A 106,035-nucleotide genomic window follows, 5' to 3' on the forward strand; every position below is an offset into this window, starting at 1 on the left:
GGGCCCGAACCCCAGAAAGTGGACACGGGGTTGATTACGATACGTTCAACAGACTACCAGAAACTCCAGCTTCGAACACCTCCGGAGCCTGATGTCCACACCAAGAATGTCGACGTACAGAATTGTACCGAACACACCACCGGAACACTTCACGCCTGCAGGACAACTGATTCACAAATGATTTCCTATCCTTCAAAACCTCACGCTTCATCGACGCGTTGAATGACTCAGCCAGAGAATTATCGGCACTGGCGCCCACCGCTCCCATCGACTGACGCACCTCGAAATCAGAACACAACCGCCTGAACATCGACGAGCTGTACACGCTGCCGTGATCAGAATGAAAAACAGCACCATCGAGTGAACCTCGCTGATTCTTCGCCATCACCAACGCGTCACAGACAAGATCGGCACGCATATGATCCGCGATAGAAAAGCCCACCAGGCGACGAGAATAACAGTCGATCACCGTCGCCAGGTACATAGTCGACCCTCCGGACACCGGAAGATAGGTAATATCACCGACATAGACACGGTTCGCCCGGTCTGCAGCGAAGTTCCGACGCACGAGATCCGGAAACCTCGGTGCGCTCGGCGCCGGGACCGTGGTGCGGACCCGGCGCTTCTTCGTGAACCCGGAAATCCCCTGGCAGCGCATGATCCTGGCGACACGTTTATGGTTAACCACCTGCACAGATGCTGCCCCATCCGCTCGTTGTGACACTGTCACCGACGCGCGTGATGCAGGTGAACAGGCACGGTTGTTCAGTGGTGTACCACGACGGCCGGGAGCATTGAGTTCAGCGGTAATACGTTTGGCGCCATAACACCCATCGTGTTCGGAGAATATAGCTCGAATCCGCGCACCGAGTGCCGCATCAGCGACGAGTCGTTCCCGGCGTCGTGACGCGGAAGATTTCCACTTGTAGTATGAGGAACGATTGAGCATCAATACCTCACATAGCCGCTTGACCGAGTACTCGGTGCGGAAGTCATCAACGAACCGGAAGCGGCTTACCAGGTCGTCTCTTCGGCAAAATACTTTGCTGCCTTGCGAAGAATATCCCGTTCTTCCCTGAGTCGGTGGTTCTCGCGTTCGAGCTCGCGAATCTTCTCGTCTTTGCCGATCCCTGTGGCCGCCCGGTCGGAGCCCTCGGGCGAGACTGATTTCGTTGATCGTGGGCGGGTTCCGTAGCGGGTAAGCCAGTGCTGCAAGCTTCCCCTGCTGACGCCTAGTTCAGCGGCGATACGGTTGATGGACGCCCCGTCGGTGTTTTCGTAGAGCGTGACGGCGTCACGTTTGAATTGCTCACTGTAGGTGATGCGTGGCATGGGGGTAGACTACCTTTCCTTCCCAGCGGACAGCTGGTGTCTGGGTGTCCACCACCCGGGGGTCGGGCCCATGATTTAAGGGAGGATCTAGTGCACAGCTGGTGAACGCTGGTGCTTGCTGCTTTTTTTGGGCCGCGTGCCGTGAGGTGTATACGGGCGGCGACAAGAAGATAAAAACAGCCGGCCAGCCCTTGTGCATGTACACATGGGGCTGGCCGGCTGGGGTGAGGCCGCCTGGAAGCAGTGTTTTCTAGGAGGACAGTTCGATGGCCGAGGAGCCGAGGTCCGCAGCGGAACCGACGGCTGCGGATCCGACGCCGATGGAGTCGAAGACGGTGCTTACGATGCTGGTTCCCAGCCCGATCCAGTCACCTGAGATGGCGGTGGTGACGATGCCGGTGATGGATTCGGCCAGTGCAGCTAGAGAGTCGATCATGTTCGTGTATCCTCCTATGCTTTGCCCCATGGTGGTCGAGGCGGGTGGGTGGTGACGCAAGTGATGATAGCGTCACTTGCTGGACAGCGCTGGCTAGAACATGGTGTTGTCGTTGGCGGAGTCTTCGGGGACGTCTTGGAGCACGTCCCAGTGTTCGACGATAATGCCATCGTCGACGCGGAAGATGTCGACGACGGCTTGACCGGTATCGTCATCATCGTTGGTGGAGTGGACATGGAGGAAGACCAGGTCGTCGTTGACTGCTGAGCGCTTGATCTCGCCACGGTAGTCCGGATTGTCCTGGAAGTAGCCTGCGAAGTAGTCCACGAACGGTGCTTTTCCGTCAGGTACTTGCGGGTTGTGCTGGATGTAGTCGTCAGAGATGACATCAGCAGCGGAGATGTCGTGGTCGTTGAAGAAATCATTGTAGAAATCTGTCACCAACTCGAGGTTCTCGTTGCTCGATGAAGAAGTGCTGGATGTCGGGGAGTCAGAGGTGGACTGCGATGTTGTGTCACCCGCGGGGGCGGTTGTGTCGACGTCGGAGTTTCCGCAGGCTGTGAGAGTGAGGGCGGTGACGGCGAGGGTGGTCGTGGCAAGCAGGCGATACTTCTTCATTGGTCAACCTCTCTGTAGCTGCTTGGTAATCCGAGGTGGTGCCGGGGTCCTAGTTATTCTACCGGGTCTTCCAGGCCGCCCAGAGTAGTGGAAGCTGTAGGAGGAGCCGGCCGTAGGAGATGATCGGTATCTAGGCGGTTTTATGCTGCCAGTCGTAGGTCATCTTGATGTTGCCGGGGAACACGGCGGTGAACAGGATGGCGGCGGCGGTTGCCCCGCCTGAGTTGGATGGGTGTCTCAAAGCGCTACGGGAGAGCGACACATTGGTCGTGTGGAAGCTGGATCGTCTCGGGCGGGATTTACGCCACCTGGTCACGATCGTCGATGACCTGACCAAGCGGGGCGTGGGGCTCAAAGTACTCACCGGGCAGGGCGCGGCGGTAGATACTACGACCGCGCAAGGCAAGTTGGTGTTCGGGATCTTTGCTGCCCTGGCGGAGTTTCAGCGCGAGCTGATCTCTGAGCGCACCATCGCTGGCTTGCAGGCTGCCCGGGCTCGCGGTCGTCACGGTGGATGACCGTTTAAGATGACGCCGGCGAAGCTGCGGTTAGCGATGGCATCGATGGGTCAACCGGGCACGAAAGTCAGTGACCTGTGTGAGGAGCTGGGGATCACTCGACAGACTCTGTACCGCCATGTGTCACCGACAGGACAGCTACGTGACGACGGTCAGAAACTATTGGCCCGAAAGAACCTACCCCAGGAACGGTTGCGGGGATAGCACAGGAGCATGTCGTGCTGGCGCTATGTGACCTTTACCGTCGTCTCGATCGGACGACGCGACGCTCTCACCCCGTTGAGGATCACGACGATCTCCGCGACCTCGTGAACAAGAACCACCCCGGCCAGGCCGAGCACGCCGAACAACGCCAACGGGAACAGGACAACGATGATGGCTAGGGCCAGAACGATATTGGCGGTCATGATCCGTCGACCCCGCCGGGCATGCGCCAGCGCTCCCGGAATCAGGCGCAGATCGTGACCGGTGAAGGCGATGTCGGCGGATTCGATCGCCGCCGCCGACCCCTTGGCACCCATAGCGATCCCGACAGTCGCGGTCGCCAGCGCCGGAGCGTCGTTGATCCCGTCGCCGACCATCACCGTCGGACCCTGCACGGTGAGACTCTCCACTGCGTTAGCTTTGTCCCTTGGCAGTTGTTCCGCACGCACATCAGTAATCCCGGCCTGATCAGCTAGTGCACGAGCGGTGCGTTCATTGTCGCCGGTGAGCATCACCGTGTCAATGCCCTGAGAGTGCAGCTTCCGGATCGTCTCAGCAGTTTCGGCGCGAAGCTCGTCGCGAATCCCAATCACCCCGACGATCTGGTCCTCGGCCTCGACCACCACAGCTGTCATTCCGTTTTCGGCCATGGACCCGGCCTCGACCTCCAGCCTGCCGGGATCCAGCCATCGGGTGTTGCCGACCCGGACAGCCGTCTGCCCCACACGACCGCTGATACCGTGACCGGCGTCCTCCACGACATTCCGGGCCGAGATGACATGACCAGGACGCGCTGCGGCAGCAGTGGTGATCGCCGCGGCGAGTGGGTGCGTACTGTCTGTCTCCAGGGCGGCGGCGAGGGCAATGACCTCGTCGTCGTCCCATCCGTCGGCGGTCCGGACGTCGACGACCCGGGGCTCATTACGAGTCAGTGTGCCGGTCTTGTCCAGGGCCACCGTCCTGATCGTCCCGAACTGTTCGAATGCCTCACCCGACTTGATGACCACGCCAAACTTCGAGGCTGAACCGATCGCACTGATCACGGTCACCGGAACCGCGATAGCCAAGGCACATGGTGAGGCAGCGACGAGAACCACCAGCGCCCGCTCGATCCAGGTGGCGGGGTCACCGAGCATGCTCCCGATCAGCGCGACCAGTGCGGAGGCGATCAACACCGTCGGCACCAGGGGTCGGGCGATGGTGTCGGCCAACCGGGCACGTTCGCCTTTCCTGGCATGGGCCTGTTCGACGAGGCTGACGATCTGGGTCAGGGAATTGTCAACCCCATCCGCTGTCGCCGCGATCCGCAGCGTCGCCGCCCCGTTGACCGCACCAGCAGGGACCTCGGCACCCGGTTCGACGGCGACAGGAATGGATTCGCCGGTCACCGCGGAGGTGTCAATACTCGAGCTGCCCTCCACCACCACGCCGTCAGTGGCGACGCGTTCGCCGGCGCCGACGACCAGGACGTCGGATCCGCGCACCTCGGCGGCAGTGACAGTGACTGTCCGTGTGCCGCGGGCGACGCGCACTGTATCGGGAATCAGGGCCAGCAATGCCCGCAGCTTCTCCTGGGCACGGCCCATCGCCCGGTCCTCGAGCGCCTCGGCCAAGGAGAACAGGAAAGCAAGTGCGGCGGCCTCCCCGACATGCCCCAGCACCACGGCGCCGACCGCGGCAATGGTCATCAACAGCCCCACCCCCAGGCGCCCCCGTACCAGTTGGCGCAGAGCACCAGGGACGAAGGTGTAGGCACCGGCGAGAAGCGCGATCCACTGCAGCACGACGGCAACTTCTGCGGCGTCTGCCCAGCCCAAAAGGTACCCTGCGCCCAGCGCAACTCCGCTGATCGCAGAAGGAAGCAGGTCAGTGTCACGCCACCAGGGCGGAGCCGCCTCGAATTCGGCGTCCGGGTCAACCTCCTCGGGGCCACAGCAAGCATCACCACCGCTGTAGCGCGCCGGAGTTCGGGCTGGCTTGGCGGTATCCTGCCCGCCACAACACGCGTCGTGACTGACGGAGGGCGTCTCGGCCAGGGTGCTCAACTGCAAGCGGTGTCGATCAGAATCTTCTGTACCAGGCCGCCTGGAGGTGTTAGCTGGTGTATGCGGTTCCGCTGGTCCGCAACAGAACTCGCTCATGCCAGATCCTCTCGACCCGATCCCCCATCGAAGTGAAGAAGAGGATCACTGTCATCGTCTGAGCAGTCCGCAGAGCACCCCGGCACCGTACAGCGCTCCTCGACGCAGGCGACTTCACCGTCGTCAACAGCTACAACGACATTGACCAGAGCCTCCAGCGCCTGGCTCAGATGCGGGTCCGCGATCTCATAGCGCGTACGGCGTCCCTCCGGGGTGGCGACGACTAAGCCGCACCCACGTAAACAGGCCAAGTGGTTGGACACATTGGTACGGGATAAGTCCAGATCACGGGACAATTGTGCAGGGTGACCGGGTGCTTCCAACAGGCTCAGCAGTATCCGGGAGCGGTTCGGGTCGGCCATCGCCCGGCCCAGTCTGTTCATAACGTCAATTCGAGAAGCTATAGTCAGCATGTAATGACCATACAGTGATCACTGTACTGATAGCCAGAGTGCATGCCTCAAAGATACGATCGAGTCAACAATCGTGGACAACACCGGTGCGGATCCGGTATGCCACCATCGAATCTGCCGGTCCGGAAGACGTCGACCTGATCGTTGTTTTCACAAGCGGGATACGCTGAAACCCACCTCAACCACGACGTTGCCCTCCGCTGCCGAAGCTCTGATCATCAACCCCCTCTCTCCGACACCGGACTGATCTTCACCTGTTTCCAACGTGACCCGGGTACGTCCTTCATCCCGGTGCAGCGGCGTCTCGCCGAGGGCGACCGGTTGAACGAGTGGATCACCCACGTCGGTTCCGCGGTGTTCCACGTTCCGGGCGGGACATCCGGCGACAGCTACTGGGGTGAGGACCTGCTGGGGTAGGTGTGGGCCTATCGCTGATTTCTACTTATGGCTACTCGTCGGAGGCGGCCCCGTGGAAGCTCGCCCCGACGTGTTGTCTTTGGGATTGCAGATGGGTTCTGACAATTGTGCAGAACTCTTCTGAAACTGACAGCCCCAGACAAGGAGACCCCAGATGCTGACTGACGTCACCGATACCACCATCCGTACGACCCAGAACTGGAGCCAGCTCGCGATACCCGGCGGCGCCGGCGCCGCCGGCGGACTATCGACCGGTGAGTACGCCCTGCTCCCCTACCTCGTGGTTCTGCTCGGCCGCCCGGAGGAGGCGCCGGGTGATTTCGCCGCAATATATGAGCAGCTTGATGCTCGAGACCGGTTCAGTATTTCCTCGGTACCTACGGACGTCGGGAACCAGACCCACCGGGATGACGTAGCCAGGACTGCGTTCCTGTGCCGTGACCGGCATTGAAACATGGACGGCCAATCAGTTCAGTTCTCCTGTCCATCTTTCGGGGATTGTTCGTTCGGCCCGTGAATTGGTAAATTAACGAACCGTGCTTCCGGTACGTGCGGCGAGATCGCTACAGCTTAAGACTTTGGATAATGGTCGCTTAGTGAACCCGTTTCCGCAACTGTCATTAGGAAACAGTTTAGCGGTACGCATGGTAGTCAAAGTCATTGTTCCAGTGATCCTCGGGTGCCGAAGACGTTCGTATCACGGGGACCGAGAAGACCTGACTTGGCTCAAATTAGTACGGTTTCTCGACGTCCCGTCGCTTGATATTGTTCACAAGTTCGGATAACTCCGGCGGCAACGGCACCGCGGCCACCGCCTCGTGCCCACCGACATTGATCCGCATCTCCCGGTACCCACGCAGCTGCTGCACCAGCTTCTTCAGCGACCACCCCGTCACCGTCTCCAACCAGCCCCGACAGCCAACGCGGACATCACTACCGTCAGATGTGCATCAATCGAATCTTTGAGCGTGTGAAAGATCGGCCGAGCCCGAAGATCCGATTTCGCCATCCGGAACGAGCGTTCGATCTGGAACAATCGGCGGTAGTGGCCGATGATCTCCATCGGGTCGTCATCAACCCTGCTGGTCACATATGCTTTGATGCCGGCGAGTTCCCGATGCTGGCTGGCCAACTCCAGGTTGACCTGCTTGGTGGTCTTACCCATCGTCACATACCGGTTGCGCTTGACCGGGGTCTTGCCCGCGGCGATGTCACGGGCTTTGCGTAGTGATTCGTCGATGCCCTTGATCGTGCGGCGGGCCCGGTCGGCCGAATAGTGGTGGATCGTCTTCGACGGTCGGATTCCTTTCTCCGGATTCCCTGGATCCCGGGCGACCCAGACCTGATCATGGACGTAGTCCACCCCAGGATTGTTCTTCCACCAGTTTCAGATCACATGCGGGATCTCCCGGGTCTTGCCACCCAGCACGTACGACAGTCCCGCGGTGTCCAGATCCCGCCGGTTGGCGTCACTGATCATCCCCGCGTCGGCGACGACAGTGACATCGGTGAGGTCGTAGGTTCCCATGAACTCCTTCACCGATGGTAGGAATGTCTTGGTCTCTGCTTTGTTGCCCTCGAAGGCCTGGATACGCAGCGGGAACCCGTTGACGTCGGTGAGCATCCCGACGGTGATTTGCGGGTCGATGCGACGTTCCTTGGAGAATCCCGGCTCGCGGAACCCATCGCCTTCGTCTGATTCCCAATACGGCTCTTCGCGGTTGGGAGTGCGTAGCTGACGGTGGGGCTGGTTCGGTGTGGCACAACATGTAGAGGCCCTGGCCGGTACAAGATGAGAGTTGCGAAGCTTCCATCTGAGGCGAACCAGGACCCTAGAAGTGCACACTACTGGCAACTTTGTCGCCGACACCATTTGCCGTACCGCAGAGATCGGATTGACGATCACCGACGCCGCCGACGCTGGCCCGATCACCGTCATCAACGCCACCCCGGTCGCCGTCGACGACCAGTGCCCTGGCTGTAGCCAACCGGGCTCCCGACGAGATCACATCACCCGGCAGCTGGTGGACCTGCCTGTAGTCGGCTTCCCGAGCCGGCTGCACGTCCGGATCCCGCGGTTCACCTGCACTAACGACTCGTGCGACCGGAAAATCTTCCAGACCTCACTGGCTTGTGCTGACGACGGGGCGAAACTGACCCAGCGGGTGACCCGCTGGATCCTGCAGTGTCTCGCGGTGGACCGCATGAGCGTGTCCGCGACAGCGAAAGCCCTGGGCGTGGGCTGGGAACTGGTCAACAAGATCGCGGTTCAGGCGTGCCGCAACCTTGTCTACGACTCCAGCGATCACCTCGCTGACGTGAAGATACTGGGAGTCGACGAACACGTGTGGAAACACACCCGCCGCCCTGGCGAGCCGTCCTCGATGGTTACCGTGCTGGTGGATCTGACCCCACTGGCCGACGGAACCGGCCCGGCACGTCTGATCGACATGCGCCCCGGGCGCAGCGCAGACGTGTTGAAGACCTGGCTGCGGGAACGTGACCCGCAGTTCCGGGCCGGGGTGCAGGTGGTGACCATGGATGGCTTCGCCGGCTACGTCACCGCCGTCGACCATGCCCTCGCCGCGGCGACGAAGGTGATGGACCCATTCCACGTGGTGCACCTGGGCGCCGAGAAGCTCACCGCATGCCGGCAACGCCTGCAACGAGAGACCACGGGGCGGCGTGGGCGCAAGGACGACCCGCTGTACAAGCACCGTCGGACGCTGCTGACCAGGACGAACTACCTCACCGACCGACAGAGACAACGCCTGGACCTGCTGTGGGGCACCGATGACGACTACGTCGCGTTGCAGGTCACCTGGGGGTTCTACCAGGACCTGATCGGCGCGTACGGGCATCCGGACAGGTCCCGGGGCAGGAAGCTGATGATCAGGGTGATCAACACGCTGCGCAAGGGCCTGCCTGCGGGACTGGAGGAGTTAGCGCAACTGGGTCGGACTCTGTGGCGCCGGCGGGCCGACATCCTGGCGTATTTCGACGTCGGAGCGTCGAACGGGCCGATCGAGGCCGTCAACGGCCGGCTGGAGCATCTGCGCGGGATCGCGTTGGGCTTCAGGAACCTGGACCACTACATCTTGAGGTCGCTGATTCATTCCGGACAGCTGCAGGACAAGATCAACGCACTCTAAATCGAGAAGAGCCCCCAATACAGCGTCGTGACGTCATACAGAACCAGGGAAGACGGTCCGATCCGGGCGTGATCAGCGCACACACTGGTCACCGCATCGCGGAACTGTTCGGTTGCATACCGCGGCAGGCGGCGTTTGATCGTCGAGTAGCTCGCTGATTCTGCGCCGGCTTCTGCCAGCACGCGGATGAAGTCGAGTTTGGAGCCCGGTTGCAGGATCCTGGCAGTGACCAGCCCGGCGAAGACCTCGTCACCGTCGGCGGCGACATCCAAGCCGATCACCCGGTAGGCGGTGTCTATCGCATCCAGCAGGTAACCGGAACACTGGGCGGTAACTTCGAAGGGTTGCTCTGCGGTGCCAGTCGCCCGCGACAGGTCCGCTCCCGGGCCGAGGTCAAGGTCAGGGCCGAGTTCGAGCTGGTCGCCCTGGATGGGCCGCTGGGCTTCGGCCTTCAACGCGGCGACCTCGGTGTCGGTGTGGGCTGGGCCGATGTGTTCCATCGAGGCCGTCCCACCGGCATAGGAGTAGATGATCTGCACGGCCGTGGCCCCGGAGGCGGTGGTCACGGTGCGGATCTTGGGCTGCATGAGACAGATTCTACCGTCCGGCAGGGTGCGCTTAGTACGACTTTTCAGCCATTTTTCGCGCTCCTGCGCAGGTCACAGCGCCGGCGTTGTCGCGAGGCCAGATTTTGAGCCAAGTCAGGCCGCAATGTTGTTGTGTGGCGTCCAACAAGACCAAGCACTGGCTGGGGGGCGACCCGCTACGACAAGCTGGCGATCGTGTACCGGGCGGCGGTATTCGCGCCAGTCGTCGGATGGCTAGCACCGTGAAGAGGCACGCCCTGGTGGCGGCGTGCCTCCGACCTCTGCCTCGTCGGGCCAGGACGGTCACGGAGACCGGTTAGGGTGGGTTCCCGGAGCCGGCCGCCGCGGCCGAAGGACGGGAGATGGACTGGTGGGCGTGATCTACCTGGTACGGCACGGTCAGGCGGGTGCCGGCATGGGTGGTGTCGGTTCCCTGGACGACGGGGCCGTGGAGAAGCACTACGACGGCCTCACGGCGCGCGGGCGGCGTCAGGCGGAGGTGGTGGCCCGGTCGCTGGTGGAGCGCATTGGTCGGCCCGGTGAACCGGCGGCGGCGACGGTGTTCTGCGGGCCGTTGCACCGGCAGCACGACACCGCACTGGCCGTCGCCTCGGCGTTGGGGGCGGGCGCCCCGGTCAGTGACCCGGCGTGGAAGGAATTCGACTCGGACACCGTGGTCGTCCCCTGGCTGCGGCGCAACCCCGGTACCGCCCGGCGGCTGCAGGGGGTCATGCAGGACGCCCGCCGGGGTGCGGCAGGCGCCGCCGGAGCCGAGGTCGGGGCCGGGGTCGAGTCCGTGGTCGGCGAGGTGCTCGACGGTGCCCTCGGCGAATGGGTCGAGGGCGCCGGGTTCCGCGAGTTCCGGGAGACGGTGCTCGGTGGTCTCGACCGGGCCACCGCGGCTGCCAGGGCCGACGGGGCGGTCGTCGTCGCCACGTCGGCCGGGGTGATCGCCACCTGCACCGCGGCAGTGTCGGGCCTGCCGCACCAGGCCGTCCCGTCCCTCGTCGGGACGGTGTTCAACGCCTCGGTCACCGTCCTGAGGGTCGCCGACGACGCAGGCCGCCACCGTGGTGGCGGCGCGGGGGTGGACCTGGTGTCCTTCAACGAGCACGCCCACCTCGACCGGGCGGACGCCAGGGGCGACCTGACGGTGATCTAGCAGGTCATGGCGCCCCCCCACGGAGTCACTGGGCAGTCACTGGGCGGTCACTGGGCGGTCACTGGGCGGTCACTGCGCGCCGGTGCCGGTCGCGGCGAGCCTCTGCTCGTACTCGCGGAGCAGCCGGCGCCGTTCACGGTCGGCGTTCCACCGTTCGGTGACGTCCCGCAGGATCGCCGCCACGCCCTCGACCTGCCCGTCGGCGTCCTTGAGCATCACGATAGAGAACTCCAGGGACACCCGGCTCCCGTCCTTGTGCACACCCGGTGCGGTCAGCGGTGAGGTGCCGTAGCGGGTGGCGCCGGTCTCCATCACACGGTCCCAGCCGGTCCAGTGGGCGTCGCGCTGGCGCTCGGGGATGATCAGGTCGAGGGACTGCCCGACGGCCTCCTCGGCGGTGTGGCCGAACATGGTCTCGGCGGCGCGGTTCCACAGCCGGATCGTCCCCGAACGGTCCGCGTAGACCACCGCATCCAACGTCGATCCGTCGATGATCCGCCGTGGAATCCCGGTCGTCGTCGATTCTCCGTGGGTGTCGTCCATCATGTTCTCCTCGGGTTCCGTCGCGGCTGATGTTTCACTCCCGAATATACCCCTTACGCAGGACGTCGGTCGGTGGCCGGACCTGCCGGAACGGGGTGTACGGCCGCGATTCTGCAGCGTACGGCGTCGCGGGGTGGTTGCGGTATCCGGGACACAGGCCTACGGTTGGTCCGGTATGTGATCCGGAACACCCGTTCCGGACTAGTCGACGAAGCGAGGTGAACCAGTGGATGAGTTCATCTCCTCACGATGGACGGACATTCTCTTCCGGTCCTACCAGCACGCCAGCCTGGTGATCCAGGCCCTGGTTCTCGCCACCGTGGTGGCGTTGGTGATCGCGGTGATCGTCACCCGGTACCGGGGGCTGTCGCCGGTGGCGAACGCGGTGTCGGCGGTCGGGCTGACGATCCCGTCCCTGGCGTTGCTCGGTCTGGTGATCCCCCTGGTGGGCATCGGCACACTGCCGTCGGTGTTCATCGTCGTGTTCTTCGCGGTGCTGCCGATCCTGCGCAACGCCATCGTCGGACTGCAGCAGGTCCCCGCCGAGCTCGTCGAGGCGGCCCGCGGGCAGGGGATGGGCGCGGCCGCGGTCCTGGTGCGGGTCCGGCTCCCGTTGGCGTGGCCGGTGGTGATGACCGGGATCAGGGTCTCCACTCAGATGTCCATGGGTGTCGCCGCGATCGCCGCCTACGCGCTGGGGCCGGGGCTCGGCGGCTACATCTTCACCGGCCTCAGCCAGATCGGCAGCGCCAACGCGCTTTACTACACCCTGGTGGGGACGGTCGGCGTGATCGTCGTCGCATTGATCCTGGACGCCGTCCTCGTCCTGCTGGGCCGGCTGACGACCTCGAAGGGGATTCGCGCATGACCGACGACAGACACAACTTCGGTGCCGAGATCGAGCTCTCGGGCATCACGAAACGCTACCCGGGCCAACGGGCCGCGGCGGTGGAGGGCCTCGACCTCACCATCCCCGCCGGGAAGACGGTCATGTTCGTCGGACCGTCCGGCTGCGGCAAGACGACCTCGTTGAAGATGATCAACCGGCTGATCGAGCCCTCGGAGGGCGTCATCCGGATCGGTGGCGAGGACGTGACCACGACGAACCCCACGGAACTGCGGCGCAACGTCGGCTACGTCATCCAGGGCGGTGGCCTGCTGCCGCACATGACCGTCGCGCAGAACATCGGCCTGGTGCCTGGCCTGCTCAAATGGGGGAAGCGGCGGATCGCCGACCGGGTCGACGAGCTGCTCGACCTGGTGGGCCTGGACCCGTCCACCTACCGTGACCGGTTCCCTCGGGAGCTCTCCGGCGGCCAGCAGCAACGCGTCGGCGTGGCGCGCGGGCTCGCCGCCGACCCGCCGGTGCTCCTCATGGACGAGCCGTTCGGCGCGGTGGACCCGATCACCCGGCAGCGTCTCCAGGACGAACTGCTCGCCCTGCAGGACGAGCTGCACAAGACCATCGTGTGCGTCACCCACGACATCGACGAGGCGGTCAAGCTCGGCGACCGCATCCTGGTGCTCCGGGAGCAGGCGCGCATCGCGCAGTACGACACCCCGGACCGGATCCTCGGCAGTCCCGCCGACGATTACGTCGCCGACTTCGTGGGCTCGGGCTCGAAGCTCAAGCAGCTGTCGCTGCTGCGCGTGGACGACGTGGGGGTGGAGGAGTTCCCCACCTGCACGATCGGTGAGGACGTCGCCGCGGTGGCGCAGCGGGTACGGGACCGGGGCGAGGACAGCGTGATCGTCCTGGACGCCCGCGGACGTCCGCACGACTGGGTCTGGCTGCGCAGTCTGCAGGCGGCTGCCCTGTCCGGTGGCAGGTCGGGAGACACCGTCCCCGTCCCCGACATCGACCTGGAGACCACCGTGGAGCGTCGGTCGACGGTGAACGACGCCCTGGACTCCATGCTGGTCTCCAGCCACGGCGGCGCGATCGTGACCGACCACGGTCGGTACGCCGGGGTGATCCGCTACGAGTCGGTCACCGAGTACATCCGTGCCCTCAACGCGGCGGGAGGACGGGACGATGGCTGAGAGCACCGGTGCCACCCGTCGGATGACTCGGATGACTCGGATGTCCGGGATGTCCGGGGAGGACAGGCTCCTGATCCTGGGGATCCCCGTGCTGGTGGCCGTGGTCTTCGTGGGCTGGTGTGTCTGGCGGCAGTCCGCCGACCTCGGCGATGTCGAGGCACGCGCCCTGGCCTGGGACAGCGTGCTCACCATGGCCAGGCAGCACGTCGTGCTGGTGGTGCTCTGCGCCGCCCTGGTGATGGCGACTGCGGTGCCCGCGGGCATCCTGCTGACCCGACGACGGACGCCGGTGCTGTCCCTGCTCACGACGCTGGTCGGCAACATCGGCCAGTCGGCGCCCGTGATCGGTGTGATCGTCCTGCTGGCCATCTGGCTGGGGTTCGGTACCCCCACCGCCGTGCTGGCCCTGAGCATCTATGCGTTCCTGCCGGTGCTGGCCAACACCGTCACCGGGCTCACCGGGGTGGACCGCACCCTCGTCGAGGCGGCCCGGGGGATGGGGATGTCCCCGGTGCAGGTGTTGGCGCGGGTGGAACTGCCGTTGGCGCTGCCGGTGATCATGACCGGTGCGCGGACCGCCCTGGTGCTGCTCGTCGGTGCGGGCGCCTTCGCGACGTTCATCGACGCCGGTGGCCTGGGGGCGCTGATCCAGACGGGGATCACCCTGTACCGGTTCCCCGTCCTGGTCTCGGGCGCGGTCCTCATCGCCCTGCTCGCGTTGATGGTGGAGTGGGTGGGCCGGCTGCTCGAGGTCGCCCTGACCCCGAAGGGACTGTGACCGGGAAATGCACGGCGGGACGAGCGAAACGAGCGAGATGAACGGCACGAGCGAGACCACGGTGACCGTGTGGGACGGCCTCCGGGGCCGCGTCCTCGCCCTGGTGGCGGCCATGTCGGTGGTGGTGACCGCGGCCTGTGGTCTCGGTACCGCCGGCGGGTACAGCCCCAGCGGGACGTTGTCGGGTGACCTTGAGGACGTGGACCTCTCCGGGGCGTCGGTGGCGGTGGGGTCGAAGAACTTCACCGAGCAGATCCTGCTGGGCAAGATGGCGGTGATCCTGCTCCAGTCCGCCGGGGCGGAGGTGAAGGACCTGACGAACATCCCGGGCTCCTCCAGTGCCCGTCAGGCCATGGTCGAGGGGGACGTGAACATGCAGTGGGAGTACACCGGCAGTGCGTGGACGACGTACCTGAACCACGACGACCCCATCCCGGACGAACGCCGGCAGTACGAGGCGGTCCGGGACGAGGAGAAGGGCAACGGCCTGGTGTGGCTGCCGCCGGCACCGATGAACAACACCTACGGCTTCGCGACGACCCGGGAGGTCGCGGACAGGCTCGGTGTGTCCACACTCTCGGACCTCGCGAAGGTCCCGCGTGCCGAGCGCACCCTGTGCGTGGAGTCGGAGTTCGCCAACCGCAACGACGGGCTCGTCCCGATGCTCGAGGAGTACGGCCTGTCGCCGATGGACGTGGACCAGTCGTTGATGGACACCGGCGCGGTCTACGCGGCGACGGCCGGGGGCACCTGCAACTTCGGTGAGGTGTTCACCACCGACGGCCGTATCAAGGCCCTGGACCTGCAGGTCCTCGAGGACGACAGGCAGTTCTTCCCGAAGTACAACCTCTCCGCGGTCGTCGCACAGGGTCTGATCGACGACTACCCGCAGATCGCGGACCTGTTCGGGCCGGTCTCGGAGAAGCTCGACGACGCGGTGCTGATCGACCTGAACGCCCGGGTGGACGTGGAGGGGGCGGAACCGACCGACGTCGCCTGGGACTGGCTCCGCGACGAAGGGTTCGTTGACGGGTAGGGGCGGGTAGAACTGGGGCCATGACACAGAGGTCACAGAGCGCACAGAGTACGTCCCCGGCGATGTCGCCGTCCGGTGTCCCGTACACCGAGGTTCTCGACCGTGTGGACGGGCTGCGCCGCGCCGAGGCCGACGAGCTGGTCGCGATGATGCGGGACATCACCGGTGAGGAGCCGGTGGTGTGGGCGGGGCGCATCATCGGGTTCGGTTGCCGCCGCTACCGGTACGACTCCGGGCGTGAGGGGGTGATGCCGGTGGCGGCGTTCGCCACGGGGGCGCGGCAGCACACCGTCTACCTCGACAGCGGCTTCGAGGAGCGGTGGTCCGGGCTGGTGTGCGACCTCGGGAAATACCGGGCCGGGACGTCGTGCCTGTACATCTCCCGTCTGGCGAATGTCGACATGGAGGTGCTGCGCGCGTTGGTCGTCGCGGCGTTCGGGGGAGGGGACGACCCGGACCCACCTGGATGTGAAGGTACCGCTTGACTTTGTCAGGTACCTGCGTAGTATCTCCTTCAGAAGGTACCTGAACAACAGGTACCGCACCATCTGAAGGAGCACCCATGGACACCACGACCAACCACGGCGCCACCCCCGGCGCCACCCCGGACCTCGCCGACCGGCTCACCCACCTTGCCATGATGCTGCGGCGCATGGACATGATGGGGCGCCCGGGGCGCCCGTTCGGCGGGATGCGCGCCGGGCAGGGGCGTGTACTGCACATCCTCACCCTGCGCAGCCCGATGCCGCAGAAGGAACTGGCCTACATGCTGGGCGTCCGCCCCCAGTCCCTCAGCGAACTCCTCGGCAAACTCGAGACCGCGGGCTTCGTCGAGCGACGGCGGGACGACAACGACCGGCGGACGTTCCTCGTCGACATCACGGAGAAGGGACGCGAGGCCGCGTCGGACGCCCCGGAGACCGACGACCCCTTCGACGTCCTGTCCGAGGACGAGCAGGAGCAGTTCGGCGACATGCTCGACAGGGTCGCCGCCGCCGTCCGGGCGAAGTTCCCGGACGATCCCCGACGCGGTGGCCGGGGCCGTGGCTTCGCCGGTGCACACGGCGGCCCCGGCCACGGTATGCCCGACGGTGACCGGCGACCGGGCGACCACGCGCACTGCCACGACCACCGCCTCCACGACGACGCGGAGTGGCCCGGTGCGCGGGAGATGCACGACATGGGCCGGATGGCGATGCTGCGCACGGGGATGATGGCCCGGGGCCGCTGGTTCGCCAGGGACTTCCGCCGGGGCTTCGGGCAGGAGCCGGGGTTCGCCTGACTCCACCCGCCAGGTGTCCGGGTCACCGGGCACGACCTTGGGACTGACACAGCAACCCCGGAGGACGGTCACGCCGACCTCCGGGGTTGCTGTGTCGCGGCTGCTGCGGCGGCGGCCGTGAGCCGCTGCGTCGCCCGGTCCACCGCCGCCCGGACGGTACGGCAGACGCGGGCGGGCGACCGGATGCCGTGCCGGGTGAACCGGCGGACCTCCCACCCGTCGTTCATCATCGACTGGGTGAGCCGCAGGTCGGTCTCGCGCTGTTCGAGACTGTCGTGGTGGCCACCGTCGTAGTAGAGCGCGACCCGCAGGTCACGGCACGCCAGGTCGGGCACGGTGCCACCCGGGAGGATCAGCCCCTCGGCGTCCTCCCTGACCTGCGACTCCCAGGCGAAGCCGGGCGGCAACAGCGGGGCCACGATGAGCCGGAGCGCGGTCTCCATCGGGGACTGGGCACCGTAGTCGCACATCCCGAGCACCTCGGCGACCGTCCGGACGTCCACACGGTCGGTGGCGGCGCGGGCGATGTCCTCGTGGCGCAGGCCGGTGCACTGGGTGAACGCGTCCACGAACTGCACCGCGCGGTGGACCCGGTCGTCGATCCCCGGCAGACGCAGATGGGCCCACGAGTGCCTCCCACGCAGGATCGACCAGAGACAGTGGGCGGCCGCCGTCGCCGGGTCCACGGCCCGCAGGGTGGGCAGACGCGGGTCGGGACGGGTGACCGGGAGTGCGTCCGGTAACCGGCGGAACACCGGCCGGAGGGGGAGCCGGGCTGCCGACCGGGAGTCCGAGCTGCCCTTGGAGCCGCGGTCGGCGAACAGGACGGTGGGCGCGGAGTCCGGCCAGTCCGTCCAGAGCCCGTGGAGCGCTGCGGCACCCCACTCGCCCACGACGGCGCCCGGGTTGTTCATCGAGTGGGCGCGGGCACGGGTGACGGCGTCCGCCGGGAATCCCCCGAACGGCCGGACGTCCTCCGGCAGTGCTGACCGCGGGACGACCAGGCCGGAGGCGACGGTGGTGTAGGACCGGTCGAGCCGCCACCGGGTCACGGCGCCGGAGCCCAGCAGGTCCCGGCGCCGCTGCGGCAGTGTATTAGGGAGGGTCCGGCGGGTGTGCGTGGGGCCACGGTGGGTCGGGAGAGGACGGTCCATGGTGGAGAGAGACCCGCCACGGCCGCGCCGGGTTCCCTGCCGCCGGGACCTGGTACGCGGCAACCCCGGAGGCTGGTGTCACCGACCTCCGGGGTTGCTGTGTCAGCGGGTGTCGGCCGGCCCGCCGACCTACCTGCAGACCTACCCGGCGATGACCACGTCGAGTCGCCGGGGCCCGTGCACGCCCTGCACGCGGATCAGCTCGATGTCCACCGTCGCACTCGGCCCGGAGACCATCGTCACCGGCAGCGTGTGCAGACCCGCCCTGGTCAGCGCGGTGACGGCCTCGGGCACGATCTCCACGACGTCCTCGACCCTCACCACCACGATGTGGTGGTCCGGGACCAGTGTGGTCGCCCGGCGCCCGGACTCCGGGCCCACCAGCATGATCGTCCCGGTGTCCGCCACCGACACCGCCGACGCCGTGACCACGGCATCGACACCGTCCAACGTCGCGAGGGGGACCGGGGACGTCGTCGAATCGTCGAGGACCTCCGCGGCCGCACCGTCGACCCACGCGTGGTTCAACGCCGCCGGCACCACGATGCGGGCGGTGTCGGGGTGCGCCCCGGCGGTCTCCAGGAAACCCCGTACCGCGGCGGCGATGTCCTTGTCCGACCCGCCGGTACGTGCCACGGTGGCATCGTAGTCCTCGAGGCGGTCGACGAGGAGGTCCACGAGTGCGGCGGTGTCGGCGGTGCCGGAGGTGCGGTAGCGGCGGGGGATATCGGCAACCCCGGCAGCCCCGGCAGCGTCCTGCCCGTCCCGGAGTCCCAGCGAGGACCGTACCCGCGCCAGGATCTCGGCCCGTGCATCGGTGTGTGCGTCGGTCACCTGTCCTCTCCCTTCTGGTGTCGGCGGAACCAGCTCCGGAACGACTCCGGAGGTGGTTGGGGGACGTCCCGCGAGCTCGTCCACTGTCCGGCGAGCCCGGGCAGGGACGTCATCCCCGCGGCGGGGCTGAACCTGTGCGCCAGCGGGAGCGCGCGTTCGGCCACGCCCATGCGGCGCCCGTCGCTCATCAGCCACTTCGCCCCGTCCAGCGCCAGGTCCAGCTGGGACGACGGGACGCGTCCGCCGTGGTTGACCTCCTGGTCCTCGTTGCGCAGGCGGGTGAGCATCTCCGGGATGTTGATCTTCACCGGGCAGGCGTCGTAGCAGGATCCGCACAGTGACGACGCGTAGGGCAGTGACCCGTTCGCGGACTCGTCCACCCCGGTCATCAACGGGGTCAGGATCGCGCCGATGGGTCCGGGGTAGACCGACCCGTAGGCGTGGCCGCCGGTGCGCTCGTAGACCGGGCAGACGTTCATGCACGCCGAGCAGCGGATGCAGTGCAGCGCCTGGCGTCCGTGTTCGTCGGCCAGGGCCCGGGTGCGCCCGTTGTCCAGCAGGATCACGTGCGCGTTCTGGGGGCCGTCGCCCGGGGTCACGCCCGTCCAGAAGGAGCTGTAGGGGTTCATCCGTTCGCCGGTGGAGGAGCGGGGCAGCAGCTGCATGAACACCTCCAGGTCCTGGAAGGTCGGCAGCAGCTTCTCGATGCCCATCACGGTGATCAGCGTCTCCGGCAGGGTGACGCACATCCGGCCGTTGCCCTCGGACTCCACCACCGAGAGGGTGCCGGTGTCCGCGATGCCGAAGTTCGCACCGGAGACGGCGACCCTGGTCTCCATGAACTTCCGACGCAGGTGCCGACGGCTGGCTTCGGCGAGGTGCTCGGGGGCGTTGTCGAGGTCGGGGTCCACGTCGTCCATGCCGTCGAGGAAGATGCGGCGGATCTCGTCGCGGTTGCGGTGGATCGCCGGGACGAGGATGTGGCTCGGCTTGTCCCCGCCGAGCTGGACGATCAGCTCGGCCAGGTCCGTCTCCAGGGCGCGGATGCCGCGGGGCGCGAGGTACTCGTTGAGCCCGATCTCCTGGGTCGCCATCGACTTGACCTTGATGACCTCGCGTACGCCGTCCTCGGTGAGCGGGGCGTGCTCGGTGACGAGGTCCTCGACGATACGGTTGGCCTCGTCGGCGTCACGGGCCCAGTGCACGTGGCCACCGCGGGCGGTGAAGGCCTCCTCGAACTGCTGGAGCAGCTCCGGAAGACGCGCCATCACGCCCTGCTTGACGGCGGAACCGGCGTCGCGCAGCGCCTCCCAGTCGGGCATCTCGGCCACCCGTGCGGCGCGTTTGCCGCGGATGGTCCGGGTGGCCTGCTGCAGGTTGCTGCGCATCTGGACGTTGCCGAGCTCGTGCCCGGCGACCTCGGGGAAGGGGTGGGCCTCGACGAGGTTGCCGCGGCCGGGGACGGTCGGCATGCCGAGGACGGTACGGGAACTCATCGCAGTGCACCTCCGGTGACGGTGGCTCCCTCGTCCGGGAGCAGCAGCGGGTTGTCCTTCGTGGACGCCAGGATGCGGGCGAGGTGGACCGCGGCAGGGACGGCCCCTTCGCCGGGGACGAGCCGTCCGGTGCGGGACAGGCCGCCGCCGATGTGCATCAGGCAGGAGGCGTCGCCGCCGGTGCACACCGATGCGCCGCTGGAGATCACCGCCTCGACCTTGTCGCCGAGCATCGCGCCGGAGACCTGCGGGTTCTTCACGGAGAACGTCCCGCCGAAACCGCAGCAGATGTCCTCGTTCGGCACGGTGCGCAGCTCCAGCCCCTCCACGGAGGCGAGGAGGTCGCGTTGCCGGTCGCCGAGCCGCAGCAGGCGCATGCCGTGGCAGGACGGGTGGTAGGCCACCGTGTGGGGGAACCAGCTGCCCAGTTCGGCGGCGGCGTCGGTGACCCCGAGGACGTCGGTGAGGAACTGGCAGAGCTCGTAGGTCCGGTCGGCGACGGCCGTGGCCCGGGACGCCAGGCCGGCGTCGCCGTTGTGGTCGGCGATCATGGGGTGCTGGTGGCCGAGCGAGGCGACACAGGAGCCGCTGGGTGCGACGGCGTAGTCCCAGTCGGCGTCCTCGAAGGCGCGTACGTGGTTGCGGACCACGGGGTAGGCGTCGGCGAACTTTCCGGAGTTGATGTGCATCTGGCCGCAACAGGCCTGGCGTTCGGGGAACACGACCTGGTGTCCCAGGCGTTCGAGGATGCTGACGGTCGCTTTCGCCACTTCGGGGTACATGGCGTCGACGATGCACGTCGCGAACAACGCGATCTTCACGGGTATCGTCCCTCGTCTCAGTCGTGGGGTGCGGCAGCTCTTCCCTGCCTCTCGGTGCCGGGGCGCCTGTCGCTGAGGTCGTCGGTCTCCCGAGGCGTCCCGGTGAACCACTGTAGTGAAGGTAACGGCGCTGGTCACTGCGACGCGTAGCGTGGTTATGCATGTAGCATCGTGTGGTCAGACCACACAGGTCAGGGTGGTGGCGGGGTGATCCGGCCGATTCGCGGGCTCCCCCCGTGCAGGGGTGAGCGTGGTCACCTGACGTAGCAACCCCGCAGGACGGTGCGGCCGGCCTGCGGGGTTGCCACGTCAGTGGACGACGCCGCGGACACACGAACGCCCGCCACCGGGCAGGGTGGCGGGCGTTCGGGTGAGTGGCCGGGCAGACCGGGCAGGCCGGGCAGCTACCGGGAGCGGACCACGGTGAGGTTGCCGAGCTTGTCGAACCAGGAGCGCTTCTCCGGGTCGTTGGCGATGCCGACACCGATGAAGATCTGCAGCGCGATCTGGACCAGGCCGCCGACGAACGGGATGATCTGGCTGACGATCCAGGAGTTGCGCTTCAGGGAGGACACGGCGTCCGGGTTGGACCCGTCGGCGGTGACCACCTTCATGCCCAGGATCCGCTTGCCGGGGCTGGCACCCCAGGCGACCTCGCTGCCTACGCGGGCGATGAGCCAGACGACGATGGTGATCAGGCTCATCGTGAACATGGAGCCGGTGCCGAGGTCGGTGAGGTCGACGCCGGCCAGGGACGCGATGGCGTTGGAGATGATCGCGATGATGATGCCGTCGATCAACGTGCCGGCCAGGCGTCGTCCGGCGCCGGGACGGTCGTTCGGCACCAGGCGGTTCGGGTCCTGCCCGTACGGGTCGTTGGTGTACGCGCCGTAGGGCAGGACGCCGTCATAGGGGTTCGGGGTGTTGGTCATGGTGCTCTCGTTCCTCGTGGGTTCGTCGGCTGTTGCGGTACTACAGCATAGGGCAGCAACCCCGGGGGTTGGTGACACCAGCCCCCGGGGTTGCTACGTGGTCTGCGCGGTCAGGGGTGGTGACCTACGCGTTGACGCTGGCGCGGGCCTTCTCGGCCGCGGCGACGAGCACCTTGATCGAGGCGGTGGTCTCGTCCCAGCCGCGGGTCTTCAGACCACAGTCCGGGTTCACCCACAGCTGACGGGCCGGCACGGCCTCCAGTGCCTCGTTGAGCAGGGTGTCGACCTCGTCCTGCTCCGGGACGCGCGGGGAGTGGATGTCCCACACGCCCGGGCCCACGCCCAGCTCGAAGCCGGAGTCGCGCAGGGCGTGCAGCACGCGCATGCCGTTGCGGGAGGCCTCGATGGAGGTGACGTCGGCGTCCAGGTCGCCCACGGTGCCGATGAGTTCGTTGAACTCGGAGTAGCACATGTGGGTGTGGATCTGGGTGGCGTCGTCCACGCCGGCGGTGGCCAGGCGGAAGGCGCCCACGGCCCACGCCAGGTACGCGGGCTGCTGGGAGGCGCGCAGCGGCAGCAGCTCACGGATGGCGGGCTCGTCGACCTGGATGATCTTCGCCCCGGCGTCGACGAGGTCGGAGATCTCGTCGCGCAGGGCCAGGGCCACCTGGTCGGCGGTGGCGCCGAGCGGCTGGTCGTCGCGGACGAAGGACCAGGCCAGCATGGTGACCGGACCGGTGAGCATGCCCTTGACCGGCTTGTCGGTGAAGGACTGCGCCACGCGGAACCACTCGACGGTCATCGGCTCCGGACGGGTCACGTCACCGAAGAGGATCGGCGGGCGCACACAGCGGGAGCCGTAGGACTGCACCCACGCCAGGTCCGTGGAGTGGTAGCCGTCGAGCTGTTCGGAGAAGTACTGGACCATGTCGTTGCGCTCGGGCTCGCCGTGGACGAGCACGTCGAGACCCAGCGCCTCCTGACGCTCGATGACGTCCTTGACCTCGTCGACCATGGCCTGGTGGTACTGCCCGGCGGTCAGTTCGCCCTTGCGCAGCTTCGCGCGGGCCTGGCGGATCTCGGTGGTCTGGGGGAAGGAACCGATCGTGGTGGTCGGCAGCGGCGGGAGGCCGAGCTCCTGCTCCTGGACCTCGCGGCGCTGGTCGAAGGGGTTACGGCGACGGTCCGCGTCGGTGACCGCGTCGGTGCGGGTACGCAGGACGCTGTTGCGGGTGCGCTCGGAGGCGCGGCGTCCGGCGACGGCGTCGTGGGCGACGGCCACGGCGGTCTCGTCGTCCTCGGTCTCGGTGCCGGTGAGCAGGCGGGACAGGACGGCGACCTCGGCGACCTTCTCGGCGCCGAAGGCGAGCCAGCTGCGCAGCTGCGGGTCGTTGTCCAGGCTGGTCTCCTGGGCGAGGGAGTAGGGGACGTGCAGCAGCGAGCTCGAGGTGGAGACACCGACCGGACCACGGGCGGCGAGGGTCTTCAGGGTCTCCAGGGCGCGGGCCAGGTCCGTGCGCCAGATGTTGCGCCCGTCGACCACGCCGGCGAGCAGCTGCTCGGTGCCGGTCCAGGACGGGAGCAGGTCGGCGTCGGCGACGTTGGTGTCGTCGGCCTGGCGCTCGTCGGTCCGGCCGGTGACCAGGTCGACGCCGAAGGCGGCGATGCCGATGCCGGACAGCGTCCCGATGGCCAGATCGCCGTCGCCGAAGTAGGTCTGGACCAGCAGGTTCGTGTCACCTGCGGCGGCGACCAGCGCCTCGTAGCCGGCGCGGGTGCGGGCCAGCAGGTCGGCCTTGCGGGCGTCGTCCCGGTCGACGTCGGTGACGAGGTACGGCTCGTCGAACTGGACCCAGGCGGCACCGCGCTCGGCGAGGCGCGGCAGGAGGCGGGCGTAGGCCTCGAAGACCTCCTCGAGGTGGGTCAGTGCGTCGGAACCGTCGGTGGTGCGGGCCAGCGACAGGTAGGTCAGCGGGCCGATGAGGACCGGACGGGCGGCGGTTCCGCGGGTCAGCTGGTCGCCGAGGTCGGCGAGCAGGGCGGCGTCGTCGAGACGGAACTCGGTGTCGGCGGCGAGCTCGGGCACGATGTAGTGGTAGTTCGTGTCGAACCACTTGGTCATCGCGCTGGCCGGCAGCTCCGCGGTGCCGCGGGCGGCGGCGAAGAGCCGGTCGATGAAGGCGGGGAGGCCGTCGTTGCCGTGGTCGTCGATGTCGGCGACGCGGGTCGGGAGGGCGCCGAGCAGGGCGGAGGTGTCCAGCATCGAGTCGTAGAAGCTACGGCCGATGGTGGGGACGGAGTCCAGGCCGGCCTCGGTGAGGTTGTCGGCCTGCTGGTTGACCAGCTGGGTGGCGACGGTGGCCAGGTTGCGGCCGGTGGAGTCGTCCTTCCAGTAGGTCTCGAGGGCCTTCTTCAGTTCGCGCTTCGGGCCGATGCGCGGAACCCCGGCGACGGTGGCGTTGATCTGTGCGGTCACAAATGATCCTTCACATGTGGTTGTACGGGTCTCGCCGTCGAGCGGGGAGTCACATGTGGCACAGGGGGAACCCCGGGAACTGGCGTCGCTGGACGGCAGACCACATGCTGCGGACCGTGCACCCTGGGGTACGCCACCGCGCCGTTTCCGGTGCGGTTCTTCCGCAGGTTCCGCCTCGTCCGGGGCTCCAGGAGGGGAACTCGACTCTCGTCGACTGCTTGCGTCCAAGATAATCAGTAGACCGCTTAGTCTGTCAAGTCCGTCACGTTATGTGCGCTCGCCGGTTGTCGTCTGCGTCGCCCCGCGCGTCACGTACCGCCGGGAGGACGTGCACCGTCCACACCGGAGAGCGAGGTGGGTGACCGCGACGTCCGGCGCCTGGACGGGGAGGGCCTTCGTCGGCGGTGAGCCGGTTTCCCGTCTTGCTCTCCCCGTCACGACTCGGCAAGATGGGACCAGCTAACGGCCGACCCTCCCCGAGGTGACATAGGGGCGCGGTCGCGGCGCGGCAGGTCCGCGCGTCCCACGTCCGACCCCTTTTCCAGGAGCCCCCAGTGCGTCCCCTGTCACGAACCCTCCGCATCACCCTGATTTCGATCGCCGTCGTCATCTACGCAGCGACCTGGCTCTACCTGGTGCTCAACCAGCCGGAGGACTCCGACTTCTCCTCGATGGCCGACTCGGCGTCGACCACGACCGCCCTCGTGGGCTTCCTCGTGCCGACGGTGATCGCGCTCATCGCGGTGGTTCCCACGCTCCCGGTGCGCACCCTGGCGTTGATGCCGGTCGCGCTGGTGCTCAACATCGTCGTCGGGCAGGTGGTGGGCACGATGGGGCTGCCGGTCCCGCTCTACCTCGACTCCTTCGGCACCGTCCTCGTCGGCGTGTTGGCCGGCCCTGCGGCGGGTCTGGCGACCGGTGGCCTCTCGGCGCTGGTATGGGGGACGTTCAACCCCACGATCGTGCCTTTCGCCGCCGGCTACGCACTGATGGGCCTGGCGGCGGGCCTGGTCAGGGCCCTGTTCCGGTCGTCCTGGTGGAAGGTCGTCGTCGCCGGCATCGTGCTGGGCTTCCTGTCCGCCCTGGTGTCCGCGCCGGTCGCGTCCTTCATCTTCGGCGGCACGGCCGGCACCGGCACCGGCCTGCTCGTGAGCTTCTACCAGTCGTTGGGCGCGTCGCAGACCACGGCGGTCTTCCTGCAGTCGTGGACGTCCGACCCGATCGACAAGGTCATCGTCTTCCTGGTGGTGTGGGTCGTGGTCCGCTCCCTGCCCGAGCGTTCCCGCAGGACGTTCGACCCCGACGGCGGTCCGGTCGCGAAGGCCCCCGCTGCTGCATGAGCCCGCTGACCCCGCTCACCGCCGCCGCCTGCGCCATCGTCACGGTCATGGTGCTGCACAATCCGTGGGTGTCGGCCGTGTTCCTCCTCGGCGCGGCCGGGCTGGCGTGCGCAGGACGCCGCCACCGTCGTGCCCTGGTCGCCGGCCTGCTGCTGTCGGTGCCGGCGATGCTGTCGTATGCGTTGATCTACGTGCCTTTCGGCGACGACGAGGTCGCCCGCGTGCTGGTCCCGGTCACGTCGGACGGGGCGTGGATCGCCTGGGACCTGGGCCTGCGGTTCGCCGCGATGACGTGTTCGGGGCTGGTGATCGGCAGTTTCGTCGACGCTGACGCACTGATGCGGCGGTTGCAGCTGTCGGTCCCGGCACCGCTGGTCTACATGGTGGGGACGGTGGTCCGGTTGTTGCCGATGGCACAGCAGCGGTGGCGGACGATCCGGCAGATCCAGGCGTCCCGCGGGGTGGATGTCGTGACGTGGCGGTCCCGGGGCGCGACCGTGCTTCCCCTCGTCGTCGGCCTGATCGATGACGCGGCCCAGCGGGCCCGCCCGCTGCAGCGTACGGGGATCGGCGAGCCGGGGCCGCGGACCCTGCTGGTGGCGGTGCCGGACTCCACGGTGCAGCGGGTGTGCCGGTGGCTGATGGTGCTCGGCGTCGTGGCTGTGGTCGTCGCCGGCATGGTCGTCTGACTCACCTGCCGGACGGGGTCCGGCGTATTGAGCCCTCAGGTCACGGCCGAGCCGGTAAACCGACCTGAGCACTCAATCGGGGCCCTCCACGACGGCCCCGCCCGGGCGTCCTACTGCATGATCCTCGTCGACTCGATGGCGTCGGTGGTCTTGCGGTTGTAGCCGTCCAGCAGCCGTCGGAGCACCAGCCCGAGGAAGAGCGCAGGGACCGTGAACAGCAGCAGCAGGCCCAGCTCGATCCACAGGTCGCCACGGTAGACCCCGGCGATGGCGGCACGCATCGCGTCGATGGCGTGGGTCGCCGGGAGCCACGGGCCGATGGCCTGGAACCACCCCGGCAGCAGCACCAGCGGGTACGCACCGCCGGCACCGGACACCTGGAACACCAGCAGCAGGACCGAGATCGCCTTGCCGGCACTGCCGAACGACAGCACCAGGGTGTAGACGATCAGCATGAACACCAGCGAGGTGACCCAGCCGCACAGCATGAGCAGCAGCGGGTGGGCCGGCTCGATCTGGACGAAGAAGATCAGCCCGAGCACGGCGAGCGTACTCTGCGCCAGCCCGATGCAGGCGAAGATGCCGAACCGGCCGAAGTACGCCGCGCTCCTCGAGTACTCGACGACCCCCTCGGTCGATGCGGCGTCATCCGCGACAGCGTCGGCGGAGGTGGCGGTGTCCTCCGGATCCGCGGCGTCCTCCCCTCCCTTCCGCTTCTTCAGCTTCTTCGGGGTGGTCTTCTCCGGCACACCGGTCCGGACCAGCACGGAGGTGAGCACCGCGCCGATCCACAGAGCGAGGGTGAGGTACAGCGGCGCCATGCCGACGCCGAAGCTGGCGACGGGGAAGACCGGTTCCCGTTCCACCGCGACGGGGGCGGCGAGCTGGGCGGCCAGCGCCTCCGGGTCGGATCCGACGACCTCGGCGAGCCGGGAGAAGTCGCCGGTGTCACCGGCGGTCGCCAGCGCCTGCTGCAGGTCGGAGAACCGTTCGGCGTGCTCGTCGAGCCGGTCGGCGAAGGAGGCCGTGGCGTCCCGCGTCCGGCGCAGCGCATCCTGCACCGAACCGGGGGAGTCCGAGGTCGACGCCCGGATGTCGGCGAGGTCCTGACGGACGTCGTCGATGTTGTTCCCGAGCGAGTCGAGGGTGGTCCCGAGCTCCGCGAGCTGGGGCTTCAGGTCCTCCCGGTAGGACGTGACGGCGTTGTTGACGGCGTCACGTGCCTGCGAGATCGCGTTGCTGCTCTCCTGGCGGGAGTCCTGGGCGGACCGGTTGCCGCTGGAGATGTCCTCGGCGGACTGGGCGAAGCTGTCGTGCAGGTCCTGGCTGCGGTCGATCGCGGCGTCGATGCGGGCGAGCACCCGCTCGTAGCCGGGCTGGGCGACCTCGGGCAGCGTCCCGGAGACGGTGCTGTCCAGGGTGTCGCGCATCGACTGGAAGAAGTCGACCTGCTGCTGGACGCGGTCGGCGAGGGTGCGGTAGGTCGCCGCCGCACTGGCGCTGGTGGTGTCGGCGCTGGCGAAGAGGTCGTCGAGCCGGTCGCCGACGGCACCGTAGCTGTCGCCGGTGGCCTGCAGGGCGGTCTCCAGGGAGCTCGTCGCGTCCCGGAGCGTGGAGTCGAGGTCGGTGACGGCGCCCGAGCCGTCGCCGATGCGCGTCGACGGGTCGTCGAACTGCCCGCCGGCGGCGCTGATGATGTTGTCGGCGCCTTCGACGAGCGGGATGGACGAGTCGATCAGGCCGGTCAGCGACCGTACGGTCTGCGCACCGGACTGCAGGCGGGTGCCCACGTTCTCCACCCGTGACTCCACGCGCTGGATCGCCGCGCGGGTGTCGTCCTGCTCCAGGTAGTTGTTGAGGGAGGACACCAGCCCCAGGCCCACGTTGCTGACCGTCCGGGTGAAGGTCTCGTTGATCTGCGAGATCATGCCCTCGGCGCCCTGGGAGGTGATCACCGTGGAGAGCGCGTTCTTCTTCTCGTTGGTGTACAGGTCGAGCTTCGAGGGTTCGGTGCCTTCGACGTAGAAGGTCAGCATGTCGGAGCTGAACGACGGCGGCAGGACGATGGCCGCGTAGTAGTCGCCGGCCTTCGTCCCCTCGACGGCGTCGTCCTCGCCGGTGATGACCCAGTCGATCTGGTCGTTGCGGCTCAGCTGGGACAGCACCTGGTCGCCGAGGTTGATCCGCAGCGACGCGAGGTCGCTCTCGTGTCCTTCGTCGGCGCTGGCGACCGCGATCTTCAGCTGGTCGGTGTTGCCGAACGGGTTCCAGCTGGCCAGCACGTTGAATGTGGAGAACAGCAGCGGGATGACGACGAGCCCGAAGATCAGGATCGAGGTCATGACGTTGTTCTTCACACCGCGCAGGTCGCTGCGCAGGATGCTCAGGGCGTTCTTCATGCGTTGTCTCCGTCCCCGTCCATGGAGTACGTCTTCCGGCGGGCACTCTGGGCCACGGCGGCCTCCTTCAGCTCGTCCTCCGAAAGGTCACTGAGTTCCTGGACGCGGGCGACGCTCTCCTTGACGTACTCGAGGGCGGCGATGAACCCGACGACCAGTAGGCACCACAGGCACATGATGCCGAAGAGGACGGCTTTCTCGTCGGGGTAGAAACGGGCGAGCACGCACAGGACGACGATGCCGACCACACCGGCGATGATCGACCCGCGCAGCAGCGTCGGGTAGTTGGTCCGCAGTGGTTTCCAACGGTTGTCGATCTCCTCGCGGAAGGCCTTGCGGTCCCGCATGGCGTGGATGACGTCGGGGAGCCGGTAGCTGCTGCCCACGACCTCCACCTGGTCGTTGAGGACGAGGCCGGACGCGGCGTGCTGCCGGTTGACCATCCCCTTCACGTTCGACAGTCCCCGGCGCAGCAGGGTACCCAGCACGAAGGCGACCACGGCCATGACCAGCAGGGTCCCCATCGCCTTCCAGTAGTGGTCCCCGTAGAAACCGCCGATGGTCTCGCGCAGGGCGTCGATACCGTAGGTCAGCGGCAGGATCGGGTGCAGCGCCTGGAAGAAGTCCGGTGTCATCTCGATCGGGTACATGCCCGAGGCGCCCGGGATCTGCAGGAACGCCAGGACCACCGCGATGATCCGTCCGATGTTGCCCAGCGCGGATATCAGCGCGTAGATGATGCTGAGGTAGCACAGCGCGATGGCCACGCATGTCGCGACGAACGCGACGGGGCTCACCGACTGCACACCCATCACCATGTTGCCCACGGAGACGACGAATCCCTGGCACGCGCTCAGCACGGCGAGGAGGACGAAACGCCCGCGGTACGCCTGGGCCACCGTGATCTTCCTCTTCAGCCCGGCGGTGTCCACCTCGGTCCGGAAGATCACCATGAGCATGAAGGCACCGATCCACAGGGACAGGTTGGTGAACAGTCCGGCCATCCCGGAGCCGTAGTTGGCGACGGGGTAGACGGCGTGGCTCTCCACTTCGGCAGGGGTGGCCATGAACTCGGAGATGCCGACGGAGTCCAGGTTCGACACCGTGCCCAGGATGCCGTCGTCGGACGCCGCACTCAGGGCGAGGACGTCGGCACGCGCGGTGCGCAGTCCGTCCTCGATGCCGGTGAGGTCGTTCTTGAAGTTGCCGAGGACCTCCTGGGACGTGCCGATCTGGCGGTCGAGGCCGTCGAGGAGGGTGACGGATTCGCCCAGGAGGGTCCGCTGCGAGCTCAGCGCCGAGGAGAAGGCGCCGGCGGTGGTGTTGACCCGGTTGATGGCCGAGTTCAGTGCAGGCAGGGAGTCGGTGACGGAACTGCGCAGGCCCTGGGCCCGGTCGCGGGTGTCGCCGGTGGCCTGGGCCAGGGCGTCCGCCGCCGCGGTGACCGACGAGACCGTGTCGGAGGCGTTGCCCTGCAGACCGTTGAGGTCGTCGAGGAGCTGCTGGTTGGTGGCGTTGCGTTCGCGCAGGTCGTTGAGGGCGTCGTTGAGCGGACCCGAGACCCCGGGGGTCAGCGCGGCACCGTCCAGGAGCGTCTCGAGCTGGTCGATGGCCCGGTCGGCCTGCCCGACGATGCTGGACGCCTCGCGGGTGGCGGTGCCGAGGCCGGCGCTGGCCCGGTCGAGCTCACCGGTGACCGAGGAGATCGCGGCGTTCGCCGAGGCGGTCCCGTCGGCCAACGCGGTCGTGCCCTCGACGTAGGCCGCCGTCGCCGCGTCGGAGAAGGCGGTGACCTGCTCCTGGACCTCCGTCATGATGGACTGCACCTGGTCGAGGGCGGTAGCGGCGTCGCCGAGGGTGGCGTCGACGGAGCGCAGTGCGTCTTGCGTGGCCGCGATGGTCGGGCGGGCGTCGTCGAGCCGCTGCTGGATCCGTCCGACCTCCTCCTGGGCGGACTCCATCGTTCCGGCGGTCTCGTCGAAGGCGTTGGCGGTGCGGTTGCCGGCGTCGGTGAGTCGGTCCTCCAGGGACCCGCCGGCCGTGCGCAGCTCGTCGGTCACCGACTCCGCGACGGTCTCCTTGAACACCGAGGTGATCGTCGAATCCAGGGTGGTCGCCGCCTGGTCGGTGATCTTCGGGGAGATCGCGCTCTCCTTCTCGTTGACCCGGTAGGTGATCGTCGGCTGCGAGAAGGTGCCCTCGAACATGCTCAGGATGTCCGAGGAGAACGTCGGGGGCACGGTGATGCTGGCGGCGACGTCCCCCTTGCGGAGGGCGTCGTCCGCCTCGTGTTCGTCCATGAACTGCCAGCCCAACTGGTCGTTCTCCTCCAGTTGGCCCATCATCTGCGTCCCGACGTCGATAGGCCCGGTGAAGTCGGACGTACCGCCTTCGTCTTCGTTGACGACGGCGACCTTGACGTTCCCGGTGTTTCCGTAGGGATCCCAGAAAGCGGCGACGTTGACCCACGAGTAGAGCGCAGGGGTGATGAGCACCCCGATGACGATCACCCAGACCTTCGGGGTGCGCAGGATCCGGCCGACGTCGCGCGTGAAGATATTCCAGCTTACTGCCACCCGGTGACCGTAGCACTTGGTACGGACCCGGTGTGTCGAGTGTGCAGTTTTCCCGGCTAACTGTTATGCGGCCCTACCGTCCGCACGGTCCGGCGGATTACCGTGGGGCCCATGACGCCTTCTGAGTCCAGACCTCTCGTCCTGGCGATCACCGCGTGCCCCACCGGCATCGCCCACACCTACATGGCCGCGGAGAACCTCGAGGCCGCCGCCGACGCCGCCGGGGTGCGCGTCCGCGTCGAGACGCACGGCTCCATCGGCGTGGAGAACGCCTTCACCGACGCGGAGCTCCACGAGGCGGCGGCTGTCGTCGTCGCGGCGGACATGGCGGTCGACACCACCCGGTTCGCCGGTAAACCGCTGTTGTCCACCGGCGTGGACGAGGGGATCCGCCGGCCGGCGGAGATCCTCCGGGCGGCCCTGGACGCGCCGACGGGCAGCGGCACGGTCGCCGGCGGGGACGGTGGGGGCGGTGCAGCCGCCGGGGACGGTGCCGGCGGCAGGGACGGTGCCGCGCAGGACGGCGGGCGCGGTGGGCTCCGGCGGTTCGGCGACGACCTCTACCGGGCCCTGATGAACGGTGTCTCCCACATGATCCCCTTCGTCGTCACCGGTGGTCTGATGATCGCCGTGGCACTCTCCCTCGGCGGTGAGCCCTCCGCGGAGGGGCTCGTCGTGCCGGAGGGGACGTTCTGGGACACCCTCAACCAGCTCGGTGGACTGGCGTTCTCCCTGATGGTCCCGGTGCTGTCCGGGTACATCGCGATGGCCATCGCCGACCGTCCCGGCCTGGCACCGGGTGTCGTCACCGGACTGGTGGCGGTGACCGGTGACCTGTACGGCTCCGAAGCGGACGCCGGGTTCCTCGGCGGCATCGTCACCGGTGTGCTGTCCGGCTACGTGGCGCTGGCGATCCGTCGGATCCCGGTGCACAAGTACGTCCAGCCGATCTGGCCGATCATCGTGATCCCCGTGCTGACCACGCTGATCGTCGGCGGCCTGTTCGTCTACCTGCTGGGCCGGCCGATCGCCACGCTCTTCGAGGTGATGACGGAGGGACTGCAGGGCATGCAGGGGTCGTCGGTGCTGCTCCTCGGCGCGATCATCGGCGCGATGATCGCGTTCGACATGGGTGGCCCGCTGAACAAGACGGCGTTCCTGTTCTCCGGTGGTCTCATCGCCACCGGCAACGCCGCGCCGATGGGTATGGCGGCGGCGGCCATCGCCGTGCCGCCGATCGCCGCCGGGGTCACGACGTTGCTGGCCCGCCGCCGGTTCAACAAGTCCGAGCGAGACGCCGGGATCGCCGGCCTGTTCATGGGCTTCTTCGGGATCTCCGAGGGGGCGATCCCGTTGGCGGTCGCGCGGCCGTTGCAGGTCATCCCGGCCAACGTGGCCGGCGGTGCGGTGGCCGGTGCGCTGGCGGGGATGTTCGGGGTGAAGGACAACGTGATGCACGGTGGGCCGATCGTCGCCGTGCTCGGCGCGGTGGAGGGCGTGGGCTGGTTCTTCCTGTGCCTGGTCGCCGGTGTGGTGGTGACTTCGGCGGTGTCGCTGCTGCTCATGGCGGTGACCACCGGTTCCCCCGGGGCCGGGCAGGGGCCCGCGGCGGAGCCTGAGGCCGATACTGAGGCCGAAACAGAACCCGAGCCCGAGTCAGGGCCCGGGCCGGGTGCGCCGGACCTCGTCGACGGCGGCACCGTGGTCCTGGACGCGGCGCCGGCGTCCGGTGGGGCCGGGGACCCTGCCGCGGTGATCCGGCTGCTCGCCGGGCAGGCGGAGGAGGACGGACGGCTCGCCGCGGCGGAGGTCGTGGACGCCGCCCTCGCCCGCGAGGCGCAGTCCACCACGGCTGTCGGACACGGTGTGGCGATTCCGCATGCCCGTAGCGCCGCGGTGGACGTGCCCACCCTGGCGTTCGCGCGGCTGCGGACGCCGGTGGAGTGGGACGCGCCGGACGGGGCGCCGGTGGACCTGGTGTTCCTCATCGCCGTCCCCGCCGACGCCGGCACGCAGCACCTGAAGATCCTGGCGACGCTGGCGCGCGCCCTGATGACGGACGATTTCCGGGCGTCCCTGCGTGACGCGTCGACGCCGGAGGACGTCGTCGGACTGGTGAGGGGACTCGGCGTCGGGGAGTCCGCGGGCGCGGCGGCCGGGTAGCGCACGTGGCCCGGCGCCGTCCGGCTCAGCTCAGCATGTGCTCGAGCTCCACGCCCTTGGTCTCCCGGACCATGAACCAGACGACGAACACCGAGATGAGGGCGAAGACGGCGTACAGGCCGTAGGTCAGCGCCAGGCTGGCGTCCGACAGGGCGGGGAAGGTGACGGTGACCAGGAAGTTGGCGACCCACTGGGCGGCACCGCCGATACCGAGGGCCAGTGCCCGGAACCGGTTGGGGAACATCTCCCCGAGGAGCAGCCACACCAGCGGGCCCCAGCTGGCGCCGAACCCGACGACGAAGGTGTTGGCGGCGACGAGGGCGATCACGCCCCACTGGTCGGGGAGCACGACCTCCCCGTTGACCGTCTGGGCGTTCGTGAAGGCGAACGCCATCACCGACAGTGACACGGTCATCAGGACCGACCCGATGAGCAGCAGCCGCTTGCGTCCCAGGACGTCGACGAGGCTGATGGCGATGACCGTGGCGATGATGTTGGTGACCGAGGTGATGACGGAGATCAGGAAGGAGTCCGACTCGGCGAACCCGACGGAGCGCCACAGGGTCGTCGAGTAGTAGAAGATCACGTTGATGCCGACGAACTGCTGCAGCACGGACAGGATGATGCCGGTCCACACGATCAGCTTGAACCCGAAACGTCCGCCGAGCAGGTCGCGGAAGCGCTGCCGGTGCTCCAGGCTCACCGTTTCGCGGATCTCGGTGATCTTGGCGTCGAGTTCCCGCTGTTCGGTGATGCCGACGATACGCCGTAGCGTGTCACGGGCACCGGCTTCATCACGACGTTCGACGAGGAACCGCGGAGACTCGGGGAGACGCAGCGCCAGGAGGCCGTAGAGCGCGGCCGGGGCGAGTTCGGTCAGGAACATCCACCGCCATGCTGCGACACCGAGCCAGTCCTCGGCGGCGCCGCCGGCTGCCGCGGCGATCGTCGCACCGGCGAGAAGTGCGAGGAAGATGCCGGTGACCAGTGCCATCTGCTGGACCGTCCCCAGACGTCCCCGCAACCTGGCGGGTGCGACCTCGGCGATATAGGCGGGTGCGATGACGGAGGCGAAACCGACACCGACACCACCGACGAAGCGCCAGGCGATCAGGTCCCACACGCCGAAGGCGATGCCGGAGCCGAGCGAGCTGACCGCGAGGAGTCCTGCGGCGATGAGCATCGTCCGCACTCGGCCGTAGCGCTGGGCACAGAGCCCGGCGTACCAGGCGCCGAGTGCGGCGCCGAGCAGGGCACAGGAGACGGTGAAGCACAGGAGTGCCGGCCCGAGGTCGAATCCCTCCCGGATGGCGTCGACGGTCCCGTTGATGATCGCGGAGTCGTAACCGAAGAGGAAACCGCCGAGTGCGGCGATGCATACTGCGACGAGTAGTTTCCCGGAGAGATTTCCCGCGTCCGTCACCAGAATCGACGGGCCCGGGGCATTGGTTGCGTTACCCATGGTGTCTGTTCCTGCCTACGCCAGACCGAGGGCACGTCGGCCGACGGCGTTGAGGTCCTCCGGGTGGAAGCGGTCCACCCAGTCGACCTCGTAGTTCTCGTCGGGGAAGTCGGTGGGCGACATGCCGGTACGCAGCGCCTCGGCGACGCTGGCCGCGTAGGCCTCGTTCTTCGCGCACTGCGGGGCGGCGGGGATGTACATGACGTTGCCCCAGCCCTGCTGGTCCTCGACGGGGGCGACGCTGTGGACCACGTCGCAGTGCCACCACACGGAGTCGCCGGCCTGCAGGTCGGGGATCGGGGTCAGTGCCCGCATCAGCAGCGGGTGCCATTCCTGCGAGACCGGCAGGACGTGGCGGGGGGTGACACCGCAGAGTTCGTCCTCGGGGACGTCGTCCTGCAGGGCGCGCAGCAGGATGTACGCCATCGCCTCCGGGATCGGGATGACGTGGAGGACGCCCTGGTCGTTCTGCTGGTCGGACAGGGCGGTCCACCCCTGGAAGGTGCGGAACATCGAGCACATCGTGGTGCCGCCCTCGTACTCGTGGACGTCGGTGCGGTAGGCGGCGTCCCACGGGTTGTAGTTCTCGATGTCGCCGTTGAACACGTGGCGGAAGACCTTGCGGTAGGCGGGCAGGAGCCAGCGTTCCAGCGAGCCGGAGTCGGTGTGGGCGCCGAGACCGCCGGAGTCCGTGCCGGGACGGCGACGGCGGACGCGGTCGGGGTACATGCAGTCCTGGTCGGGGTTGAACCAGCGGGTGCCCTCGGACTCGACGTCCCACCGGTGGTTCAGGAAGGACTGCACCGTGGCCGTGCGCTCGTCCTGGCGGGCGAGCATCTGCGGGCGCGACCAGTACAGCGGGAAGATCTCCGGGCGGGAGGCGGCGGCCCCCAGGGTGCCGAAGAAGTCGTCGCCGGGGCCGCGGTAGACGGCGTCGAAGTCGTTGGCCTCGACGTAGTCGACGAGCTGGCTGTCCCACTCGAGGGCCTGGCTGCGGGGGAAGTGGCCGCGCACGACGAGGCAGCCGCGGTCACGGACGGCGGCGACGGTCTCGTCGGACGCGGTACCGGCGGCCAGGGTGTCGTGGTCGACCTCGGGCCAGACGGGCCGGCCAGAGTCGCGGAGCTGTTCGATCTCCTCGACGCGGGCCTCGATGCGGTCGCTGAGCCGGTCGAACGCGTCCTTGACGTCGGTCGTGGACCTGATCTCGGCTTTCATCGCGCGGATCGCGGCTCCGACGTCTGTCGGGACCTTTGGTGCTTCATGCTGGGGGTTCATGGTGGTTCCCTCCTTCAGGGATCCAGCTCACCTTAAAGTAAGGCGTACTGACTAATGATGTGGATCACACGGTATGTGGTCGTGTGCGTGAGGTCAAGTAGGCTTACTAATGAGAGCAGCGGAGGTTGTCGCAGGAGGGTGACGTCGGTGGGTGGTGGAGTGCGTGACAGTGACCGGGCCTTCCTGAATGCCGTCCTGGAACGGGGGAGCGCCTCCCGGGCCGAGGTCGCCGGCACCACAGGCATGTCCAAGCCCACCGCCTCCGAGGCGGCCGAACGCCTGGTGGCGGCACAGGTGCTCAGGGAGAGCGGGGCGGACCACGGTCGCCGTGGGCGGTCCCCGCTCCTCTACGAGGTCGACCCGGCCTTCGGCGTGGGGCTGGCCGTGGCGGCGCAGACCAGGAGCCTGGACATCGGGGTGGTCGGGATGGACGGCGCCCTGCTGAGACAGCGGCGCCTCCCCCTGGACCCGTGGATCTCGGCGGAGAGCTTCGCCGTGGAGCTGGTCGGCCACGTGCGGCACGAGCTCTCCGGCGCAGGCGCGCCCTGTCGGGCGGCGGCGGTGTCCCTGGCCGCGCCCGTCGACCCCGCCACCGGCCGGGTCGTCCGCCTGGGGGAGGCACCGTTCCCCGCCGCCGACGCCGACGTCCTCACACTGCTGGAACCCCTGGTCGACGGGCCGGTCCTCGTCGACAACGACGTGAACTGGGCGGCACTCGCAGCCTGCGCACGACGGCCGGAACTGGCCCGGGAGACGGTGCTCCACCTGCACCTGGGCACCGGGCTGGGTGCGGCGCTCACCGTGGACGGGCAGGTCGTCCGCGGACGTCGCGGGGCGTTCGGGGAGCTCGGTCGGATCCGTGCCGACGGGCGGACCGTCACCGACCGGCTCGGCGAACTCGGCGTCCTCGAGGACGGCGGATACGCCATCTCCCTCCCCGCCTGCCTGGCCCTGGTGGCGGAGGGGAGGTCGTCGCCACGGGCGGAACGACTGGTCCGGATCCTCGCGGAGACCGTCGGGGTCACCGTCATGCTGCTGGACCCGGACCGCGTGGTCGTCTCAGGTCCCCTCACCGAGGACCCTGTCGTGGAATGGCTGACCGAGGAACTCCACCGCTCGCTGGACGACGGTGCCGTCCCGCCGGTGGTCCGTGCCGCGGACACCGGTGAGACCTCCGTCGACGGGGCCCGCGCGGCGGCACACAACCAGCTGGTCGCCCGGGCGCTCGTCGCGTGTGTCTAGGGGTGGTTCCAGCGGTGGCTCCAGCGGGTCCGGTGACACGGGGCTGTCCCCCGCGCACTGGTACGGTCACCTCATGATCGACCGTTTCATCTGGGCCGCGTCCGGCGCCGGCCTGTCCGAACGTGCCTGGGCCGACGCCGAGGCCACCGGAGCCGCCTGGGTCGGCAACGACGCCGCGGCCCACGTGTCGCTGCTGCGTTCCACGGTGCGTGAAGAGCTCGCCTTCGGCATGGAGCAGCAGGGCGTCGCCGCCGGGGTCATGTCCGCCGCCATCGACGCCGCCCTGGACACCTGGGGGTTGCGGCACATCGCCGACCGCGAGCCGTCGCAGCTGTCGACCGGCCAGACCCGACGTCTCGCCATCGCCGCCGCCCTGCTCCGCGACCCTGGCGCCCTGGTGCTCGACTGCCCGGCGGACGGGCTGGACACCGCGGCGGTGGAGACCCTCCGCGGTGCCCTCGCCGACTTCGACGGGCAGGTCACCGTCTACGACCGCGTACGCACGGTCCTCGCCGACGACGCGGCACAGGAGCTGCACCTCGACGGTGCGGAGGGCCCCGCGCCGGACCCCGTCCCCGACCCTGCACCGGTCGTCGCACCGGCAGCCGTACCGGATGAGCCGAGCGAGCCGGGTGAGCCGGTACTGCTCGCCGAGGGCGCCGTCGTACGGCGGGGCAGCTTCACCCTCGGCCCGGTCGACCTGCGTGCCGACGGCGGCCAGGTCACCCACCTCGCCGGACCGAACGGGTCGGGGAAGACCACCCTGATGCTCGCTGTCCTCGGGCTGCTGCCGCACGAGGGCACACTCGTGGCCCCGGTCGCCGGATGGGCACCCACCGGCATGGACGCGGCCTTCTCACGCCGGACCGCCCTGGCGGAACTCGCCGTGGGGACCGACGCCGCCCACGCCGAGGTGGCGCTGCGGTGGGTCGGCCTGGAGCGGTGGCGGGACACCCACCCGTTGGACGTCCCGAGCTCCCCGCGGCGCATGCTCGCCGTCGCCGCCGCACTGGTGCGGGGCCCCGGCCTGCTGATCCTCGATGAACCGACCGTGGGGCTCGACGCCGAGGGCTACGCCTGGTTGACCCGGGTGATGCGGGGGTACGCCGCCGGCGGGTACCACGCGGAACTCACCGCGGCAGGAGTGCAGCCGGTGTGGTCCGGTGGCGAACCCGCGGTGTTGTGGTCCTGCCATAACGCGGCCTTCGCGGAGGCGGTCAGCGACCGGTTCCTGGCGATGCCGTGACCCCCCTCGGGTGGCCGTGACGGTGGTGGCAGAGTTCCCGGTCCACCGGCAGAGCCACCGGTCATTTTCCGGGTGATAAGCGACCGGTACCCCTGACATTCTGCACGTGTCTCTGCCAGGGGGGCTTGACCCTCACCCTGCGTCAGGGACCATGATCACTGGCATGACAGACAACATAGAACTCACCGTCAGCCAGGCCGCCGACTACCTCGGCGTCACCGTGCGCACCCTGCACCACTGGGACTCCAAGGGACTCCTGGTCCCGCAGGTACGCACCTGGTCCGACTACCGCATCTACACCTCCGACGACCTGGCCCGTGGCCAGCGCATCCTCGTCTACCGTGAGTCCGGCGTGCCCCTCGGGGAGATCGCCGAACTGCTGGAGGCCACCGGCCAGGACGAGCGCGCCCACCTGCTGCGGCAGCGGGAGCTGCTACTGGAGCGCCGCGACGGGGTGGAGCGGATGCTCACCGCCGTGGAGGACCTGATCGCCGAGGTGAACTCCGGGGTGTACACCGGCCCGGTGCCACCGGACCGCGTACGCGAGATCCTCGGCCCGGACTGGGACCCCGACTACCAGCGGGAGGCCGAGGAGCGCTGGGGCGACACCGACGAATGGCGCGACGCACAGCAGGTCATGTCGCAGATGGGTGAGGACGACTGGAAGGCGGTCCGCGACGAGGGCGACGCCTTCGCCCGCGCCCTCGCCGAGGCCCACGACCGGGGCGTCGCGCCGGGTTCGGCCGAGGGCAATGCGCTGGCGGAACGGCAACGCCGGTCGGTCTCGCAGTGGTACGACTGCCCCCACGGCCGGCAGGTCATCCTGTCGTCGATGTACGTCGGCGACGACCGTTTCCGCACGAACTGGACGGTGGACGGGGTGGACCACACGGACTACCTCGTGGAGCTGATCCGGGCGAATGCCACCGCCCAGGGGGTGGACGTGGAGAATCCGCAGTGGTGACCGCCCGGCGGTGCCTGCCTTCGCTGTCTGTTTACCGTGCGGTGGCTGGTAGCGTCATGACACATGTACACGCCTGAAACCATCGGTACACCGCTCGCCCCCAACGCCACGAAGGTCCTGTTGCTGGGGTCCGGGGAGCTCGGCAGGGAGGTGACCATCGCCCTGCAGCGTTACGGGGTGGAGGTGCACGCCGCGGACCGTTACGACGGTGCACCGGCGCACCACGTCGCGGACGTCCGCCACGTCATCGACATGACCGACCCGGACGCCGTGCGGGCGCTCGTCGACGAGGTCCGCCCGCATTTCGTCGTCCCGGAGATCGAGGCCCTGGCCACGGATGCCCTGCAGCATGTCGAGGACGCCGGCACGGCGACCGTGATCCCGACCGCGCGGGCCACCCGTCTGACGATGAACCGGGAGGGCATCCGGACGCTGGCCGACCGGGAACTGGGGTTGCCGAACTCTCGCCATGTCTTCGCCTCCACCTACGACGAGTTCCTCGAGGGCATCCGCAGGATCGGCATGCCGTGTGTGGTCAAGCCGGTGATGAGCTCGTCAGGGAAGGGGCAGTCCTACGTCCGCTCCGAAGACGACGTGCGGAGCTCTTGGGACTACGCGATGAGCGGGGCGCGGGTGTCGTCGGGCCGGGTGATCATCGAGCAGTTCGTGCCGTTCGACTACGAGATCACGCTGCTCACGGTGCGTTCGGTGGACCCGGCGTCGGGGGAGGGCGCCACGTGGTTCTGTGAGCCGATCGGTCACCGTCAGGACCGCGGCGACTACGTGGAGTCGTGGCAGCCGGCACAGATGACCACGGCGGCGCTGGAGTCCGCACGCTCGGTCGCCGCGCGGATCACCGGGGCGCTGGGAGGACGGGGCGTGTTCGGGGTGGAGCTGTTCGTCAAGGGCGACGACGTCTACTTCTCCGAGGTCAGCCCGCGGCCGCACGACACCGGGATGGTGACGATGGGCTCCCAGCGGTTCAGTGAGTTCGACCTGCACGCCCGGGCGATCCTCGGCCTGCCGATCGACACCACGCTGATCTCCCCGGGTGCGTCCGCGGTGATCTACGGCGGTGTGGAGACCGACGGGACGGCGTCGGCACCAAACTACGCGGGCCTGGCGGAGGCGTTGACCGTGCCGGAGACCGAGGTCCGGATCTTCGGTAAGCCGGTCAGCCATGAGCGCCGTCGGATGGGCGTGGCTTTCTCCACCGCCGAGACCGTGGACGTCGCCCGGCAGCGGGCCACCGAGGCCGCCACCGCGGTGACCGTCGGTACCGACGAGGTCGAGCCCGCCGCGTCGACCGTCCGGGACGGCGGCAGCTGGGGCCGCTGATGCCGCTGAGCGTCACTCGCTCTCGTAGATGACCTCGGCCTCGACCTGCACCAGCCATCCGTCGACCGGCTGCTCGGCGACGCCGACGGTGACCACCGTGGGTTTGGTGGGGTTGATGCCGCCGGAGTACGGCCTGTCGTCTTCGTCACCGGTGGTGTCGGTCGGTTCGGTGGTGGGGGCCGCCGAACCACGGGTGGCCCCGTCCTCCCCGTTGTCGGTGTCGTCGCCGTCGGACGGTTCCGATGTCGCCGACGTCGCTGACGACGTGCTGGTCTGGGCGGTGAGTGTGACCGCCGAGGTTCCCGTCAGCAGGGAGTCCCCGGTGACCGGGTCGAGGTTGGCGAAGAACGTCCGGTAGGCACGGTCCCAGCCGGCGAAGTCGACGGTGCTCTCGGGGTCGCTGGTGTCCGGTGCCAGGTAGACCCGCAGCGTCGCGACTTCGGCGATGCGCCGTCCCTTGTCCTCCAGCATGTCCGCGATCTTCTGGAGGACCTGGAGTGACTGGGCCTCGGTGACCGTCATCCGGCGGGGCAGTTCCCCGTCCTCGAGGAGGGCGGGGTCGACGAACTCCATCGGGGTGCCGGGCTCCGCCTCGTCGTTGAGGGCGTCCGGGCCGGTCCCGGACGTGCGCCACAGGTTCGCGTCGCCCGGTGCCGACAGCGCCAGGGCGCGGTCGGCCGTCCCGTCCTCCTCCGTGGTGGTGAACACCGTCTCGAAGGAGCAGGCGGCTGCGCCGAACAGGAGTGTGGTGCCGGTACCGAGGGCCAGTACGCCACGGGTGACGGCGGAGAAGCGGGTCATGGGAAAGCTCCTGGGGAAGGTCAAGAAAAGTCGCGCACAGGTATTCTCGCACCGACTCTACGGTCCCGTCGCGGGGGACGGGCGCAGGGTGGTCGCGGTCGGTCAGGACACGAGGGCGGCGCATCCGTCCCTGCCGCAGTGGGCGGTCGCGGGACTGCCGGCGCAGGACTCACACAGCAGGACCATCGCGCGGCAGTCGCCGTTGGCGCAGTTGTGGTAGGTGTTCGTGGCGGTGCCGCAGTGCATGCACGTGCCCAGGGAGACCGCGTCCTCGCTGAACTCCATGTGCATCCGCTTGTCGAAGACGTAGAGCGAGCCCTCCCAGAGCCCGGAGTCGCCGAACTGCTCGCCGTAGCGGACGATGCCGCCGTCGATCTGGTACACCTCGTTGAAGCCGCGGTTGCGCATCAGCGCGCTCAGCACCTCGCAGCGGATGCCGCCGGTGCAGTAGGTCACCACGGGACGGTCCTTGAGGTCGTCGTACTTGCCGGACTCCAGTTCCCGCAGGAAGTCGTGGGTGGTCTCCACGTCGGGGACCACGGCGCCCCTGAACCGTCCGATCTGCGCCTCCATGGCGTTGCGGCCGTCGAAGAAGACCACGTCGTCACCGGCGGCGCGCTTCTTTTCGACGAGTTCGTCGACCTCCGCCGGGGAGAGGTGGGTGCCACCGCCGACGACACCGTTCTCGTCGACCCGGAGTTCATCGGCGGCGCCGAAGCTGACGATCTCGTCACGGACCTTCACCGACAGCTTCGGGAAGTCCTCGGCGGATCCGGCGGACCACTTGAACTCCATGTCGTGGAACCCGGGGTACTCGCGGGTCCGGCGGATGTACTGCTTCACCGCGGTGAGGGAGCCGCCGACGGTGCCGTTGATCCCATGGTGGCTGATGATGATCCGGCCGCGCAGGCCGAGCGACTCGCACAGGGTGCGCTGCCACAGCATCACCGCGGTCGGGTCGGCGACCGGCGTGAAGCGGTAGTAGAGGAGGATGCGCGTCTCGGAGTTCGTGCCTCTGGTGCTCTTGGTTCCCACCTCAGTCACTCTATCGGGTGCGCCGCGCCCGGCACCCCTCCGTCCCCCGCCGGTGGGGGCGGAAGGTGGGGCTGGAGGTGGGGGACGGTCCTAGTCGAGCGTGAGGTGCATCTCCTGGTGCTCGATACCTTCGGCCATGAACGGCTCGTCGGTGGCCTCGAAGCCGTAGGACTTGTAGAAGGGCATCAGGTAGGTCTGTGCCTCGATCTTCACCACGGTCTTCTGGACGTTGGGGTCCAGGGCGGCGGCGCGGCCACGGATCACGCCGAGTGCGTCGTCCACCAGCGTGGACGCGATGCCGAAGCCGCGGAAGTCGGGGTGCACGCAGAGACGTCCGATGTGCTGCTCCTCGGGCGGTCCGAAGACGCGGAGGGTGCCGACCAGCCGCAGGGGCGAGCCGGGGTCGGGGAGCCCCCACGGGTAGTCGGGGCCGGACCCGGGGTGGACGTACGCCAGGAGGTGGTGGGTGCCCGGGTCGATGTCGGTGTCGTCGATCTCGGGGAAGCTGGAGCGCTGCTCGTTGACGAAGACGTCCACCCGCAGCTTGTAGAGGGCGTGGACCTGCTGCGGCTGCATACCCAGCACCTGTTTGCCCGTGACGTGGATCTCCGGGGCCTCGGTCGCCGGATTGCTGCCTGCGGTGTTGGTGGTGTCGCTCATGAGTTTAAGGATAACGGTATGAGCGCAATGAATCATCAAAAGGCGGGAAAACGCGCAATTCTCGTGCCTGACGCGAAAAAGCCCTGGAGACCTGCGGCTTTCGCCGCAGGGTTCCAGGGGTTTCCCGAGCTTTCCGGGGAATGTATCCCCGGCATTATAATTTCAGCCGGTGAATTACGGCGTTTTTCGTGGAGTGGTCACTACGCTTTCACGCGGGCTTCACCGGAGGAGTAGTGGACCATCTCCTCGTGGGCGCGGACCTTCTTGCGCTCCCGGCCCTCGGCCTCGCCCAGGGCACGCTCGTGGGCGTCGAGGTTGTACCAGCCTTCCCAGGTGGTGTAGTCGACCCCGCGCGAGTGGAGCAGTTCGATGACGTCGTCCTCGGACGGGGCCTCCGGCTGGAAGCCGATGCCCGAGTCGTAGTCCGACAGGAGGTTCGCGACGGCCTCGTTGGCGTCGCCCTTGGTGTTACCGATCAGTCCGACGGGGCCGCGGCGGACCCAGCCGGTGGCGTAGACGCCGGGCAGGGTCTCACGGAGCTCGGCCTCCGGGTCGGCGGAGCCCGGGACTCCGGCGATGCCGTCGGCGGTGGGGCCCTCGGTCAGGACGCGGCCGCCGACGTTGGGCAGCACGTTCTCCCGGCCGTCCCAGGGGAGGTCCTTCTGGCGGTCGGACTTGTAGCCGACCGCGCGGTAGACCTGGCCGACGTTCCACTCGGTCAGTTTGCCGGTGGTGCGGACACCGCCGTTGCCGTCGAGTTCGGTGCGCTCGGTGACCAGCGCGGTGACCTTGCCGTTGTCGTCGGTGCGGACCTCGACGGGGGACTCGAAGAAGTGCAGGTAGAGCTTGTGGGGGGCACCCTTGGGCTCGGCGACGGCGTAGTTCTCCAGGATGGTGCACACCTGGTCGGTGATCTTGGAGTTGTGCCGGGCGTTCTCCGAGGCCTCGTCGTAGTCGATGTCCTCGGGGTTGACGACGACCTCGATGGTGTCGGAGTGGTTGAGCTCCTTGAGCTCCAGCGGGGTGAACTTCGCCTGCGCGGGCCCGCGGCGGCCGAAGACGTGCACTTCCTTGGCCTTGTTGTTGCGCAGGGACTCGTAGACGTTGTCCGGGATCTCGGTGACGAGGAGCTCGTCGCCGGTCTTGGCGAGTACGCGGGCGATGTCGAGCCCGACGTTGCCGACACCGATGACGGCGAGGGACTCGGCGTCGACGTCCCAGGAGTCGTCGAAGTGCGGGTTGGCGTCGTAGAAGCCCACGAACTTGCCGGCGCCGAGGGTGTGCTCGCCGCCGGGGATGTTCAGGTCCCGGTCGTCGGTGGCGCCGGTCGCGTAGATGACGGCGTCGTAGTGCTTCTTCAGGTCCTCGAGGGTGATGTCCTCGCCGACGTTGACGTTGCCGAGCAGGCGGATCTGGGGCTTGTCCATGACCTTGTGGAGAGCCTTGATGATGCCCTTGATGCGCGGGTGGTCCGGGGCGACGCCGTAGCGGATGAGACCGAACGGGGCGGCCATCTTCTCGTAGAGGTCGATGGAGACGTCCTTGCCGGACTTCATCAGGGCGTCGGAGGCGTAGATACCGGCCGGGCCGGATCCGATGACGGCGACGCGCAGCGGGCGGTTGTCAGACATGAATGCGTTGGTCCAATCCGTGGTTGGCGGGTTCGTGCGGCAGCTCGGGGCCGGGCAGGAGTGGTCTGTACATGTACGTTAGTCCGCCCTGAGGCGAACTGAAAGTGTCAGGACGGCGCAGGTGAGGATGGTCACGTACACGTGGGACCGGAGGTCAGGCCCAAACTATAGACCACTCGGTCTGTATTCTGCAAGGGTCGTTGACTCCGGGTCATGTCGGGGCCACGTCGGAGCGGGTGAGTATCTCCTACGTTGTGTCTGCGGACAGACCGGTCTAGTCTGGGGCGACATCGTGATACCAGACCAAGCGGTCTGTGCGGCCGGTCTCCTGACCGGCCCGAGCGTTCCTCGGTCCCGCGGATGCGGGCGTGGGGCCAGTTGATGACCCGGAAGATCAGGAGAAGAGGAAGTTATGACGACGGCGACCGACGAACCGACCAGCACCGCCGACCCGGTGGCGGAGGCCCAGGCCCGGCTGGACTCGGCCACCGCGGCAACCGAGGCCGCGGAGACCGCCGCGGACGCTGCCCCGGACGACAACAAGCTCGCCGCCGTGGCCCGACGTGCGCGCGCGGCGCAGAAGAAGGCCGCCCGGGCGCTGAAGAAGGCCACGGAGGCTGCCGAGGCCGCCGAGGCTACTGACGCAGGGGAGTTCACCGAGGCCACCGACGCAGGCGACGGGACGGCCGTCGGGACGTCAGACGGTGCGGCCGACTCGTCCGCCGCCGGCCCCGCCACCGTCGTGGCACCGTCGTCCCTGCAGGACGCCCTGTCGTTGATCCGTGCCGGGGCGTCGGTCCTGGCGGTCGCCGCGGGCACGGCGGAAGGCGCGGCAGCGGCCGCACCCGACAACACCGGTCTCGCCGACGCCGCACGGGACACCCGCTCGGCCGAGCAGCAGGCCGTGCAGGCGGTACGCACCGTCGAGGCCGTCCTCGACATCGCCCCCAGCGGCAGCGCGGACAGTGCAGGCAGCGCGGACAGTGCAGGCAGCACGGCCGGCACGGACAGTGAACCCTCCCCGCAGGCCCCGTCCGCGCCCGAGGACCCCGCGGTCACCGCCGCGCGTGAGGAGCTGGCCCGCGTGGAGGCGGAGCACGCCGACCTCGCCGCGGTCACCAAGGGGGCGGAGGCCGCCGCCGAGGCGAACCCGGACGACCGCGACCTGTTCTCCGCGGCCCGGAAGGCCCGCTGGGCCGAGCTCAAGGCCGGCAAGGCCGTCCAGAAGGCCACCGCGGCCCTCGAGGAGGCCGTGGCCGCCGCCCCGCCGCCCCCGCGTGAGCTCACCGACGAGGAGAAGGCCGACCGTGCGGCCCCGAAACCCCAGGGCCAGTGGCTCGTCGACGGCAGGAAGCCCCTCAACGACGACGAGCGCATCAAGCAGGAGGACGCCGGCCTCGCCGTCGCGGACCGGGTCCGGGAGATCTACTCCAAGCAGGGCTTCGACTCGATCCCCGCCGAGGACCTCGCCCCGCGTTTCAAGTGGATCGGCATGTACACCCAGCGTCGTCAGGACATGGACGGGGAGCAGACCGGTGTCCTGTCCAACGCCGAGCTGCAGGACCGTTACTTCATGATGCGCATCCGGCTGGACGGCGGTCTGATGAGCAGCGAGCAGATGCGCGTGATCGGCGGCATCTCCTCCGACTTCGCCCGCGGTACCGCTGACTTCACCGACCGGCAGAACATCCAGCTGCACTGGATCCGTATCGAGGACGTCCCGGAGATCTGGGACCGGCTGGCCGCGGTCAACCTGGACACCTTCTTCGGCTGCGGTGACGTGCCGCGTGTCATCCTCGGCTCGCCGGTCGCCGGGATCGCCAAGGACGAGATCATCGACGCCACCCCGGCCATCCGCGAGATCAAGGACAACTGGCTCACCCGCGCGGAGTTCTCCAACCTGCCGCGCAAGTTCAAGTCGGGGATCTCGGGGTCGGTCCGCCAGGACATCACCCACGAGATCCAGGACGTGTCCTTCATCGGCTCGGAGCACCCGGAGAAGGGCCCGGGCTTCGACGTCTGGGTCGGTGGCGGCCTGTCGACCAACCCGATGCTGGCCCAGCGTCTGGGGACCTGGGTGTCGATCGACGAGGTGCCCGAGGTCTGGGCCGGTGTCGTCCGCATCTTCCGCGACTACGGCTACCGCAAGCTGCGCAACCGTGCCCGGTTGAAGTTCCTCGTCGCCGACTGGGGCATCGAGAAGTTCCGCCGCATCCTGGAGGACGACTACCTCGGGTACAGGCTCACCGACGGCCCGGAGCCGGAGGTCTACCCCGGCTACCGCGACCATGTCGGCGTCCACGAGCAGAAGGACGGCCGGTTCTACGTCGGGGTGAAGCCGACCGTCGGGCACACCGAGGGTGATCAACTGCAGCGTCTCGCCGACCTGGCCGAGGCCCACGGCGTCACCGACCTGCGCACCACCCCGGACAAGGAACTGATCTTCCTCAACGTGGAGGCGGACGTCGTCGACGGTCTCCTCGCCGCCCTCGAGGAGGAGGGGCTGTCCGCCCGCCCGTCGTCCTTCCGTCGTGACATCATCTCCTGCACCGGCCTGGAGTTCTGCAAGCTGGCCCTGGTGACCACCAAACAGCGGGCGATCACCCTAGCCGACCAGCTGGAGGAGCGCCTCGGTGACCTGGACGTGCCCCTGAAGATCAGCCTCAACGGCTGCCCCAACGCCTGTGCCCGCACACAGGTCGCGGACATCGGCCTGAAGGGGCAGATCGTCACCGACGACGACGGCAACCGCGTGGAGGGCTTCCAGGTCCACCTCGGCGGCGCCGTCGGTATGCACCCGGACTTCGGTAAGAAGCTGCGCGGCCACAAGGTCACCTCCGCCGGGCTGGACGACTACGTCGTGCGTGTCGTGGAGAACTACAAGGAACAGCGCCACGACGGTGAGCAGTTCCGCGACTGGGTGCTGCGTGCCGACGAGGCCGTCCTGCAGTAGGACCCACGGCCTGCCATGGACGACACCAACGCCCGGATCCCCGGGAGAAGCGCACACCCCAACCCCAGGAGGGCCACCGTCATGAACTGCCCCTACTGCACGTCCGAGAACCTGTTCCCCGACTCCGAGACCGACAACGCCTGGCAGTGCCGTGACTGCTGCCGCGTGTTCTCGGTGAAGCTGCACGGACACATCGAACGCGGTGTCTGAGTCGGCCTGAGCCGGCCTGCACCGGCCTGAGCCGCCCTGAGTGACTCCGACCTGCACAGTGAAGGGCACCCTTTCCTGTGCTGTAGGCTCGACCACCATGGCAGGAGACGCGGCGGCAGACGGTACCGGGAACGACACGATCAGGTCCGGTCGCCTCCGCGGCGTCCCCTCGAAACTCCCCGACGCCGCCGACCGCCGGTGGCTGCTGAAACTCGCCGTCGCCCAGCGGCCCATCCAGTTCATCGCCTCGGCGGGGATGCTGGTCGGGTTCCTCTGCAACGCCACGACCTCCATCGTCGTGGGACGCGCCATCGACGACGCCGTCGCCACCGGCCGGTGGGACCGGCTGCTGCTGTGGGTCGCCGTCCTGGTGGCCCTGTTCCTGGTCAACGCGGCGGCGTTCTGGCTGGCGCGCCGGTACACCGAGATCACGCTCCAGCAGCTCAGCCATGACCTGCGCACCACGGTCACCGACCGGATCCAGGACCCCCGCGGCATCAGCGACGCCGGCGGCCGGGAGCGCACCGCCGGCGGCCTGCTGTCGATCGCGAGCACGGACGCGAACAAGGCCGCCGAGATCGTGGTGATGACGGTGTTCCCCATCGCCGAGCTCGGCTCGATCCTCTACGTCGCCGTGGTGGTGCTGTCGATCCACTGGCAGCTGGGCCTGGCGGTGCTGCTCGGCGCACCACTGGTCGTGGCACTGTCGGTGCGTGCCGCCCGCCCGCTGCGTGGCCGGGCGCAGGCCCGCCAGCACGCCCTGGCGCAGGCGGCGGCGGTGGCCGCGGACGCGGTGCAGGGCCTGCGGATCGTCAAGGGACTGGGCGTGGTGCGTACGATGCGGCGCCGCTACCAGGGGTACTCCGCCCGGGCGTTGGACGCCACGGTGCGGGCGAACGCCGCCGAGGCACGGTTGACGATGGTCACCGAGTCCGTCGGGGCGATCTACGTCGTCGCCATCGGCGTCACGGCCGGCTGGATCGCCCTGCACGACGGCCTCACCGTGGGCCAGCTGATCACCGTGGTGGGCCTGTCGCAGTACGTGGTCCAGCCGATGACGATGCTGGGCCGCAACTTCGCCACCCGGGTGGCGATCTCGGCGGCGTCGGGACGTCGCGTGCGCGAGGTCCTCACCGCCCCCTACGCCACGCCGGACGAGGCGTCGGACGCCACGACCGACGCACTGCTCGCGGCACTGCCGCCGGGGCTCACCGTCGTGCGCGGCGGCGGTGGTGACGACAGCGGTGGTGATGGCAGTGGCGACTGGTCCACGGTGACCCGGACACTGCAGCGACTGCAGCACCTCCCACGTCACCGCGTCATCGTCGCGCCGCACGGTGCGGACCTCTTCGACGGCTCCCTGCAGGACAACGTCCACCCGGACCCGGCGGTGGCCGCCCGTGCCCTGGAGGCCGCCGACTGCTCCGACATCCCCGGCGGCCCGGACCGTCCGGTGGGGGAGGGCGGCCGACGCCTCTCCGGTGGCCAGCGCCAGCGTGTCGCCCTGGCGCGCGCGATCGCGGCGGACCCCGAACTGCTCGTGCTCAGTGACCCCACCACCGCGGTGGACTCGGTCACCGAACAGCACATCGCCGACCGGGTCGCCGCCCTCTACGCCGGGGACGGCCGGCCCGGTCACAGGGCCCTGGTCGTCAGCGACGCGCCGGCGTGGCACGTCGCCGCCGGGCATGAACTCACCCGCGCCGACCTCGCCGGTATCGTCACCTCCGGCGACGTCGCGTCGGCCACCGGGGAGGTGCGGCGATGAGGGCGTCGTCCCTGACCGCGGTGACCACCGCGTCCCCCGACGGTCCCGTCCGGACCTTCCCGCTGGCCACCTGGGCCCAGGCACGCCGGGAGGTGGCCGCCCAGGCTCGGAAGGTGCCGCGGGCCCGTCGTCAGGCGCTCGCCGCCGTCCTGCTGCTGGCGGTCGGGTCGACGTGCACGGTCACGATCCCGCGCCTGCTGGGCCGCATCGTGGACATCGTGTCCACCGCCACAGGCCAGGCGGCGCAGGCGGAGACCGACCTGTGGCGGACCGCGGGGCTGATGGTGGCCATCGCGGTCGGTGCCGGGGTGTTCAACGGTGCCGGGTACTTCATCCTCGCCCGGTTGTCCGAGCGGCTCATCGCGAACCTGCGCGAGGAGATGGTCGGCACCGCGCTGGGGCTGCCCATGCACACCGTCGAGGAGTCCGGCACCGGCGACGTGGTCAGCCGGTCGACCGACGACGTCGCCCAGGTCTCCGCGGCGATCATGGAGGCGCTGCCGATCCTGTCGGGGGCGGTGTTCCTCATCGGCGCCACCGCGGTCAGCCTGCTGACGGTCGACTGGCGGTTCCTGCTGATCATCCTGGCGGTGTCACCGGTCTACTGGCTGGCGGCCCGCAGCTACCTGCGACGTGCGCCCGCCCTGTACGCCGCGGAACGGGCGTCGATGGGGCTGCGTGCCCGACGTGTCCTCGAGGCGATCCACGGCCGCGCCACGGTCCGCGCGTTCCGCATGGAGTCCGAGATGCACGACCGGATCGCGGACTCCTCCCGCCAGGTCATGACCAACGCGGTCAACGCGAACCGGGTGATGGTCGTGCTGATGAACAAGATGCTCGTCGCCGAACTGGTGATGCTGGGGACAGCCATCGTCCTGGGCTTCGTGCTCGTCGACCACGGCGTGCTCGGGGTCGGGGCGGTGACGGCGGCGACGCTGATGCTCATCCGCGTGCGGGGCCCGTTGCTGCAGATCATGCGGGTGCTGGACGTGGCACAGTCCGGGTACGCCTCGCTGGCCCGCGTCGTCGGGGTCACCGTGGACCCGCCCCGTCCGGTGCCGGACTCCGGGGCGCCGGCGCCGCGCGGCGAGGTGAGGCTGGAGGGTGTCGACTTCCGCTACGGCGACGACGCGTGGGCGGTGCAGGACGTGTCCTTCACCATCGCGCCGGGCCGGACCGTCGCCCTGGTCGGTGCGTCCGGGGCGGGCAAGACCACCGTCGCCACGTTGCTGGCAGGGCTGCGGGAACCCACCGGCGGGCGGGTGACGGTGGACGGGGTGCCGGTGACCGCCCTGTCCGACGACGAACGCGCCGCCCGTCTGGCCCTGGTCTCGCAGGAGGTGCACACCTTCTCCGGGACGCTGCGCGACGACCTGGGCCTGGCGGTCGGTGGGGACGCCTCTGACACGACCTCTGGCGTCACCGACGACGAGCTCGTCGCGGCGTTGGCGGCCGTGGGCGCGCTGGACTGGTTCCGGGGTCTGCCGGACGGGCTGGACACCGTCGTCGGTGCCCGCGGCCTGGTGCCGGACCCGGTGGTGGCGCAGCAGATCGCGTTGGCCCGGGTGCTGTTGCGTGACCCGCGCGTGGTCGTGCTCGACGAGGCGACGGCGGAGGCGGGGTCCGCCGGGGCGCAGGCGTTGGAGGCCGCGGCGCGCCGGCTCACCGAGGGCAGGACGGCGTTGACCGTCGCGCACCGCCTGGACCAGGCGAGACTGGCGGACGAGGTGCTGGTGATGGAGGACGGCCGGGTCGTGGAGCAGGGGACCCACGACGACCTCGTCGCGTCGGGCGGCAGGTACGCGAGGCTGTGGGAGGTCTGGTCGCGCGGCCGGTGACGGGGGCCGGGGCGGCCGGGGGCGGTCAGGGGTCGGCAGGCGCTGACGGGGGTTCGTGGGGCCGGGGCGGGGTTCTTGGCGGGGGTTTCAGGGTGATCGGAACCCTGTCGACGCGGCGACCCGGGGATTAAGGTGGCTTTTGCAGACCTCTCGGTCTAGGGGATTTTCAACTTTCTACCTGCAATGACAAATATCGTTTGTGCCCTTACCTGGGATTCTGGTTGCTCAGCTGCGCACTCTGCTCTAGTCTGGTGACTCATAACGCAGACCGACCGGTCTGTTGGGCGCCGTTCGGACTGCGTCGGACAATGACGAGACGACAGCCTGACACCTCAATCCCCGACTGACAACCCCCGACTGAAGAAGAGCAGCAATGACGAACACAGGACCAGACGTCGGCTTCACGGCGTTCACCGGCCTGATCGGTGCGTCCGGGGTGGACGGCGTCCCGGGAGCGGACGACGCCCGGGACCTCACCGACCCCGAGGTCAGCCCCCCTGGTGTCCCCACCACCACGACACCACTCGACGAGGAGCAGACCGCGGCACACCGTGCACTGGTCGACCAGTGGAACGACAGGTTGGAAGGGGCCACCGCCGAGGAGATCCTCGACTGGGTCAACGAGCACGTCTCCGGCACCGTCGCGGTGACGATGTCGATGCAGGACACCGTCCTGGCGGAACTGACCGAGGGACGCGTCCACGACGCCGAGATGGTCTTCCTCGACACCGGCTACCACTTCGACGAGACCCTGGACGTGGCCCGTGAGGTCGACGCGCGCTACAGCCTCCCGCTGCGCACCGTCGAACCGGCCTACTCCGTGGCCGGGCAGGACGAGACCTACGGCCGTGACCTGTACAAGCGCAACCCCACCGCCTGCTGCCGGATGCGCAAGGTCGAGCCCCTCGCCAGGATGCTCGACCCCTACGAGGCGTGGATCTCGGGCGTGAAGCGGGTCGACAGCGAACTGCGCAAGGACACCCCGATCCTGGACGTCGACCGCACCGGCCGGCTGAAGATCAACCCCCTCGCCGCGTGGACGGACGAGGACGTCGAGGCCTACATCGAGTCCCACGACCTGATCGTCCACCCGCTGACCAGGCAGGGCTACCCGTCCATCGGGTGCGCGACCTGCACCCTGCCGGTGGCTCCCGGCGACGACCCCCGTTCCGGCCGCTGGGCCAACTCCTCCAAGACAGAATGCGGACTCCACCTGTGACTACCACGACAGAACTCCCCACGCTCAGCCCCCACCTGGCCAGCCTCGAGGCGGAGGCCATCGAGATCCTCCGGGAGGTCGCCGGCCAGTTCGAACGCCCGGCCCTGCTGTTCTCCGGCGGGAAGGACTCGGTCGTCGTCCTGGAACTGGCCAAGCGGGCCTTCGCCCCTGCCGCCGTGCCGTTCGAGCTGGTGCACGTCGACACCGGACACAACTTCCCCGAGGTCATCGAGTTCCGCGACCGCGTCGCCGAGGACCCGCGCATCACCCTGCACGTGGCACATGTGCAGGACTGGATCGACTCCGGTGCCGTCCAGGAACGTCCCGACGGCACCCGCAACCCGCTGCAGACCGTGCCGCTGGTCGAGACGATCCAGCAGCGCGGATACGACGCCGTGCTCGGCGGCGCCCGCCGCGACGAGGAGAAGGCCCGCGCCAAGGAGCGCGTCTTCTCGGTGCGCGACTCCTTCGGCGGCTGGAACCCGCGCCGGCAGCGTCCGGAGCTGTGGGGCCTGTACAACGGCCGCCACCAGGCGGGCGAGAACATCCGTGTCTTCCCGATCTCCAACTGGACCGAGGCCGACATCTGGGACTACCTGCGCGCCCGCGACGTGGAGATCCCCGGGATCTACTACGCCCACGAGCGCGAGGTCTTCGACCGCGGTGGCATGTGGCTGACCGCCGGCGACTGGGGCGGACCGTCCGACGACGAGGTCGTGGAGACCCGGACCGTGCGCTACCGCACCGTCGGCGACATGTCCTGCACCGGCGCCGTGCTGTCGGACGCGGCCACCATCGACGACGTCATCGACGAGATCCGCCTGTCCACCACCACCGAACGTGGCGCCACCCGTGCCGACGACAAACTCTCCGAGTCCTCCATGGAGGACCGCAAGAAGGAAGGCTACTTCTGATGACCGCCGCCACCATCGAGTCCGCCGGAGCCACCGGGGCCAGCGGCGACGCTGCGACCTCGACGACCCCGACAACCCTGCCCACCCTGCGCCTGTGCACCGCCGGCTCCGTCGACGACGGCAAGTCCACCTTCGTCGGACGCCTGCTGCACGACACCAAGTCCATCCTCGCCGACCAGTACGAGGCGGTGGAACGGGTGTCCGCCGCCAAGGGACTGGAGAACCCCGACCTCTCCCTGCTGGTCGACGGACTGCGCGCGGAGCGCGAGCAGGGCATCACCATCGACGTGGCCTACCGCTACTTCGCCACCGACAAGCGCTCCTTCATCCTCGCCGACTGCCCGGGGCATGTGCAGTACACCCGCAACACCGTCACCGGACTGTCGACGTCCGACCTGGTCATCGTGCTCATCGACGCGCGTAACGGCGTGATCGAGCAGACCCGCCGTCACCTCACCGTCGCCGCGATGATGAAGACCTCCCACGTCGTCGTCGCCGTGAACAAGATCGACGCCGTCGACTTCGACGAGGGCGTGTTCCGTTCGATCACCGCCGAGGTACGCGAACTCGCCGAGCAGCTCGGACTCCCCAAGATCGACGTCGTGCCGACCTCGGCGCTGCTCGGCGACAACGTCGTCTCCCCGTCGGAGAACACTCCCTGGTACAGTGGGCCGACCGTCCTGGACATCCTGGAGACCGCCCGCCCGGCCCGCGTGAACGCCGGCAAGACCCGCGGTCTGCGGTTCCCGGTGCAGGTCGTCATCCGTGACCACGCCACCGACTACCGCGGCTACGCCGGACGGCTGACCTCCGGGTCGGTCAGCGTCGGTGAGCAGGTCACCGTCGGCGGCGATGGCGGACGGACGACCACGGTCGTCGGCATCGACGGTCCCGCCGGCGGGCAGGACCGGGCCGTCCGCGGGGAGTCGGTCACCCTGCGCCTCGCCGACGACATCGACATCTCCCGCGGTGACCTCATCGCCACCGAGGTCGAGGGCGACGCACTGCCCACCCCGTCGAACCAGGTCACCGCACTGGTCTTCCAGCTCGCCGAGACCCCGGTGAAGCTGCGGGGCAACGTGCTGCTGCGCTACGGCTCGGCCACGGTGCGGGCACGTGTCGACGAGATCGTCAGCCGGGTCCACATCCTCGACGAGGACGAGACCGCCGCCGACGGCGACCTGGGCAGCGAACTGGCGCTCAACGACATCGCCGAGGTGCGGGTGACCGTCGCCGAGCCACTGCCGTTCGAGGCCTACCGCCGTGGCGGCCGGGTCGGGTCCTTCCTGCTGGTCAACCCATCCACCGGTGACACCCTCACCGCAGGTCTGGTCACCGAGGACCCCGAGAGCCTCGTCGGACGCTGATGCACCCGTCCGCCGCGCCGCCCGTCGTCTGCCTCGCCCACGGGTCCCGGCACCCGGAGGCGGACGCGACGGTGGCGGACATCGCCCGTGCCGTGGCCGCACTGACCGGACGCGACACGAGGGCCGCCTACCTCGACTTCTCACCGCTGACCCCCACCACCGTGGCGCGCCTGCTCGCCGCGGAGGGCCACAGCGGGGCGGCCGTCGTGCCGCTGCTGTTCACCACGGCCTTCCACATGACCACCGACGTGCCCGAGGCACTGGCGGCGGCCACCGCGGAGACCGGTCTGACACTCCACCAGACCGACGGCATCGGCAGCGGTGACGACCTCGCCGAGGTCCTGGCCTCCCGGGTCGCCGCCGACGCCGACCATCTCGTCCTCTACTCGGTCGGCTCCAGCGTCCCCGGCGCCAACGCGCGCGTCGCCGGACTGGCGGACGCGGTGGGGCGCCGGCTCGGCGTCCCCGCCCGCTCCATCGTCGCCACCGGCGGTCCCGGAACCGGGCCGGACGCCCTGGTGGCCCACGTGGAGGACGCCGTCCGCAAGGGCGCCCGGCGGGTGGCCGTGGAACCGCTGTTCATCTGTCCCGGAACCCTCTGGGACAGCGCAGTCCGGGCCGTCCAGGCTGTCCGGGCCACCCCGGGCGGGGACGGCCCGTCGGTCGCCGACGCCGTGACCACCGGCCACCCGCTCGGGACCGCCGTCGCCCCACTGATCGCCGCACGCCTGACCACCCGTGTCCCGGAACAGGACGGAGGAACCACCTGATGAAGCTGCTGTTGTTCGCCCTCGCCGGCCTGATGGCGCAGCTCGTCGACGGAGCCCTCGGCATGGCCTTCGGGGTGACCGCGACGACGATGCTGATCCTGTCCGGCACCGCCCCGGCCCAGGCCAGCGCCGCGGTGCACTTCGCCGAGGTCGGCACGACCCTGTTCTCCGGGGTCGCCCACTGGCGTCTCAACAACGTCCACTGGCCCACCGTGGTCTTCCTCGGGATCCCCGGGGCGGTCGGCGCCTTCTTCGGCGCCACCGTCCTCGCCGGACTGTCGGCGGAGTCGGCCGAACCCGTGGTCTCGGCCCTGCTGCTGATGCTCGGAGCCTATGTGCTGGTCCGCAGCATCCTGGTGCCGTGGAAGAAACGGGAACAGGCGACCGACGCCCCGGCGTCGTCGTCACGCAGGTCCCGGCTGGGCCTCGTCGCCCTCGGGCTCGGCGGCGGGTTCCTGGACGCCTCCGGTGGCGGCGGATGGGGACCGGTCACCACCTCGACACTGATGAGTGTGGGACGCAGTGAACCACGCAAGATCATCGGCACGGTCAACACGGCCGAGTTCCTCGTCGCCGTGGCCGCGTCCGCCGGCTTCATCATCGGTCTCGAACGCGTCCACGAGTCCTGGCAGCCGGTCCTCGGACTGCTCATCGGCGGGCTCGTCGCGGCACCGATCGCGGCGTGGATCGTCACGGTGGTCAAGCCGGATATCCTCGGCACCGTCGTCGGGGCCGTGCTGGTCGCCCTCAACGGGGTACGGGTCAGCGCCTCCCTCGGCTGGGTCGGGGTCGCGTTGGCGGTCACGGTCGTGGCGCTGTGCCTTGTCGCCGTCGTCCGGGGACTCCGGATGCGGCGGGCCGCACGCGGTGCGGAGGAGCCGGGGCAGGACGTCGGGCAGGACGCTGGGCAGGACGCTGGGCAGGCGCCGGACGACGAGACCGGGCAAGTAGTTATCGCTGTAGAAAGACCTGGCGGTCCATAAGCCGGGCGGCGTGCCCCGAACCACCCCCGCCAGAGTGGGGTAAGGCACAGCAACGGGGGTAGTGAGACCAACGAGACAGCACTCCGTTGGTTGCGCAGAGTGATTCGCGGCACAATGGTGGAGGAACATCCCCCTCCGCTCCGGGACCACCACCAGGTACCGGACCTGCCGGGGACCGTCAACCATGTGAAGGAGACCCCGTGACCGTTCGAGCAGTGCTCAGCCCGATCGCCACCGCCGCCGGACGTCGAGACGAACTGATCACCGACCTCTCAGGTCAGGTGACCGACATCTTCGATACGCTCCGTCCCGCCGCACCGGACTTCGGAGCCGCCCTCGACACCGCGCTGACCACGGACACGGCGGTACTCGTCGGGACCGGCGAGCCCATGTTCGACTCGCGCCTGGCCGCCGCCGCCGGGGTCGCGCACTTCCTCGTCGCGGCAGGGGAGCAGGACCACCTCCAGCTGCAGCAGGTCTCCGGCCAGCTGGTGCGCTCGGGACGTGAGCCACGCGGGATCGCCCTGCTCGACCGGCCGGAGGCGACGTCCTCCGCACTGGAGTCCGAGGGCACCGCCGTGCCGTTCGTCGCGCTGGACTCCGTCCGCTCCGCCGAGGCCTGCACGCCGGTCATCGGCCCGGAATCCTTCGAGCGCAACCTGATCATCAAGGCACGTGAGGCCAAGGCGCACATCGTGCTGCCCGAGGGGGACGACGACCGTATCCTCCAGGCCGCCGACCAGCTGCTCGCCCGCCGGGTGTGCGACCTGACGATCCTCGGCGACCCCAGGAGCATCGCGGCCCGGGCGCATGAGCTCGGCCTCGACCTGAGCTCGGCCACCCTCACCGACCCCACCAGCGGGGACGACCTGGAGCGCTTCGCCGAGGAGTTCGCCGAACTGCGGAAGTCCAAGGGGGTGACCCTCGAGGAGGCCCGCGAGACGATGAAGGACATCTCCTACTACGCCACGATGATGATCCACCTCGGCATGGCCGACGGCATGGTCTCCGGTGCAGCGCACACCACCGCCCACACCATCAAGCCCAGCTTCCAGATCATCAAGACCGCGCCGGACGCCTCCATCGTCTCGTCGATCTTCCTCATGGTCATGGACGGGGTGCTCTGGGCGTTCGGCGACTGCGCGGTGAACCCGAACCCCACACCGGAACAGCTCGCCGAGATCGCCGTCGTCTCCGCCCGGACCGCCGGCCAGTTCGGTATCGACGCCAAGGTCGCCATGCTGTCGTACTCCACCGGCAGCTCCGGGACCGGCGAGGACGTCGAGGCCGTGGCACAGGCCGTCGCCATCGCCCGGGAGAAGGCCCCGGACCTCGGGGTGGACGGGCCGCTGCAGTTCGACGCCGCGGTCGTGGACTCGGTGGGGCAGAAGAAGATGCCGGGGTCGGATGTCGCCGGCAAGGCCACCGTCTTCGTGTTCCCCGACCTCAACGCCGGCAACATCACCTACAAGGCCGTGCAGCGCACCGCCGACGCCCTCGCCGTCGGCCCCATCCTGCAGGGGCTGAACAAGCCGGTCAACGACCTGTCCCGTGGGGCGACCGTCCCCGACATCGTCAACACCGTCGCCATCACCGCCATCCAGGCCGGAAACTAACCGAAAGGCCCGCACATGACCTCGAGTACCACGTACGTCCTCGTCCTCAACTCCGGTTCCTCGTCCATCAAGTTCCAGGTCATCGACCTGAACGCGGACGTCCAGGCCGGGCCGTTCCTCTCCGGCCTCGTCGAGCAGATCGGTGAGAGCCGTGGCCACATCAAGCTCGTCACCGAGGACCAGACCATCGAGGACCGCCGTCCGATCCTCAGCCACTCCGTCGGCCTGGAGCGCGCCTTCGGCATGATGTCCCTGCTCGGCGTCGGCCCGCAGGACCTCGACATCTCCGCCGTCGGGCACCGTGTGGTCCACGGCGGCAACAAGTTCTCCGAGCCGGTGGTCATCACCGACAAGGTCGTCGACGAGATCCGTACCCTGGTCCCGCTCGCGCCGCTGCACAACCCGGCGAACATCGACGGCATCGAGAACGCCCGCACGCTGCTGCCGGACGTCAAGCACGTCGCCGTGTTCGACACCGCCTTCTTCCACAGCCTGCCGGAGGCGGCGTCCCGCTACGCCCTGAACCGCGAGATCGCCGACCAGTACCACATCCGGCGCTACGGCTTCCACGGCACCAGCCACGAGTACGTCTCCGCCCTGGTGCCGAAGATCCTGGGCAAGAACGCCGAGGACATCAACCAGATCACCCTCCACCTGGGCAACGGTGCCTCGATGGCGGCGATCCGGGGCGGGAAGCCGATCGACACCACCATGGGCCTGACCCCGCTGGAGGGCCTGGTCATGGGTACCCGTACCGGTGACATCGACGCCGGTATCATCTTCCACCTCTACCGCGAGGGCAAGATGACCATCGACGAGATCGACACGCTGTTCAACAAGCGTTCCGGTCTGAAGGGGCTCGCCGGCGCCAACGACTTCCGCCTGATCCAGGAGCTCATCAACGAGGGCGACGAGAACGCCAAGGAGGCCTACGACATCTACGTCCACCGGGTCCGCCGGTACGTCGGTGCGTTCATGCTGGAACTGGGCCGTCTCGACGCCGTGGTGTTCACCGCCGGCGTCGGCGAGAACCACGTGGGTATCCGCCGCGACACGATGGCCGACCTGGAGAACTTCGGCATCATCATCGACGAGTCGCGCAACCAGAACGACGAGGGTGTCAAGGGACCGCGCGTGATCTCCTCCGACGACTCGGCGGTGAAGGTGCTCGTGGTCCCGACGAACGAGGAGCTGGCCATCGCCAGGGCCGCGCAGGAGCTGTCCGAGGCGTAAAAGGGGCGGAAGGCTGCCTCGGCAGGGGGAGGCGACGAGGTGGCCCGACCGTGCTTCCTGACCGCGGCGATCTATGTACGTGCAGGTCGCCGCGTTGGTGTTGTCGGGGGACGCGTAATCCGTGACATGGGGGCGTCCTCCGGTAGGCTTGCCACCGTTATCCGAGGGGACGACGGGGAGTACATGGGGTACCAGGGGGACGCGCTCGACAACGACATCATCCGACGGCGCCGGACGCCGGTGCACGTGCGTCGGACGGTCCGGCCGGTCACACCGGCGCAGCACCGCAGCTGTGGACATCGGGGGCGCGACGACGCTTTCACCGAGGTCAACGGTTTCTGGATCCCGACCGCCGCCGTCCGGAAGCCCGCGGTCGTGGACGTCGGGGCCCGTGGGCATCCGCGGAGGATCGGCTATGACCTGGAGGCGTTGACCCGGGCCCGGCTGACCCACCTCGTGCACCCCGGATGGACGGCCGCCGCGTGGACGGCGGCGTCGGTCTGGGGGCTGCCGTACTTCTGCTACAACGCCGACACCTGCGTCCTTTCCGGCGGTGACCGCAGGATCGCCACACACGCAGGTGAGGTGACCCGGCACCGCCGTGCCGGATGGATGAGAGACCGTGGACCGGTGACCGGCGTCGATCCGTTGTTCCCCGACCTCCCGGTCACCGCACCGGTGCTCACGGTGATCCACTGTCTACGGTCCCTGCGTGCGGAGGAACACTCCTGGGAGGTTCCACCCGGCACAGGGATGACCGACGTGGCGGTGCGGATGGTGCAGTTCATCGACGCCGTCTGCCAGCTGTTCGACATCGGGCCGGAGCAGCTCCCCGATGCGTGCGCCGGGTTGTACCCGCGGCGTGACCTGGAACGGATGGTGTCGCTCGCCGACCGCGGTGGTGAGTCGCCGATGGAGACGGTTCTGCGTCTGCAGCTGTACGGGTTGCTCGGGAACGAGACCGCCGGGAGGTTCATCCCCCAACTGGTCATCCACCGCGACGGGAGTACCGTCGACCCGGTGCACACGGGGAACCCGGTGGGTGGCGGGGTCGTGGCGCGGGTCGACTTCGGCTGCCCGGAATGGAAGCTGGCGATCCAGTACGACGGTGCCGACCACCTGGCCAGGAACAGACGGGACCGCGATTCGCGGATCGGTGCGGAGCTGGCGAACCTGGGCTGGCACGTCCTGCGACTGACCTACGGGCATCTGAGGGATCCGGAGCTGCTGCGTCAGACCGTCGTCGACGGGATCATGCTGGCACGTCGTCGGCTGTCGTGAGGCCACCGGTGTCCCGGCACCTGTCATGGATTACGCCTCGCTTCGGCGCGAATCGGTAAAACCCCAGGTCGCGCCTGTTACCAGTGGGGCGACGGCGTAATCGGCGTACTGAGGCGGCGGGGGCCGACGGCGCCGGGTCAGCTCAGAACCAGGTGCGCGGCCGGATCCGGTTGGCCATGTCCACCAGCCGGAAGCGGTGACGGGCGAAGGGGGACTGGCGGGCGATGTCGCGCAACCCCTGCTCGATGCCGGCGCGCAGACCGCGTTCGCTGAACTCCACGTCGAACAACGGGGCCTTCGACACCCGCACCGGGGAGTCGGACTTCTCCTGTTCGGCACGCAGCCACTCCAGCGCGGCGGCCAGGACCGCCAACCTGACCTGCGGGATCCGAGGCTCATTGGTCGGCAGGATCTCCAGTCGTCGTGCCGCACGCCGCAGCCGTGCCTCGTTGAGGGAGGACTTCTCGGTGATCAGCATCAGCACCGTGGTTAGCCGCGCCATCCGGTGGTGGCGGGAGGACTGGGGCAGGCGGTCCAGCGCGGCGACCGCGGCGTCCACCAGACCTTCGGCGTGCAGCTGACGGGCCAGCCCGAACGCCGCAGACACGGTCGAGGCGTTCGTGGCCCACACCAGCCCGTAGAGACGGATGGTGTGGAACCGCAGTGCCACCGGGTCCTGGGACAGGTGGGTCCACCCGGGCACCGTACTGTAGTCGGGCGACTGTTGCGCACCCTGTGTGTAGGTCAGCGCCAGGGCGGCCTTCTGCACGTTGGTGTCCAACAGGCGGGCGGTGTTCATCCCCTGGTGCTGCAGCATCAGCTCATCGGTCGCCGCCAGGGCGAGCTTCGGCGCCGGCTCACCCGGCAGGGTGTTGAGCACCTCGTTGAAACATGCCTGGGCGGCGACATAGTCACTGGTCAGGAGATTGGAGACACCGGACAGCCACTGGTGTCGCCAGTCGCGTTGCAGCCGGTCGTCCATGTCGCGCAGCGTCAGCACCGCCTCGGTCGTCATCCCGAGGTCGAGCTGGGCCCGGACGATGGTCAGCGGGATCTCGGTCGACGACGACAGGTCCGGCTGCTTCAACGCTGCCTTCAGGGTGTCGAGTACTTCACCAGGCTCGGTGAGGCTGGCGGCGGACAGCAGGGACGCACCCGGGTCGTTCGGGTCGGTCAGCGGGGTCGGCAGTGCGGCGACGACCTCGGGGGCGGTGGTCTCCACGGACCGCTCGATACCGTCGATGAGCTGGTCGGTGCGGAAGAGCAGGTGCTTGGTGCCGAAGGTGGAACGCTGGGCGGTGAAACGCGTGTCCAGGTGCGGGTACTGGCGTCCGTCGCGGATGGCCAGGACCTCCCGGAGTACGCCGATGAGCTGGTTGGCCATCGTGCCGGCGGAACTGAACCGTCGCTCCGGGTTCTCGTCGGTGGCCCGCAGCAGCAGCCGGTAGAGCGACAGGTACTTCCGGAACAGCGGTTCCTCGTCCGGGTCGGGGAGGCCGGGGTCGTAGACCCCGTCGGTGACGGGCAGCTTCACGATGAGGCTGGCCAGGGTCCGGCCCACGGTGTAGATGTCGCTGGCGATCGTCGGGCCGGTCCGTGCGATCTCCGGCGCCTGGAACCCCCGGGTACCGAAGATGTGGCCGAAGGCGCCGATACCGGAGACCGCCCCCAGGTCGATGAGCTTGACCTGGTCCTCGGTGATGATGATGTTGTCCGGTTTCAGGTCGTTGTACACCACACCCCGCGAGTGCAGGTAGTCGAGTGCGGGCAGGACCTCGAGGACGTAGCCGATGGCGATGTCGATGGGCAGCGTGTTGCCCGGTTGGCGCCGTCGCCGGTGGCGCAGCGAGGGGCCACCGACGTACTCCATGATGATGAAGCCACCGGGGCTGCGCGGGTCGTCGATGAAGTTGAAGATCTTCACGATGCCGGGGTGGGTGATGTCGGCGAGGAAGGCGCGTTCCGACTCCGCGACGGCACGTTCGTGGGCGGTCGTCGTCGCCATCATGCCCTTGAGCACGACCCACCGGTCGGACACGTTGTGGTCGACGGCGAGGTAGATCCAGCCGAGTCCGCCGTGGGCGATCGGCCCCAGCACCTCGTACTGTGCGGCGACCATGTCACCCGGCTGCAGGACGGGAGGTTCGGTGCCCTCGGCGACCGCCTTCTCGACGGCCTCGGCGTCGATGACCGCGTCCTGGGGGTTCGTCGGCGGGATGAACGGCAGACGCACCATCCCGCCCGCGACCTCGGCACCGGCGCGGGACGTGCCACGGCGTCGGCGGAACGTCGAGAGAGCCTCGCGGCGACTGCGCTCACCGGAGTCGACGGCGGGCTGCCGCTCGGTGTGGGCGGGCCCGGTGCCGGGGCCGGTGGGGACGGAGTCACCGTAGACCCCGGCGACCTCGACACTGTCGCTGTCGTCGGCGAAGGGGTCGAACGGCGTGGCCTGGGTGGATTCGCCGTCGCTGTCACGGTCGCCGCCAGACACCCGGTCGGTGCCGCCGGTGCCGCCGGTGTCGTCCTCGTCGGCGAAGGGGTCGAAGAACGTCGCCTCGGTGGCCTGGCCGCTGTCGCTGGCGGAGCCGCCGGTGCGCTCCTCACCGGGGGCGTGCTCGTCCGGGGTGTGCTCGTCGGGGGTCATCACTGGTCGTCCTGCCTGTCTGAACCGCTGCTGCCGGTGCTGCCGCTGCCCTCGCCGTCTCCGGCGTCCGTGCCACCCACCTCGTCCGTCTTGTCCGCCTCGTCCTGCCGGCGTTCACGCAGCGCGGTGAGCTCGCGGTTCTCCGCGGCGGAGCGGTAGGTGGCGGGCGGCTGGTCGGCTCTACCGAGGTAGCCCCTCAACCACCGGTCGTAGATGTCGTCCCACGTGCCGTCCTCGCGGATCCGCTCCATCGTCGAGTTGACCTGGCGCACCAGACCGGCGGTGTCGCGCTTCTCGGGCAGCGCCGCCGCCACGCCGTAGTCGGTGCCCTCCGAGCTGGTGCCGATGATCTCGGTGTAGGGGTCCTGCGCCTGCAGCCCCGAGAGGATCGCGGAGTCCGAGTAGATCGCGTCGGCCTGGCGACGCTGGATCGCCATCAGACAGTCCGACCAGGTCTGGGTGGCCAGGATGTCCTGGTGGGGGATGTCGTCGCGGAGCTCCTGCAGGTTGGTGGAGTCGTGGGTCACGCACACCGTCCTGTCCCCGAGGTCCTGCTCGTCGGTGATGCCGGAGTCGCGCATGGCGAGGACCCGCGGGTACGTCGTCAGATACGGGACGGAGAACTCCACCTGCTCCTGCCGGGGTTTGGTGATGGTGTACGTGCGGGCCACCAGGTCCACCGTCCCCGTCGACAGGACGTCCTCCAGGTCGTTGCCCTCGACGTAGCGGTACTCGATACGGTCGGGGTCACCGAAGATGTCGCGGGCGATCTCGCGCGCCAGGTCGATCTCGAACCCGGCGAGCTCCCCGTTGACTGGGTCCCGGAATCCGAGCTGGTTGAGCGACTGCGCGACACCCACGATCAGGCGTCCCCGCTCGATGATGGCGGGCACACGCCGCGCCGGGGAGACGTCCCCGCCGGTCTGCGGGTCGGTGTCCGGGCGCAGCGAACCGTAGGCCTGGTGCGCCCCGGCCAGGGTGTCCCGGGTGGTGCCGGACGTGAGCTCGTCGACGTCGTCGGACAGCTTCGACCCGTTGGGCAGCGCGAGGGTCGGGTTCGGTGCGTCCGGCCACTCCTGCAGGCTCTGCTCGTCGGAGACGCAGGACGCCAGGGCGGTGGCGCTGACGGCCGCCACGACGGCGGCGACGACGGGGGTGAGGATGCGTGCGCGGGTGTTCACAGGTACTCCTGGAGCCGTGGGCGGGTTCCGTAGACGATGCACAGGGCCGAGATCAGACTGAGCAGGATCACCAGCGCCGAGACCTGCTGCGCCGACACCCGGGAGTCCGCGAGGTACGTCCGGAGCTGGTCGCGGGTCTCGTTGATGAGGGAGCGCAGGTTCTCGTCGAGCTTCTGGTAGGGGTGCACGTCCTCCTCGCCGATGGTGGCGCCGATCGCCGCGGGGTAGTCGCCCTGCTGGACGTAGGCGAGCATCTCGGCGTGGGAGGTGTCCCAGGCCCGCAGGTTCTCCCGGGCCTCGTCCAGGACGCCGCGGTCACCGACGATGGTGCGCAGGGTCTCCAACTGGCTGTCGATACGGGTGACCTGCTCGGAGAAGTCGTTCTGGGTGGCGTCGGAGTACTCGCGTTCCACCAGGCCGAGCGCCTCGGTGGTACGGGTCTGCTGCACGGTGATGCGCAGGGAGGTCAGGGTCTCCAGGGGCTGTGCCGTGCCGTCGAGCCCGCGGGAGCCGTCGGTCCAGGTGGTCAGCGCCGAGCCGCTGGCCCACAGCAGGGCGACGGTCATCAGCACCGTCGCGGTGGCGTACCCGGCGTTGACCCGCCGGTTGGTGTTGGCGGCCAGCCAGAACTGCGCGACCGCCAGCATGACGACCGCCGCGACCAGACCGGAGAGCGCGAACCAGCCGGGCCTGGTCAGGGCGAGCTGCTGTTCGCCGACCTCGGAGCTGGCGTTGGAGTACAGCTCGCCGGCGGCGGGGAGGATCTCGTCCTGCATCATCGTGCTGGCCTGTGTCACGTAGGCCGCGCCCACGGGGTGGCCCTGCCGGTTGTTCACGCCGGCTTCGGTGATCAGGCTGGTGTAGATCGGCAGCTTCTCCTGGATCTCCAGGATCAGGGCCATCTCGCGGGTCGCGGGGTCGTCGATGCCGCTGGCGGCGCGGATGATCGCGCGTGAGGCGCTGTCCACGGCCTCCCGGTAGGACGGGTTGGTGTCCGCGCTGCCGGAAGCGTCCTCGACGAAGCCGGTGGTGGCCACGGAATCGGCCACGGACAGCGAGTTGTACAGCTCCTGGGCGGCGAAGGACACCGGCTCGGTCCGGTTGACCAGTGTGTTGAGGTCGCCCTGCTGGTTGGACGACTGGGCGGCCATCGCACCGCCGGCGGCGAGGATGGCGAGCACCAGGATCACCGACACGACGGTGAGCAGGCCCGGGGTGGTCGACACGAACCGGCGGAACCGGCGGGGGATCTCGAGCGCCGGGGTGAAGACGCTCAGCCGACGTCCGCCGGGGCCGTCGGTCGGGGCGTCGTCCATCCACCGGTCGGTGTCCTGGCGGTGGCCGCCGGGGCCGACGGCGCCGACAGCACCGACCGGACCGTCCGTCCGGTGGGCGGCATCCGTTTCGCGGGTCGTGAATGTGCCGGTCGAGGCCGGATCGGTGGCCCCGTCACCTGGATCTCGTGTCGGCACGGGCATGTAGGTCATCCTACATTCGTCCGGGGAAGAAGTGTCAGTGCCTCGGCAGTGGGGCGTATGGCACGATAGGGGAATGATCGAAGTCGAATCCCTGACCAAGCGGTACGGTTCCGCGACCGTCGTGGACGACCTGAACTTTTCGGTGAAACCGGGAATCGTCACCGGATTCCTCGGCCCGAACGGTGCGGGTAAGTCCACCACCATGCGCATGATCGTCGGGCTCGACCGCGCGTCCGCCGGCACCGCCACCATCGACGGCCAGCGCTACGAGGAGTACGCCAAGCCCCTGCACAAGGTAGGTACGCTGCTCGACGCGAAGTGGGTCCACCCCAACCGCACCGCCGCGAACCACCTGAAGTGGCTGGCCGCCGCCAACGGCATCCCCGCCAGGCGTGTCGACGAGGTCCTCGACCTCGTCGGCCTCAGCGACGTCGCCGGCAAGAAGGCCGGCAACTTCTCGCTCGGCATGGGCCAGCGGCTGGGCCTGGCGGTCGCGCTGCTGGGCGACCCGGAGGTCCTGATCCTCGACGAGCCGGTGAACGGCCTGGACCCCGAGGGCATCCGCTGGGTGCGTGACTTCGTGCGCCACCTCGCGTCCGAGGGCCGTACGGTGATGATCAGCTCCCACCTGCTCAGCGAGATGGCTCTCACCGCCGACCACCTCATCGTCATCGGGCGGGGTCGCCTGGTCGCGGACACCTCGACCCACGACTTCATCAAGAACGCCTCCACCGCCACGACGGTGGTGCGTACCGACCACCTCGAGGAGATGAAGAACGCGCTCACCGAGCAGGCCGTGCGCTTCACCGAGAGCACCGACGACGACGGACGGGCCATCCTCGTCATGGAGGACACCGAGCCCGACGAGGTCGGCGGGATCGCATACACCTACGGGCTGCTGCTGCGTGAGCTCAGCGAGCGCCGGGCGTCGCTGGAGGACGCGTTCATGAGCATGACCGGACACGCCGTCGACTACCACGCCAACCTGGGCGGGGACCTCGGTGACGTCCCCGACGCGGCTGCCCGGCTGGGCCAGCCGGCGGACACGCCGACCACCGAGGGGGAGAAGTAATGCTGGCACACGCCGTCAACGCCGAGTGGATCAAGATCCGTACGACCCGCGCGGTCTACTGGACCTCGGCGCTCATCATCGTGTTCTCCGTGGCCTTCGCGGCCTTCCTGAGCTGGGCGAACGCGATGAGCTACCAGATGTTCATCGACGACGGGGACTTGGAGTCCGCCGCCATCAACGCCGAGGGCCTGAACGTGGCCGGTGCGCTCATGGGCCTGCAGCTGTTCGGGGTGATGATCATCCTGATCCAGGGCGCCCTGCTGGTCACTGGCGAATACGGCAACAACACCGCCAAGTCGAACGCCCTGGCCGTGCCGAGGCGGTGGCAGCTCCCGGTGGCCAAGTTCATCGTCTACGGGGTGATCGCCGCCGTCACGACCGTGGTCGCCGCCGTGCTCAGTGTACTGGTGTCGCGCTGGATCGCCGGCACCCAGATCGACGACGACGCGATCCTGTCCGGGATCTCCCTGTCCGCGGACGACGCCTGGACGGTCGTCCTGCGCATGGTCGTCTACGCCCTCGGCGCGGTGGCACTGGCCATCGGTGTGGCCTACCTGCTGCGGAAGACCGCCGGCGCCATGGCCGTCCTGCTGCTGTGGGTGCTGGTGCTCGAGGACATCGTCGGGATGATCCCCAAGGTCGACAAGTGGATCCCCCAGTACCTCCCGTTCAAGAACATCGGCGGCGCGGTGAACCTCACCGACGTCGCCAACGCCCCCTGGGGTCAGACCGGTTCGGTGCTCTACTTCGTCGTGGTGTGCCTGGTCGTCTTCATCATCGGTACGGTCACGCTGCGTCGTCGCGATGCCTGACCGGACGTCGCGGGGGAAGGGTGGGGAGGTCGCCTCGGCGGGGACGGTGTCCCTGGCGATGCTCGCCGGCATCGCGCTGCTCTCCACCGGCGGGCCGTTCGGCACGGACATGTACCTGCCGTCCCTGCCGGAGATCACCGACGACCTCGGTGCCACGGCGTCGCTGACCCAGCTGACGATCACCTCCTTCATGGTCGGGATGGCGGTCGGGCAGCTCGTCGTCGGGCCGCTGTCGGACCGCGCCGGACGCCACCGGTTGCTCGTCGCGGCGACCACGGTGGGCCTGCTGGCCTCGGTGGTCTGTGCGCTGGCGCCGTCGATCTGGCTCTTCGTCGCGGTACGGTTCTTCCAGGGCGCGGCCGGTGGTGCCGCCGTGACCCTGGGGCGGTCGATGATCGCCGACCGGCTCCAGGGGGCGGCCGCGGCGGCGGCCCTGTCGACGATGATGATCTTCACCTCCGTGGCGCCGATCGTCGCACCGGTGGCCGGTGGGGCGGTCGCCGGGCTCGCCGGGTGGCGGGCGGTGTTCTGGACGCTGGCGGGCATCGCCGTGCTGCAGGTCGTCGTCGCCCTGCTGCTGCCGGAGACACACCCCGCCGAGAACCGTACCGAGGGCGCGATGATGGTGGTGTACCGCCGGATGGCCGGTCTCTTCCGCGTCGGGCCCTATGTCGGACATCTCGTGGCGTTCGCGGTCGGCTTCGGCGCGTTCTTCGCCTTCGTCGCCGGGTCGTCCTTCGTGATGCAGGAGCAGTTCGGTCTCACGGCGTCGCAGTTCAGCCTCGTGTTCGCCGGGAACGCGGTCGCGCTCGTGCTGGCGAACATGGTGAACGCCCGCGTGGTGGCGAAGGTCGGCCCGGCCCGCATGCAGGCGATCGGGCAGGCGCTGCTGTTCACCGGGGGACTGGGCCTGCTGCTCGTCGCACTGACCGTGCACAGTCTGCTGCCGGTGATCGTGTTCATCTTCGTCGCCACCGTCGGGACCGGACTGAACCTGGGCAACACCACGGCCCTGGCGATGGACCTCGCCCCGGGACGCGCCGGTGCGGCCTCCGCGCTGCTCGGGGCCGGGCAGTTCCTGGCCGCCGGCGTCGTCGCCCCGGTCGTGGGGCTGGGGCAGGACGGCCTGCTGACCATGGCGACGGTGATGGCGTCGTGCGCGGCCGTCTCCGTCGTCGGTGGGCTCTACGGACGACGGGGACGCCGGGGATCCCGGCAGCGCCCGGCGCCCGCCACGCCGCCCGCCGTCTGACCGTCAGTTGCGGCTACGCTGGATGTCCTCGATGAGGCTTTCGGCGGCGATGGAAAGGTTACGCAGCGCCGGCACACCGCGGCGCAGCTTCGCCAGGTCGCGGCCGTCCATACGCCGGGCGGCGCGTGCGATCAGCATCGCCCACTCGTCGGTGATCGAGTTCAGCATCTCGATGCCTTCGTCGGACAGGTAGAGGTCCTGCGCCCGGCGGTCCTGGTCGTTGGCCTGGCGCAGCACCAGCCCGGAGTTGATGAGACGGCGTACCGTGGCAGACACGTTCGACGCGCGCAGGAAGCGCAGGCGCGCGATGTCCGATACGCCGCACCCGGGGTGCTGGGCGATGAAGTGCAGGACCTCGATCTCCGACTGGGAGATCGCGAGCTTGTGGTTCGGCCGGTCCATCAGGCGGCGCAGTGCCGACAGGAAGTCGTAGACGGCCGTCGCGATCTCCGCCACGTCGACCTCGGGGAGGATCTCGGGGGCGCGGTGGCCGCGGATCTGGTCCTGGACCGGGTCGGCCCCCAGTTCGCTGATGAGGTCGGTGAAGTCGTCGGCAGACTCGGTGGAGTCCGTGGTGTCCCGGATATCTTTGGCCATGGTGGGCTCCTTGTCTGCTAATGAACTAGCTTCTGACTGGTGTTATCGGTCCGTCAGCTAACACGGTAGTCGACCCGTGGTAGTTTCTGCGGACTATTGTTTATGTCATTGTAAGCCATTTACTGTAGCGCGGATGTAAGCCGGGCAACATTCTCGACGTAGCGTCGCATCAACCGCCGGTTCCCCCACGCCTCCGCGGTGAGTTCCGTGCAGGTCGCCCGGTACCTGTCGGTCAGTTCCGTCATGGAGTCCAGCAGATCGCCGTGACCTGCGAGCATCGTGACCTCGTAGTTCAGTCCGAAGGACCGCATGTCCATGTTGGACGACCCGATGATGGCCACCTCGTCATCGGCGATGACGAACTTCGAGTGCAGGACGGCGGGGTAGGGGTAGCGGTGGATGCGGACCCCGGCCTCGAGCATCTCGGCGTAGTACGACGACTGCGCGAAGTCGACGATGGCCTGGTCGGCCTTCTCCGAGACGAACAGCTCGACCTCCACCCCCCGGTAGGCGGCGGTGGTGACGGCGTCGAGGAGCGACTCGTCCGGGATGAAGTACGGGCTGACCAGCACCAGGTGCTCTTTGGCGTGGTGCGCCACCGAGGTGAACAGCCGCAGGTTCGGTTCGGTGGTGAACCCCGGGCCGGACGGCACGACCTGGAGGATCTCGGTGCCGGAGTCGGGGACCTGCGGGGTGGTGTCGGCGTTGAGCCAGTGCGTGGCCTGCGAGGGGGACAGCAGGTCGAGTTCCTCGTTGGACTCGGTGAACCAGTCGACGGCGAAGACGGTGTCCAGGCTCATCACGATCGGCCCGGTGACCTCGACCATGACGTCGACCCAGTGCCGGCCCTTTTTCTGGTTCTTGGGCAGCAGGTAGCTGGGGTCGATCATGTTCTGGCTGCCCATGAACGCGGTGTGGCCGTCGACGACCACGATCTTGCGGTGGTTACGCAGGTCGGGTCGGCGGAAGCGCCAGCGCCACGGTTTCAGCGGCAGCATGACCATCCACTCCACCCCGATCGCGGTCAGGCGTTTCCCGAGGGAGCGGTAACCGGGGTACTTCCAGCTGCCGACGTGGTCGAACATCAGCCGGACGGTCACGCCCCGCGCCACCGCGCGTTCCAGGGCGTCGAAGAAGACCCCGGTCGTGTCGTCCCAGGCGGTGATGTAGATCTGGACGTTCACGTAGTTCTCCGCGCTGTCCACCGCGTCCGCCATCGCCTGGATGGATGCCCGGTAGTCGGAGTGCAGGGCCACGACCGTGCCCGTGGCCGCGGGCATCGAGGTCAGGTGCCGGTTGAGGTGCATCATGCTGACGATCTCGTCGGTGACCTCGAATCCCGCCGGCACGTCGGGTTCGTCGGCGCTGACCGTACGGATCAGCTCGTTGGCTTGGTTCTGGATGTTGTGCCGGCGCCGGTTGATGTACGGCGACCCCATGAACAGGAACAGGATGACCCCGGCGAAGGGGATGAGGAAGATCGCCAGCAGCCAGGCCATCGCACTGGTCGGCTTGCGCTGGGAGGGGACGTACCCCAGGGCGAGGAACTTCAGGGTGTAGTCCAGCAGCACCAGCGCCCACTGCCACCATTCGAGTCCGTCGCCGACGATGTTGCCGAACAGGGCGAACCCGAAGTTGTCCGGTGTGATGAACGACCAGAACTCGGAGGCGGACACCATGACGGTCACGGCCGGTAGTCCACGATCACCGGAGCGTGGTCGGAGGCACCCTTGCCGGAGCGCTCGGCCCGGTCCACCGTCGGGTCGGACGGGGTGAGCCCCCGTGCGTACTGCAGGTCGATCCGGATGCCCTGGTTCTTCTGGAACCGCATCGCCTGGTAGTCCCAGTAGGTGTAGGTCCCGAGGAGCGGTGCGGTGGCTTCGGTCATCCCGCCGCGCCGGACGATCTCGTCCAGGGCGCCGCGCTCCCGCGGGGTCACGTGGGTCTTGCCCTCGAACCAGGACCGGTCCCACAGGTCCTGGTCGGTGGGGATCACGTTGAAGTCCCCGACCACCACCACCGGGTCGCCGGAGTCCTTGCCCTGCTCCAGGTAGGACGCCATGCTGTCGAGGAAGTCGATCTTGTAGGTGAAGTGCCGGTCGGAGATCTCCCGTCCGTTGGGGACGTAGAGGCTCCAGACCTCGACCCCGCCACACACCGCGCCGACGGCACGGGGCTCCAGGACCGGCTCGGCGAGCGGGTCCTTGTGGAACCGGGGCTGGCCGAAGTCCGCGCGCACGTCCTCGATCCCCATCCGCGACAGGATCGCGACACCGTTCCAGGCGTTCTCGCCGACATGGGCGTACTGGTAGCCGGTGTCGGAGAAGTCGGGGAACTGGTCATCGGCGCACTTGGTCTCCTGGAGGCACAGGACGTCGACGTCCGAGCGTTCCAGGAAGTCCCGGACGCGTTGTTCCCGGTTGCGCACTGAGTTGATGTTCCAGCTGGCGATCCTCATGACCTACAGCCTATCCACTCCCGCACCGTCGGTGAGGGTCAGGCACCGGTGCCGGTGGTGCTCGGCGAAGCCGAGGGAGCGGTACAGGCCCAGCCCCGCCTCGTTGGACGCGATGACCTGCAGGTAGCTGCGCGTCGCACCGTGGTCGCGGCCCCAGTGGAGCATCGCGGTGCCCAGCAGCCGGCCCAGCCCCTGCCGACGTCGTGCGGGGACGACCTCCACGGCGGAGTAGCCGAGGTGCTGTTCACGTCCACCGGTGGTGACCGTGCCGCGGGTGACCGCGGCGAGGGTGCCGTCCACGGTGAGCCGGGCGAAGCCGAGGGTGCCGTCGATGCGTCCGGACAGGAGCCGGAGGGCGTGTTCGGGCAGGGGGCGGCCGCGGAAGTGGTAGAGACCCAGCCACTCGTCGTCCGGCTGGTCGCTGACGGAGATCCCGATGTTCGCGGGGAGGTCCGGCAGCGGCGGGAGGTCGCCCTCGAGAGAGCGGGTCATCACGATGATCTCCGGGCCGGCGTCGGTGCCGGGCAGGCCGGCGAGGTACTCGGCCGGACGGGCGACCCGGTCGGGCAGCAGGATCCTCGTCGGCAGGTCGTGCCGCCGGTAGAACGCGTGGATCTCGTCCAGCGGGACCGGGGTCGTCCCGGTCTCCGGTCCCAGGGGGACGGCCGAGTTCGACCGCTCGGTGATCCCGTCACCGGCGCGCATCAGCCAGCCGGAGACCGTGTCGTTGGTGATCCCCGGGAAGGCGGCGGCGGTGGCCTGTTCGACGGCGCGGATGTCCGAGGTACGGACCGGACGGTCGGCGAGGGTCTTGAGGACGACGACGTCGGCGGCGGGGACCGTGTGCACCACGCCGTCGGGCGTGCGGATCCGCAACGGCTCCACCGAGTCGATGACCCCGATGAGGTCGGTCACCTGCGGACGGCCCGTCGTCGGGGCGGGCACCTGCTCCGACGGGGCCCCGCCGACGAGGTGGCGCACCGTCGCCCGGGCGCCCACCCGTACGCTGCCGGGGTCGGTGCGCCGTGAGACCGGGAACGGCAGACCGGTGGTCTCCGGGGGCAGTGCCCCGGCGTGCGCCGCGGACCAGGAGGTGTCAGTCATCGTGGCCGAAGGGGTCGGGGTCCACGCCCGGGGTCCAGGAGTTGCCGGGGACGGTCCACCCCTCCCGCTTCACCATCTTCTTCGCGGCACGCCTGTTCCGGCCGATGAGGGTGTCGGTGTAGAGGAGTCCGTCGAGGTGGCCGACCTCGTGCTGCAGGCACCGGGCGAAGAACCCGTAGCCCTCGACGGAGACCGGCTCACCGCGCTCGTCGACACCGGTGACCCGTGCCCAGTCGGCACGTCCGGTGGGGAAGTCGTACCCGGGGACGGAGAGGCACCCCTCGACGTCGTCCTCCGCGTCCGGCATGGTCTCCGGGATCTCCGAGGTCTCCAGGACGGGGTTGACCACGCAGCCGCGGCGCAGGGGGCCGCCCTGCGCGTCGATCTCGGCGGCGGGCTTGCGGGTGCCGTCCGGGCCCTCGATGTCGGGGCAGTTGTAGACGAAGAGGCGCTTGGAGACGCCGACCTGGTTGGCCGCCAGACCCACGCCGTGGGCCAGGTCCAGGGTCTCGTACATGTCGGCGACGAGGGTGCCGAGCTGACCGGACCCGATCTCGGCCTCGGCGACCGGCTCGGTGGGGTGGTGGAGGACGGGGTCGCCGCAGATGACGACGGGGAGAACTGACATGTCCTCCAGAATAACCGCCGGCCCGGCGACTACACGTTGAGGTCGGACTTTTCCACGGACTTCGGCACCGACCAGACCGCGACGGCGGACACCAGTGCGATGGCGGCGAGGTAGACGCCGATCGTCCAGGTCTTCCCCGTGGAGTCGAGCAGCAGCTGGGCGATCATCGGGGCGAAGGCGCCACCGAGGATCGAACCGAGGGCGTAGCCGATCGAGGTGCCGGAGTAGCGCACCTCCGCGGGGAACATCTCGGCGTACAGGGCCGGCTGCGGTGCGTAGGACGGTGCGAGACCGACCGTGAGCACGACGATCACCAGGACCAGCCAGAGCAGTTCACCCTTGTCGACGAAGAACCACATCGGCACGGCCCACACGGCGATGAGCAGGTAGCCGATGATGAACGTCTGGCGGCGTCCGATCCGGTCGGAGATGCGGCCGGACCAGATGGTCAGGACCAGCCAGGAGACACCGCCGATGAGGGTGGCGACGAGGGTGTGGGACTTGTCCATCCCCAGGGCGTTGGAGCTGTAGGAGGAGAAGAACGCGATGATCATGTAGCCGGCGGCGTTGTTGCCGGCGAAGATCAGGGCGGCCAGCAGCACGCGGCGCCAGTGGTGGCGGAAGAGGTTCGCCAGCGGGGTGGAGGCCTCCTTGCGCCGCTTCTGCAGCTCCAGGAAGACCGGGGATTCGTCGACGGCGCGGCGGATCAGGTAGCCGACCAGGATCAGGACGACCGAGGAGACGAACGGGATGCGCCAGCCCCAGCTCTGGAACGCCTCGTCGGACAGCCCGGAGGTGAGCAGGAACATGAACGTGGACGCAAGGATCAGGCCCAGCGGGACGCCGATCTGGGGGTAGGAGCCGAACATGCCGCGCTTGTCGCGCGGGGCGTGCTCCACGGCCATCAGGGCGGCGCCGCCCCACTCGCCGCCGGCGGAGAGGCCCTGCATGATGCGCAGCAGGATCAGGAGCAGGGGAGCCAGGACACCGATCGTCTCGTAGGTGGGCAGCAGACCGATGAGGGCCGTCGCCACACCCATGCCGAACAGGGTGACGACCAGGACCATCTTGCGTCCGTAGCGGTCACCGAGGTGCCCGGCGATGACGGCGCCGAGGGGACGGAAGAGGAAGCTGATGCCGATCGTGGCCCACGCGATCACCTGGGCCAGCGGGGAGTCACCGAGAGGGGCGAAGAACAGCGGCGCGAAGACGAACGCCGCGGCCTGCGCGTAGATGAAGAAGTCGTACCACTCGATCGTCGTCCCCACGAGGGTGCCCGCCAGGACACGTTTCTGTTCGGGGGTCTGTCTCGACGAGGTGGGCGGGGGTGACGAAGGGGGCGCACTGGTGGGCGGGTGGGTGCTCATGTGTGTCTCTCTGGGTCTCTCCGGATTGAAGGACGGTCCACCGTCGGGAACAGCAGGTATGAAGGGTGGAAAGGGGGTTGTCCGGGCAGCAGTACTCTACGCAATGAACGGCCCGGGATGGAGAGAAATTACCATCTTGGGTCGGCTAAACTGATTCACCGTGGATGAACTGAGTGGTGGGGACGGAGCAGGGCTGTCGCCGCGTGATCGGGAGATGCTCGAGTTCGAGTCGTTGTGGTGGCGCGACGAGGGGGCGAAGGGCGAAGAGATCAGGCGCAGGTTCGGGGTGAGCCCGGTCCGGTACTACCAGCAACTCAACGCGTTGATCTCCCGTCCGGAGGCGATGGACGTGGCGCCGGTTGTGGTGGGGGCGCTGCTGCGGCGTCGGGACCGTTGAGTGGGGCCGGTGAGGCGGTGTCGCGACCTCCCCGGAGTGTCAGGTGGACGTTACTGGTGTGACTGGAGTTAGTATTGGGGCGTGACTGATCAGAACGGACCCCGCCACGGAGACGACTCCGTCTACGACCCGAACCCGGACACAGCCTACGACGACGAGTACGCCATCGAGCCCGCCCACGGCGCGGCCGCGGCGGGAGGCGCCGCTGCAGGTGCCGGAGCCGCCGGTTCCGCAGGGCCCGACGGTGCCGACAGGGCCGACGGGGCGGGGGGGCCGCCCCTGCGCGGCCTCGCCATGGTGCTCACCGCCGTCGCCGTCGTCCTCATCGCCTGGGGCGTCTACTCCTTCGTCGGAGGCGACGACGGAAGCGAGGACACCGCCCAGGACACCGCGACCGGCCAGGGTACCGCCGGTGCCGCGGACGGGACGTCCGGCGCCGGTGACACTCCCCGGCCCGGCGACGGCGAGCCCACCGGGGCCCCGGCGGACGACGCCGACCGTCCCGACGACGGTTCCACCGACGCCCCCGACGAGGGTGAGCGTCCGGCGGACGGCGACGCCCCCGCCGAGGGTGCCGAGCCCGGCGGTGCACCCGCGGCTCCCGAGGTCGACCGGGCCGCCACCGCGGTGACCGTCCTCAACAACAGCGGCCAGCCCGTCGCACAGTCCACGGCGGACCGCCTGCGGGGGGCGCAGTGGACGAACGTCGGCTACGGCAACCTCCAGGGCCGGATCGACGGGATCAGCGAGGAGTCGCGGGTCTACTACCGGGAAGGCGACGCACAGTCACAGGCCGCCGCCGAACAGGTCGCCGGTGACCTGGGGATCGCCGCGGTCGCCGGCAACCCGGACTACTACGACCGGTTCGGGGAGGCCGAGGTCCGCCACGGTCCGCGGGCCGACGGGGTTGTCGTCGTGCTGACCGGTCCGCTGTGACGTTGATGCAGTAACATCCTCCCCATGGAATTTCCGTCCTCCGCCCCGACGGTCGGTATCGAGTGGGAGGTGGCCCTTGTCGACCCCGAGACAAGGGACCTCGTCCCGCGCGCGCCCGAACTCGTCGACGCCCTCGACGAGCGCTTCCCGGGACACCGGGTCACCCGGGAGTTCCTCGCGAACACCGTCGAGATGGTCACCGGCGTGCACCGGACCATCCCCGACGCGGTGGAGGACCTGCGCGAACAGCTCACCCAGATCCTTACCGTGGCGGAGGACCTCGGGGTGAACGTCTTCTCCGCCGGGACGCACCCCTTCGCGCACTGGGGCGATCAGATCCTCAGCGAGAAGAGCAGCTACCAGGAGATCATCCAGCGCACCCAGTACTGGGGACGCCAGATGCTGATCTGGGGCATCCACGTCCACGTCGGGGTCGGCGGGCGCGACCGGGTGTGGCCCATCATCAACGCCGTGATGACCCAGTACCCCCACGTACTGGCGCTGTCGGCGTCCTCGCCGGCGTGGGAGGGGCTCGACACCGGGTACGCCTCGAACCGCACCCTGCTCTACCAGCAGCTGCCCACCGCAGGCATGCCCTACCAGTTCGCCGACTGGGAGGAGTGGGAGGAGTTCAACAAGGACCAGGACCGCTCCGGGGTGATCAACCACACCGGCTCCATGCACTTCGACGTCCGTCCGTCCAAGTACGGCACCGTGGAGGTACGGTTCGCCGACGCCACGATGGACATCCGCGAGGTCGCCGCCATCAGCGCCTTCATCCACTGCCTGGTCGTGCACTACGAGCGCGAATGGGAGGCGGGCCGGGAACTGCCGAGCCTGCAGCACTGGCACATCGCCGAGAACAAGTGGCGTGCGGCCCGTTACGGCCTCGAGGCGCTGATCATCACCGACCGGGACACCACCGAGCGCTGGGTGACCCAGGACATCTCCGACTGGCTGGAGGTGCTCGCCCCGATCTCCGAGGAGTTCGGGTGTGCCGAGGCGCTGCAGGACGTCCGCGGGATCATGGAGCGGGGCGGGGACTACGCCCTGCAACGCGCCGCGGCCCGCGAAGCCGGTGCGGCACTGGAGCCGGGGACGCGCACCCGGGGAGACGTGGGCGCCGAGGAGGGGTTCACCCAGCCCGAGTCGTGGATCGCCGCGGTGGATCTGACGGTCGACACCCTGAGGGCCTCGGTGCGCTAGGGGGCGTGGCTGCCGGGGTCAGACGCCGGGGAGACAGCAACCCCGGAGGTTGGTCCCACCATCCTCCGGGGTTGCTCCGTGCGGTGCGCAGTCCTGACGGCCACCGCCGCCCCCACAGGACGGCCCGTCACCCCGGGCGGACGTGTCCCCGCGGACCGTTGATGTCGCGCGATCACCCTCCTGGGCAGCGGATCGAGGTGTTCCGCTACCTGGGAGGGCGACTATTCCACATCCGTGGCGAGCGCGGCCGTGCCTGAAGGGCAGGAGCTCACGAGCCCAGGAGATCACGAGGCCAGGGGATCACGAGCCTACGAGCCCACGAGGGTCGAGCGACCCTACCCGTGCAGTCGACCGGCCGCGGAAGCCAGGGCGCCGGCGATGGAGAGGTCCCGGTCGGCGCCGAAGCCGACGGCCCAGACCTTCTTGGTCTCGTGCTGGGCGAAGACGAAGGTGACCGTGGCCTCGAAGATGTCGTACTGGTGGAACTCGAGGATCTCGACGCGCCGGCCGTGGTCGGCGAGGATCTGCGTCATGGCGGAGGCCGCACCCATCGAGGTGATCGAGACCTGCGTCCCGGCGTCCTCGCGCAGGCCGGTGATCGTCATGTCGAAGTCACGGCGGCCGGCGGAGCGGCGGGTGGTGGTCATCGACTCGACCCGGTAGGTCGACGGTGCGTAGGTGGCGATGAACTTGCGCCACTCCATACCGCGCGCCTCCTGCCGCATCCCGGCGGGCAACCGCTGGCCGAAGCGCGCGCGGAACGGGTCCTCGGCGAAGACCCGGGTACGGCTACGGCGCTTCTCCAGCCGGGTCTGGTTGCCTTCCCGGTAGGTCACGGCGGTGGAACGGCGCAGGCCGGGACGGTCGGTGTAGACGGGGGCGAGTCGCTCGTCGCGGGCCTCGTCGGGGCGGGCGAAGCGAATCATCGTGGTGGTGGGCATCCGGTTGTCCTGTGACTCGAACATGAGTTGGGTCTTCCCTTGTGCTGGTTGCTGTCGGTGGGATGTGGACCGACGCAGCCGCCTGCGAGTAGCGTGACTTCCCCGTGGTGGAGGGGTCAGTCCGCGCCTCCACCCGGGTGGGCTACTCGCTTAAGGGTGTTGATCATGACGATGATGTTATCTGTATCACTGCCTTGAGGCAAGCCCGTGGCCACCTCCCGGTCACCGGCGACCGGGAGGGCCCGGCCCTCAGCGGCGGGGGAGCCGGCCGGAGCGGGCGAGGAACAGCAGTTCAGCGGTGCCGATCGCGGCGATCTCGCCGGGGTCCACCGACTCGTCGGCCGAGTGGATCCGGCATGACGGTTCCTCGATGCCGAACAGGGCGAGTTCGGCGGACGGGTACTTCTCCAGCAGGGCGTTGCTCAGCGGGATGGACCCGCCGGAGCCGATCTCGGCGGTCTCGTCCGCCCCGTAGGCGTCCGCCAGGGCCTGCGACAGCAGCGTGAGCGCCGGGCCGGAGGTGTCCGCGGAGAAGGGGGAGGCCAGGGAACCCCGTTCGATGCTGATGCGGGCGTTGTGCGGGACGTGGGACTCCAGGTGCCGGACCAGGGCGTCCTGCCCCTGCTTCGGGTCCATTCCCGGCGGGATGCGCAGGCTGACCTCGGCGCCGGCGGCGGAGACCACGGCGTTGACGGCGTCGGCGACGGAGAGGGAGTCCAGTCCGGTGACCGTGATGGCCGGGCGGGAGATGGTGAGGTCGTTCGGGTTGAGGCCCTGGGCTGTGCCGAGGACGTCGACACCCTCGAGGACACCGGCGTCCGCGCGGAACGTCGCCTCGTCGGGGCCCCGTCCCTCCCAGTGTGCCTCGGAGGACAGGCCGTCGACGGCGACGAGGCCGTCGTCGTGCAGGGTGGCCAGCAGGTGGATCAGCGACAGCAGGGCGTCCGGGGCGGCGCCGCCGAACTGGCCGGAGTGCATGGGCTGTTCGAGCGTCTGCAGCCGGACGGTGACGGGTGCGGTGCCGCGCAGGGCGGTGCAGACGGCGGGGACGCCGAGGGCGTCGTTGCCGGAGTCGGCGATGAGGAAGGTGTCGGCGGCGAAGAGCTCCGGGTTGGACGACAGGAGGTCCTCCAGGCCGTAGCCGCCGCGCTCCTCGGAGCCTTCGACGACCACGCGGATGCCGATGCTCGACAGGGCGGTGGCGGTGTCGTCGTCCAGGTCGCCGGAGTCGAGGAGGGCGTTGACCGCGCGCAGCACGGCGAGGTGCATGACGACGTGGCCCTTGCAGTCCGCGGCGCCGCGTCCGTACCAGCGGCCGTCGCGTTCGGTGAGCTCCCAGGGGGACGACGTCCAGTTGTCGACGTCGCTGGCCGGCTGCACGTCGTAGTGCGAGTAGAGCAGGACGGTGGGCCAGCCCTCGGCTGCCTCGCGCACGCCGATGACCGACACCGAGCCGTCTGTGGTGGTGTGCGGTTCGACGGGGACGCCCTCGGCGCGGAAGGCCTCGGTGACCCACCGGGCGGCGGCGGCGTTGTCCTCCTCGAGCCCGGGCGTGGAGTGCACGGAGCGGAAAGCGACGAGGTCGCGGAGTGCCTGCTGCAGCCACGGCATCTGTTCGGCGACGGCCGCGCGGGCCGATTCTGCGGTGAGGGTGTTGTGCTCTGTCATGGACTCCAGCGTAGCCGCGCCCGCCACCTTGCACTCGGCGGGGGAGACTGCTAGAAACGGGAGCTAGCACTTGCTCATGCGGAGTGCCAGAACGAACAACAGAAATGAAGTCTCACTCAGGTGCAGTGAGGGTGGACGTCGCGGCATGCGTCCATCCGTGCCGTCGCGGGCGCTGGATCTGATCCGAACGTGTCGCTCCTATCTCTACAACGGAGGATCAAGAGCCACATGGCAAAGATGATTGCATTCGACGAGGAAGCTCGCCGCGGTCTGGAGAAGGGTCTCAACACCCTCGCCGACGCGGTGAAGGTCACCCTCGGCCCCAAGGGCCGTAACGTTGTGCTCGAGCGCAAGTGGGGTGCCCCGATGATCACCAACGACGGTGTCACCATCGCCCGGGAGATCGACCTCGAGGACCCCTACGAGAAGATCGGTGCCGAGCTCGTCAAGGAGGTCGCCAAGAAGACCGACGACGTCGCAGGCGACGGCACCACCACCGCCACCGTGCTGGCACAGTCCCTGGTCAAGGAGGGCCTGCGCAACGTCGCGGCCGGTTCCAACCCCATGGGCATCAAGCGCGGCATCCAGGCCGGTGTCGAGAAGGTCACCGAGGCGCTGCTGGCCGGTGCCAAGGAGATCGAGACCCGTGAGCAGATCGCCGCGACCGCCGGCATCTCCGCCGCGGACGAGAAGATCGGCGAGCTGATCGCCGAGGCGATGTACGCCGTCGGCGACGGTGAGCTGAACAAGGACGGTGTCATCACCGTCGAGGAGTCCAACGCCTTCGGCGTCACCCTCGAGACCACCGAGGGCATGCGCTTCGACAAGGGCTACCTGTCGGCCTACTTCGCCACCGACGCAGAGCGCGGCGAGGCTGTCCTGGAGGACCCGTACATCCTGCTGGTCTCCTCCAAGATCTCCAACGTCAAGGACCTCCTGCCGCTGCTGGAGAAGATCATGCAGTCCGGTAAGCCGCTGCTGATCATCGCCGAGGACGTCGAGGGCGAGGCCCTGTCGACCCTGGTGCTCAACAAGATCCGCGGCACCTTCAAGTCCGTCGCCGTGAAGGCCCCGGGCTTCGGCGACCGCCGCAAGGCCCAGCTGCAGGACATCGCCATCCTCACCGGTGGCCAGGTCATCGCCGAGGAGGTCGGCCTGACCCTCGAGTCCGCTGATCTGCCCCTGCTGGGTACCGCACGCAAGGTCGTCATCACCAAGGACGACACCACCATCGTCGACGGTGCCGGCTCCGCCGAGCAGCTGGCCGGACGTGTCCGCCAGATCCGTCAGGAGATCGAGAACGCCGACTCCGACTACGACAAGGAGAAGCTGCAGGAGCGCCTGGCCAAGCTGGCCGGCGGCGTCGCGGTCCTCCAGGTCGGTGCCGCCACCGAGGTGGAGCTCAAGGAGCGCAAGCACCGCATCGAGGACGCCGTGCGCAACGCCAAGGCTGCCGCCGACGAGGGCATCGTCGCCGGCGGTGGCGCCTCGCTGCTGCAGGCCGCCCACGTGCTGGACGGCAACCTCGGCCTGGAGGGCGACGAGGCCACGGGCGTGCAGATCGTCCAGGCCGCGCTGTCCGCGCCGCTGAAGCAGATCGCCTTCAACGCCGGCCTCGAGCCCGGCGTGGTCGTCGACAAGGTCGCCGGCCTGGACGCGGGCCATGGCCTGAACGCCGCCACCGGCGAGTACGTCGACCTGCTGTCCGCGGGCATCTCCGACCCGGTCAAGGTCACCCGTTCCGCACTGCAGAACGCGGCCTCCATCGCCAGCCTCTTCCTCACCACCGAGGCTGTCGTCGCCGACAAGCCGGAGCCCGAGGCTGCCGGCGCCGGTGCCGACGAGATGGCCGGCATGGGCGGCATGGGCGGATTCTGATCCATCCGGGCCCGTCGGGTCCATCGGGCCCAGGCCGCCTGACGCGCTGACCGACCCCGCCCCGGACCACGGTGACAACCGTGGTCCGGGGCGGGGTCGTCCTGTATCCACCACCGGCGGGGGTGGCGCGTCCCACACGCCGTGTGGTGCGGTGGAGGAACGATTAGCATGGGGGTATGACCAACGACAGTAGCGACCAGAACGCGACGGACGTGCAGGAATTCCACATCGTCGATCTGGCGGCGACTGAGGGCTACATCGTCGACGATTCGGACGAGGACGACCCGGTCCTGATCACCCCGGACGGCCACCGCGTCGACACGTGGCGGGAGAACTACCCCTACGAGGAACGGATCAGCCGCGAGGAGTACGAGACCACCAAGCGGGCCCTCCAGATCGAGCTGCTGAAGTGGCAGAACTGGACCAAGGACACCGGCCAGAAGCACATCATCCTCTTCGAGGGGCGTGACGCCGCCGGTAAGGGCGGGACGATCAAGCGCTTCAACGAGCACCTCAACCCCCGTGGCGCGCGCACTGTCGCCCTGGAGAAGCCGAGTCCCCGGGAGTCGACGTCCTGGTACTTCCAGCGCTACATCCAGAACTTCCCGTGCGCCGGGGAGATCGTCTTCTTCGACCGCTCCTGGTACAACCGCTCGGGGGTGGAGCGGGTGATGGGGTTCTGCACCGACGACCAGCACGCGGAGTTCCTGCGAGAGGTGCCGATGCTGGAGAACATGCTCATGGGCTCCGACATCAGCCTGACGAAGCTGTGGTTCTCGGTGACCCAGAAGGAGCAGCGCACCCGGTTCGCCATCCGTCAGGTCGACCCGGTGCGGCAGTGGAAACTGTCCCCGATGGACCTGGCCTCCCTGGACAAGTGGGACGACTACACCCGCGCCAAGGAGGAGCAGTTCCGGTACACCGACACCAACGAGTCCCCGTGGATCACCATCAAGTCGAACGACAAGAAGCGCGCGCGGCTCAACGCGATGCGCTACGTGCTGAGCAAGTTCGACTACACCGGTAAGGACTACGACGTGGTGGGGCGTCCGGACCCGAAGATCGTGAAGCGCGGACGCGACCAGATCGGCGACTGACTGGCGTCAGCCAGTGTCGGCCGGTATCAGCCGGCGTCGGCCCGTGGGACGTCGCCGGAGGTGTCGTCGGACCCCTCAAGCTCGTCGGTGCTCTCCTCCTCGGCGGCGATGATCGACTTCGCCAGCTTCTTGAGGTGCTTCAGCTGCTTGGACGTGGATTCGTCGAGTGCCTCGTCCTCGGCGTTCTGCACGATAGGGGACAGCATCAGCTGCGTCTTGTGCCCCTTCTTCGTGACCGAGATGATCTGTCGGCGCCGGTCCTTGGGGTCCTTGTCGCGCTTGGCCAGCTTGCGCTTCTCCAGCGAGTCGACGAGCCGTACCATGTCCGAGCGGTCCACCCCGATGATCTCGCCGAGCTCGGCCTGGCTGGCGGCGTCCCCGTCGACCAGATACGTCAGCACCCAGTACTCCCGGAGGTTGAACCCCTTGGACATCAGCGCGGACTCGACGAACAGGCGCGTGCGCCGACGGAGGCGCTCGAGCTGGAAGGACGGTGACTTCAGGAGCTCGCTGGGCAGATGCGCTGTCTCTGGCATGTCCCCACTCTATCTTCTGCCGGGTGGGAAACGCGAACTATGGGGTGTCCCCGCTATTGTGTGGGGGATGGTTCTAGCCCTCGGTGCCGACGATCGGCAGGCCGGCGTCCCGCCACCCGATGGTGCCCGAGCCGACGTTGATGGTGTCGATGCCGTTCATCTCCAGCCACTGTGCGGCCTTGGCAGACCGGCCGCCGGAGAGACAGATGAGGTAGATGTCCCGGTCGAAGTCGAACTCGCCGTAGCGGGACTGGAGCTCGGAGAGCGGCAGGTTGACCGCGCCTTCGGCGTGCCACTGGTTGTACTCGTCCGGCTCGCGGATGTCGATGAGCTGGGCTCCAGCCGGGACGTCGGTCGGTGTCACTGTCTCGAAATCACTCATGCCGACCAAGTTTACGCCGGGTCGGGGGACACGGTCCACGGGGAGTGCGCAGGGGACGCCCGGGGGTCCGGTCGGCGCACGGGAACGGGTGTTCGGTGCGCGCGTCGAGCGTCTGGCCCGGCGGATAAGGTCCGCACGGTGGTGTCACCCCGACAGAGGAGTTCAACGTGACCAGACAGGTTCCCTCGTGGAGTCGACTTCTGGACCTGATGGCGGCAGGCCGCCGCCAGCCGGTGTCCGGCGTCGTCGTTGTCGCCGGTGAGACGGACCGTCGTGCGTATCCGACGGCGTTCGGTCTGCCGGTCGCCCGCGTCCCGGTGCCGGTGGGGGAGTACGCGTACGTCCGGGACGGGGCATGCTTCCGTCTGGACCAGGTCGAGGGGTCCGGCCTCCTGGCCTGCGACGGGATATCGCTGGTGTGGCGGGGTATGGAGGTACCTGGACAGTCCGGGGTCGAGTCGGACGGCGCGTGGGAGTTGGAGTGTGCGTCGCCCGGTTTCTTCGACGGGGTCTGTCTCGACAGACTGCTTGACCGTGCCTTTCCTGCCGGGGAGATCCGTCCCGGGACATGGCTCGGCAGGGACGTGTGGCGCGTACCTGGACTGCCTGACGAGGTGCGGGATCACCGGTGGGCGGGTCACGGGCCGGCCGGCGACCTCCGTGAGCCCCGCGAGATGGTGGTGGACGCGGACACCGGCGTTGTCCTCCGGCTTTCCCGCGGGACGGGGACCGCGGAGTACGTCGAGGTGGAGTTCCCGTCCGTGATTGACGTGGGGGAGGATTTCTGGACGCCGTCGGTCGACATGGTCGAGGAGTCCGCCCGTCCGGTGGAGGCGGTGCCGCAGCGATGTCCACGGCGTGCACCGGCCACGGCCGTGATACCGGACCCGGCGTTCGGGGCGGTGCTCGACAGTCTCCGCGTCCCGTCGCCCGGTCCGTTGCCGGACGGCCACCGCAGCATCCGGGTCCACGGGACGCGGAGATGGTCGGTGGGGGAGACCGTGGAGATGCAGCTGGAGTTCACGGAGACCGACGGTGACGCGGCACCGGTCGTCGCCTACGCCGAGCTCCGGGGGAGTCCTGATACACGGAGGGCGCGGGAGCCGTGGCGCGTGATACTGCACGGGGACGGATGGTCGGCAGGCTGGTGGACGGAGGAGCCGGTCACCGGGTACGTGGAGCGCAGGGGAACGTTCTCGGTGTCCGAGGAGTCCATGTACGCCGTGACCCCGACCAGGGGGAACGTCCACAGCATCAGGCTGCGCTGTCGGGAGGCCGTGGTCCCCGGTGCTGTCCCCGGCGCACCCCGGGACGATGCCGTCGTGCATGAACTGGATGTCGCACAGGTCGACGGGTGTCTTCCCTACTACATCAGCCACGACGAGACGGTGATGGCGACGACCACCTCCGTCGAGGTCGTCATCGACCTCGAGGATGTGCCACCACCGGCGATCACGGAGGGCCCGGATCCTCGTGTCGTCCGTGAGTTCGGGGTCACGGCAGACAGGCGGTCGGGCGAGCGCACCCTGTGGTGGACCCCGGAGCCGACGATCCCCGTGCTCTACTGGCGGGTGCTCACGACAGGGGGAGCCGGTGGGTTCCGGAGCGCGTGCATCGTCGCCGCCGTCGAGGCCACCCGGGCGGACCCGGTGCGCATTGAGGTGGATCCGGACGGCTGTGGAGGAACGGTGTCCTGTGCAGGACGGACATTCGGTCTTCGCCGGTGGTGGAATCTCGGGCACGGTGAGCCGGAGGTCCTGACAGGACGGGACGCGCCGGGCTGGAGGTGCGGGGAGTGGTCCATCGACTACCGCGACGGGGTCCTCGTCCGGTCCGATGAATCTGGCTCTGTCGTCGAACGGTCGCGGCCGGAACCCGGTCTCCGGGACTTCCGTGGCGTCGGGCCGTGGACAGGGTGCGTTTCCGGGACACGGGACGGTGTGGAGTTCCGGCTCCTGGACCCTGTCACCCTGACCTGTGAGGCCGTGTTCCACGTCCGGTCGACGAGCGTGTGCACGCAATGGGTCGACGGGGAACTCTGGTTGGCCGACGGAGAGTTACGCGTGATGACCCGGGAATCCCCCGGGCAGTGGACGGAGCGCCCGGTGACAGCCGGTCGCCGGCGGTCCAGGTGAGGGACGTCCGACCCTACTTGTGGCGCTCGACGGCCTCGGCGAGGATCCGCTCGGCCTCGGCACGGTCGCCCCAGCCCGAACCGTTGACTTCCTTGCCGGGCTCCAGGTCCTTGTAGTGGACGAAGAAGTGCTCGATCTCGTCCTTGACGTCCTGGGCGATGTCGTCGATGTCCTGGAACTTCTCGTAGCGCACGTCGTCGACGACGCAGAGCAGCTTGTCGTCGCCGCCGGCCTCGTCGGTCATCTTGAAGACGCCGACCGGGCGGGCCTCGACGATGACGCCGGGGAAGACCGACTCCGGGAGGATCACCAGGGCGTCCAGCGGGTCGCCGTCCTCACCGAGGGTGTCGTCGATGAAGCCGTAGTCGGCCGGGTAGGCCATCGGGGTGAAGAGGTAGCGGTCCAGGTAGACCTTGCCGGTCTTGTGGTCGACCTCGTACTTGTTGCGGGAACCCTTGGGGATTTCGATGGTGACTTCGATGCTCATGGCACGTGAGTTTACCCTGTCCGCTCGGCGGTGGCCGCGATGGCCGCCACGGTCTGCTCCATGCCGGCACGCAGCCGGGCCTCGAAATCCTCGGTCCCGCCGAGCGCGACGGCGACCATGGCGCGGGAGACCACGGTGGTGTCGCCGTTGACGGTGCGGGACTCGGTGAGCGTGGTCGTGCCGTCGCCGTTGTCGGTGAGGGCGAAACGCCAGTGTGTCCCGTTGATCGGCACGCGCCACTCCAGGATCGACTCCGGGGACCACCGGGTGATCTTCGACCAGGTCGGCCAGAACAGCAGGCCCTGTCGGTTGAGGTTCAGCGTGGTCGTCCCCACCCCGGGCGGGCCGCCGAGCACGAGCATCTTCTTGCACTGGGGGCTACGGTCGCCGATGGCCGAGAGGTCGGAGACAGCGGCCCAGACGGCGGCGGGGGTGGCGTTGATGGTGCGTGTGGTGCTGATCAGGGGGGTCGTCATGGCACTGACCATACGGTGTGGCCGTCGGGCGGCGCAGGATAATCCGCGAGGACGGGCGTCGGATACGCTGGTGTGGTCACACCCGAGCATCTCTCTCGCAGGAAGGCCCCGATGCCCTGATGAGCAAGTCCGCCTCGCGCCGTTGGCTGTACGGCATCCTGGCATTCCTGGTGGTCGTGGTGGTGGTCGTCGCCACCGCACTGGTGGTGCACCAGCGCAACGCCTACACCGTGGCTGACGCGGAACCGCTGCCTGAGCCCACGGGCGTGCTCGCCCCGGCGCAGACGGAGGGGGCGGCGCCGGACGTCAGCGACGAGCTGTCGGCGAAGGCCTCCGACCCGGCGTTGGGCCGACTGTCGGGGCACGTCACCGACCTCGCCACCGGCGAGGAGATCTGGTCGGTGAAACCGGACACGATGCTTGTCCCGGCCTCGGCGACGAAGCTGACGACGGCCGCCGCGGCCCTCGTCACGCTCGACGGGGACGACCGCGTCGCCACGCGGGTCTACCCGGGGGCGAAGGCGGGGCAGGTCGTGCTGAAGGGGGACGGGGACGTCACCCTGGAACGGTCCGAGGGGACGGGGTTCTTCACGGACCCGGCGAACATCGACGAACTCGCCGCCCAGGTCGACGCGGCGCTCGGCGGGGACGCGGTGACCGAGGTCGTGGTGGACAACTCCGTGCGGGAGGGGTCCCTGTTCAACAAGACCTGGTCGCGGGACGACATCGGCGCCGGGAACGTCGCCCCGCTGTCGGCGGTGATGATGGACGCCGGACGACTGGACCCCTCGGAGTCCTACTCGTCGCGGTCGTCGACCCCCGCCTCGGACGTGGGGGACTCCCTCGCCGCGGCGCTGGGGGCCGACGGCGCCACGGTGTCGGTCACGGACAAGGCGGTCGACGTCGGCGGACGGGACCCGCTGGGGACGGTGTACTCGGCACCGTTGAGTATCCGGATCCGCGACATGCTCCTGCACAGCGACAACCTGCTCGCCGAGGCGGTCGCCAGGGAGGTCGCGCAGGCCCGCGGCGAGTCCCCGACGTTCGAGGGTGCGGCGAAAGCCACCCTGGACGCGTTGACGGAGGAGGGGATCGACGTCGGCAAGGCGGTGCTGCGCGACAACTCCGGGATGAGCGAGGACAACCGGCTCAACGCGCGGATCCTGGACGCGGTCGTGGCCGCCGCCGGGACCGACGACGACCTGCGGGTCCTGCTGGACGGCCTTCCGGTCGCGGCCGGGGACGGGACGCTCGTCGACCGGTACGGGGAGGGCTCCGGGGCCACCGCCGGCGCGGGCTGGGTCCGGGCGAAGACCGGCACCCTGGACGGGGTGAACACCCTGGCGGGCACGGTGACCACCGACGGCGGGCGCACGCTGAGTTTCGCCTTCCTCTCGAACGGTTCCGACGCAGGCGCGGGGCGGGCGGCACTGGACCGGCTCGCCGCGGCGCTGCGGTCGGCGTCGTGACGGACGCATGGTGACGGACACATGATCGACACCCCGCACACCCTGGAGGTGCGTCGGAGCCTGCGACGTTTCCTCGCCGGGCAGGCGTCCCGCCTGGCCCCGGGGGACGCGGTGGTCTGCGGGGTGTCCGGGGGCGGGGACTCCCTGGCGCTGGCGGCGGCCTGTGTCCATGCCGGCCTCGCCGTCACCACGGTCACCGTCGACCACGGCCTGCAGGACGGTTCGGCCCAGGTGGCGGACGACGCCGCACGCACCTGTACCGAACTGGGGGCGACGGCGCGGACGGTGCGGGTGCAGGTCACCGGCGCGGGGGAGGCGGGCGCGCGGGCCGCGCGGTACCGGGCGTTGGGGGAGTGCGCCGACGGACGGCCCGTCCTGGTGGCGCACACCGCCGACGACGACGCCGAGGGGCTGCTGCTGGCGCTGGCACGCGGGTCGGGGACAGGCAGCCTCGCGGGCCTGCGGGAGGTCTCCGACGAGCACCCGGTCGTGGCGGCCGGGGCAGGATGGCTGGGGCGCCCGCTGCTGCATGCCCGCCGCGCCGACACGGTGGGCAGCTGTGCCGAGCTGGGCCTGGCGGTCTGGCACGACCCGCACAACACCAGCAGTGAGGTCCTTCGATCACGGGTGCGCCACGAGCTGCTGCCCCTGGCCCGGGAGATCCTCGGCGCACACGTGGGCGACGCCCTGGCGCGCTCGGCGCGGATGCTGCGCGAGGACGCCGACCTGCTCGACGGGCAGGCGCGTCGGCTGCTCGGGGACGCGCTGGGCGATCCCGGGGTCGGCGGCGCCGGCAGCCTCCCGGTGGACGCGGTCGCCGGGTGCCCGGCGCCGGTGCGTCGGCGCGTCCTGCGCCAGTGGCTGGGCCCGTGGGTGGGGCCGCTGACCTCGCGGCACCTGGAGGCCGTGGATGCGCTGGTCGCCGACTGGCACGGGCAGGGGGCCGTCGCGGTCCCGTGCCCGGCCTCTACAATGGGTGGCACCCGCCGACTGGTGGTGCGTCGCCGCCGTACGCCCGCCGGCAGTCAGCTAGTACTAGAGCAAGAGGACAGGACCCCGTGATGATCGCCAAGAGCACCGACGTACCCGACAACTGTTACGGCGACGACGTCGAGGGTGTTCTCGTCGACGAGGCCACGCTCCACGCCAGGATCGCCGAGATGGCGACGGCGGCCAGCGACCGCTACCGGGGCGAGGAGCAGGACACGATCCTGCTGTGCGTCCTGAAGGGGGCGACCTACTTCATCGCGGACTTCGCCCGGGCGATGGACATCCCCACCCAGATGGAGTTCATGGCGTTGTCCACCTACGGGCAGTCGGCGGAGTCCTCCGGCACCGTGGAGATCCGCATGGACCTGACACGGGACATCGCCGGCCGCAACGTGATCATCCTGGAGGACATCATCGAGTCGGGGATCACCCTGCACTGGCTGGTCGACCACCTGAAGGGCCGGGGGCCGAAGAACCTGGAGGTGGTCACCCTGCTGCGTAAGCCCGAGGCGGTGCAGCGCGAGGTGGAGGCGACCGACATCGGGTTCGACATCCCCAGCGACTTCGTCGTCGGCTACGGCCTGGACTACGCGGAGCGTTACCGTGACCTGCCCTGGGTCGGGACGTTGCGTCCCAGCGTGTACAGCTAGGAACGGCGCGTCCGGTCCTGCGATACGCTTGTGGGACTATGAACAAGAAGAGGGTTCTGAGGGTCGCCGCCATCGTCGCCGCGGTTCTCGTCGTCATCTACGCGTTCGGTGTCCTCACCGACTCCACCCGCGGCTACGACAACGTCGACACGTCGGTGGCCATGAAGCAGTTCGACGACGACAATGTCGCCGAGGTGCAGATCAACGATCGTGAGCAGCAGCTGCAGATGACGCTGCGCAACGAGATCAGTGTCGACGGCAAGGACGGGATCACCCAGGTCACCGCGCAGTACCCCGCGCGCGCTGCAGACACCGTCTTCGACCGGGTCGAGGCGTCCGGCGCGGACAACTACACCACCAACGTCACCCAGGACAGCGTCCTGGGGTCCCTGCTGGTGATGCTGCTGCCGATCGTGCTGATCGGCGGGTTGCTGCTGTTCTTCCTGACCCGGATGCAGGGTGGCCCGGGCGGTGCCTTCAACATCGGCAAGTCGAAGGCCAAGGAACTCAACGTCGACAACCCCGACACCACCTTCGACGACGTTGCCGGCGCGGACGAGGCGGTCGAGGAGCTCGACGAGATCCGCGACTTCCTGCAGAACCCGGAGCGCTACGAGCACCTGGGGGCGAAGATCCCCCGCGGCGTGCTGCTCTACGGGCCGCCCGGTACCGGTAAGACCCTGCTGGCCCGCGCGGTCGCGGGCGAGGCGGGCGTGCCGTTCTACACGATCTCCGGGTCGGATTTCGTGGAGATGTTCGTCGGTGTCGGTGCCTCCCGTGTGCGTGACCTGTTCAAGACCGCCAAGGAGAACAGCCCCTGCATCATCTTCGTCGACGAGATCGACGCCGTCGGCCGCCAGCGTGGCGCCGGCATGGGTGGCGGGCACGACGAGCGTGAGCAGACCCTCAACCAGCTGCTCGTGGAGATGGACGGTTTCAGCGACCGCGAGAACGTGATCCTGATGGCGGCGACGAACCGGCCGGACATCCTCGACCCGGCGCTGCTGCGTCCGGGCCGCTTCGACCGCCAGATCCCGGTCACCAACCCGGACATCGCCGGACGCGAGCAGATCCTGCGGGTGCACTCCGAGGGCAAGCCGTTGGCCCCGGACGTGGACCTGGCGTCGTTGGCGAAGCGCACGGTCGGCATGTCCGGTGCGGACCTGGCGAACGTCCTGAACGAGGCGGCGCTGCTGACCGCCCGCGTGGACGGCAACGTCATCACTGGCGACGCCTTGGAGGAGGCGACCGACCGCGTCATCGGCGGGCCGCGTCGCAGCACCAAGATCATCTCGGAGCAGGAGAAGAAGGTCACCGCCTACCACGAGGGCGGCCACACCCTGGCGGCCTGGGGGATCAAGGACATCGAGCGGGTCTACAAGGTGACCATCCTCGCCCGCGGGCGCACCGGCGGGCACGCCATGGCCGTGCCGGAGGACGACAAGGGCATGTACAACCGCTCGGAGCTCTTCGCCCGCCTGGTCTTCGCCATGGGTGGACGGGCCGCCGAGGAGCTCGTCTTCGGCGCGCCCACCACCGGCGCGTCCGCCGATATCGAGCAGGCGACGAAGATCGCCCGGTCGATGGTCACCGAATACGGCATGAGCCCGGAACTCGGCGCGGTGAAGTACGGCGAGGAGCAGGGCGACCCGTTCGTCGGACGTGGCGGTCAGGGTTCCCTGGAGTACTCGCCGGCGGTGGCGGCGACCATCGACGGCCAGGTCCGTATGCTCATCGAGAAGGCGCACGGGGTGGCCTACCGCATCCTGCGCGACAACCGTGACTACCTCGACCGGCTCGCCGAGAAGCTGCTGGAGAAGGAGACGCTGCGGCGTCCCGACCTCGAGGCGATCTTCGACGACCTGGAGCCGGTGGAGGTCAACGACATCTTCCCGAACCAGGACGTGGAGTACCCGAAGGACTTCCGCGAGCCGGTGAAGACCCCGACCGAGATGGCCCGCGAACGCGGCGAGGAACTGCCTCCCCGCAACGACTTCTTCTCGCAGGCGCGCAAGGCCCGTGTCGAGCGCCGGCGGCGCCAGCAGGCCGACGACCTGGAGCAGAAGCAGGGCCAGCCCGCACCCGGGCGGTGGAGCGGCCAGTCCCACCCCGACCACCTGTGGGGCGGTCAGGACAGGGTGAACCCGGACGGCTCAGGCCGGCACCCGGGCGAGCGCAGCTACGGCGCCTCGGGCGAGCCCGCCGGCGATTCCGGCGCGACCGGCGACCAGCCGCTGCGTGGATTCCGGCTGCCCGACAGCGAGCAACCGGACAACCCGTGGATGAGCGACGATGCACCGACGCGTAACCTGAGGGCCCAGAACGACGGTGGGCGCCACCACCGCCGCGACGACACCGACGAGAAAGACTGATCTGACACCGTGACCGACTCCGTGACCGACAGCGACAACCTTCCGGAGACCGGCCGGGACACTGGCCGGGAGACTGGCCCCGTCTTCGACCAGGCCCGTGCCGAGGCAGCGGTGCGTGAACTCCTCCTGGCCGTGGGGGAGGACCCCGACCGTGAGGGGCTGCAGGAGACCCCGGCACGGGTCGCCCGCGCCTACCGGGAGTCTTTCGGGGGGCTCTACGAGGACCCCGCCGAGGTGCTGTCGAAGACCTTCAACGAGGACCACCGGGAGCTCGTCCTGGTCAAGGACATCCCCGTCTACTCGACCTGCGAGCACCACCTGGTGCCGTTCTACGGGCACGTCCACATCGGCTACATCCCGGGCGAGTCGGGGACGGTCACCGGCCTGTCGAAACTGGCCCGGCTGGCCGACGGCTACGCCAAGCGCCCCCAGGTCCAGGAGCGGCTGACCCGCCAGATCGCCGACGCGGTGGAGGAGCGCCTGCAGGCGCAGGCGGTGATCGTCGTCATCGAGGCGGAGCACCTGTGCATGGCGATGCGCGGGATCCGCAAGCCCGGTTCCTCCACCGTGACCTCGGCGGTCCGTGGCGGATTCCGCAGCGACGCCCGTTCGCGTGCCGAGGCGCTCAGCCTGATCCGCGGGCACTGAGCCACTGAGCCACTGAACGACAGCCAGGACAGCGTCCCCACCATGCCAGCCACGCCGCCCCCAGGATCCGCAGGGTCTACAGGATCCACAGGATCCACAGTTCCCGCCCGGCCCGCCGCCCCCGCCATGGTGATGGGGATCCTCAACGTCACCGAGGACTCCTTCTCCGACGGCGGGGAGTGGACGACCACCGCGCGGGCACTCGCCCACGCCCGCGACATGGTCGCCGCCGGTGCCGACATCATCGACGTCGGCGGCGAGTCGACCCGCCCCGGGGCCACCCGTGTCCCCGCCGACGTCGAGGCGGCACGGGTCGTCCCGGTGATCCGTGCCCTGCACGACGAGGGGATCACCACCAGTGTCGACACGATGCGGGCCTCGACCGCGGCGGCGGCGATCGAGGCCGGGGCGGATATCGTCAACGACGTCTCCGGCGGCCTCGCCGACGAGCGGATGTACCGCACCGTCGCCGACTCCACGGCCGACTACTGCCTGATGCACTGGCGGGCCGAGCGTTTCGAGTCCGCCTCGGGGCGCGCCGACCACGGCGCGGACATCGTCGCCGACGTCTGCGACGTCCTGTCGTCGCTGGCCGCGCGTGCACAGCAGGCCGGTGTCGACGCCGGGCGGATCATCCTGGACCCCGGTCTCGGCTTCGCCAAGAACGCCGACGACAACTGGGCCCTGTTGGCCGGTATGCCGTCCTACCTGGCGCTGGGCCACCGGGTACTCATCGGCGCCAGCCGGAAGCGGTTCCTTACCGCGCTGCGCCCGGGACCGGACGGGGCCCCGGGGACACCGGCCTCGGCGGACGACGCCACCGCCGCGGTCAGCGCCCTGGCCGCCCGGGCCGGCGCCTGGGCCGTCCGTGTCCACGACGTCGCCGCGAACCGCGCCGCCGTCGACGTCGCCCACGCCGTGGCCACCGGCCGCGGCCCGGCACTACCTGAAGGATGGAGGGCCCGTCGTGGCTGACCGAATCGAACTCACCGGCCTGGAGGCCTACGGCTACCACGGGGTCTACGACTTCGAGAAGGAGCAGGGCCAGAAGTTCATCGTCGACCTGGTGGTGTGGACCGACTTCACCGACGCCGTCGCCGACGATGACATCGGCCGGACCATCTCCTACGTGGATCTCGCCGACATCGCGGTGGGGATCGTCTCCGGGCCGAGCAAGGACCTGATCGAGACCGTCTCGGCCTCCATCGCCGACGCCGTCAACGAGGTCGAGGGGGTGCTGGCCGTCGAGGTCACCGTGCACAAGCCGGACGCCCCGATCCACCACCCGTTCTCCGACGTGCGCGTGGTCGCCCGCCGGTCCCATAAGACCCCGGGGTCACGGACATGAGCGGCATGAACGGCAGGAGTGCTGAGGGCCTGCCGGCGGTCCTGGCGTTCGGCTCGAACATGCCGGGGGCGCTGTCGGGGCCGGAGGAGCAGATCCGTACCGCCGCAGAGGCGCTCGCCGCCGTCGACGGTGTCACCCCGGTCAGCGCCAGCGCCATGTTCGCCACCCCGCCGTGGGGGGTCACCGACCAGGACGAGTTCCGTAACTGCGTGCTCACGGTGCAGACCACCCTCGACCCGCTGACCCTGCTGCACCACTGCCAGGGGCTGGAACAGGCGGCCCGGCGTGTCCGGGACCGCCACTGGGGGCCGCGGACCCTCGACATCGACGTCATCGACTACGCCGGTGTCCGCAGCGACGGCCGGTGGGGCGAGGAGCTCGTCCTGCCGCACCCGTGGGCGCACCAGCGTCCTTTCGTCCTGGTGCCGTGGCTCGACGCGGACCCGGAGGCGACCCTCGACGGGCGTCCCGTCCGGGAATGGCTCGCCGCGTGCGGGGGGCCGGACGACGGAATCCGGGCGTTACCCGACGTACGATGGGCCCCATGAACCAGACCAGTGTCGGGATGCTCGTGACCTCGGCGGTGGCCGCGGGAATCGTGTCCTTCGCCGGTGTGTGGGTCTTCTATGGCAGCTTCCCGCCGATCAGTGTCGGCGCGTCGACGGCCCTGTGGGTCTTCGCCGTCGTTGCGGGTGCGCTCGCGGTGACGGTCCGCCGCCGGATCGCCGCCGGGGAGGTGGGGCAGGACCGGTCGCAGATGTCGCCGGTGTTCATCTCCCGGTGCGCGGTGTTCGGCAAGGCCGCCGGCTGGATCGGCGCCGTGGTGGGCGGGTTCTACGGTGGGGTGACCGTCTACGTCCTCCTGCGGCACGGTGAGCTGCTCGCGGCCCAGCAGGACACCCCGGGGGCGGTGACGTCTCTGCTGGCTGCGACGGCGATGGCGGTGGCCGGGGTCCTGCTCGAACGAAGTTGTCTGGTCCCTCCCGGCGATGCCGACGGTGACGAGCGCCGTGGAGATGTATTCTTGACGCCATGAGTTCCGCGTATTCGCCCGACGATTCGCACCGGCTTCCCGATCCGTCGAGCCGGAGCGGTTCCTCCACGCCTGGTAACGGTATGAAGTTCCTGATGTACCTGGTGTTCGTCCTCGCGTTGGTGGCGACGATCATCATGTTCTTCGTCGACTCGGAGATGTGGCTGAACGTCGCGGTCATCACCTCCCTGTGGGCGGCGTTCATCGGTGCGATCCTCGTGTCGCGCTACTCCGGTGTCATCGGCGAGGAGCGCAGCCGCCGTCAGGAACTGGAGCGCCGCCACAATGCGGAGATCGAGCGGGAGCGCTCCGAGGCCCAGCGTCGTGAGGTGCAGCTGGAGAACGACTTCCGCAGCCGTCTCGGCGCGGAGCACGACACGACGCTCGACGCGATCCGCAAGGAGCTCGAGGCCATGCGTGAGCAGCTCGCCGACCTGTCCGGCGGTGACTGGAGCAATGAGCAGGTGTCGTTGAAGGCACGTGCCGAGCGGATCATCGAGCTGGAACGCAACGTCTCCCGTGCCGGCGACGCGGCCCGGCAGGCGGAGGCGACGTCCCCGCGCACCGGGGCGTCGACCACCGGTGCGTCGGCTACCGGTGCGTCGACCACCCGGGCGGCGGCGGACACCGACACCTCCGGCCAGGAACGGTCCGGCGGGCGCCGTGGTGGGTTCTCCACGGGGTCCTTCGCCGCCGTGCGCTGGTCCGGTGCGGACAGTGAGGCCACCACCCAGATCCCCATGGTCGTCGACACCCGCTCGATGGACGGTGCGTCGCAGGCGTCCGGCGCCGGGTCCGCTGCGACCCCCGCGGCGACCAGCCCGTCGACGCCGTCCGGGAGCACCCGCCCGCACTGGGGCCAGCACGAGAGCGACGCCGAGCCCGCCCCGGCGTCCGGCGCAGCCCCCGCCCACGAGGCGGCTGGGTCGAATGGGTCGACTGGGTCGGCCGGGTCGGTCGAGCCGGCCCCGGGCCGTCGCCGTCGTGCACCGGAGGCCGAGGTCGAGCCGCACGGTCGTCGACGTGCCGGCGAGAGCGACGAGGGCGTCACCGTCGCCGAGCTGATGGCCCAGATGAAGAAGAACGCCCGGTAGCGCACGGGTAGACTTCTCGCCGTGACTGACACGACACCCGCCGACCGACAGGAACCCCGCCTGTCGGTCGGCGTCATTTCTGCCGGGGCGGTCGGAACCGCGGTCGCCGAGAGCCTGCTCCGTGCCGGCCACCACGTCCACGGCGTGGTGGCGCGGTCCGGGGAGTCGCGTGAACGGGTGCGGACCCGCCTGCCCGGGGTCCCCGTGCACGGCGCCGACGGTGTCGCCGAGGTCGCCCAGGCCGCGCTCGTGGTGCTGGCGGTACCCGACCCGCAGCTCCCGGACGTGGTCCTGGAGGTCGCGGAGGTCGTCCGGGCCGGGCAGATCGTCGTCCACACCGCCGGCGCCCTGGGGTGTGCGGTGCTGCAGCCGGTCACCGACACCGGCGCGCTGCCCCTGGCGCTCCACCCGGCGATGACCTTCCGTGGCGGGCCCGAGGACACCGACAACCTCGTGGGCTGTGCATGGGGCGTCACGACCGACTCCGAGACGGGGGCCGCCGTCGCCGAGCTCCTGGTGTCGACGATGGGTGGGGTGCCCGTGCCGGTCGCCGAGGACCAGCGCACCGTCTACCACGCCGCCATGGCGCATGGGGCGAACCACCTGGTCACCCAGGTGGTGGAGGCGCTGCGCATGCTCGACCACGCGCTCGGCGACGCCGGTGAGGACCCCCGGTCGCCGCTGCTGCTGCGACGGATCCTCCCCGCCGCGGTCGAGGGGGCGCTCGAGAGCCGGATGGCCGCGCTCACCGGCCCCACCGCGCGGGACGACGCCACCACCGTGCTGCGTCACCTCGCCGCACTGCGCGGGGTCGGCACCCCGGCGGGCCGGGAGTCCGACCTGGCGTCGTCCTACCGCCAGGACGCGGAACGGACCGCGCGGGCGGCGGGCTCGCTGGACGTCGAGCGGGCCCTGAACCAGGGCTGAGTGGGGATCGGCGGGGTCGGGCGACTATCGTGTCTTAGCGTCCAGTTCCCTGGGCCGTCACAGCCGCCACACCTGTCAGGAGAATCACCGGTGAGTTTCACCCCGGGTCAGGCCACCGTCTACACCGACATCGCCAGCATCGGCGAGCTCACCCGAGCGATGCGGAAGGCCGGGCGTCCCGTCGTCCTCGTCCCCACGATGGGGGCACTGCACGAGGGGCACCTGGCGCTCGTCCGCGCCGCCCAGCAGCTGCCGCGGGCGCTGGTCGTGGTGTCGGTGTTCGTCAATCCGCTCCAGTTCGCCGAAGGGGAGGACCTCGACGCCTACCCGCGGACGCTGGACTCCGACGTGGAGAAGCTCGCCGCCGCCGGTGTGGACGCCGTGTTCGCGCCGAGCCCCCGGGAGATGTACCCCAACGGTCCGCGTACCACGGTGTTGCCGGGGCCGGCCGGTGCCGTCCTGGAGGGGGAGACACGCCCCACCCACTTTGCCGGGGTGCTTACGGTGGTCTCGAAGCTCTTCCACATCACCAACTGTTCCCACGCCTTCTTCGGCGAGAAGGACTACCAGCAGCTGGTGCTGATCCAGCAGATGGTCACCGACCTCAACCTGGGGGTGCAGGTCCACGGTGTGCCCGTCGTCCGTGAAGCGGACGGACTGGCGAAGTCCTCGCGCAACATCTACCTCTCCGGGGCGGAGCGCAACGCCGCGCTGTCCCTGTCGGCCGCGCTGCTCGCCGGCGCCCATGTCGCCGAGGACGGTGCCGGGGCCGTCCTGGACACCGCACGGCAGGTCCTCGAGACCTCCCCGGACGTGGAGCTCGACTACCTTGAACTGCGCGGCCTCGATCTGGGCGATGCCCCGGAGAAGGGCGACGCCCGCCTCCTCGTGGCCGCGCGGGTGGGCTCCACCCGGCTGATCGACAACGTCGGCGTGCCGTTGGGGATCGGGTTCCGGAACATCGGTGACGCCGGTGACGCCGGTGAGCACGGCGAGAACCCCGAAGACCTGACGACCGCCCCCGGGACAGAGTAGGGTTTCTGACGTGATCCGCACCATGATGAAGTCCAAGATCCATCGGGCGACCGTCACCCAGGCCGACCTGCACTACGTCGGCTCCTGCACCATCGACGCCGACCTGATGGAGTCCGCCGACCTGCTCGAGGGCGAGCAGATCGACATCGTCGACGTCGACAACGGCGCCCGCCTGACCACGTACGCCATCACCGGCGAGCGCGGCTCGGGGATGATCTCGATCAACGGTGCCGCCGCCCACCTGGTCCACCCCGGTGACCTGGTGATCATCATCGCCTACGGCCAGTACAGCTCCGAGGAGCTCAAGGACTACAACCCCCGCGTCGTCTTCGTCGACGGCGCCAACGAGCAGGTCACGCTCAGCGACGACCCGGCCGACGTCCCGGTGGGGTCCGGCCTGCTGAACCCCCGGTTCCCGGTGTAGGGGCTTCACCCCGGGGGCCCTGACCACATGCGCGGGGGACATGTGGTGGCAGAGTCACCGGCCAGACGGCAGAGCCGACGGTCGATGTCGACCCCCGAAACGCCCGGCACCCCTGCCCGGCTGACGGGGAGCTCTGCCACCCTGCACACCCGGACCCCGGCTCGCCTCCCGCGCCGTCCCCGGTGTAGGGGCCTCACGCGGGGGAGGACACCACCCCCGGACGCCTGCCACCGCGAAAATGTGACGGAGATCAATCCACTGCGGCACCGCCGCACCGAATGCGCCGGTGCGCGGCACATCACCGTATCCTGACCTGCCCGGGACCCTCTCTTTTATGGGCCATCTCAGATGTACCTTTGCCGCCGTCGGGGCCTACCGTGGTGTCCATGCACCTCACGAAGTTCACTGACCTGGGGCTCCGGGCGCTGATGATCCTCGGTGACACCGGGGCCGCCGGGGCCACCGACCCCGCCCAGCGCCGCACCATCGGTGAGCTCGCGGTCCAAACCGCGGCACCGGCGTCGCACGTGAAGAAGGTCGTCGCCCGGCTTACCGGCGCGGGGATCCTCGGATCGGTCCGGGGCCGGAGCGGTGGGGTGTACCTGGCCGACGGCGCACGCTCGGTCGACGTGGGCACGCTGCTGCGTGACCTGGAGGGCCGCCACGAAGTCGTGGACTGCGACGGCGACACCCCCTGCCCACTGGCCCGACGCGACTGCTCACTGCGGCACCTGCTCGCCGACGCCCAGGAGAATTTCTTCTCGACCTTCGACGGCATCGCACTGGGCGAGCTCATCGACCGCAACGCCGCCGGAGCCCCGACCGGGCCGGTCAGCGTGGGGATGCCCACGACCCCGGCGCCCCGCACCTACGACACCGACGAGTAAGGAACCCACCCATGTCCACCACCACGACACTGCTGTCCGACTCCGTCCGCACCCGCCGCCTCACCCCGGAACACGAGGCGACGGTGGTCGCGACGCTGCCGGTCATCGGCGCGCACATCAACGAGATCACCCCGGTCTTCTACAACCGCATGTTCGACGCGCACCCGGAGCTCATCCGCGACACCTTCAACCGTGGCAACCAGCGCTCCGGTGGCCAGCAGAAGGCGTTGGCCGCCTCGGTGGCCACCTTCGCCACCATGCTCGTCGACCCGAAGGCCCCGGACCCGGTGGCGATGCTGTCCCGGATCGCGCACAAGCACGTCTCCCTCGGGATCACCGCCGACCAGTACCAGATCGTCCACGACCACCTCTTCGCCGCGATCGTCGAGGTCCTCGGCGAGGCCGTGACCCCGGACGTCGCCGAGGCGTGGGACGAGGTGTACTGGCTCATGGCGGAGGTGCTCATCGACGCCGAATCGGGCCTCTACCAGGCGGCGGGTGTCGAACCCGGTGACGTCTTCCGCGACGCCGTCCTGGCGCACCGCCGCGACCTGTCCGACACAGTCACCGAGTTCACCTTCACCGCCGACGGGTTCGCCGGTGCCCGCGCCGGCCAGTACGTGTCCCTCGGGGTGGTCCTTGAGGACGGTGCCCGCCAGCTGCGCCAGTACTCGCTGGTGGACTGGGACACCGACGGATTCACCGTCGCGGTCCAGCGGGACGGGGAGGTGTCGACGGCACTGCTGGACACCCTGGCCGTCGGCGACCGGGTGGACGCGACCCTTCCGGCCGGCGACCTGGTGCTCTCCGACTCCGTGCTGGCCGGGGAGACCCCGGTGGTGCTGGTGAGCTCGGGCATCGGGTCCACACCGATGACCGGGATGCTGTCGGCGTTGGCCGCCGCCGGCACCGCTCCGACGGTGACGGTGATCCACGCCGACGACACCGAGGACACCTACGCCCAGCGCAAGGTCACCGCCGGCTACGTCGCCGCCCTGCGGGACGCCGGCGCCACCGTCCGGGTCGTGGAGCGCTACCGGGAGGCCGGCCCCGCCCAGGGGGTGGTGGACGTGGCCGACCTCGCCGCGACATCCGTGGTACCCGCCGACGCCGCGTGGTACCTGTGCGGCGGTACCGCGTTCCTGCAGGACATCCGCACGCAGCTGGAGACGGCCGCGACGACGGTGCGTCCCGCCGCGGTGAACGTGGAGCTCTTCGGACCGAACGACTGGCTGCTGGGGGAGTAGCCTGGGACGGTATGACCGATCCCGACACCCCGTTGAGCTGGCCCCTGCCGTCCGCAGACATCGTGGGGGACATCGTGGGGGGCACCGGGGACGGGACGGCACTGCGGCTGCGGGCACCGGTCGACAGTGACCTCCGGGGCCTGGTCACCTCCAGCCGGCACGAGGACTCGCGACGCTTCACCCACCTCGAGGAGGACTACTCCCGGGACGACGCCGCGGCCTTTCTCCGCACGATGGCCCGCTCACCGGTGGCGATGCTGTGGATCGTCGACGACCCGGACGCGCCGGGCGGGTTCGGCGGAACCCTGGAGGTGCGGCTGGTCAGCAGGGAGGCCCGGTGCGTGGAGCTCGGGTACACCACCGCACCGCACCTGCGGGGACGCGGCCTGATGACGGCGGTGGTGCGCCTGGTCACCGAGTTCCTCTTCGACTACCGGGTCCACCGGGTCCAGATCAAGGCGAACCCGGTGAACAGGGCGTCCTGCGCCGTCGCGGTCAACGCCGGGTTCCGGCACGAGGGGACGGCGCGCGACGCCGAGATGCTGCACGGCCGGTTCAACGACCTCGACACGTTCGCCCGTCTCGCGACGGACGGCTGAGTGCCAGGGCCGTGCGTGCGACGGTGCGGTCGGGGTCGGCGGTGAAACCTGCGAGTGCCGGCACGGCCGCGGCGACGCTGTCGGCGAGTTCGGCCAGTGCCTGGACCGTCCGCAGGCGTGCTGCGGCGGATGCGGCTGATGCGGCTGACACGTGGGACCCGGCGGCGACGAGGTGTGCGACGACCGCCTCCCCGGCCTCCGGGTGCCGTCGGCAGAGTGAGGTGAGCGCCTCGGCGGCGTCGACGTCGTGGTCGCCGTCGGTGACCAGGGACACCAGCCGGCCGGTGAGGCGGGCGTCCGGCGCCTGGTCCGTCCGGCGGGCGACGGCCAGGACGGCGCGGGAGCGGACGGTGGGGTCCGGATCGTCGGCGAGGGTCTGCAGCGCGGTCAGTGCAGTCGGATCAGACGGCTCAGCCGGCTCAGCCTGGGGAGCGGCGGTGGCGTCCCCGGCACCCGCCACGGCGTCGAGCGCCTCGACGATGCGCAGGCGCGTGGGGGCGTCCGCGGAGTCGACCCGGGCCACGAGCGGAGGGACCACGTCCTCCCCGGCACGTGCCAGCGACCAGCGCAGTGTTCCGGCGGCGTTCGGGTCGCTCTCCGCGAGGTAGGAGGTGACGAGGGCGTCCGTGGCCAGGCCCGGGACGCTGCGCAGGGCCGCGGCCTGCCGGTCGACGGGGTGGCGTGAGCGCAGGGCGGTGAGCAGGGACGTGACGGCCAGGACGTCGTCCCAGCTGTCGGGGGCGTTGTCCCCGTGGCCCCGCAGGGAGTCCAGCTGGGCGAGGAGGGCCTGCTCCTCGTCGATGCGCTGCAGGGTCTCGGCCCGTAACCGGTCGACGACGGCGGCGACACCGGTGGCGCCGCTGGCGTCCGTGGCGTCGAGGGCGGCCCGGACCTCCGCGACGCCCATGCCCAGTGACCGGAGGGACTCGACCTTCATGAGCCGCTCCAGGTCGGCACGGGAGTAGTCCCGGTAGCCGCCGCTCGTGCGGTGCGACGGCGTGACCAGGCCGTGCGCGTCGTAGTACCGCAGCATGCGCACGCTGACGCCGGTACGTCCGGCCACCTCGCCGATGAGCATGTCCCCGATCCTAGTGGTCCCGGTGCGGGTCCGGCCGTGGGCCGGTGACGGTGTATTCCGCGGAGTCGAAGCCGTAGTCGGGGTCGTCGAGCAGGACCAGGGTGGTCGCGGCGTGGATCCCGGCGGGGCCTGTGAGTCCTGTGGCTTCTGTGGCTCCTGTGGCGGAGACGGACTCCAGGGCTGCCCGGCCGGCTTCGCCGAGGTCGAGGTAGGCCCGGCTCAGGCTGCGGCGGAGCTCCCGTGGGCCGCGGCCGAGTTGGCTGGACAGCCGGGTGGCGAGGCGTCCTGCGTCCCGGTGGGGGACGCATCCGACGGCGGTCCGCCAGGCGGTGCGCGCGACCTCGTCGTCGGCGTCCCCGACCAGGGCGTCGGTGATGTGCGGGTAGACCGGAACAGGGGCCGCGTCGCCGATCTTCGACAGCGTGTGCAGTGCCTGGGACCGGGCCTGCGGGACGGTGGAGCGCAGTTCGTCGAGCAGTGCGGGCACGGTGAGCTCCGCAGGGTGCCTGGTGAGGGCCCAGGTCAGCATGTCACGGACGAAGAAGTCCGGTTCCACGGCGCAGCGGGCGATGAGGTCGCCCACGCCGGAGCCGCGGGTGGTGCCGGCGTCCAGTGCGGCGCGTAGCCGGGTCGACGGGTCAGGGTGTGCGAGGTTCATGGTGTCAGTGGACACCCTGACACCGTGATAGGGTCAAGCACACGAAAATAGACAGCTTGGTCTGTACCTGTTAAGGTTGTCGGCACGATCAAGAAGTTCACCCCGTGGTTTCTGCACCAGTGCAGCTTCCGCCCGGTCCCGGACGGAGTGGGTGACTGGCAACCGTGTCGCGTACATCGGTGCCCCCGGACGACGATCGGCCCCGCCTTCGGCAGTTGCGCGGGGAAACTGCGGATCACAAGGAGCATCATGCGTACAACACGCTGCAACCTCTATCTACCAGGCCATACTGTTCACTACATCCAGGGCAGGAAGCTCGGCGAGTTCCAGATCGAATTTCCGGAACGGTGCAGGAAGGTGACGCTGAACGACCTCGGGGCGGGGTGGTTCGAGGCTGTCCTCGACGGCGAGACCTACCTCGGATGGAACCACGACCCGGACCGGGTGACCATGTTGGCCCGGCACTCCGTGTTCGGAGAGGTGGTGTACATCCCGTTCTCCAAGTCCCTTGCCGGCGTCCGGAGGGACGACTACGGCAGGCGGACAGGGAGATACGTACTCTATCCGGCCTGGTGTGGTGATGACGAGGACGCTGAACGGACCGGATTCCGGAGGTGTGACGAGAAATGACGATCGCCGAGGAACGACGGAAGACATGCGACGGCGACGGTGTGGGCCACGGTCGGAACGGCGGCGTGCGGTTCCTGCCGATGGGGAGCTTCGACGCCGGGGGTTTTGAGCCGGTGGTCCGGGTGAACGGTGCCGGAAGTTGGGGTGACGATGGGCCCGGCCGGCTTGAGGTGACTATCGGAGACCGCGACCGTGTCGCCTGGCACTGTGACCCCGCCTACCTCATGATTTTCCTGATGCTGGTACGTACCGAACCCTGCTACTTCCACGCGGACACGAGTCTTCTGGCCTGTGGGGACCCGGAGATCCGGCGTTTCCTCAGTATCAGTTTCGACGTCCCGAAACCTTGCCGGAGGTACCCGTTGGGTCGTGTCCCGGAGGTCGCCGGCTGATCCCTGGAGGTGCTGGACAGGCGGCACCACCCGTTGAGCTGTCCGGGAACGGTGTCGGGCTGTTCCTCTGACCTGGAGTGGGCTAGTGTTACCGCCCATATGTGGATCGGAACTCTTGAACTCGATGTCCTGCTCGGCGACGTCCATTCCCTCAAGCAGAAGCGCTCCGTGGTGCGGCCGGTGATCGCGGAGGTGCAGCGCAGATTCGGTATCTCCGTGGCCGAGGTCGACCACCGTGACCTGCACCGCCGTACCGGTATCGGCGCCTCGGCGGTCAGCGGGGACCGCGACCATGTCGTGGAGGTCCTCGAATCCGTGGAGCGTCTGGTGGCCTCCCGGCCCGAGATCCAGGTGCTCTCGGCGAAGCTGCGGTACCTGTCCTCGGAGGACCTGTGACCAGGGGCTGACCAGGGTCTGACCAGGGTCTGACCACGCACGGGAAAACACGAACGCGAAAAGTCTGTCGCCGTG

Annotated in this window: 95 protein-coding genes, 3 pseudogenes and 1 riboswitch; of the genes and pseudogenes, 59 read left to right on the plus strand and 39 right to left on the minus strand. The window is 69.0% G+C overall.

Features of this window, described 5'->3' with window-relative positions; translation table 11 throughout:
• Positions 1-34: 34 nt before the first annotated feature.
• The 3 genes from MUN33_RS09575 to MUN33_RS09585 all read right to left on the minus strand — a co-directional run bounded on the left by MUN33_RS09575 (position 35) and on the right by MUN33_RS09585 (position 2,386).
• A protein-coding gene (locus tag MUN33_RS09575; RefSeq protein WP_244804690.1) for an IS3 family transposase occupies positions 35-1,332 on the minus strand; the annotation gives its coding sequence in 2 pieces (ribosomal slippage) (positions 35-1,035 and positions 1,035-1,332; 1,299 coding nt in all).
• Positions 1,333-1,582: 250 nt separating this feature from the next.
• Positions 1,583-1,768: a beta-class phenol-soluble modulin gene (locus MUN33_RS09580; RefSeq protein ID WP_244804695.1), complete on the minus strand. Its 186-nt coding sequence runs from the start codon at positions 1,766-1,768 to the stop codon at positions 1,583-1,585.
• Positions 1,769-1,861: 93 nt separating this feature from the next.
• Positions 1,862-2,386 (minus strand): nuclear transport factor 2 family protein, encoded by a 525-nt coding sequence (locus MUN33_RS09585; protein ID WP_244804696.1) that lies wholly within the window; start codon positions 2,384-2,386, stop codon positions 1,862-1,864.
• A gap of 167 nt (positions 2,387-2,553) precedes the next feature.
• Here MUN33_RS09585 and MUN33_RS14295 point away from each other — a divergent pair, with 167 nt between their 5' ends.
• Both MUN33_RS14295 and MUN33_RS14300 read left to right on the plus strand, forming a co-directional pair.
• Entirely contained in the window at positions 2,554-2,904 is a 351-nt protein-coding gene (locus tag MUN33_RS14295) for a recombinase family protein (RefSeq protein ID WP_439647848.1), read from the plus strand.
• Positions 2,905-2,949: 45 nt separating this feature from the next.
• Positions 2,950-3,108, plus strand: coding sequence for a helix-turn-helix domain-containing protein (locus MUN33_RS14300; protein WP_439647854.1), 159 nt, complete (start codon positions 2,950-2,952; stop codon positions 3,106-3,108).
• 23 nt (positions 3,109-3,131) lie between these two features.
• Here the strand turns inward: MUN33_RS14300 and MUN33_RS09595 are convergent, their stop codons facing one another.
• Complete coding sequence (locus tag MUN33_RS09595; RefSeq protein ID WP_439647849.1) at positions 3,132-4,892, minus strand: heavy metal translocating P-type ATPase; 1,761 nt, start codon at positions 4,890-4,892, stop codon at positions 3,132-3,134.
• A 353-nt stretch (positions 4,893-5,245) separates the two neighbouring features.
• Entirely contained in the window at positions 5,246-5,662 is a 417-nt protein-coding gene (gene cmtR, locus MUN33_RS09600) for a Cd(II)/Pb(II)-sensing metalloregulatory transcriptional regulator CmtR (RefSeq protein ID WP_244804697.1), read from the minus strand.
• A 225-nt stretch (positions 5,663-5,887) separates the two neighbouring features.
• Between cmtR and MUN33_RS09605 the strand changes: the two are divergent.
• Positions 5,888-6,079 (plus strand): annotated as a pseudogene (locus MUN33_RS09605) (Dyp-type peroxidase); the annotation flags it as partial.
• A 154-nt stretch (positions 6,080-6,233) separates the two neighbouring features.
• Positions 6,234-6,530 carry a hypothetical protein gene (locus tag MUN33_RS09610; protein WP_244804698.1) on the plus strand — a complete coding sequence of 99 codons (297 nt, stop codon included), beginning with the start codon at positions 6,234-6,236 and terminating at the stop codon, positions 6,528-6,530.
• Positions 6,531-6,810: 280 nt separating this feature from the next.
• Here the strand turns inward: MUN33_RS09610 and MUN33_RS14305 are convergent.
• Positions 6,811-7,787, minus strand: a pseudogene (locus MUN33_RS14305) (IS1634 family transposase); the annotation flags it as partial.
• A gap of 130 nt (positions 7,788-7,917) precedes the next feature.
• On the opposite strand from MUN33_RS14305, the gene MUN33_RS09630 reads away from it, so the two are divergent.
• A complete protein-coding gene (locus tag MUN33_RS09630) occupies positions 7,918-9,231 on the plus strand; it encodes an ISL3 family transposase (protein WP_244804702.1) in 1,314 nt (437 codons plus the stop codon).
• 130 nt (positions 9,232-9,361) lie between these two features.
• Here MUN33_RS09630 and MUN33_RS09635 read toward each other — a convergent pair.
• Positions 9,362-9,818 (minus strand): annotated as a pseudogene (locus MUN33_RS09635) (IS1634 family transposase); the annotation flags it as partial.
• 370 nt (positions 9,819-10,188) lie between these two features.
• Here MUN33_RS09635 and MUN33_RS09640 point away from each other — a divergent pair.
• Entirely contained in the window at positions 10,189-10,980 is a 792-nt protein-coding gene (locus MUN33_RS09640) for a histidine phosphatase family protein (protein WP_244804704.1), read from the plus strand.
• Between the two features lie 69 nt (positions 10,981-11,049).
• Here MUN33_RS09640 and MUN33_RS09645 read toward each other — a convergent pair whose 3' ends face one another.
• Positions 11,050-11,526, minus strand: coding sequence for a PAS domain-containing protein (locus tag MUN33_RS09645; RefSeq protein WP_244804705.1), 477 nt, complete (start codon positions 11,524-11,526; stop codon positions 11,050-11,052).
• Between the two features lie 223 nt (positions 11,527-11,749).
• On the opposite strand from MUN33_RS09645, the gene MUN33_RS09650 reads away from it, so the two are divergent.
• From MUN33_RS09650 to MUN33_RS09675, 6 genes are all read left to right on the plus strand, one after another.
• The gene (locus MUN33_RS09650) at positions 11,750-12,391 is read left to right on the plus strand and encodes an ABC transporter permease (protein WP_244804706.1); all 642 of its coding nucleotides are present in this window, start codon (positions 11,750-11,752) and stop codon (positions 12,389-12,391) included.
• Positions 12,388-13,566, plus strand: a complete 1,179-nt coding sequence (locus MUN33_RS09655; protein ID WP_244804707.1) for an ABC transporter ATP-binding protein — start codon at positions 12,388-12,390, stop codon at positions 13,564-13,566. Before MUN33_RS09650 ends, MUN33_RS09655 begins: the two co-directional genes overlap by 4 nt.
• Positions 13,559-14,344 (plus strand): ABC transporter permease, encoded by a 786-nt coding sequence (locus MUN33_RS09660; protein WP_439647850.1) that lies wholly within the window; start codon positions 13,559-13,561, stop codon positions 14,342-14,344. Before MUN33_RS09655 ends, MUN33_RS09660 begins: the two co-directional genes overlap by 8 nt.
• Before the next feature lie 37 nt (positions 14,345-14,381).
• Entirely contained in the window at positions 14,382-15,380 is a 999-nt protein-coding gene (locus MUN33_RS09665) for a glycine betaine ABC transporter substrate-binding protein (RefSeq protein ID WP_244804708.1), read from the plus strand.
• A 20-nt stretch (positions 15,381-15,400) separates the two neighbouring features.
• A complete protein-coding gene (locus tag MUN33_RS09670; protein ID WP_244804709.1) occupies positions 15,401-15,865 on the plus strand; it encodes a DUF1801 domain-containing protein in 465 nt (154 codons plus the stop codon).
• Between the two features lie 77 nt (positions 15,866-15,942).
• The gene (locus MUN33_RS09675) at positions 15,943-16,662 is read left to right on the plus strand and encodes a MarR family winged helix-turn-helix transcriptional regulator (protein ID WP_244804710.1); all 720 of its coding nucleotides are present in this window, start codon (positions 15,943-15,945) and stop codon (positions 16,660-16,662) included.
• A gap of 68 nt (positions 16,663-16,730) precedes the next feature.
• Here MUN33_RS09675 and MUN33_RS09680 read toward each other — a convergent pair whose 3' ends face one another.
• The 6 genes from MUN33_RS09680 to metE all read right to left on the minus strand — a co-directional run bounded on the left by MUN33_RS09680 (position 16,731) and on the right by metE (position 24,375).
• Entirely contained in the window at positions 16,731-17,816 is a 1,086-nt protein-coding gene (locus MUN33_RS09680) for an endonuclease domain-containing protein (RefSeq protein WP_244804711.1), read from the minus strand.
• A 141-nt stretch (positions 17,817-17,957) separates the two neighbouring features.
• Positions 17,958-18,650: a LutC/YkgG family protein gene (locus MUN33_RS09685; protein ID WP_244804712.1), complete on the minus strand. Its 693-nt coding sequence runs from the start codon at positions 18,648-18,650 to the stop codon at positions 17,958-17,960.
• Complete coding sequence (locus MUN33_RS09690; RefSeq protein ID WP_244804713.1) at positions 18,647-20,146, minus strand: lactate utilization protein B; 1,500 nt, start codon at positions 20,144-20,146, stop codon at positions 18,647-18,649. Before MUN33_RS09690 ends, MUN33_RS09685 begins: the two co-directional genes overlap by 4 nt.
• Positions 20,143-20,967 carry a (Fe-S)-binding protein gene (locus MUN33_RS09695; protein WP_244804714.1) on the minus strand — a complete coding sequence of 275 codons (825 nt, stop codon included), beginning with the start codon at positions 20,965-20,967 and terminating at the stop codon, positions 20,143-20,145. The genes MUN33_RS09690 and MUN33_RS09695 overlap by 4 nt, the downstream gene beginning before the upstream one ends.
• 404 nt (positions 20,968-21,371) lie before the next feature.
• Positions 21,372-21,899, minus strand: a complete 528-nt coding sequence (locus MUN33_RS09700) for an RDD family protein (protein ID WP_244804715.1) — start codon at positions 21,897-21,899, stop codon at positions 21,372-21,374.
• A 124-nt stretch (positions 21,900-22,023) separates the two neighbouring features.
• Positions 22,024-24,375 carry a 5-methyltetrahydropteroyltriglutamate--homocysteine S-methyltransferase gene (gene metE / locus MUN33_RS09705; protein ID WP_244804716.1) on the minus strand — a complete coding sequence of 784 codons (2,352 nt, stop codon included), beginning with the start codon at positions 24,373-24,375 and terminating at the stop codon, positions 22,024-22,026.
• A 554-nt stretch (positions 24,376-24,929) separates the two neighbouring features.
• Here metE and MUN33_RS09710 point away from each other — a divergent pair.
• Entirely contained in the window at positions 24,930-25,715 is a 786-nt protein-coding gene (locus tag MUN33_RS09710; RefSeq protein ID WP_244804717.1) for an ECF transporter S component, read from the plus strand.
• Positions 25,712-26,404: an energy-coupling factor transporter transmembrane component T family protein gene (locus tag MUN33_RS09715; protein WP_244804718.1), complete on the plus strand. Its 693-nt coding sequence runs from the start codon at positions 25,712-25,714 to the stop codon at positions 26,402-26,404. The genes MUN33_RS09710 and MUN33_RS09715 overlap by 4 nt, the downstream gene beginning before the upstream one ends.
• Before the next feature lie 110 nt (positions 26,405-26,514).
• Here MUN33_RS09715 and MUN33_RS09720 read toward each other — a convergent pair whose 3' ends face one another.
• Entirely contained in the window at positions 26,515-28,803 is a 2,289-nt protein-coding gene (locus MUN33_RS09720) for a YhgE/Pip domain-containing protein (RefSeq protein ID WP_244804719.1), read from the minus strand.
• Entirely contained in the window at positions 28,800-31,379 is a 2,580-nt protein-coding gene (locus tag MUN33_RS09725; RefSeq protein WP_244804720.1) for a YhgE/Pip domain-containing protein, read from the minus strand. The genes MUN33_RS09720 and MUN33_RS09725 overlap by 4 nt, the downstream gene beginning before the upstream one ends.
• Before the next feature lie 111 nt (positions 31,380-31,490).
• Here MUN33_RS09725 and MUN33_RS09730 point away from each other — a divergent pair, with 111 nt between their 5' ends.
• Entirely contained in the window at positions 31,491-33,542 is a 2,052-nt protein-coding gene (locus MUN33_RS09730) for a fructose-specific PTS transporter subunit EIIC (RefSeq protein WP_244804721.1), read from the plus strand.
• 25 nt (positions 33,543-33,567) lie between these two features.
• Here MUN33_RS09730 and MUN33_RS09735 read toward each other — a convergent pair whose 3' ends face one another.
• Together MUN33_RS09735 and MUN33_RS09740 are read right to left on the minus strand one after the other, a co-directional pair.
• Positions 33,568-35,004: a sugar porter family MFS transporter gene (locus MUN33_RS09735; RefSeq protein WP_244804722.1), complete on the minus strand. Its 1,437-nt coding sequence runs from the start codon at positions 35,002-35,004 to the stop codon at positions 33,568-33,570.
• 15 nt (positions 35,005-35,019) lie between these two features.
• A complete protein-coding gene (locus MUN33_RS09740) occupies positions 35,020-36,282 on the minus strand; it encodes a YbiU family protein (RefSeq protein ID WP_244804723.1) in 1,263 nt (420 codons plus the stop codon).
• A 159-nt stretch (positions 36,283-36,441) separates the two neighbouring features.
• Between MUN33_RS09740 and MUN33_RS09745 the strand changes: the two genes are divergently transcribed.
• From MUN33_RS09745 to purT, 4 genes are all read left to right on the plus strand, one after another.
• On the plus strand, positions 36,442-37,524 hold the full coding sequence (locus MUN33_RS09745) for an ROK family protein (RefSeq protein ID WP_244804724.1): 1,083 nt from the start codon (positions 36,442-36,444) through the stop codon (positions 37,522-37,524).
• Between the two features lie 73 nt (positions 37,525-37,597).
• Entirely contained in the window at positions 37,598-38,770 is a 1,173-nt protein-coding gene (locus MUN33_RS09750; protein ID WP_244804725.1) for an ATP-binding cassette domain-containing protein, read from the plus strand.
• A 163-nt stretch (positions 38,771-38,933) separates the two neighbouring features.
• On the plus strand, positions 38,934-39,734 hold the full coding sequence (locus MUN33_RS09755) for a MerR family transcriptional regulator (protein WP_244804726.1): 801 nt from the start codon (positions 38,934-38,936) through the stop codon (positions 39,732-39,734).
• Between the two features lie 63 nt (positions 39,735-39,797).
• The gene (purT, locus tag MUN33_RS09760; RefSeq protein WP_244804727.1) at positions 39,798-41,072 is read left to right on the plus strand and encodes a formate-dependent phosphoribosylglycinamide formyltransferase; all 1,275 of its coding nucleotides are present in this window, start codon (positions 39,798-39,800) and stop codon (positions 41,070-41,072) included.
• A gap of 12 nt (positions 41,073-41,084) precedes the next feature.
• On the opposite strand, the gene MUN33_RS09765 is transcribed toward purT, so the two are convergent.
• From MUN33_RS09765 to MUN33_RS09780, 4 genes are all read right to left on the minus strand, one after another.
• On the minus strand, positions 41,085-41,873 hold the full coding sequence (locus tag MUN33_RS09765; RefSeq protein WP_244804728.1) for a RidA family protein: 789 nt from the start codon (positions 41,871-41,873) through the stop codon (positions 41,085-41,087).
• Positions 41,874-41,975: 102 nt separating this feature from the next.
• Positions 41,976-42,908 (minus strand): oxygen-dependent tRNA uridine(34) hydroxylase TrhO, encoded by a 933-nt coding sequence (gene trhO / locus MUN33_RS09770; protein WP_244804729.1) that lies wholly within the window; start codon positions 42,906-42,908, stop codon positions 41,976-41,978.
• 90 nt (positions 42,909-42,998) lie between these two features.
• Complete coding sequence (locus tag MUN33_RS09775) at positions 42,999-43,568, minus strand: GNAT family N-acetyltransferase (protein ID WP_244804730.1); 570 nt, start codon at positions 43,566-43,568, stop codon at positions 42,999-43,001.
• Positions 43,569-43,768: 200 nt separating this feature from the next.
• Positions 43,769-45,199, minus strand: a complete 1,431-nt coding sequence (locus MUN33_RS09780; protein WP_244804731.1) for an FAD-dependent oxidoreductase — start codon at positions 45,197-45,199, stop codon at positions 43,769-43,771.
• A gap of 1,252 nt (positions 45,200-46,451) precedes the next feature.
• Here MUN33_RS09780 and MUN33_RS09785 point away from each other — a divergent pair.
• From MUN33_RS09785 to MUN33_RS09845, 12 genes are all read left to right on the plus strand, one after another.
• Positions 46,452-48,152: a nitrite/sulfite reductase gene (locus MUN33_RS09785; protein WP_244804886.1), complete on the plus strand. Its 1,701-nt coding sequence runs from the start codon at positions 46,452-46,454 to the stop codon at positions 48,150-48,152.
• 15 nt (positions 48,153-48,167) lie between these two features.
• A complete protein-coding gene (locus MUN33_RS09790) occupies positions 48,168-48,362 on the plus strand; it encodes a hypothetical protein (protein WP_244804732.1) in 195 nt (64 codons plus the stop codon).
• A gap of 97 nt (positions 48,363-48,459) precedes the next feature.
• Positions 48,460-50,130: an ABC transporter transmembrane domain-containing protein gene (locus MUN33_RS14175; RefSeq protein ID WP_305037386.1), complete on the plus strand. Its 1,671-nt coding sequence runs from the start codon at positions 48,460-48,462 to the stop codon at positions 50,128-50,130.
• On the plus strand, positions 50,127-51,968 hold the full coding sequence (locus tag MUN33_RS09805; protein ID WP_244804733.1) for an ABC transporter ATP-binding protein: 1,842 nt from the start codon (positions 50,127-50,129) through the stop codon (positions 51,966-51,968). The genes MUN33_RS14175 and MUN33_RS09805 overlap by 4 nt, the downstream gene beginning before the upstream one ends.
• A gap of 373 nt (positions 51,969-52,341) precedes the next feature.
• Positions 52,342-53,187 carry a phosphoadenylyl-sulfate reductase gene (locus MUN33_RS09810; RefSeq protein ID WP_244804734.1) on the plus strand — a complete coding sequence of 282 codons (846 nt, stop codon included), beginning with the start codon at positions 52,342-52,344 and terminating at the stop codon, positions 53,185-53,187.
• A complete protein-coding gene (cysD, locus tag MUN33_RS09815; RefSeq protein WP_439647851.1) occupies positions 53,169-54,101 on the plus strand; it encodes a sulfate adenylyltransferase subunit CysD in 933 nt (310 codons plus the stop codon). Before MUN33_RS09810 ends, cysD begins: the two co-directional genes overlap by 19 nt.
• Positions 54,101-55,468 (plus strand): sulfate adenylyltransferase subunit 1, encoded by a 1,368-nt coding sequence (locus MUN33_RS09820; protein WP_244804736.1) that lies wholly within the window; start codon positions 54,101-54,103, stop codon positions 55,466-55,468. Before cysD ends, MUN33_RS09820 begins: the two co-directional genes overlap by 1 nt.
• Positions 55,468-56,238 carry a sirohydrochlorin chelatase gene (locus MUN33_RS09825; RefSeq protein ID WP_244804737.1) on the plus strand — a complete coding sequence of 257 codons (771 nt, stop codon included), beginning with the start codon at positions 55,468-55,470 and terminating at the stop codon, positions 56,236-56,238. Before MUN33_RS09820 ends, MUN33_RS09825 begins: the two co-directional genes overlap by 1 nt.
• Positions 56,238-57,221 carry a sulfite exporter TauE/SafE family protein gene (locus MUN33_RS09830; RefSeq protein ID WP_244804738.1) on the plus strand — a complete coding sequence of 328 codons (984 nt, stop codon included), beginning with the start codon at positions 56,238-56,240 and terminating at the stop codon, positions 57,219-57,221. The genes MUN33_RS09825 and MUN33_RS09830 overlap by 1 nt, the downstream gene beginning before the upstream one ends.
• A 200-nt stretch (positions 57,222-57,421) precedes the next feature.
• Positions 57,422-58,837 (plus strand): phosphate acetyltransferase, encoded by a 1,416-nt coding sequence (pta, locus tag MUN33_RS09835; RefSeq protein ID WP_244804739.1) that lies wholly within the window; start codon positions 57,422-57,424, stop codon positions 58,835-58,837.
• Positions 58,838-58,852: 15 nt separating this feature from the next.
• On the plus strand, positions 58,853-60,070 hold the full coding sequence (locus MUN33_RS09840) for an acetate kinase (protein WP_244804740.1): 1,218 nt from the start codon (positions 58,853-58,855) through the stop codon (positions 60,068-60,070).
• 183 nt (positions 60,071-60,253) lie between these two features.
• Positions 60,254-61,351, plus strand: a complete 1,098-nt coding sequence (locus MUN33_RS09845) for an endonuclease domain-containing protein (RefSeq protein ID WP_244804741.1) — start codon at positions 60,254-60,256, stop codon at positions 61,349-61,351.
• Between the two features lie 142 nt (positions 61,352-61,493).
• Here MUN33_RS09845 and MUN33_RS09850 read toward each other — a convergent pair whose 3' ends face one another.
• The 3 genes from MUN33_RS09850 to MUN33_RS09860 are packed head-to-tail and all read right to left on the minus strand — an operon-like array spanning position 61,494 to position 66,654.
• Positions 61,494-63,995, minus strand: a complete 2,502-nt coding sequence (locus MUN33_RS09850; protein ID WP_244804742.1) for a serine/threonine protein kinase — start codon at positions 63,993-63,995, stop codon at positions 61,494-61,496.
• Positions 63,995-65,176 (minus strand): transporter substrate-binding domain-containing protein, encoded by a 1,182-nt coding sequence (locus MUN33_RS09855; RefSeq protein WP_244804743.1) that lies wholly within the window; start codon positions 65,174-65,176, stop codon positions 63,995-63,997. The genes MUN33_RS09850 and MUN33_RS09855 overlap by 1 nt, the downstream gene beginning before the upstream one ends.
• The gene (locus MUN33_RS09860; protein ID WP_244804744.1) at positions 65,173-66,654 is read right to left on the minus strand and encodes a GlnX family signal transduction membrane protein; all 1,482 of its coding nucleotides are present in this window, start codon (positions 66,652-66,654) and stop codon (positions 65,173-65,175) included. The genes MUN33_RS09855 and MUN33_RS09860 overlap by 4 nt, the downstream gene beginning before the upstream one ends.
• Before the next feature lie 73 nt (positions 66,655-66,727).
• Here MUN33_RS09860 and MUN33_RS09865 point away from each other — a divergent pair, with 73 nt between their 5' ends.
• The 3 genes from MUN33_RS09865 to MUN33_RS09875 are packed head-to-tail and all read left to right on the plus strand — an operon-like array spanning position 66,728 to position 69,790.
• Positions 66,728-67,726, plus strand: coding sequence for an ABC transporter ATP-binding protein (locus MUN33_RS09865; RefSeq protein ID WP_244804745.1), 999 nt, complete (start codon positions 66,728-66,730; stop codon positions 67,724-67,726).
• Positions 67,726-68,538, plus strand: coding sequence for an ABC transporter permease (locus MUN33_RS09870; RefSeq protein ID WP_244804746.1), 813 nt, complete (start codon positions 67,726-67,728; stop codon positions 68,536-68,538). Before MUN33_RS09865 ends, MUN33_RS09870 begins: the two co-directional genes overlap by 1 nt.
• Positions 68,531-69,790 (plus strand): multidrug effflux MFS transporter, encoded by a 1,260-nt coding sequence (locus tag MUN33_RS09875; RefSeq protein WP_244804747.1) that lies wholly within the window; start codon positions 68,531-68,533, stop codon positions 69,788-69,790. Before MUN33_RS09870 ends, MUN33_RS09875 begins: the two co-directional genes overlap by 8 nt.
• A gap of 3 nt (positions 69,791-69,793) precedes the next feature.
• Here the strand turns inward: MUN33_RS09875 and MUN33_RS09880 are convergent, their stop codons facing one another.
• From MUN33_RS09880 to MUN33_RS09905, 6 genes are all read right to left on the minus strand, one after another.
• Positions 69,794-70,387, minus strand: coding sequence for a MarR family winged helix-turn-helix transcriptional regulator (locus MUN33_RS09880; RefSeq protein WP_244804748.1), 594 nt, complete (start codon positions 70,385-70,387; stop codon positions 69,794-69,796).
• A gap of 119 nt (positions 70,388-70,506) precedes the next feature.
• Positions 70,507-72,066, minus strand: coding sequence for a cardiolipin synthase (gene cls, locus MUN33_RS09885; protein WP_244804887.1), 1,560 nt, complete (start codon positions 72,064-72,066; stop codon positions 70,507-70,509).
• Between the two features lie 5 nt (positions 72,067-72,071).
• Positions 72,072-72,845, minus strand: a complete 774-nt coding sequence (locus MUN33_RS09890; protein ID WP_244804749.1) for an exodeoxyribonuclease III — start codon at positions 72,843-72,845, stop codon at positions 72,072-72,074.
• Between the two features lie 3 nt (positions 72,846-72,848).
• The gene (locus tag MUN33_RS09895; protein ID WP_244804750.1) at positions 72,849-73,949 is read right to left on the minus strand and encodes an N-acetylglutamate synthase, CG3035 family; all 1,101 of its coding nucleotides are present in this window, start codon (positions 73,947-73,949) and stop codon (positions 72,849-72,851) included.
• Positions 73,942-74,577 carry a peptide deformylase gene (locus MUN33_RS09900; RefSeq protein WP_244804751.1) on the minus strand — a complete coding sequence of 212 codons (636 nt, stop codon included), beginning with the start codon at positions 74,575-74,577 and terminating at the stop codon, positions 73,942-73,944. The genes MUN33_RS09895 and MUN33_RS09900 overlap by 8 nt, the downstream gene beginning before the upstream one ends.
• Positions 74,578-74,606: 29 nt before the next feature.
• Positions 74,607-75,944 (minus strand): MFS transporter, encoded by a 1,338-nt coding sequence (locus MUN33_RS09905; RefSeq protein ID WP_244804752.1) that lies wholly within the window; start codon positions 75,942-75,944, stop codon positions 74,607-74,609.
• Positions 75,945-76,104: 160 nt separating this feature from the next.
• On the opposite strand from MUN33_RS09905, the gene MUN33_RS09910 reads away from it, so the two are divergent.
• The 3 genes from MUN33_RS09910 to MUN33_RS09920 all read left to right on the plus strand — a co-directional run bounded on the left by MUN33_RS09910 (position 76,105) and on the right by MUN33_RS09920 (position 78,483).
• A complete protein-coding gene (locus MUN33_RS09910) occupies positions 76,105-76,341 on the plus strand; it encodes a DUF3263 domain-containing protein (protein ID WP_369414951.1) in 237 nt (78 codons plus the stop codon).
• An 81-nt stretch (positions 76,342-76,422) separates the two neighbouring features.
• Positions 76,423-77,277 (plus strand): LytR C-terminal domain-containing protein, encoded by an 855-nt coding sequence (locus MUN33_RS09915; RefSeq protein WP_244804753.1) that lies wholly within the window; start codon positions 76,423-76,425, stop codon positions 77,275-77,277.
• Between the two features lie 24 nt (positions 77,278-77,301).
• On the plus strand, positions 77,302-78,483 hold the full coding sequence (locus MUN33_RS09920; RefSeq protein ID WP_244804754.1) for a glutamate--cysteine ligase: 1,182 nt from the start codon (positions 77,302-77,304) through the stop codon (positions 78,481-78,483).
• A gap of 335 nt (positions 78,484-78,818) precedes the next feature.
• Here the strand turns inward: MUN33_RS09920 and MUN33_RS09925 are convergent, their stop codons facing one another.
• Positions 78,819-79,448 carry a hypothetical protein gene (locus MUN33_RS09925; protein ID WP_244804755.1) on the minus strand — a complete coding sequence of 210 codons (630 nt, stop codon included), beginning with the start codon at positions 79,446-79,448 and terminating at the stop codon, positions 78,819-78,821.
• Positions 79,449-79,673: 225 nt separating this feature from the next.
• On the minus strand, positions 79,674-81,092 hold the full coding sequence (locus MUN33_RS09930) for a dipeptidase (protein ID WP_244804756.1): 1,419 nt from the start codon (positions 81,090-81,092) through the stop codon (positions 79,674-79,676).
• Positions 81,093-81,320: 228 nt separating this feature from the next.
• On the opposite strand from MUN33_RS09930, the gene groL reads away from it, so the two are divergent.
• Together groL and ppk2 are read left to right on the plus strand one after the other, a co-directional pair.
• The gene (gene groL / locus MUN33_RS09935) at positions 81,321-82,970 is read left to right on the plus strand and encodes a chaperonin GroEL (RefSeq protein WP_244804757.1); all 1,650 of its coding nucleotides are present in this window, start codon (positions 81,321-81,323) and stop codon (positions 82,968-82,970) included.
• Positions 82,971-83,146: 176 nt separating this feature from the next.
• Positions 83,147-84,067, plus strand: coding sequence for a polyphosphate kinase 2 (gene ppk2, locus MUN33_RS09940; protein ID WP_244804758.1), 921 nt, complete (start codon positions 83,147-83,149; stop codon positions 84,065-84,067).
• A gap of 26 nt (positions 84,068-84,093) precedes the next feature.
• Here ppk2 and MUN33_RS09945 read toward each other — a convergent pair whose 3' ends face one another.
• Both MUN33_RS09945 and MUN33_RS09950 read right to left on the minus strand, forming a co-directional pair.
• Positions 84,094-84,603, minus strand: a complete 510-nt coding sequence (locus MUN33_RS09945) for a MarR family winged helix-turn-helix transcriptional regulator (RefSeq protein WP_244804759.1) — start codon at positions 84,601-84,603, stop codon at positions 84,094-84,096.
• 73 nt (positions 84,604-84,676) lie between these two features.
• Entirely contained in the window at positions 84,677-84,985 is a 309-nt protein-coding gene (locus tag MUN33_RS09950; protein ID WP_244804760.1) for a rhodanese-like domain-containing protein, read from the minus strand.
• 167 nt (positions 84,986-85,152) lie between these two features.
• Between MUN33_RS09950 and MUN33_RS09955 the strand changes: the two genes are divergently transcribed.
• Positions 85,153-87,120, plus strand: coding sequence for a hypothetical protein (locus MUN33_RS09955; RefSeq protein WP_244804761.1), 1,968 nt, complete (start codon positions 85,153-85,155; stop codon positions 87,118-87,120).
• Positions 87,121-87,133: 13 nt separating this feature from the next.
• On the opposite strand, the gene MUN33_RS09960 is transcribed toward MUN33_RS09955, so the two are convergent.
• Entirely contained in the window at positions 87,134-87,607 is a 474-nt protein-coding gene (locus MUN33_RS09960) for an inorganic diphosphatase (protein WP_244804762.1), read from the minus strand.
• An 11-nt stretch (positions 87,608-87,618) separates the two neighbouring features.
• On the minus strand, positions 87,619-88,083 hold the full coding sequence (locus tag MUN33_RS09965) for an SRPBCC family protein (protein WP_244804763.1): 465 nt from the start codon (positions 88,081-88,083) through the stop codon (positions 87,619-87,621).
• A 119-nt stretch (positions 88,084-88,202) separates the two neighbouring features.
• Between MUN33_RS09965 and dacB the strand changes: the two genes are divergently transcribed.
• The 16 genes from dacB (at position 88,203) to MUN33_RS10045 (ending at position 102,806) form a co-directional block, all read left to right on the plus strand.
• Positions 88,203-89,552 (plus strand): D-alanyl-D-alanine carboxypeptidase/D-alanyl-D-alanine endopeptidase, encoded by a 1,350-nt coding sequence (dacB, locus tag MUN33_RS09970; RefSeq protein ID WP_244804764.1) that lies wholly within the window; start codon positions 88,203-88,205, stop codon positions 89,550-89,552.
• Between the two features lie 21 nt (positions 89,553-89,573).
• A complete protein-coding gene (tilS, locus tag MUN33_RS09975; protein WP_244804765.1) occupies positions 89,574-90,614 on the plus strand; it encodes a tRNA lysidine(34) synthetase TilS in 1,041 nt (346 codons plus the stop codon).
• Entirely contained in the window at positions 90,614-91,192 is a 579-nt protein-coding gene (gene hpt / locus MUN33_RS09980; protein ID WP_244804766.1) for a hypoxanthine phosphoribosyltransferase, read from the plus strand. The genes tilS and hpt overlap by 1 nt, the downstream gene beginning before the upstream one ends.
• Before the next feature lie 38 nt (positions 91,193-91,230).
• Positions 91,231-93,564 (plus strand): ATP-dependent zinc metalloprotease FtsH, encoded by a 2,334-nt coding sequence (gene ftsH, locus MUN33_RS09985; RefSeq protein ID WP_244804767.1) that lies wholly within the window; start codon positions 91,231-91,233, stop codon positions 93,562-93,564.
• Between the two features lie 21 nt (positions 93,565-93,585).
• On the plus strand, positions 93,586-94,212 hold the full coding sequence (gene folE / locus MUN33_RS09990; RefSeq protein WP_369414959.1) for a GTP cyclohydrolase I FolE: 627 nt from the start codon (positions 93,586-93,588) through the stop codon (positions 94,210-94,212).
• Between the two features lie 126 nt (positions 94,213-94,338).
• Positions 94,339-95,187: a dihydropteroate synthase gene (folP, locus tag MUN33_RS09995; RefSeq protein ID WP_244804768.1), complete on the plus strand. Its 849-nt coding sequence runs from the start codon at positions 94,339-94,341 to the stop codon at positions 95,185-95,187.
• Positions 95,180-95,560 (plus strand): dihydroneopterin aldolase, encoded by a 381-nt coding sequence (gene folB / locus MUN33_RS10000; protein ID WP_244804769.1) that lies wholly within the window; start codon positions 95,180-95,182, stop codon positions 95,558-95,560. The genes folP and folB overlap by 8 nt, the downstream gene beginning before the upstream one ends.
• Before the next feature lie 29 nt (positions 95,561-95,589).
• Entirely contained in the window at positions 95,590-96,108 is a 519-nt protein-coding gene (gene folK, locus MUN33_RS10005; RefSeq protein ID WP_439647855.1) for a 2-amino-4-hydroxy-6-hydroxymethyldihydropteridine diphosphokinase, read from the plus strand.
• The gene (locus tag MUN33_RS10010) at positions 96,105-96,596 is read left to right on the plus strand and encodes a DUF3180 domain-containing protein (RefSeq protein WP_244804771.1); all 492 of its coding nucleotides are present in this window, start codon (positions 96,105-96,107) and stop codon (positions 96,594-96,596) included. The genes folK and MUN33_RS10010 overlap by 4 nt, the downstream gene beginning before the upstream one ends.
• Positions 96,593-97,687: a DUF6779 domain-containing protein gene (locus MUN33_RS10015; protein WP_244804772.1), complete on the plus strand. Its 1,095-nt coding sequence runs from the start codon at positions 96,593-96,595 to the stop codon at positions 97,685-97,687. The genes MUN33_RS10010 and MUN33_RS10015 overlap by 4 nt, the downstream gene beginning before the upstream one ends.
• Before the next feature lie 21 nt (positions 97,688-97,708).
• A complete protein-coding gene (locus tag MUN33_RS10020; protein ID WP_244804773.1) occupies positions 97,709-98,614 on the plus strand; it encodes a Rossmann-like and DUF2520 domain-containing protein in 906 nt (301 codons plus the stop codon).
• Positions 98,615-98,704: 90 nt separating this feature from the next.
• A complete protein-coding gene (panC, locus tag MUN33_RS10025) occupies positions 98,705-99,649 on the plus strand; it encodes a pantoate--beta-alanine ligase (RefSeq protein WP_244804774.1) in 945 nt (314 codons plus the stop codon).
• Between the two features lie 10 nt (positions 99,650-99,659).
• Positions 99,660-100,073 carry an aspartate 1-decarboxylase gene (gene panD, locus MUN33_RS10030; protein WP_244804775.1) on the plus strand — a complete coding sequence of 138 codons (414 nt, stop codon included), beginning with the start codon at positions 99,660-99,662 and terminating at the stop codon, positions 100,071-100,073.
• A 386-nt stretch (positions 100,074-100,459) separates the two neighbouring features.
• Positions 100,460-100,960, plus strand: coding sequence for an RrF2 family transcriptional regulator (locus tag MUN33_RS10035; protein ID WP_244804776.1), 501 nt, complete (start codon positions 100,460-100,462; stop codon positions 100,958-100,960).
• Between the two features lie 11 nt (positions 100,961-100,971).
• A complete protein-coding gene (locus tag MUN33_RS10040; protein ID WP_244804777.1) occupies positions 100,972-102,207 on the plus strand; it encodes a globin domain-containing protein in 1,236 nt (411 codons plus the stop codon).
• 11 nt (positions 102,208-102,218) lie between these two features.
• Positions 102,219-102,806 carry a GNAT family N-acetyltransferase gene (locus MUN33_RS10045; protein ID WP_244804778.1) on the plus strand — a complete coding sequence of 196 codons (588 nt, stop codon included), beginning with the start codon at positions 102,219-102,221 and terminating at the stop codon, positions 102,804-102,806.
• On the opposite strand, the gene MUN33_RS10050 is transcribed toward MUN33_RS10045, so the two are convergent.
• The gene (locus tag MUN33_RS10050) at positions 102,763-103,884 is read right to left on the minus strand and encodes a helix-turn-helix domain-containing protein (RefSeq protein WP_244804779.1); all 1,122 of its coding nucleotides are present in this window, start codon (positions 103,882-103,884) and stop codon (positions 102,763-102,765) included. The genes MUN33_RS10045 and MUN33_RS10050 overlap by 44 nt on opposite strands.
• Before the next feature lie 10 nt (positions 103,885-103,894).
• A complete protein-coding gene (locus MUN33_RS10055; protein ID WP_244804780.1) occupies positions 103,895-104,542 on the minus strand; it encodes a HEAT repeat domain-containing protein in 648 nt (215 codons plus the stop codon).
• Between the two features lie 86 nt (positions 104,543-104,628).
• Positions 104,629-104,779, plus strand: a riboswitch (SAM riboswitch).
• A 12-nt stretch (positions 104,780-104,791) separates the two neighbouring features.
• Here MUN33_RS10055 and MUN33_RS10060 point away from each other — a divergent pair.
• The 3 genes from MUN33_RS10060 to MUN33_RS10070 all read left to right on the plus strand — a co-directional run bounded on the left by MUN33_RS10060 (position 104,792) and on the right by MUN33_RS10070 (position 105,960).
• A complete protein-coding gene (locus MUN33_RS10060; RefSeq protein WP_244804781.1) occupies positions 104,792-105,172 on the plus strand; it encodes a hypothetical protein in 381 nt (126 codons plus the stop codon).
• Positions 105,169-105,564: a hypothetical protein gene (locus MUN33_RS10065; protein ID WP_244804782.1), complete on the plus strand. Its 396-nt coding sequence runs from the start codon at positions 105,169-105,171 to the stop codon at positions 105,562-105,564. The genes MUN33_RS10060 and MUN33_RS10065 overlap by 4 nt, the downstream gene beginning before the upstream one ends.
• A gap of 99 nt (positions 105,565-105,663) precedes the next feature.
• Positions 105,664-105,960, plus strand: a complete 297-nt coding sequence (locus tag MUN33_RS10070; protein WP_244804783.1) for a DUF503 domain-containing protein — start codon at positions 105,664-105,666, stop codon at positions 105,958-105,960.
• Positions 105,961-106,035: the final 75 nt, after the last annotated feature.

The sequence above is a fragment of the Corynebacterium kalidii genome (assembly GCF_022869005.1).
Classification (GTDB): Bacteria; Actinomycetota; Actinomycetes; order Mycobacteriales; family Mycobacteriaceae; genus Corynebacterium; species Corynebacterium kalidii.

Excerpts from the sequence above, each read along its gene's own strand:
- MUN33_RS09925 (WP_244804755.1), bottom strand. The coding sequence starts at position 79,448 with ATGTTCGAGTCACAGGACAACCGGATGCCCACCACCACGATGATTCGC.
- MUN33_RS09750 (WP_244804725.1), top strand. The coding sequence starts at position 37,598 with ATGATCGACCGTTTCATCTGGGCCGCGTCCGGCGCCGGCCTGTCCGAA.
- cysD (WP_439647851.1), top strand. The coding sequence starts at position 53,169 with ATGCGGACTCCACCTGTGACTACCACGACAGAACTCCCCACGCTCAGC.
- hpt (WP_244804766.1), top strand. The coding sequence starts at position 90,614 with ATGATCGCCAAGAGCACCGACGTACCCGACAACTGTTACGGCGACGAC.
- MUN33_RS10070 (WP_244804783.1), top strand. The coding sequence starts at position 105,664 with ATGTGGATCGGAACTCTTGAACTCGATGTCCTGCTCGGCGACGTCCAT.
- MUN33_RS09690 (WP_244804713.1), bottom strand. The coding sequence starts at position 20,146 with ATGAGTTCCCGTACCGTCCTCGGCATGCCGACCGTCCCCGGCCGCGGC.
- MUN33_RS09700 (WP_244804715.1), bottom strand. The coding sequence starts at position 21,899 with ATGACCAACACCCCGAACCCCTATGACGGCGTCCTGCCCTACGGCGCG.
- MUN33_RS10065 (WP_244804782.1), top strand. The coding sequence starts at position 105,169 with ATGACGATCGCCGAGGAACGACGGAAGACATGCGACGGCGACGGTGTG.
- MUN33_RS09960 (WP_244804762.1), bottom strand. The coding sequence starts at position 87,607 with ATGAGCATCGAAGTCACCATCGAAATCCCCAAGGGTTCCCGCAACAAG.
- MUN33_RS09950 (WP_244804760.1), bottom strand. The coding sequence starts at position 84,985 with ATGAGTGATTTCGAGACAGTGACACCGACCGACGTCCCGGCTGGAGCC.
- MUN33_RS09580 (WP_244804695.1), bottom strand. The coding sequence starts at position 1,768 with ATGATCGACTCTCTAGCTGCACTGGCCGAATCCATCACCGGCATCGTC.
- MUN33_RS09775 (WP_244804730.1), bottom strand. The coding sequence starts at position 43,568 with ATGAGCGACACCACCAACACCGCAGGCAGCAATCCGGCGACCGAGGCC.
- MUN33_RS09860 (WP_244804744.1), bottom strand. The coding sequence starts at position 66,654 with ATGCCCGTGCCGACACGAGATCCAGGTGACGGGGCCACCGATCCGGCC.
- MUN33_RS09870 (WP_244804746.1), top strand. The coding sequence starts at position 67,726 with ATGCTGGCACACGCCGTCAACGCCGAGTGGATCAAGATCCGTACGACC.
- MUN33_RS10060 (WP_244804781.1), top strand. The coding sequence starts at position 104,792 with ATGCGTACAACACGCTGCAACCTCTATCTACCAGGCCATACTGTTCAC.
- MUN33_RS09780 (WP_244804731.1), bottom strand. The coding sequence starts at position 45,199 with ATGTCTGACAACCGCCCGCTGCGCGTCGCCGTCATCGGATCCGGCCCG.
- MUN33_RS09730 (WP_244804721.1), top strand. The coding sequence starts at position 31,491 with ATGACGCCTTCTGAGTCCAGACCTCTCGTCCTGGCGATCACCGCGTGC.
- MUN33_RS09820 (WP_244804736.1), top strand. The coding sequence starts at position 54,101 with ATGACCGCCGCCACCATCGAGTCCGCCGGAGCCACCGGGGCCAGCGGC.
- MUN33_RS09585 (WP_244804696.1), bottom strand. The coding sequence starts at position 2,386 with ATGAAGAAGTATCGCCTGCTTGCCACGACCACCCTCGCCGTCACCGCC.
- MUN33_RS09740 (WP_244804723.1), bottom strand. The coding sequence starts at position 36,282 with ATGAACCCCCAGCATGAAGCACCAAAGGTCCCGACAGACGTCGGAGCC.
- MUN33_RS10055 (WP_244804780.1), bottom strand. The coding sequence starts at position 104,542 with ATGAACCTCGCACACCCTGACCCGTCGACCCGGCTACGCGCCGCACTG.
- MUN33_RS09665 (WP_244804708.1), top strand. The coding sequence starts at position 14,382 with ATGAACGGCACGAGCGAGACCACGGTGACCGTGTGGGACGGCCTCCGG.
- MUN33_RS09810 (WP_244804734.1), top strand. The coding sequence starts at position 52,342 with ATGACGAACACAGGACCAGACGTCGGCTTCACGGCGTTCACCGGCCTG.
- MUN33_RS09660 (WP_439647850.1), top strand. The coding sequence starts at position 13,559 with ATGGCTGAGAGCACCGGTGCCACCCGTCGGATGACTCGGATGACTCGG.
- MUN33_RS09825 (WP_244804737.1), top strand. The coding sequence starts at position 55,468 with ATGCACCCGTCCGCCGCGCCGCCCGTCGTCTGCCTCGCCCACGGGTCC.
- MUN33_RS09880 (WP_244804748.1), bottom strand. The coding sequence starts at position 70,387 with ATGGCCAAAGATATCCGGGACACCACGGACTCCACCGAGTCTGCCGAC.
- MUN33_RS09830 (WP_244804738.1), top strand. The coding sequence starts at position 56,238 with ATGAAGCTGCTGTTGTTCGCCCTCGCCGGCCTGATGGCGCAGCTCGTC.
- MUN33_RS09900 (WP_244804751.1), bottom strand. The coding sequence starts at position 74,577 with ATGTCAGTTCTCCCCGTCGTCATCTGCGGCGACCCCGTCCTCCACCAC.
- MUN33_RS14175 (WP_305037386.1), top strand. The coding sequence starts at position 48,460 with ATGGCAGGAGACGCGGCGGCAGACGGTACCGGGAACGACACGATCAGG.
- purT (WP_244804727.1), top strand. The coding sequence starts at position 39,798 with ATGTACACGCCTGAAACCATCGGTACACCGCTCGCCCCCAACGCCACG.
- MUN33_RS10015 (WP_244804772.1), top strand. The coding sequence starts at position 96,593 with ATGAGTTCCGCGTATTCGCCCGACGATTCGCACCGGCTTCCCGATCCG.
- MUN33_RS09875 (WP_244804747.1), top strand. The coding sequence starts at position 68,531 with ATGCCTGACCGGACGTCGCGGGGGAAGGGTGGGGAGGTCGCCTCGGCG.
- MUN33_RS09865 (WP_244804745.1), top strand. The coding sequence starts at position 66,728 with ATGATCGAAGTCGAATCCCTGACCAAGCGGTACGGTTCCGCGACCGTC.
- MUN33_RS09895 (WP_244804750.1), bottom strand. The coding sequence starts at position 73,949 with ATGACTGACACCTCCTGGTCCGCGGCGCACGCCGGGGCACTGCCCCCG.
- MUN33_RS09965 (WP_244804763.1), bottom strand. The coding sequence starts at position 88,083 with ATGACGACCCCCCTGATCAGCACCACACGCACCATCAACGCCACCCCC.
- tilS (WP_244804765.1), top strand. The coding sequence starts at position 89,574 with ATGATCGACACCCCGCACACCCTGGAGGTGCGTCGGAGCCTGCGACGT.
- MUN33_RS09945 (WP_244804759.1), bottom strand. The coding sequence starts at position 84,603 with ATGCCAGAGACAGCGCATCTGCCCAGCGAGCTCCTGAAGTCACCGTCC.
- MUN33_RS09890 (WP_244804749.1), bottom strand. The coding sequence starts at position 72,845 with ATGAGGATCGCCAGCTGGAACATCAACTCAGTGCGCAACCGGGAACAA.
- MUN33_RS09735 (WP_244804722.1), bottom strand. The coding sequence starts at position 35,004 with ATGGGTAACGCAACCAATGCCCCGGGCCCGTCGATTCTGGTGACGGAC.
- ppk2 (WP_244804758.1), top strand. The coding sequence starts at position 83,147 with ATGACCAACGACAGTAGCGACCAGAACGCGACGGACGTGCAGGAATTC.
- MUN33_RS09920 (WP_244804754.1), top strand. The coding sequence starts at position 77,302 with ATGGAATTTCCGTCCTCCGCCCCGACGGTCGGTATCGAGTGGGAGGTG.
- MUN33_RS10045 (WP_244804778.1), top strand. The coding sequence starts at position 102,219 with ATGACCGATCCCGACACCCCGTTGAGCTGGCCCCTGCCGTCCGCAGAC.
- MUN33_RS10050 (WP_244804779.1), bottom strand. The coding sequence starts at position 103,884 with ATGCTCATCGGCGAGGTGGCCGGACGTACCGGCGTCAGCGTGCGCATG.
- MUN33_RS09790 (WP_244804732.1), top strand. The coding sequence starts at position 48,168 with ATGGACGACACCAACGCCCGGATCCCCGGGAGAAGCGCACACCCCAAC.
- MUN33_RS09765 (WP_244804728.1), bottom strand. The coding sequence starts at position 41,873 with ATGACCCGCTTCTCCGCCGTCACCCGTGGCGTACTGGCCCTCGGTACC.
- MUN33_RS09675 (WP_244804710.1), top strand. The coding sequence starts at position 15,943 with ATGGACACCACGACCAACCACGGCGCCACCCCCGGCGCCACCCCGGAC.
- MUN33_RS14300 (WP_439647854.1), top strand. The coding sequence starts at position 2,950 with ATGGGTCAACCGGGCACGAAAGTCAGTGACCTGTGTGAGGAGCTGGGG.
- MUN33_RS09645 (WP_244804705.1), bottom strand. The coding sequence starts at position 11,526 with ATGATGGACGACACCCACGGAGAATCGACGACGACCGGGATTCCACGG.
- MUN33_RS09840 (WP_244804740.1), top strand. The coding sequence starts at position 58,853 with ATGACCTCGAGTACCACGTACGTCCTCGTCCTCAACTCCGGTTCCTCG.
- cls (WP_244804887.1), bottom strand. The coding sequence starts at position 72,066 with ATGGTGTCCGCCTCCGAGTTCTGGTCGTTCATCACACCGGACAACTTC.
- MUN33_RS09905 (WP_244804752.1), bottom strand. The coding sequence starts at position 75,944 with ATGAGCACCCACCCGCCCACCAGTGCGCCCCCTTCGTCACCCCCGCCC.
- cmtR (WP_244804697.1), bottom strand. The coding sequence starts at position 5,662 with ATGCTGACTATAGCTTCTCGAATTGACGTTATGAACAGACTGGGCCGG.
- MUN33_RS10010 (WP_244804771.1), top strand. The coding sequence starts at position 96,105 with ATGAACCAGACCAGTGTCGGGATGCTCGTGACCTCGGCGGTGGCCGCG.
- MUN33_RS09850 (WP_244804742.1), bottom strand. The coding sequence starts at position 63,995 with ATGACCCCCGACGAGCACACCCCGGACGAGCACGCCCCCGGTGAGGAG.
- folP (WP_244804768.1), top strand. The coding sequence starts at position 94,339 with ATGGTGATGGGGATCCTCAACGTCACCGAGGACTCCTTCTCCGACGGC.
- MUN33_RS14295 (WP_439647848.1), top strand. The coding sequence starts at position 2,554 with ATGTTGCCGGGGAACACGGCGGTGAACAGGATGGCGGCGGCGGTTGCC.
- MUN33_RS09755 (WP_244804726.1), top strand. The coding sequence starts at position 38,934 with ATGACAGACAACATAGAACTCACCGTCAGCCAGGCCGCCGACTACCTC.
- MUN33_RS09680 (WP_244804711.1), bottom strand. The coding sequence starts at position 17,816 with ATGGACCGTCCTCTCCCGACCCACCGTGGCCCCACGCACACCCGCCGG.
- MUN33_RS09715 (WP_244804718.1), top strand. The coding sequence starts at position 25,712 with ATGAGCCCGCTGACCCCGCTCACCGCCGCCGCCTGCGCCATCGTCACG.
- MUN33_RS09930 (WP_244804756.1), bottom strand. The coding sequence starts at position 81,092 with ATGACAGAGCACAACACCCTCACCGCAGAATCGGCCCGCGCGGCCGTC.
- groL (WP_244804757.1), top strand. The coding sequence starts at position 81,321 with ATGGCAAAGATGATTGCATTCGACGAGGAAGCTCGCCGCGGTCTGGAG.
- MUN33_RS09610 (WP_244804698.1), top strand. The coding sequence starts at position 6,234 with ATGCTGACTGACGTCACCGATACCACCATCCGTACGACCCAGAACTGG.
- MUN33_RS09655 (WP_244804707.1), top strand. The coding sequence starts at position 12,388 with ATGACCGACGACAGACACAACTTCGGTGCCGAGATCGAGCTCTCGGGC.
- ftsH (WP_244804767.1), top strand. The coding sequence starts at position 91,231 with ATGAACAAGAAGAGGGTTCTGAGGGTCGCCGCCATCGTCGCCGCGGTT.
- MUN33_RS10040 (WP_244804777.1), top strand. The coding sequence starts at position 100,972 with ATGTCCACCACCACGACACTGCTGTCCGACTCCGTCCGCACCCGCCGC.
- MUN33_RS09670 (WP_244804709.1), top strand. The coding sequence starts at position 15,401 with ATGACACAGAGGTCACAGAGCGCACAGAGTACGTCCCCGGCGATGTCG.
- MUN33_RS10035 (WP_244804776.1), top strand. The coding sequence starts at position 100,460 with ATGCACCTCACGAAGTTCACTGACCTGGGGCTCCGGGCGCTGATGATC.
- dacB (WP_244804764.1), top strand. The coding sequence starts at position 88,203 with ATGAGCAAGTCCGCCTCGCGCCGTTGGCTGTACGGCATCCTGGCATTC.
- MUN33_RS09720 (WP_244804719.1), bottom strand. The coding sequence starts at position 28,803 with ATGAAGAACGCCCTGAGCATCCTGCGCAGCGACCTGCGCGGTGTGAAG.
- MUN33_RS09845 (WP_244804741.1), top strand. The coding sequence starts at position 60,254 with ATGGGGTACCAGGGGGACGCGCTCGACAACGACATCATCCGACGGCGC.
- MUN33_RS09805 (WP_244804733.1), top strand. The coding sequence starts at position 50,127 with ATGAGGGCGTCGTCCCTGACCGCGGTGACCACCGCGTCCCCCGACGGT.